This is a genomic window from Enterobacter sp. RCC_40 (assembly GCF_041360735.1).
Lineage (GTDB): Bacteria > Pseudomonadota > Gammaproteobacteria > Enterobacterales > Enterobacteriaceae > Enterobacter > Enterobacter ludwigii.
The window spans coordinates 680,738-796,080 of record NZ_JBFUPR010000002.1; the positions used below are offsets into that span (position 1 = coordinate 680,738).

At 55.8% G+C, this 115,343-nt stretch carries 105 protein-coding genes (1 of these 105 cut by a window edge); 61 read left to right on the forward strand and 44 right to left on the reverse strand.

The window, feature by feature from the left end; all coding sequences use genetic code 11:
• Positions 1–175: the beginning of a formate C-acetyltransferase/glycerol dehydratase family glycyl radical enzyme gene (locus tag AB6731_RS11365; protein WP_371006375.1), read on the reverse strand. 2,258 nt of this gene lie to the left of the window's left edge; 175 of the gene's 2,433 nt are visible here — the first part of the coding sequence; it begins with the start codon at positions 173–175; its stop codon lies beyond the left edge, outside the window.
• A 4-nt stretch (positions 176–179) separates the two neighbouring features.
• A complete protein-coding gene (locus tag AB6731_RS11370) occupies positions 180–1,079 on the reverse strand; it encodes a glycyl-radical enzyme activating protein (RefSeq protein ID WP_047955262.1) in 900 nt (299 codons plus the stop codon).
• A gap of 128 nt (positions 1,080–1,207) precedes the next feature.
• On the opposite strand from AB6731_RS11370, the gene fsa reads away from it, so the two are divergent.
• Complete coding sequence (fsa, locus tag AB6731_RS11375) at positions 1,208–1,870, forward strand: fructose-6-phosphate aldolase (RefSeq protein WP_049022741.1); 663 nt, start codon at positions 1,208–1,210, stop codon at positions 1,868–1,870.
• 40 nt (positions 1,871–1,910) lie between these two features.
• Here the strand turns inward: fsa and moeB are convergent, their stop codons facing one another.
• Both moeB and moeA read right to left on the reverse strand, forming a co-directional pair.
• Positions 1,911–2,663, reverse strand: coding sequence for a molybdopterin-synthase adenylyltransferase MoeB (moeB, locus tag AB6731_RS11380; protein ID WP_232929658.1), 753 nt, complete (start codon positions 2,661–2,663; stop codon positions 1,911–1,913).
• 1 nt (position 2,664) lies between these two features.
• Positions 2,665–3,897 carry a molybdopterin molybdotransferase MoeA gene (gene moeA / locus AB6731_RS11385; RefSeq protein ID WP_049023844.1) on the reverse strand — a complete coding sequence of 411 codons (1,233 nt, stop codon included), beginning with the start codon at positions 3,895–3,897 and terminating at the stop codon, positions 2,665–2,667.
• A gap of 188 nt (positions 3,898–4,085) precedes the next feature.
• On the opposite strand from moeA, the gene iaaA reads away from it, so the two are divergent.
• From iaaA to gsiD, 5 genes are read left to right on the forward strand one after another with little or no spacing between them, the layout of a single operon-like run.
• Positions 4,086–5,024: a beta-aspartyl-peptidase gene (gene iaaA, locus AB6731_RS11390; protein ID WP_371006376.1), complete on the forward strand. Its 939-nt coding sequence runs from the start codon at positions 4,086–4,088 to the stop codon at positions 5,022–5,024.
• Positions 5,025–5,035: 11 nt separating this feature from the next.
• The gene (gene gsiA, locus AB6731_RS11395; RefSeq protein ID WP_014169283.1) at positions 5,036–6,907 is read left to right on the forward strand and encodes a glutathione ABC transporter ATP-binding protein GsiA; all 1,872 of its coding nucleotides are present in this window, start codon (positions 5,036–5,038) and stop codon (positions 6,905–6,907) included.
• Between the two features lie 23 nt (positions 6,908–6,930).
• A complete protein-coding gene (gsiB, locus tag AB6731_RS11400; RefSeq protein ID WP_014169284.1) occupies positions 6,931–8,469 on the forward strand; it encodes a glutathione ABC transporter substrate-binding protein GsiB in 1,539 nt (512 codons plus the stop codon).
• Between the two features lie 45 nt (positions 8,470–8,514).
• Positions 8,515–9,435: a glutathione ABC transporter permease GsiC gene (gene gsiC / locus AB6731_RS11405; RefSeq protein WP_020884889.1), complete on the forward strand. Its 921-nt coding sequence runs from the start codon at positions 8,515–8,517 to the stop codon at positions 9,433–9,435.
• Position 9,436: 1 nt separating this feature from the next.
• Positions 9,437–10,348, forward strand: coding sequence for a glutathione ABC transporter permease GsiD (gene gsiD, locus AB6731_RS11410; RefSeq protein WP_020884888.1), 912 nt, complete (start codon positions 9,437–9,439; stop codon positions 10,346–10,348).
• A 51-nt stretch (positions 10,349–10,399) separates the two neighbouring features.
• Here the strand turns inward: gsiD and rimO are convergent, their stop codons facing one another.
• Positions 10,400–11,725, reverse strand: a complete 1,326-nt coding sequence (gene rimO / locus AB6731_RS11415; RefSeq protein WP_014169287.1) for a 30S ribosomal protein S12 methylthiotransferase RimO — start codon at positions 11,723–11,725, stop codon at positions 10,400–10,402.
• A 216-nt stretch (positions 11,726–11,941) separates the two neighbouring features.
• Between rimO and bssR the strand changes: the two genes are divergently transcribed.
• Together bssR and AB6731_RS11425 are read left to right on the forward strand one after the other, a co-directional pair.
• Positions 11,942–12,325, forward strand: a complete 384-nt coding sequence (bssR, locus tag AB6731_RS11420; protein WP_020884887.1) for a biofilm formation regulator BssR — start codon at positions 11,942–11,944, stop codon at positions 12,323–12,325.
• Between the two features lie 106 nt (positions 12,326–12,431).
• Positions 12,432–13,550, forward strand: a complete 1,119-nt coding sequence (locus AB6731_RS11425) for a PQQ-dependent sugar dehydrogenase (RefSeq protein ID WP_371006378.1) — start codon at positions 12,432–12,434, stop codon at positions 13,548–13,550.
• Here AB6731_RS11425 and AB6731_RS11430 read toward each other — a convergent pair whose 3' ends face one another.
• Positions 13,551–14,177 carry a glutathione S-transferase family protein gene (locus tag AB6731_RS11430; RefSeq protein WP_047355696.1) on the reverse strand — a complete coding sequence of 209 codons (627 nt, stop codon included), beginning with the start codon at positions 14,175–14,177 and terminating at the stop codon, positions 13,551–13,553.
• Positions 14,178–14,433: 256 nt separating this feature from the next.
• On the opposite strand from AB6731_RS11430, the gene dacC reads away from it, so the two are divergent.
• Positions 14,434–15,639 (forward strand): serine-type D-Ala-D-Ala carboxypeptidase, encoded by a 1,206-nt coding sequence (gene dacC / locus AB6731_RS11435; protein ID WP_020884884.1) that lies wholly within the window; start codon positions 14,434–14,436, stop codon positions 15,637–15,639.
• Between the two features lie 52 nt (positions 15,640–15,691).
• Here dacC and deoR read toward each other — a convergent pair whose 3' ends face one another.
• The 3 genes from deoR to AB6731_RS11450 form a co-directional block, all read right to left on the reverse strand.
• Entirely contained in the window at positions 15,692–16,450 is a 759-nt protein-coding gene (gene deoR / locus AB6731_RS11440; RefSeq protein ID WP_014169292.1) for a DNA-binding transcriptional repressor DeoR, read from the reverse strand.
• Between the two features lie 67 nt (positions 16,451–16,517).
• A complete protein-coding gene (gene ybjG, locus AB6731_RS11445) occupies positions 16,518–17,126 on the reverse strand; it encodes an undecaprenyl-diphosphate phosphatase (RefSeq protein ID WP_025204604.1) in 609 nt (202 codons plus the stop codon).
• 7 nt (positions 17,127–17,133) lie between these two features.
• Positions 17,134–17,862: a phosphatase PAP2 family protein gene (locus AB6731_RS11450; protein WP_014169294.1), complete on the reverse strand. Its 729-nt coding sequence runs from the start codon at positions 17,860–17,862 to the stop codon at positions 17,134–17,136.
• Between the two features lie 168 nt (positions 17,863–18,030).
• On the opposite strand from AB6731_RS11450, the gene AB6731_RS11455 reads away from it, so the two are divergent.
• Complete coding sequence (locus AB6731_RS11455; RefSeq protein ID WP_014169295.1) at positions 18,031–19,263, forward strand: MFS transporter; 1,233 nt, start codon at positions 18,031–18,033, stop codon at positions 19,261–19,263.
• A 40-nt stretch (positions 19,264–19,303) separates the two neighbouring features.
• On the opposite strand, the gene AB6731_RS11460 is transcribed toward AB6731_RS11455, so the two are convergent.
• Both AB6731_RS11460 and AB6731_RS11465 read right to left on the reverse strand, forming a co-directional pair.
• Positions 19,304–20,116, reverse strand: coding sequence for a Cof-type HAD-IIB family hydrolase (locus AB6731_RS11460; protein ID WP_020884881.1), 813 nt, complete (start codon positions 20,114–20,116; stop codon positions 19,304–19,306).
• Entirely contained in the window at positions 20,106–21,320 is a 1,215-nt protein-coding gene (locus AB6731_RS11465) for an MFS transporter (RefSeq protein ID WP_371006380.1), read from the reverse strand. Before AB6731_RS11465 ends, AB6731_RS11460 begins: the two co-directional genes overlap by 11 nt.
• 82 nt (positions 21,321–21,402) lie before the next feature.
• On the opposite strand from AB6731_RS11465, the gene AB6731_RS11470 reads away from it, so the two are divergent.
• Positions 21,403–21,954 carry a TetR/AcrR family transcriptional regulator gene (locus tag AB6731_RS11470; RefSeq protein WP_020884879.1) on the forward strand — a complete coding sequence of 184 codons (552 nt, stop codon included), beginning with the start codon at positions 21,403–21,405 and terminating at the stop codon, positions 21,952–21,954.
• On the opposite strand, the gene AB6731_RS11475 is transcribed toward AB6731_RS11470, so the two are convergent.
• The 5 genes from AB6731_RS11475 to AB6731_RS11495 form a co-directional block, all read right to left on the reverse strand.
• A complete protein-coding gene (locus tag AB6731_RS11475; protein ID WP_371006381.1) occupies positions 21,951–22,727 on the reverse strand; it encodes an SDR family NAD(P)-dependent oxidoreductase in 777 nt (258 codons plus the stop codon). The two genes, AB6731_RS11470 and AB6731_RS11475, sit on opposite strands and share 4 nt — an antisense overlap.
• 117 nt (positions 22,728–22,844) lie before the next feature.
• On the reverse strand, positions 22,845–23,276 hold the full coding sequence (gene arsC, locus AB6731_RS11480) for a glutaredoxin-dependent arsenate reductase (protein ID WP_025204600.1): 432 nt from the start codon (positions 23,274–23,276) through the stop codon (positions 22,845–22,847).
• Positions 23,277–23,288: 12 nt separating this feature from the next.
• On the reverse strand, positions 23,289–24,578 hold the full coding sequence (locus AB6731_RS11485) for an arsenic transporter (protein WP_063215073.1): 1,290 nt from the start codon (positions 24,576–24,578) through the stop codon (positions 23,289–23,291).
• Positions 24,579–24,614: 36 nt separating this feature from the next.
• Positions 24,615–24,935, reverse strand: a complete 321-nt coding sequence (locus AB6731_RS11490; protein ID WP_032677759.1) for a metalloregulator ArsR/SmtB family transcription factor — start codon at positions 24,933–24,935, stop codon at positions 24,615–24,617.
• Between the two features lie 250 nt (positions 24,936–25,185).
• Entirely contained in the window at positions 25,186–26,871 is a 1,686-nt protein-coding gene (locus AB6731_RS11495) for an aspartate:alanine antiporter (protein ID WP_014169303.1), read from the reverse strand.
• A gap of 273 nt (positions 26,872–27,144) precedes the next feature.
• Between AB6731_RS11495 and AB6731_RS11500 the strand changes: the two genes are divergently transcribed.
• The gene (locus tag AB6731_RS11500) at positions 27,145–27,519 is read left to right on the forward strand and encodes an inner membrane protein YbjM (RefSeq protein WP_020884874.1); all 375 of its coding nucleotides are present in this window, start codon (positions 27,145–27,147) and stop codon (positions 27,517–27,519) included.
• Positions 27,520–27,549: 30 nt separating this feature from the next.
• Here the strand turns inward: AB6731_RS11500 and AB6731_RS11505 are convergent, their stop codons facing one another.
• Positions 27,550–27,819 (reverse strand): GrxA family glutaredoxin, encoded by a 270-nt coding sequence (locus AB6731_RS11505; protein ID WP_014169305.1) that lies wholly within the window; start codon positions 27,817–27,819, stop codon positions 27,550–27,552.
• Positions 27,820–28,001: 182 nt separating this feature from the next.
• On the opposite strand from AB6731_RS11505, the gene nfsA reads away from it, so the two are divergent.
• From nfsA to AB6731_RS11560, 11 genes are all read left to right on the forward strand, one after another.
• Positions 28,002–28,724, forward strand: a complete 723-nt coding sequence (nfsA, locus tag AB6731_RS11510) for a nitroreductase NfsA (RefSeq protein ID WP_025204598.1) — start codon at positions 28,002–28,004, stop codon at positions 28,722–28,724.
• A 69-nt stretch (positions 28,725–28,793) separates the two neighbouring features.
• Positions 28,794–29,696: a 30S ribosomal protein S6--L-glutamate ligase gene (gene rimK / locus AB6731_RS11515; RefSeq protein ID WP_020884872.1), complete on the forward strand. Its 903-nt coding sequence runs from the start codon at positions 28,794–28,796 to the stop codon at positions 29,694–29,696.
• Positions 29,697–29,759: 63 nt separating this feature from the next.
• Complete coding sequence (locus tag AB6731_RS11520; protein ID WP_014169308.1) at positions 29,760–30,236, forward strand: YbjN domain-containing protein; 477 nt, start codon at positions 29,760–29,762, stop codon at positions 30,234–30,236.
• A gap of 351 nt (positions 30,237–30,587) precedes the next feature.
• Positions 30,588–31,700, forward strand: coding sequence for a spermidine/putrescine ABC transporter substrate-binding protein PotF (potF, locus tag AB6731_RS11525; RefSeq protein ID WP_068794441.1), 1,113 nt, complete (start codon positions 30,588–30,590; stop codon positions 31,698–31,700).
• A 143-nt stretch (positions 31,701–31,843) separates the two neighbouring features.
• The gene (gene potG, locus AB6731_RS11530; RefSeq protein WP_020884870.1) at positions 31,844–32,977 is read left to right on the forward strand and encodes a putrescine ABC transporter ATP-binding subunit PotG; all 1,134 of its coding nucleotides are present in this window, start codon (positions 31,844–31,846) and stop codon (positions 32,975–32,977) included.
• 10 nt (positions 32,978–32,987) lie between these two features.
• A complete protein-coding gene (gene potH / locus AB6731_RS11535) occupies positions 32,988–33,941 on the forward strand; it encodes a putrescine ABC transporter permease PotH (protein ID WP_025204595.1) in 954 nt (317 codons plus the stop codon).
• On the forward strand, positions 33,938–34,783 hold the full coding sequence (gene potI, locus AB6731_RS11540) for a putrescine ABC transporter permease PotI (RefSeq protein WP_020884869.1): 846 nt from the start codon (positions 33,938–33,940) through the stop codon (positions 34,781–34,783). The genes potH and potI overlap by 4 nt, the downstream gene beginning before the upstream one ends.
• Before the next feature lie 65 nt (positions 34,784–34,848).
• Positions 34,849–35,322: a YbjO family protein gene (locus AB6731_RS11545; protein ID WP_014169315.1), complete on the forward strand. Its 474-nt coding sequence runs from the start codon at positions 34,849–34,851 to the stop codon at positions 35,320–35,322.
• A gap of 40 nt (positions 35,323–35,362) precedes the next feature.
• Positions 35,363–36,490, forward strand: coding sequence for a 23S rRNA (uracil(747)-C(5))-methyltransferase RlmC (rlmC, locus tag AB6731_RS11550; protein ID WP_371006383.1), 1,128 nt, complete (start codon positions 35,363–35,365; stop codon positions 36,488–36,490).
• 71 nt (positions 36,491–36,561) lie between these two features.
• A complete protein-coding gene (locus AB6731_RS11555; RefSeq protein ID WP_138013672.1) occupies positions 36,562–37,266 on the forward strand; it encodes a response regulator transcription factor in 705 nt (234 codons plus the stop codon).
• The gene (locus AB6731_RS11560) at positions 37,253–38,719 is read left to right on the forward strand and encodes a sensor histidine kinase (protein ID WP_371006384.1); all 1,467 of its coding nucleotides are present in this window, start codon (positions 37,253–37,255) and stop codon (positions 38,717–38,719) included. The genes AB6731_RS11555 and AB6731_RS11560 overlap by 14 nt, the downstream gene beginning before the upstream one ends.
• Before the next feature lie 62 nt (positions 38,720–38,781).
• Here AB6731_RS11560 and artJ read toward each other — a convergent pair whose 3' ends face one another.
• The 6 genes from artJ to AB6731_RS11590 all read right to left on the reverse strand — a co-directional run bounded on the left by artJ (position 38,782) and on the right by AB6731_RS11590 (position 43,307).
• Entirely contained in the window at positions 38,782–39,513 is a 732-nt protein-coding gene (gene artJ / locus AB6731_RS11565) for an arginine ABC transporter substrate-binding protein ArtJ (protein WP_020884865.1), read from the reverse strand.
• A 177-nt stretch (positions 39,514–39,690) separates the two neighbouring features.
• On the reverse strand, positions 39,691–40,359 hold the full coding sequence (artM, locus tag AB6731_RS11570; protein ID WP_014169321.1) for an arginine ABC transporter permease ArtM: 669 nt from the start codon (positions 40,357–40,359) through the stop codon (positions 39,691–39,693).
• Entirely contained in the window at positions 40,359–41,075 is a 717-nt protein-coding gene (gene artQ, locus AB6731_RS11575) for an arginine ABC transporter permease ArtQ (RefSeq protein ID WP_014169322.1), read from the reverse strand. The genes artM and artQ overlap by 1 nt, the downstream gene beginning before the upstream one ends.
• Before the next feature lie 6 nt (positions 41,076–41,081).
• On the reverse strand, positions 41,082–41,813 hold the full coding sequence (gene artI / locus AB6731_RS11580; protein WP_020884864.1) for an arginine ABC transporter substrate-binding protein ArtI: 732 nt from the start codon (positions 41,811–41,813) through the stop codon (positions 41,082–41,084).
• A gap of 20 nt (positions 41,814–41,833) precedes the next feature.
• On the reverse strand, positions 41,834–42,562 hold the full coding sequence (gene artP, locus AB6731_RS11585; RefSeq protein WP_014169324.1) for an arginine ABC transporter ATP-binding protein ArtP: 729 nt from the start codon (positions 42,560–42,562) through the stop codon (positions 41,834–41,836).
• Positions 42,563–42,788: 226 nt separating this feature from the next.
• The gene (locus AB6731_RS11590; protein WP_014169325.1) at positions 42,789–43,307 is read right to left on the reverse strand and encodes a lipoprotein; all 519 of its coding nucleotides are present in this window, start codon (positions 43,305–43,307) and stop codon (positions 42,789–42,791) included.
• Positions 43,308–43,404: 97 nt separating this feature from the next.
• Between AB6731_RS11590 and AB6731_RS11595 the strand changes: the two genes are divergently transcribed.
• From AB6731_RS11595 to AB6731_RS11605, 3 genes are all read left to right on the forward strand, one after another.
• Positions 43,405–43,728 (forward strand): heavy metal-binding domain-containing protein, encoded by a 324-nt coding sequence (locus tag AB6731_RS11595; protein WP_006174327.1) that lies wholly within the window; start codon positions 43,405–43,407, stop codon positions 43,726–43,728.
• Positions 43,725–44,555 carry an N-acetylmuramoyl-L-alanine amidase gene (locus AB6731_RS11600; RefSeq protein WP_371006385.1) on the forward strand — a complete coding sequence of 277 codons (831 nt, stop codon included), beginning with the start codon at positions 43,725–43,727 and terminating at the stop codon, positions 44,553–44,555. Before AB6731_RS11595 ends, AB6731_RS11600 begins: the two co-directional genes overlap by 4 nt.
• 268 nt (positions 44,556–44,823) lie before the next feature.
• The gene (locus AB6731_RS11605) at positions 44,824–45,447 is read left to right on the forward strand and encodes a helix-turn-helix domain-containing protein (RefSeq protein WP_032677768.1); all 624 of its coding nucleotides are present in this window, start codon (positions 44,824–44,826) and stop codon (positions 45,445–45,447) included.
• Here AB6731_RS11605 and AB6731_RS11610 read toward each other — a convergent pair whose 3' ends face one another.
• Positions 45,448–46,044 (reverse strand): hypothetical protein, encoded by a 597-nt coding sequence (locus tag AB6731_RS11610; RefSeq protein ID WP_371006386.1) that lies wholly within the window; start codon positions 46,042–46,044, stop codon positions 45,448–45,450.
• Positions 46,044–47,606, reverse strand: a complete 1,563-nt coding sequence (locus AB6731_RS11615) for a peptidoglycan-binding protein (RefSeq protein WP_371006387.1) — start codon at positions 47,604–47,606, stop codon at positions 46,044–46,046. The genes AB6731_RS11610 and AB6731_RS11615 overlap by 1 nt, the downstream gene beginning before the upstream one ends.
• Before the next feature lie 300 nt (positions 47,607–47,906).
• On the opposite strand from AB6731_RS11615, the gene gspC reads away from it, so the two are divergent.
• The 15 genes from gspC (at position 47,907) to AB6731_RS11690 (ending at position 64,179) form a co-directional block, all read left to right on the forward strand.
• Positions 47,907–48,638 (forward strand): type II secretion system protein GspC, encoded by a 732-nt coding sequence (gene gspC, locus AB6731_RS11620; protein ID WP_371006413.1) that lies wholly within the window; start codon positions 47,907–47,909, stop codon positions 48,636–48,638.
• A gap of 13 nt (positions 48,639–48,651) precedes the next feature.
• The gene (gspD, locus tag AB6731_RS11625; protein WP_078774809.1) at positions 48,652–50,568 is read left to right on the forward strand and encodes a type II secretion system secretin GspD; all 1,917 of its coding nucleotides are present in this window, start codon (positions 48,652–48,654) and stop codon (positions 50,566–50,568) included.
• A 14-nt stretch (positions 50,569–50,582) separates the two neighbouring features.
• Positions 50,583–52,061 carry a type II secretion system ATPase GspE gene (gene gspE, locus AB6731_RS11630; RefSeq protein WP_047355707.1) on the forward strand — a complete coding sequence of 493 codons (1,479 nt, stop codon included), beginning with the start codon at positions 50,583–50,585 and terminating at the stop codon, positions 52,059–52,061.
• On the forward strand, positions 52,061–53,269 hold the full coding sequence (gene gspF, locus AB6731_RS11635; protein ID WP_181240117.1) for a type II secretion system inner membrane protein GspF: 1,209 nt from the start codon (positions 52,061–52,063) through the stop codon (positions 53,267–53,269). The genes gspE and gspF overlap by 1 nt, the downstream gene beginning before the upstream one ends.
• A gap of 3 nt (positions 53,270–53,272) precedes the next feature.
• Entirely contained in the window at positions 53,273–53,722 is a 450-nt protein-coding gene (gene gspG / locus AB6731_RS11640; RefSeq protein ID WP_014169334.1) for a type II secretion system major pseudopilin GspG, read from the forward strand.
• Complete coding sequence (gspH, locus tag AB6731_RS11645) at positions 53,722–54,207, forward strand: type II secretion system minor pseudopilin GspH (protein ID WP_149376131.1); 486 nt, start codon at positions 53,722–53,724, stop codon at positions 54,205–54,207. Before gspG ends, gspH begins: the two co-directional genes overlap by 1 nt.
• On the forward strand, positions 54,200–54,580 hold the full coding sequence (gspI, locus tag AB6731_RS11650; RefSeq protein ID WP_014169336.1) for a type II secretion system minor pseudopilin GspI: 381 nt from the start codon (positions 54,200–54,202) through the stop codon (positions 54,578–54,580). The genes gspH and gspI overlap by 8 nt, the downstream gene beginning before the upstream one ends.
• Positions 54,577–55,200 (forward strand): type II secretion system minor pseudopilin GspJ, encoded by a 624-nt coding sequence (gspJ, locus tag AB6731_RS11655; RefSeq protein ID WP_181240116.1) that lies wholly within the window; start codon positions 54,577–54,579, stop codon positions 55,198–55,200. Before gspI ends, gspJ begins: the two co-directional genes overlap by 4 nt.
• Positions 55,197–56,207: a type II secretion system minor pseudopilin GspK gene (gspK, locus tag AB6731_RS11660; RefSeq protein ID WP_181240115.1), complete on the forward strand. Its 1,011-nt coding sequence runs from the start codon at positions 55,197–55,199 to the stop codon at positions 56,205–56,207. Before gspJ ends, gspK begins: the two co-directional genes overlap by 4 nt.
• 15 nt (positions 56,208–56,222) lie before the next feature.
• Complete coding sequence (gene gspL / locus AB6731_RS11665; RefSeq protein WP_182268396.1) at positions 56,223–57,356, forward strand: type II secretion system protein GspL; 1,134 nt, start codon at positions 56,223–56,225, stop codon at positions 57,354–57,356.
• A complete protein-coding gene (gene gspM, locus AB6731_RS11670; protein WP_020884851.1) occupies positions 57,353–57,838 on the forward strand; it encodes a type II secretion system protein GspM in 486 nt (161 codons plus the stop codon). The genes gspL and gspM overlap by 4 nt, the downstream gene beginning before the upstream one ends.
• Positions 57,835–58,632, forward strand: coding sequence for an A24 family peptidase (locus AB6731_RS11675; RefSeq protein WP_181240113.1), 798 nt, complete (start codon positions 57,835–57,837; stop codon positions 58,630–58,632). Before gspM ends, AB6731_RS11675 begins: the two co-directional genes overlap by 4 nt.
• 259 nt (positions 58,633–58,891) lie before the next feature.
• Positions 58,892–61,594: a glycosyl hydrolase family 18 protein gene (locus tag AB6731_RS11680; protein ID WP_371006388.1), complete on the forward strand. Its 2,703-nt coding sequence runs from the start codon at positions 58,892–58,894 to the stop codon at positions 61,592–61,594.
• Between the two features lie 170 nt (positions 61,595–61,764).
• Positions 61,765–62,205, forward strand: coding sequence for a type III secretion system invasion protein IagB (iagB, locus tag AB6731_RS11685; protein WP_020884847.1), 441 nt, complete (start codon positions 61,765–61,767; stop codon positions 62,203–62,205).
• Positions 62,206–62,349: 144 nt separating this feature from the next.
• Positions 62,350–64,179 carry a glycoside hydrolase family 19 protein gene (locus AB6731_RS11690; protein WP_371006389.1) on the forward strand — a complete coding sequence of 610 codons (1,830 nt, stop codon included), beginning with the start codon at positions 62,350–62,352 and terminating at the stop codon, positions 64,177–64,179.
• Positions 64,180–64,241: 62 nt separating this feature from the next.
• On the opposite strand, the gene AB6731_RS11695 is transcribed toward AB6731_RS11690, so the two are convergent.
• From AB6731_RS11695 to poxB, 4 genes are all read right to left on the reverse strand, one after another.
• Complete coding sequence (locus tag AB6731_RS11695) at positions 64,242–65,255, reverse strand: NAD(P)-dependent oxidoreductase (RefSeq protein WP_020884845.1); 1,014 nt, start codon at positions 65,253–65,255, stop codon at positions 64,242–64,244.
• An 89-nt stretch (positions 65,256–65,344) separates the two neighbouring features.
• Complete coding sequence (locus AB6731_RS11700) at positions 65,345–66,784, reverse strand: DUF2867 domain-containing protein (protein ID WP_371006390.1); 1,440 nt, start codon at positions 66,782–66,784, stop codon at positions 65,345–65,347.
• 10 nt (positions 66,785–66,794) lie between these two features.
• The gene (gene ltaE, locus AB6731_RS11705; protein WP_020884843.1) at positions 66,795–67,796 is read right to left on the reverse strand and encodes a low-specificity L-threonine aldolase; all 1,002 of its coding nucleotides are present in this window, start codon (positions 67,794–67,796) and stop codon (positions 66,795–66,797) included.
• 38 nt (positions 67,797–67,834) lie between these two features.
• Positions 67,835–69,553 carry a ubiquinone-dependent pyruvate dehydrogenase gene (gene poxB / locus AB6731_RS11710; protein ID WP_014169348.1) on the reverse strand — a complete coding sequence of 573 codons (1,719 nt, stop codon included), beginning with the start codon at positions 69,551–69,553 and terminating at the stop codon, positions 67,835–67,837.
• A 151-nt stretch (positions 69,554–69,704) separates the two neighbouring features.
• Between poxB and AB6731_RS11715 the strand changes: the two genes are divergently transcribed.
• Positions 69,705–70,139 (forward strand): DoxX family protein, encoded by a 435-nt coding sequence (locus tag AB6731_RS11715; RefSeq protein WP_371006391.1) that lies wholly within the window; start codon positions 69,705–69,707, stop codon positions 70,137–70,139.
• A gap of 58 nt (positions 70,140–70,197) precedes the next feature.
• On the opposite strand, the gene hcr is transcribed toward AB6731_RS11715, so the two are convergent.
• The 4 genes from hcr to aqpZ form a co-directional block, all read right to left on the reverse strand.
• A complete protein-coding gene (gene hcr, locus AB6731_RS11720) occupies positions 70,198–71,166 on the reverse strand; it encodes an NADH oxidoreductase (RefSeq protein WP_047955294.1) in 969 nt (322 codons plus the stop codon).
• Positions 71,167–71,176: 10 nt separating this feature from the next.
• Positions 71,177–72,829 (reverse strand): hydroxylamine reductase, encoded by a 1,653-nt coding sequence (gene hcp, locus AB6731_RS11725; protein WP_032677785.1) that lies wholly within the window; start codon positions 72,827–72,829, stop codon positions 71,177–71,179.
• A gap of 144 nt (positions 72,830–72,973) precedes the next feature.
• Positions 72,974–73,873, reverse strand: a complete 900-nt coding sequence (locus AB6731_RS11730) for a lysine exporter LysO family protein (RefSeq protein WP_020884841.1) — start codon at positions 73,871–73,873, stop codon at positions 72,974–72,976.
• 166 nt (positions 73,874–74,039) lie between these two features.
• A complete protein-coding gene (gene aqpZ, locus AB6731_RS11735; protein WP_025204573.1) occupies positions 74,040–74,735 on the reverse strand; it encodes an aquaporin Z in 696 nt (231 codons plus the stop codon).
• 289 nt (positions 74,736–75,024) lie between these two features.
• On the opposite strand from aqpZ, the gene AB6731_RS11740 reads away from it, so the two are divergent.
• Positions 75,025–76,683, forward strand: a complete 1,659-nt coding sequence (locus AB6731_RS11740; RefSeq protein ID WP_014169354.1) for an ATP-dependent endonuclease — start codon at positions 75,025–75,027, stop codon at positions 76,681–76,683.
• Here AB6731_RS11740 and AB6731_RS11745 read toward each other — a convergent pair.
• Positions 76,680–77,636 carry a VirK/YbjX family protein gene (locus tag AB6731_RS11745; RefSeq protein WP_181240109.1) on the reverse strand — a complete coding sequence of 319 codons (957 nt, stop codon included), beginning with the start codon at positions 77,634–77,636 and terminating at the stop codon, positions 76,680–76,682. The two genes, AB6731_RS11740 and AB6731_RS11745, sit on opposite strands and share 4 nt — an antisense overlap.
• Positions 77,637–77,795: 159 nt before the next feature.
• Here AB6731_RS11745 and macA point away from each other — a divergent pair, with 159 nt between their 5' ends.
• Both macA and macB read left to right on the forward strand, forming a co-directional pair.
• Positions 77,796–78,911, forward strand: coding sequence for a macrolide transporter subunit MacA (macA, locus tag AB6731_RS11750; protein ID WP_020884838.1), 1,116 nt, complete (start codon positions 77,796–77,798; stop codon positions 78,909–78,911).
• On the forward strand, positions 78,908–80,848 hold the full coding sequence (gene macB, locus AB6731_RS11755) for a macrolide ABC transporter ATP-binding protein/permease MacB (RefSeq protein WP_331705829.1): 1,941 nt from the start codon (positions 78,908–78,910) through the stop codon (positions 80,846–80,848). Before macA ends, macB begins: the two co-directional genes overlap by 4 nt.
• A 70-nt stretch (positions 80,849–80,918) precedes the next feature.
• Here the strand turns inward: macB and cspD are convergent, their stop codons facing one another.
• Positions 80,919–81,140 (reverse strand): cold shock-like protein CspD, encoded by a 222-nt coding sequence (cspD, locus tag AB6731_RS11760; RefSeq protein WP_008499993.1) that lies wholly within the window; start codon positions 81,138–81,140, stop codon positions 80,919–80,921.
• Positions 81,141–81,407: 267 nt separating this feature from the next.
• Here cspD and clpS point away from each other — a divergent pair, with 267 nt between their 5' ends.
• The 3 genes from clpS to AB6731_RS11775 all read left to right on the forward strand — a co-directional run bounded on the left by clpS (position 81,408) and on the right by AB6731_RS11775 (position 84,858).
• Positions 81,408–81,728 carry an ATP-dependent Clp protease adapter ClpS gene (gene clpS / locus AB6731_RS11765; RefSeq protein ID WP_006174393.1) on the forward strand — a complete coding sequence of 107 codons (321 nt, stop codon included), beginning with the start codon at positions 81,408–81,410 and terminating at the stop codon, positions 81,726–81,728.
• Positions 81,729–81,756: 28 nt separating this feature from the next.
• The gene (gene clpA, locus AB6731_RS11770) at positions 81,757–84,036 is read left to right on the forward strand and encodes an ATP-dependent Clp protease ATP-binding subunit ClpA (RefSeq protein WP_020884836.1); all 2,280 of its coding nucleotides are present in this window, start codon (positions 81,757–81,759) and stop codon (positions 84,034–84,036) included.
• Positions 84,037–84,411: 375 nt separating this feature from the next.
• Positions 84,412–84,858 (forward strand): hypothetical protein, encoded by a 447-nt coding sequence (locus AB6731_RS11775; RefSeq protein ID WP_181240107.1) that lies wholly within the window; start codon positions 84,412–84,414, stop codon positions 84,856–84,858.
• Positions 84,859–84,928: 70 nt separating this feature from the next.
• Here the strand turns inward: AB6731_RS11775 and infA are convergent, their stop codons facing one another.
• The 5 genes from infA to trxB form a co-directional block, all read right to left on the reverse strand.
• Complete coding sequence (infA, locus tag AB6731_RS11780; protein ID WP_002211347.1) at positions 84,929–85,147, reverse strand: translation initiation factor IF-1; 219 nt, start codon at positions 85,145–85,147, stop codon at positions 84,929–84,931.
• A gap of 284 nt (positions 85,148–85,431) precedes the next feature.
• Positions 85,432–86,136 (reverse strand): leucyl/phenylalanyl-tRNA--protein transferase, encoded by a 705-nt coding sequence (aat, locus tag AB6731_RS11785; RefSeq protein ID WP_014169362.1) that lies wholly within the window; start codon positions 86,134–86,136, stop codon positions 85,432–85,434.
• A gap of 46 nt (positions 86,137–86,182) precedes the next feature.
• Positions 86,183–87,904, reverse strand: a complete 1,722-nt coding sequence (cydC, locus tag AB6731_RS11790) for a cysteine/glutathione ABC transporter ATP-binding protein/permease CydC (RefSeq protein WP_371006392.1) — start codon at positions 87,902–87,904, stop codon at positions 86,183–86,185.
• The gene (gene cydD / locus AB6731_RS11795; protein WP_020884832.1) at positions 87,904–89,670 is read right to left on the reverse strand and encodes a cysteine/glutathione ABC transporter permease/ATP-binding protein CydD; all 1,767 of its coding nucleotides are present in this window, start codon (positions 89,668–89,670) and stop codon (positions 87,904–87,906) included. Before cydD ends, cydC begins: the two co-directional genes overlap by 1 nt.
• Before the next feature lie 114 nt (positions 89,671–89,784).
• The gene (gene trxB / locus AB6731_RS11800) at positions 89,785–90,753 is read right to left on the reverse strand and encodes a thioredoxin-disulfide reductase (RefSeq protein ID WP_025204565.1); all 969 of its coding nucleotides are present in this window, start codon (positions 90,751–90,753) and stop codon (positions 89,785–89,787) included.
• 544 nt (positions 90,754–91,297) lie between these two features.
• Here trxB and lrp point away from each other — a divergent pair.
• The 10 genes from lrp (at position 91,298) to AB6731_RS11850 (ending at position 105,419) form a co-directional block, all read left to right on the forward strand.
• Positions 91,298–91,792 carry a leucine-responsive transcriptional regulator Lrp gene (lrp, locus tag AB6731_RS11805; RefSeq protein WP_000228469.1) on the forward strand — a complete coding sequence of 165 codons (495 nt, stop codon included), beginning with the start codon at positions 91,298–91,300 and terminating at the stop codon, positions 91,790–91,792.
• A gap of 135 nt (positions 91,793–91,927) precedes the next feature.
• Positions 91,928–95,725: a DNA translocase FtsK gene (ftsK, locus tag AB6731_RS11810; RefSeq protein ID WP_371006393.1), complete on the forward strand. Its 3,798-nt coding sequence runs from the start codon at positions 91,928–91,930 to the stop codon at positions 95,723–95,725.
• Positions 95,726–95,852: 127 nt separating this feature from the next.
• Complete coding sequence (gene lolA, locus AB6731_RS11815; RefSeq protein WP_014169368.1) at positions 95,853–96,467, forward strand: outer membrane lipoprotein chaperone LolA; 615 nt, start codon at positions 95,853–95,855, stop codon at positions 96,465–96,467.
• A gap of 9 nt (positions 96,468–96,476) precedes the next feature.
• Positions 96,477–97,820, forward strand: coding sequence for a replication-associated recombination protein RarA (gene rarA, locus AB6731_RS11820; RefSeq protein WP_371006394.1), 1,344 nt, complete (start codon positions 96,477–96,479; stop codon positions 97,818–97,820).
• A 92-nt stretch (positions 97,821–97,912) separates the two neighbouring features.
• The gene (gene serS, locus AB6731_RS11825; RefSeq protein WP_008499983.1) at positions 97,913–99,205 is read left to right on the forward strand and encodes a serine--tRNA ligase; all 1,293 of its coding nucleotides are present in this window, start codon (positions 97,913–97,915) and stop codon (positions 99,203–99,205) included.
• A gap of 211 nt (positions 99,206–99,416) precedes the next feature.
• Positions 99,417–101,858 (forward strand): dimethylsulfoxide reductase subunit A, encoded by a 2,442-nt coding sequence (gene dmsA / locus AB6731_RS11830; RefSeq protein WP_181240104.1) that lies wholly within the window; start codon positions 99,417–99,419, stop codon positions 101,856–101,858.
• A 10-nt stretch (positions 101,859–101,868) separates the two neighbouring features.
• Positions 101,869–102,486 carry a DMSO/selenate family reductase complex B subunit gene (locus AB6731_RS11835; RefSeq protein ID WP_014169373.1) on the forward strand — a complete coding sequence of 206 codons (618 nt, stop codon included), beginning with the start codon at positions 101,869–101,871 and terminating at the stop codon, positions 102,484–102,486.
• 1 nt (position 102,487) lies between these two features.
• Complete coding sequence (locus AB6731_RS11840) at positions 102,488–103,351, forward strand: dimethyl sulfoxide reductase anchor subunit family protein (RefSeq protein ID WP_014169375.1); 864 nt, start codon at positions 102,488–102,490, stop codon at positions 103,349–103,351.
• 274 nt (positions 103,352–103,625) lie between these two features.
• Positions 103,626–104,774 carry an MFS transporter gene (locus tag AB6731_RS11845; RefSeq protein WP_014169376.1) on the forward strand — a complete coding sequence of 383 codons (1,149 nt, stop codon included), beginning with the start codon at positions 103,626–103,628 and terminating at the stop codon, positions 104,772–104,774.
• A 123-nt stretch (positions 104,775–104,897) separates the two neighbouring features.
• The gene (locus tag AB6731_RS11850; protein WP_020884824.1) at positions 104,898–105,419 is read left to right on the forward strand and encodes an anti-virulence regulator CigR family protein; all 522 of its coding nucleotides are present in this window, start codon (positions 104,898–104,900) and stop codon (positions 105,417–105,419) included.
• A 34-nt stretch (positions 105,420–105,453) separates the two neighbouring features.
• Here the strand turns inward: AB6731_RS11850 and pflA are convergent, their stop codons facing one another.
• The 4 genes from pflA to ycaO all read right to left on the reverse strand — a co-directional run bounded on the left by pflA (position 105,454) and on the right by ycaO (position 111,757).
• The gene (gene pflA / locus AB6731_RS11855; protein WP_371006395.1) at positions 105,454–106,194 is read right to left on the reverse strand and encodes a pyruvate formate lyase 1-activating protein; all 741 of its coding nucleotides are present in this window, start codon (positions 106,192–106,194) and stop codon (positions 105,454–105,456) included.
• Positions 106,195–106,398: 204 nt separating this feature from the next.
• Entirely contained in the window at positions 106,399–108,681 is a 2,283-nt protein-coding gene (pflB, locus tag AB6731_RS11860) for a formate C-acetyltransferase (RefSeq protein ID WP_014169380.1), read from the reverse strand.
• Positions 108,682–108,732: 51 nt separating this feature from the next.
• Positions 108,733–109,590: a formate transporter FocA gene (gene focA / locus AB6731_RS11865; RefSeq protein WP_025204555.1), complete on the reverse strand. Its 858-nt coding sequence runs from the start codon at positions 109,588–109,590 to the stop codon at positions 108,733–108,735.
• 406 nt (positions 109,591–109,996) lie between these two features.
• Positions 109,997–111,757 carry a 30S ribosomal protein S12 methylthiotransferase accessory factor YcaO gene (gene ycaO / locus AB6731_RS11870; RefSeq protein ID WP_371006396.1) on the reverse strand — a complete coding sequence of 587 codons (1,761 nt, stop codon included), beginning with the start codon at positions 111,755–111,757 and terminating at the stop codon, positions 109,997–109,999.
• 127 nt (positions 111,758–111,884) lie between these two features.
• Between ycaO and AB6731_RS11875 the strand changes: the two genes are divergently transcribed.
• From AB6731_RS11875 to aroA, 3 genes are all read left to right on the forward strand, one after another.
• On the forward strand, positions 111,885–112,577 hold the full coding sequence (locus AB6731_RS11875) for a DUF421 domain-containing protein (RefSeq protein WP_250368751.1): 693 nt from the start codon (positions 111,885–111,887) through the stop codon (positions 112,575–112,577).
• A 162-nt stretch (positions 112,578–112,739) separates the two neighbouring features.
• Complete coding sequence (gene serC, locus AB6731_RS11880; protein WP_025204554.1) at positions 112,740–113,828, forward strand: 3-phosphoserine/phosphohydroxythreonine transaminase; 1,089 nt, start codon at positions 112,740–112,742, stop codon at positions 113,826–113,828.
• 69 nt (positions 113,829–113,897) lie between these two features.
• The gene (gene aroA, locus AB6731_RS11885; RefSeq protein WP_371006397.1) at positions 113,898–115,181 is read left to right on the forward strand and encodes a 3-phosphoshikimate 1-carboxyvinyltransferase; all 1,284 of its coding nucleotides are present in this window, start codon (positions 113,898–113,900) and stop codon (positions 115,179–115,181) included.
• Positions 115,182–115,343 lie beyond the last annotated feature (162 nt).

The window sequence follows — 115,343 nt, forward strand, 5'->3', positions numbered from 1 at the left end:
GATGTGCCAGCGCCAGCGCGCGACGCACCGGGATCGGCTTGTCCATATGCTGCTGGTACATCTCGGTGTAATGCAGGGCGCGCTCGGTACAGACCGGCGGCTTCACGATATGCACGAGGGCCGTTTTGTGTGCTTTTATGCGCTCGCTAAGGGTGCTGAGATTCAGGGTCGTCATAAGTTTATCCTCGTAAGGTCGCGGTTAACCCTTTCTGGCAGGCGTACTGCTGTGCGAAGTCCAGAAGCGCAGGATCATCCAGCGGTTTATCAGGGGCAGAGTAGGGTTGGCCGAGCAGGGTATATTTGTTCATGCCCAGCGTGTGGTACGGCAGAAAATGGATCTCGCGGACGTTGAGTTCGTCTGCGGCAAAATTGGTGATGGCGGTAATCGACGCTTCATCGGCGTTGAAGCCCTGAATCAGCGGTACGCGGATGGTGACCTGTTTACCGGCGGCGGCCAGGCGTTTCAGGTTATCAAGGATCCGTTTGGCGGAACCGTCGGTCCACTGTTTGAACGTCCTGCCATCAACGTGTTTCAGGTCCGCCAGGAACAGATCGACATACGGTAATGACGGTGCAATATAATGCCATGGCACGTGGAGACAGGTTTCCACGGCGGTATGTATGCCTTGCTCATGGCTGGCTTTAAACAGGGCATGAGCCAGATCGGGATTCATAAACGGTTCACCGCCGGACAGGGTTATCCCGCCGCCGCTGCGGTCATAGAACGGTTTGTCGCGCAGTACGGTGGACATAATCTCTTCGACCTGCTTTTCTTCACCACAGACGGTGAGTGCCTGCGTCGGACAGCAGTCGGTGAGGGCGTCAAGAGTCTCTTCGTTAAGCTTTTCACGGTGGATAACCAGCCCATTCAGCGCACGATCGATAATGCCCGGCGCCGCTTTCTGGCACAGGTCGCAGCCTTCCAGGCACAGCCGCGCGTCAAAGAGCACATCCCGGTGGCGGGAGCGGCTTTCCGGATTCTGGCACCAGCGACAGCCCAGCGAGCAGCCTTTCAGGAACACCACGGTACGAATACCGGGGCCATCGTGGGTAGAGTAACGCTGAATATTGAAGATCATGTTTTCGCCTCTCATCTTGCATATGAAGATTAAATTACTTTCGAATGAAAGTTATCTTGATGCAGGTCAACTCCTGAGCAGGTTTTGTCGTGATAGGGTAAGTGCAGGCTAAATTTGAGGGTTACATCATGGAACTTTATCTCGATACTTCCGACGTTGCGGCAGTGAAACGGCTGGCGCGTATCTTCCCGCTGGCGGGCGTGACCACGAACCCCAGTATCGTGGCGGCAGGGAAAACGCCGCTCGAGGCGCTGCTACCGGCGCTGCAGGATGCGCTCGGCGGGAAAGGTCGCCTGTTCGCGCAGGTCATGGCGACCACCGCTGAAGGGATGGTGGAAGAGGCGCGTAAACTGCGCAGCATTATCAACGACCTGGTGGTAAAAGTGCCGGTAACGGCGGAAGGTCTGGCGGCGATCAAAATGCTGAAAGCGGAAGGGATCCCGACGTTGGGTACGGCGGTGTACGGTGCAGCACAAGGGATGCTGTCCGCGCTGGCGGGCGCTGAGTATGTTGCCCCTTACGTTAACCGCGTGGACGCGCAGGGCGGGGACGGGATCCAGACGGTGGTTGAACTGCAGCAGCTTCTGACGCTGCATGCCCCGCAGTCAAAAGTGCTGGCCGCGAGCTTCAAAACGCCGCGTCAGGCACTGGACTGCCTGCTGGCAGGTTGTGAATCCATCACCCTGCCGCTGGATGTTGCTCAGCAGTTTATTACTTCGCCTGCGGTGGATGCGGCGATAGTGAAGTTTGAGCAGGACTGGCAAGGGGCGTTTGGCAGAACGACGCTCTGATACGGTTGCCGGGTTATGCTAACGCTTGCCCAGCAACCATTTAGCGTCCGCATACCTCACAGCCGGGGTTGCGCATCAGTTTCATCTCGCGGAACTGGCAGGTCATCGCGTCATACATCACGATTTTCCCCGCGGCAGGCGTCCCATAATGCGCCAGCACTTTGATCGCTTCCATAGCCTGCAACGAACCTATAACGCCGACTAACGGAGCCATGACGCCCGCCTCCACGCAGGTGAGGGCGTTCTCGCCAAACAGACGGCTCAGGCAGCGATAGCACGGTTCGCCCCCGGCGTAGGTAAAGACGCTGATTTGGCCTTCCATGCGAATGGCGGCACCGGAGACCAGCGGCGTTTTGTGGGCAAAACATTCTGCATTCAACTGATTGCGAATGGTGACGTTATCGGTGCAGTCCAGCACCAGATCGTGTCGTGCTATCTGTGCCGACAGCGCCTCATCATCCAGCAGGGCGTCAATCAGGGTGAACTTCACGTGAGGATTGATGCGCGCCAGCGCCGCATGGGCCGATTCCACTTTTGGCTGGCCGAGGGTCGCGTCGCTGTGCAGCGTCTGGCGCTGAAGGTTCGACACCGACACGGTATCAAAATCCAGCAGCGTCATATTGCCCACCCCCGCCGCGGCCAGGTACTGGGCCGCAGCGCAGCCCAGCCCCCCCAGCCCCACGACCAGCACCCGTGCTGCCTTAAGCGCTTCCTGACCGTCGAAATCAAAACCGCGCAGAACAATCTGGCGGTTATAGCGCATCATCTCCTGGTCACTGAGTTCAGCCGTCATGTTAGCCTCCGAAGAGGTGGTTAAAGCTTTCCACCTCAACCCATTCACCCGGCTCCACGCTGCCGCGTTCACGCTCGAGAACGATAAAACAGTTGCCCTGGCTGAACGAGCTGAAGATGTGCGAGCCCTGGTGTCCGGTGGTGCTCACTTCCAGCTCGCCTTCAGCGTTGCGCGTCAGAATACCGCGCTGGAAATCAAGACGGCCCGGTGATTTCTTCAGGCGCGTCGCCGCACGTACGCGCTGGCGAACCGGCAGCGGGTGGGCCTGGTTACCAGACAGTTTTGCCAGCAGCGGAATGACCAGCTGGTAGAAGGTCAGGGCGGCGGAAACCGGGTTACCCGGCAGGCCGCAGAACCAGCTGTGTTTCAGCTGACCAAACGCGAACGGTTTGCCCGGCTTGATGGCCAGTTTCCAGAAGCCGATCTCCCCCAGCTCTTCAAGAATGGTTTTGGTGTAATCCGCTTCACCTACGGAAACGCCGCCGGAGCTAATTACCACGTCCGCAGACTGGTCCGCTTTAATAAACGCGGCGCGCAGTTTTTCCGGATCATCCGCAATGATGCCAAGGTTAATGACCTCACACCCCAGCTGTTCAAGCATCAGGTGTACCGCGAGGCGGTTAGTGTCGTAAATCTGGCCGTCCTGCAGTGGCTGGCCCGGAAGCTGGAGTTCATCGCCGGTGGAAAAGACCGCCACGCGTACCTTACGGATAACGTCAATTTCTGCAATGCCGAGCGAGGCCAGCACCGGCAGTTCGCCCACCGTCAGTTTCTGCCCGGCGGCAAATACCGTTGCGCCACGCGTGATGTCTTCACCGGTACGACGGATATTCTGTCCCGCTTTAACACTCGCGGTGAAGCGGACGCCCGCTTCCGTTTGTTCGGTCTCTTCCTGCATCACCACCGCTTCGCAGCCTGGCGGTACGGGGGCACCGGTCATGATGCGTATGCAGCTACCCGCAGGCCACTCACCGTTAAACGGCTGTCCGGCAAATGCTTTCCCCGCCACGGGCAGCGCCGTATCCGTCCGGATATCCGCCAGGCGTACCGCGTAGCCGTCCATTGCGGAGTTATCGAACCCAGGCACGTTAAGCGGAGAGACGATATCGCGCGCGGCAATACGACCAAAACAGCGCACCAATGGCAGCGTCTCGTGGTCGTGCAGGGGGGAAATTCGGTCAAGCATCTGCGTGAGTGCCGCCTCAAGCGGCATCAGTCCGGCGGTAAAATCCATGGTGGGCTCCTGCGGAGTAACGACGAAAGCGTCCATTATGGCAGAAAAGTGCCACTAACTGTATGACCCGATGGGTGTACGCTTTACATCACAGTTGCGTCTTTCTATATTCAAAAATCATCTGAAGTTTCAGCGACGATAATGATATTTATAGAAAAAGCCGCAAATCAGGCTAACGGGTGATGGGAATGGTTAATGCGGTAATCGCAATTCATGGTGGCGCCGGGGCAATCACCCGTGCCCTGCTCAGTCCCGAGCAGGAAAAACGTTATATTGATGCGCTGTATGCCATTGTGGAAACGGGCCAGCGGATGCTGGAGGCGGGCGAGAGCGCGCTGGATGTGGTTACCGAGGCGGTACGTCTGCTGGAAGAGTGCCCGTTGTTTAACGCGGGCATTGGTTCGGTCTTTACCCGCGATGAAACGCACGAGCTGGATGCCTGCGTCATGGACGGTGTCACCCTTAAAGCGGGCACCGTCGCGGGGGTGAGTCATCTGCGTAATCCGGTGCTGGCCGCGCGTCTGGTGATGGAGGCGAGCCCGCATGTTCTTCTGACCGGGGCCGGGGCGGAGACGTTTGCCGCGGAACATGGCATGACGCCGGTTTCTCCCGATCTGTTTTCAACACCGGAGCGTTATCAACAGCTGCTTGAGGCGCGCTCGGCAAACGTGACGCAGCTTGACCATACCGCGCCGCTCGATGAGCGCAGCAAAATGGGCACGGTAGGGGCGGTGGCTCTTGATAAAGCCGGGAATCTGGCTGCGGCCACGTCGACCGGCGGAATGACCAACAAACTGCCGGGCCGGGTAGGTGACACTCCATTACCGGGGGCAGGGTGCTATGCCAATAACGCCACGGCGGCAGTGTCATGCACCGGAACCGGTGAAGTGTTTATTCGCGCCCTCGCGGCGTACGACATCACCGCGCTGATGGATTACGGCGGGTTAAGCCTGGCCGAAGCCTGTGAACGCGTGGTGATGGAGAAACTGCCCGCACTGGGGGGTATCGGTGGGTTAATTGCGGTGGATCGTGAGGGCAACGTGGCATTGCCGTTTAACAGCGAAGGTATGTACCGCGCGTGGGGTTATGCCGGTGATGAACCCAGTACGGGGATCTATCGTGAATAAGGGGGCAAAGCGTGCCGCACAGTGAAGAGCTGGACAACCGTGAAGTGCTGGCTGTCCATCAACTGAATATTGCGTTTCAGGAAGAGCGGCAGTTCATCCCCGCAGTACAGAATTTATCGTTCTCGCTCAACCGCGGCGAAACGCTGGCGATTGTGGGCGAGTCCGGTTCAGGGAAATCGGTCACCGCACTGGCGCTGATGCGTCTGCTGGAACAGACCGGCGGACAGGTCAGCTGCGAAAAAATGCTGCTGCGCCGGCGTAACCACCAGGTCATTGATTTAAATGAGCTGAGCGCCTCGCAGATGCAGAGCGTGCGCGGGGCCGATATTGCGATGATCTTCCAGGAGCCGATGACCTCGCTGAACCCGGTCTTTCCGGTCGGGGAACAGATTGCCGAGTCCATCCGCCTGCATCAGGGGTTGAGTGGTGATGAGGCGCTTCGTGAAGCGAAACGCATGCTCGACCTGGTACGCATACCGGAAGCGCAGGCCATTCTGGGGCGCTACCCGCATCAGCTTTCCGGCGGTATGCGTCAGCGCGTCATGATTGCGATGGCGCTCTCCTGCCGTCCCGCGGTGCTGATTGCCGACGAACCCACGACGGCACTGGATGTGACTATTCAGGCGCAAATTCTGCAGCTTATCAAAGTGCTGCAGCAGGAGATGGAGATGGGGGTGATTTTCATCACCCACGATATGGGCGTGGTCGCCGATATTGCCGATCGCGTGCTGGTCATGCATAAGGGCAACGCCGTGGAAACCGGCACGGTTGAGCAAATTTTCCATGCGCCGGTTCATCCTTACACCAAAGCGCTGCTGGCGGCGGTTCCGCGGTTGGGGGCGATGAACGGCAGCGATTTACCACGCCGGTTCCCGTTGATTTCTCTCGAAGCGGCAGGCCAGCAGGAAGATGAAATCGAGCAGGATACCGTGGTACCCGGAAAGCCGATTCTGGAAGTGCGCGATCTGGTGACCCGTTTTCCCCTGCGCAGCGGAATGTTTAACCGCGTGAAGCGCGAGGTGCATGCGGTTGAAAACGTCAGTTTTGATTTATGGCCAGGCGAAACGCTGGCGCTGGTGGGAGAGTCAGGCTGCGGCAAATCCACCACCGGGCGGGCGCTGCTCAGGCTGGTGGAGTCCCAGGAGGGCAGCATAACCTTTAACGGGGAACGCATTGATACCCTTCCGGACAGCAAACTGCAGGCGGTAAGGCGAGATATCCAGTTTATTTTCCAGGATCCGTATGCCTCCCTCGACCCGCGCCACACGGTGGGGTATTCACTTATGGAGCCGCTGCGGGTGCATAACCTGCTCGACGGTGAAGCCGCGCAGCGTCGGGTGGCCTGGCTGCTTGAGCGCGTGGGGCTGAAGCCGGAACATGCCTGGCGTTATCCGCACGAGTTTTCGGGCGGTCAGCGGCAGCGTATTTGCATTGCCCGCGCGCTGGCACTTAACCCGAAAGTGGTGATTGCAGATGAATCCGTCTCGGCGCTGGATGTCTCTATCCGGGCGCAAATCATTAATTTACTGCTCGACCTGCAGCGGGATATGGGGATTGCCTTCCTCTTTATCTCACACGACATGGCGGTGGTTGAGCGTATCAGCCACCGTGTCGCGGTGATGTTTATGGGACAAATTGTGGAGATAGGACCGCGCAGGGCGGTATTTGAAAATCCACAGCACCCTTACACACGCAAGCTTATCGCCGCAGTGCCGGTTGCCGACCCTGAGCATCGCCACGGCCAGCGTGTGCTGCTGCAGGACGAAATGCCGAGCAATATTCGTAAACGGGGCGAGGCGGTGGAGCGCGTGGCGCTGCGCGAGGTTGGCCCGGGGCATTTTGTGGCCCCCCCGCGTCAGGACAATGCATTCTCGCGGTTATAACTTAAAACAGGCAGGAGAACACAATGGTTAAATTTGTAGCGCGCAGATGGTTACTCGCCGCGAGCGTGACGGCAGCCCTGGCCGCCGCGCCGGCGTTCGCTGCCAAAGATGTGGTGGTCGCCGTCGGTTCCAATTTCACCACGCTGGATCCGTATGATGCCAACGACACGCTCTCCCAGGCGGTGGCGAAATCGTTCTATCAGGGGCTGTTTGGCCTGGATAGCGAGATGAAACTTAAAAATGTGCTGGCGGAAGGGTATACCGTTTCCAGCGACGGGCTGGTGTATACCCTTAAGCTCAGAACCGGTGTGAAGTTCCAGGACGGTACAGATTTCAACGCGGAGGCGGTGAAGATAAACCTCGATCGCGCCAGCAACCCGGAAAATAGCCTCAAGCGCTACAACCTGTATAAAAACATCGCCAGCACCGAGGTGGTCGACCCGACGACGGTGAAGATCACCCTGAAAGAGCCGTTCTCGGCGTTTATCAATATTCTGGCGCATCCTGCCACGGCGATGATTTCGCCTGCCGCGCTGAAAAAATACGGCAAAGAGATCGGGTTCCATCCGGTGGGTACCGGCCCCTACGAGCTGCTCACCTGGAACCAGACCGACTTTGTGAAGGTTAAGAAGTTTGCGGGTTACTGGCAGCCGGGCCTGCCGAAGCTGGACACCATTACCTGGCGTCCGGTGGTGGACAACAACACCCGCGCGGCGATGCTGCAGACCGGTGAGGCGCAGTTCGCGTTCCCGATCCCCTATGAGCAAGCCGCCATTCTGCAGAAAAACAGCAAGCTGGAGCTGGTCGCCAGCCCGTCCATTATGCAGCGCTATATCAGCATGAACGTGACGCAAAAGCCGTTTGATAACCCAAAAGTGCGTGAGGCCATCAACTACGCCATTAACCGCCAGGCGCTGGTAAAAGTCGCCTTTGCTGGCTATGCCACGCCGGCTACCGGCGTGCTGCCTCCGGCGATCGCCTATTCGCAAAACTATCAACCGTGGCCTTACGATCCGGCCAAAGCGCGTGAGCTGTTAAAAGAGGCGGGCTTCCCGAACGGCTTTAGCACCACGCTCTGGTCGTCGCATAATCACAGTACCGCTCAGAAGGTGCTGCAATTTACCCAGCAGCAGCTGGCGCAGGTAGGTATCAAGGCACAGGTCACCGCGATGGATGCCGGTCAGCGTGCGGCTGAGGTGGAAGGGAAAGGGCAGAAAGAGAGCGGCGTACGGATGTTCTACACCGGCTGGTCGGCCTCTACCGGTGAAGCGGACTGGGCGCTGTCGCCGCTGTTTGCCTCACAGAACTGGCCGCCGACCCTGTTCAACACGGCCTTCTACAGCAACCCGAAGGTGGATAAAGACCTGGCGGATGCCCTGAAAACGACCAAACCGGAAGAGAAAGCACGCCTGTATAAAGAGGCGCAGGATATCATCTGGAAAGAGTCACCGTGGGTACCGCTGGTGGTGGAAAAACTGGTTTCCGCGCATAACAAAGCGCTGACCGGGTTCTACATCATGCCGGATACGGGCTTTAGCTTTGATGAAGCAGATTTAAAATAATACTCATGCCCGCAGGCCACCGCCTGTGGGATGAGAGGGAAAGGCATGCTGAATTATGTTTGTAAACGCCTGTTGGGGCTTATCCCGACGCTGCTGATTGTGGCGGTGCTGGTGTTTTTGTTTGTTCATATGCTGCCGGGCGATCCGGCACGTCTGGTTGCAGGGTCAGATGCGGATGCAACGGTTATCGCGCTGGTGCGAAAACAACTGGGCCTCGACCAGCCTTTGTATATGCAGTTTCTCCACTATATTGGCAACGTTCTGCAGGGTGACTTTGGCACCTCTATGGTGTCACGTCGTCCGGTGTCGGAAGAGATTGCCAGCCGCTTTATGCCCACGTTCTGGTTAACCATTGCCAGCATGAGCTGGGCGGTGCTGTTTGGTCTTGGCGCAGGTATTGTCGCTGCCGTCTGGCGCAACCGCTGGCCGGATAAGCTCGGTATGGCTCTGGCCGTCACGGGCATTTCCTTCCCGGCATTTGCACTGGGGATGCTGCTGATGCAGATATTCTCCGTGGAACTGGGCTGGCTGCCGACGGTCGGGGCCGACACCTGGAAACACTACATTCTGCCCTCGATGACGCTGGGCGCTGCCGTTGCGGCCGTGATGGCCCGCTTTACCCGCGCCTCGTTCGTTGACGTGCTGAGCGAAGATTATATTCGCACCGCCCGGGCGAAAGGGGTCAGCGAGAAATGGGTCATCCTCAAACACGGCTTTCGTAACGCGATGATCCCGGTGGTGACGATGATGGGGCTCCAGTTTGGTTTTCTGCTGGGCGGCTCGATTGTGGTAGAGAAGGTCTTTAACTGGCCGGGGCTGGGACGTCTTTTGGTGGATTCAGTCGAAATGCGTGATTACCCGGTTATTCAGGCCGAAGTCCTGCTTTTCTCACTGGAATTTATTCTTATCAACTTAGTGGTGGATGTGCTCTACGCCGCCATTAACCCGGCCATCAGGTATAAGTAAAATGCGATTGTTGAACTGGCGTCGTCAGGCCATGTTAAACGCTATGCCGGGGCTAAAGCCGGACCATATCCGCACGCCGTGGTCTGAATTCTGGCGGCGTTTTCGCCGTCAGCCGGTCGCTATGACGGCGGGGCTGTTTGTCCTGCTGCTGATTGTGGTGGCGGTCATTGCGCCGTGGGTAGCACCGTTTGATGCGGAAAACTATTTTGATTACGACCGTCTCAATGATGGACCGTCGATGCTGCACTGGTTCGGCGTGGACTCGCTTGGGCGCGACATCTTCAGCCGCGTGCTGGTGGGGGCGCAGATCTCTCTCGCCGCCGGGGTTTTTGCGGTACTGATTGGCGCGGCAATCGGCACCGTGCTGGGTCTGGTCGCCGGATATTACGAAGGCTGGTGGGACCGCATTATCATGCGTATCTGCGACGTGTTGTTTGCCTTCCCGGGTATTCTGCTGGCGATTGCGGTAGTGGCGATAATGGGCAGCGGTATGGCTAACGTCATTATTGCGGTTGCGGTCTTCTCAATACCGGCGTTTGCGCGTCTGGTGCGAGGCAACACGCTGGTGCTCAAACAGCAAACCTTTATTGAGTCTGCGCGCAGCATGGGGGCCAGCGATGCCACTATCCTGTTCAGCCATATTCTGCCGGGGACGGTGTCGTCTATCGTGGTCTATTTTACCATGCGTATCGGCGTGTCGATTATCTCGGCGGCCAGCCTGTCGTTTCTGGGGCTGGGTGCGCAACCGCCTACACCGGAGTGGGGCGCGATGCTGAATGAAGCAAGAGCGGACATGGTCATTGCACCGCACGTGGCCATCTTCCCGAGCCTGGCCATTTTCCTGACCGTGCTGGCGTTTAACCTGCTGGGCGATGGGTTACGCGACGCGCTGGATCCGAGGATTAAGGGGTAGGATGGAAACCCTCTCCCGGCGGGAGAGGGTGAAGGGAAGGGTAAAACGCCGTTAAACCCGGCTTCCCCACAAATCATACTCGTCGGCGTTTTCAACTTTCACGCGGACAATATCGCCCGGCTTGACGCTGGTTTCGCCGTTCAGGTAGACCGCGCCGTCGATTTCAGGGGCGTCCGCCATGCTGCGGCCAATTGCGCCTTCTTCGTCCACTTCATCGATGATGACCAGAATTTCGCGGCCCACTTTTTCCTGCAGACGTTCAGCAGAGATCTGCTGTTGCAGCTGCATGAAGCGGTTCCAGCGCTCTTCTTTCACCTCTTCCGGAACCTGATCCGCCAGTTCGTTGGCGGTCGCGCCTTCTACCGGGCTGTATTTGAAGCAGCCTACGCGGTCCAGACGTGCTTCTTTCAGGAAGTCGAGCAGCATCTGGAAATCTTCTTCGGTTTCGCCCGGGAAGCCCACGATGAAGGTGGAACGCAGGGTCAGGTCCGGGCAGATTTCACGCCACTGTTTGATGCGTGCCAGCTGGCGATCGACGGAGCCAGGACGCTTCATCAGCTTCAGAATACGCGGGCTGGCGTGCTGCAGCGGGATATCCAGATACGGAAGAATTTTCCCTTCTGCCATCAGCGGGATGACATCGTCAACGTGCGGATACGGGTAGACGTAATGCAGACGTGTCCAGATACCCAGTTTGGCAAGCTGTTCGCACAGGCCGACCATGCTGGTTTTCACCGGCTCGCCGTTGTGGAAACCAGAGCGATGCTTCACGTCGACGCCATAGGCCGAGGTATCCTGAGAAATGACCAGCAGCTCTTTAACGCCTGCGTCTGCCAGACGTTTGGCTTCTGCCAGCACTTCACCAATCGGACGGCTGACCAAATCGCCACGCATGGACGGGATAATGCAGAAGGTGCAGCGATGGTTGCAGCCTTCGGAAATTTTCAGGTACGCATAGTGACGCGGGGTCAGCTTCACGCCCTGTTCTGGCACCAGGCTCAGGAACGGATTGTGCTTAGGTTTAGGGACATAGTGATGAACATGCTCCAGTACCTGCTCGTAGCTGTGCGGGCCGGTGATCTCCAGCACTTTCGGGTGCACTTCGCGGATCTGGTCCACTTTCGCGCCCAGACAGCCGGTCACAATCACTTTGCCGTTTTCCGTCAGGGCTTCGCCGATGGCTTCCAGTGACTCCTGAACCGCGCTGTCGATAAACCCGCAGGTGTTAACGATCACCATGTCGGCGTTGTCGTAGCTTGGCACCACGTCATAGCCCTCGGTGCGCAGTTCGGTCAGGATGCGTTCAGAATCCACCAGGTTTTTTGGGCAGCCCAGGGAGACGAAGCCGATTTTAGGCTGGTGCGTAACATTGCTCATAGGTTAAAAATTCATCAATTATGGAGTTATCAGGGCGGGATTTTACAGCGTTCCGCGGGGGATTTATACACTCTTTGCGAGGCGGATGACCGGCGAGAAGGTTGTAACATTGTAAATAATGTTAATCAGTTAAGAATTATTGATCTCAGGCATTAAACTGTACAAAAAATAACCTTATTCTGAATGTGCACAATGGCTGACAGAGGAGGAAAGAGCATGTCCGTTGACAGACTGAAACGCGATCTGCTTAACAAGCTGATCAATGCCCGAATCGACCTTGCCGCGTACCTGCAGTTGAGGAAGGCAAAAGGGTATATGTCAGTCAGCGAAAGCGAACATCTGCGTGATAATCTCTTTGAACTTTGCAACTTCATGCGTGAAAAAGCACCCGTCCTGAAAGCGGAATACGCCGAAAGCGAACTCGTTGCGCTGCGTCGCGCCGCCGAGGTGCTCTCCATTGCAGGGGTATGTTTGATGAACGGACGCCACGACTGCCCGAATTTTATCGCTGTTAACGCGGAGAAGCTTGAAAACTGCCTGACCACGCTCTCTCTATGCATCATGTGTCTGAACAAGCACGAGACGCTTGAACAACACTGACACCGGGGGAGGCAACTCCCCCTTCTGATTAAGCTTTTGTAAAAGTGATAACGTGCCCAGACCCAGTGGCTAACCTTTATGCCATAAACCGATAAAGGAGTGCGTTATGCATCGATCTTCGCTGATTTTCCTGCCTGCGTTGTTTTTCCCGTTTTCTCTCCTCGCCGCCCCTGACGCGGTAAAAGTCGACGTTGTGCAAAACCGGCTCGATCATCCCTGGTCGATGGCGTTCTTGCCGGACAATAAAGGGTTGCTGGTGACCCTTAAGGGAGGCCAGTTAAAGCACTGGCAGGCCGGAAAAGGGCTTTCCGACCCGATCGTCGGCGTACCCAAGGTCTGGGCAAACGGCCAGGGCGGGTTGCTGGACGTGGCACTCGCCCCGGATTTTGAAAAATCGCGCCGCGTCTGGCTGAGCTATGCCGAGGCGGAGAATGACGGCAAAGCGGGAACGGCGGTTGGCTATGGCCGCTTAAGCGATGATCTCTCCCGAATTGAAGGTTTCCAGGTGGTCTTCCGTCAGATGCCGAAACTGTCCACCGGTAACCATTTCGGTGGTCGACTGGTCTTCGACGGTAAAGGCCATCTGTTTATTGGTCTGGGCGAGAACAACCAGCGTCCGACGGCGCAGGATCTGGATAAACTGCAGGGCAAAGTTGTGCGCCTGACGGAGGACGGCAAAGTGCCTGCCGATAACCCGTTTGTGAACACTCCCGGCGCACGGCCTGAAATCTGGTCTTACGGCATTCGTAATCCGCAGGGGATGGCGATGAACCCCTGGAGCGGCACGCTATGGCTTAACGAGCACGGCCCGCGCGGCGGGGATGAAATCAATATCCCGGAGAAAGGCAAAAATTACGGCTGGCCGCTGGCGACGCACGGTATCAACTACAGCGGCCTGAAGATCCCGGAAGCCCAGGGCGAGCACGTCGAGGGAACGGAAAAGCCGCTGTTTGTCTGGAAAGTGTCCCCCGCCGTGAGCGGGATGGCGTTTTACAACAGTGACGTATTCCCGCAGTGGAAAAACACGCTGTTCGTCGGGGCGCTGAAGGAGAAAGACGTTATCGTGCTGAGCGTGGAGGGCAACACGGTTACCGAGAAGGGGCGAATTTTAGGTGACAGAGACCAGCGCATTCGCGATGTGCGGGTGGGGCCGGATGGGTATCTGTATGTCCTGACCGATGAGACGGACGGGCAACTGTTGAAAGTCAGCCCGTCCGGATCGTAATCAGGTCACCGGGATCATCACCACGTGACGGTATGCCGGGCGCTCGCTCAGTTGCTTCAGCCAGCGCGCAAGGTGCGGGCGCGGCGTCCAGGTAACGTCAATGTTGGTCAGGTTCCAGATGAAGGGCGCAACGGCAATATCGCCTACGCCGAAGCGTTCGCCTGAGAACCACGGATGCTTCGCCAGTTCGTCGTCCATCATCGCAAACAGGTTTTCACAGGTGTCCTGGGCTGCATGAATGGCAGGATAGTCGCGGTCAGCTTCGGGGGTTCTGACAAGCCCCATCAGGATCACACGGTGTGCGGGGGAGAGCGTCTGGTTTGCCCAGTCCATCCACTTTTCACCCTGAGCGCGTTGGGCCGGATTATCCACCCACAGGCGGCTCTGACCATACTGTGCCGCGAGGTAACGCACGATGGTGTTGGACTCCCACAGCGTCACGTCGGTCTCTTCGTCGCGCAGCAAGGGCACCAGACCGTTTGGGTTCATGGCCAGATAGTCGGCATCTTTATTTACCCCAAACTGCAAACCTGCCATCACCTGCTTAAACGGTAAATCCAGCTCCTCCAGCGTCCAGAGGACTTTCTTAACGTTGGTTGAATTGTTCCTGCCCCACAGCGTAATCATAGAAACTCCCGAAATAGTCAAACAACCTGAGATGTGAATCAACGCCAGCGATTTGCCATGGTGGGATAAACCTAACAATTACGCAACAGAAGACAAAAAAATCGCCTGAATCAAAGCGTATCTGAATGTTATTGCATAAACTTTAATAACTTTACCTTGGTTAGGTTTCTTTAACCGTTTTAGTGCGCTATTACTCATCGCTTCTTGCGACACGGTGATGTGACGTAATTTTTGAATGGACACTCGGGTGGCATTTATGACGCGAAAAATGACTTCTCTGCGCAGCCTGGCGGCAGGCTCTGCGCTCCTTTTCCTGTTTGTACCAACTCTCTACGCAGCGGAACAGGCTGCGCCCGAAGCGCCGCCTGTGGATGCGCGCGCCTGGATCCTGATGGATTATTCCAGTGGTAAAGTGCTGGCGGAAGGCAATGCGGATGAGAAACTTGACCCGGCAAGCCTGACGAAAATCATGACCAGCTATGTGGTGGGTCAGGCGCTGAAAGCGGGCAAAATCAAGCTTGACGATATGGTCACCATCGGGAAGGACGCCTGGGCGACCGGCAACCCGGCGCTGCGTGGGTCATCGGTGATGTTCCTCAAACCCGGCGATCAGGTGTCAGTGTCTGATTTGAATAAAGGGGTCATTATCCAGTCCGGTAACGATGCCTGTATTGCGCTGGCCGATTACGTTGCGGGCAGCCAGGACTCCTTTATTGGCCTGATGAACGGCTACGCGCAAAAACTGGGCCTGACCAATACCACCTTTAAAACCGTGCACGGCCTGGATGCGCCGGGTCAGTTCAGTACCGCGCGCGACATGGCGCTGTTAGGCAAAGCGTTGATCCACGACGTGCCGGATGAATATGCCATCCACAAAGAGAAAGAGTTTACCTTCAACAAAATCCGCCAGCCGAACCGTAACCGTCTGCTGTGGAGCAGTAACGTCAACGTCGACGGTATGAAGACCGGCACCACGGCCGGCGCGGGTTATAACCTGGTCGCTTCCGCAACTCAGGGCGATATGCGCCTGATCTCGGTTGTGCTGGGCACCAAAACCGACCGCATTCGTTTTAATGAATCAGAAAAATTGCTGACCTGGGGTTTCCGCTTCTATGAAACCGTCACGCCCATTAAACCGGATGCCACGTTCATCAGCCAGCGCGTCTGGTTTGGTGACAAGAGTGAAGTGAACCTGGGGGCGGGTGAAGGCGGGTCGGTGACCATTCCCCGTGGTCAGCTGAAAAACCTGAAAGCCAGCTACACCCTGACCGACAGCCAGCTCACCGCGCCGCTGAAAAAAGGCCAGGTGGTCGGGACGATTGATTTCCAGCTTAATGGCAAATCGATTGAACAGCGTCCGCTGATTGTGATGGAAGCGGTAGAAGAGGGCGGTTTCTTTAGCCGGATGTGGGACTTCGTCATGATGAAATTCCACGGATGGTTTGGCAGCTGGTTCAGTTAAGCCTCCATTGTCGGGTGGCATCGCGCCACCCGGCATGACCTCTGCACCTGACTCAGTACATCAACTTCACCTGCTGCGCTTTCGCGTAGGCCACGGTCTCTTCATCCGGACGGCAATCGCTGACGATGGCGTCAAAGCGCGATAACTCACCCATTCTTGCCGGACGAACCTTGCCAAACTTGCTGTGATCGACCACCAGCACATGGTACTGCGCGGCGCTTAATGCCCAGTGCTTGACCGGCAACTCTTCCAGGTTAAAGCAGGTTGCTCCCTGACGGACAGTGACCCCCGCTGCGGAATAAAACGCGATATCCGGACATACGTTGCTGAGCGTATCCTGCAGATTCAGCGGCTTAAAGATGGCGTTGCTGGCGTGAAACTCACCGCCACAGAGGATCACCCGGCACTCGGGTTTCTCCTGCAGTGCCAGAAAGGTATTCAGCGAGTAACACACCGCCGTAAACGGAATGCTGCTGTCGATCGCTTCGATTATCCACGGCGTGGTGGTGCCGCAGTCAAAAAAAAGTGTCTGATGCGGCTGCACCAGCGAGGCCGCAAGCCGGGCGGCTTTGCGTTTCTCTTCCACCAGGCGCGTCTTTTGGTCGCTGATCAGATAATGGCTGGCGCTACGCGGCTCAAGCACAATGTACCCGCCCAGCAGCACGACAGGCGCGCTCTCGCTGTTCAGATCCCGGCGAATGGTCATCTCAGAGACCCCGAGGAGACTGGCGGCTTCCTTAAGATGAAGCTTATCACTGCGCTTCAGCGCCTGTATCAGCTGAGCAATGCGGTCATCGCGACGTGTTTCCATAGTTCCTCGGGATAAAAAAGTGAACCCCCGCAGGGCGGGGGTTCAAGTGTAACCTGTCAGACTGGGGTTAGTCACGTATCCAGCCTTTGCGGATCGGGATAGCAAAAAGGGTGCGATACAGATAAGACAGGCCGCGGTAGAGCACTTCACCGAAGAGATTCCACAGGATCGCTGCGCTGACGCAGCCGATGAGACCGACCAGCAACCCCCCCACCATATCCATCGGCCAGTGGACGCCGAGATAAACGCGAGACCAGGCGATAGCCCCTGCCACCACCATCAGCACCACACCCGACCACAGACGATGCCAGAACAGGAAGGCCAGCGCGAAGGTAAAGATAACCGTCCCGTGATCGCTTGGGAACGAGTCATCCGGAGCATGGTGCAGGAAGGTATACCCCGCGTGGTCGACGAAGGGGCGGTCGTGCGGGAACGTCAGGCCCAGAATGTAGCTGACCAGCACGCTGATCCCGAGGGCCATCGCCATCTTAATTACCAGCTGACGCTGCGCCTTCACCTGGCTTCTCGGCCCCCACAGCCAGAGGATCGCCGCCAGCACCGGCACGATACTGATCAGATCTTTTGCCAGGAAGGTGGCGAAATCAATCATCCACTCTGGCGAGGCCGGAGTGGCGTTGATGAGATAAAACAGCTGGTAATTCAAATTCTCTAACATAGCGTTGTCACTCTTTAGCAAACCAGGTGGAGACCAGACCGTAGACCACCAACTGGGAAAACCAGACCCACCACCCAGCCCACAGGTTGTGAGAGAAAAAATGCGCCCCGCGCATGACCTGGCCGTAACCCATCGCCAGACCTAAAACGACGCCCAGCACGACGAAGCACCAGGCAAGACGCGGACGCTCGCGCCAGAAGGCAAAGAACAGTCCCATCACCATAAAGCCGCTGGAGGCATGACCGCCGGGGAAACAGCGACCCGGACCGCTGTCAGCGGGAGCGGCACTGAACAGCGGATAAGAAACGGCCTTACCGCCATACTCCACCAGATCCCACGGGCAGCTGTGATGGCTTATGCTTTTCAGTACGCCAACCACCAGCGCGCCAAGCCCCATCAGCAGCGCGGCCGTGACCAGTCTCGCATTGCGCCTGAACGCGCCATAAATGAGCGCAACAGCACCTGCGGCGATGGCGATGTACTTCGCCAGTCGATGGTTCAGCAGGTCCAGCAGGTGGTCTTGCTGCAGTGGAAAACGGTGAGCAGCCGCGTCATACCATAAACCGGTGATCCATCTGTCGAGCGTTTCATCGCGGGATAGCCAGGTAAACAGCACGGCAAGGGCTATCAGTATTAAAAGCTGATAACCATAAAAGCGGGGTGGTAGACGGTAAAGTCGTTTTGTCTTATTTGTCTGTAAGTTAGACAATTCTGAACGGCTGGAAGTGGGTGCCATAATCCGGAGTCGTTGACGAGAAATGGGGCTATCATAAATCTGTCAACTTAAGGAAACCTTAAACAAAGACGATATGTGCTTTATTTCTGTTTCTTCTGGATAAATCACTATCTCGGGCCAGGGCATTTCATTACACTCGTCGCGATTTTGTCACGATAAAGAGATTGCATGTTAAACCGTTCTTCTTCTGGTTCACGTCTGGGTCGTCAGGCGTTGCTTTTCCCCTTATGTCTGGTGCTCTACGAATTCTCTACTTACATCGGCAACGATATGATCCAGCCCGGCATGCTGGCCGTTGTCGAACAGTACAACGCAGGGATCGAATGGGTACCGACCTCCATGACCGCTTATCTGGCTGGCGGCATGTTTTTGCAGTGGCTGTTAGGGCCGCTGTCGGATCGTATTGGCCGTCGTCCGGTGATGCTGACGGGCGTGGTGTGGTTTATCGTGACCTGCCTCGCCACGCTGCTGGCGCAAAATATTGAGCAATTTACCCTGCTGCGCTTCCTGCAGGGGGTGAGCCTCTGCTTTATCGGTGCCGTCGGGTATGCCGCCATCCAGGAGTCGTTTGAGGAAGCGGTGTGTATCAAGATTACCGCGCTGATGGCGAACGTGGCGCTGATCGCGCCCCTGCTGGGGCCGCTGGTGGGCGCTGCCTGGGTACACGTTGCACCGTGGGAAGGGATGTTCGTGCTGTTTGCCGTGCTGGCCGCCGTCGCTTTCTTTGGCCTGCACCGCGCGATGCCGGAAACCGCTACCCGTCTGGGTGAGAAACTGTCGCTAAAAGAGCTGGGGCGGGATTACAAAGAAGTGCTGAAGAACGGCCGCTTTGTGGCGGGCGCGCTGGCGACGGGGTTTGTTAGCCTGCCTTTGCTGGCGTGGATTGCCCAGTCGCCGGTCATTATCATCAGCGGCGAGCAGCTCAGCAGCTATGAGTATGGCCTGCTGCAGGTGCCGATTTTTGGCGCGCTGATTATCGGTAACCTGGTGCTGGCGCGTCTCACATCCCGCCGTACGGTGCGTGCCTTGATCATTATGGGCGGCTGGCCCATCGCAGCCGGGCTGGTTCTGGCGGCGGTTGCGACAGTGGTGTCGTCCCATGCGTATCTGTGGATGACCGCAGGATTAAGCGTTTACGCGTTCGGTATCGGTGTGGCGAATGCCGGGCTGGTGCGCCTGACGCTGTTTGCCAGCGAGATGAGCAAAGGCACGGTGTCAGCGGCGATGGGCATGTTGCAAATGCTGATTTTCACCGTTGGAATCGAGGTGAGCAAACACGCCTACGCATTTGGCGGCAACGGTCTGTTCAGCCTGTTTAATCTGGCTAACGGCGTGCTGTGGGTTGGGCTTATCGTGGTGTTCCTGAAAGATAAACGCGTCGGGAATGCTTTACAGCCGTAAGCTGTTTTCCCTCTCCCGGCGGGAGAGGGCCATGGTGGCGTTAATGAAACGGCGCTTCGCCATTCAACACCTTATCAATTACATCCAGCACGCCTTCGTCGTTATTGTGCGGGGCTTCAAAGCGTGCCACCGCCTTAATATGCGGCCTGGCGTTTGCCATCGCAAAGCTGAACCCTGACTGGCGCAACATTTCTACGTCGTTCCCGCTATCGCCAAAAGCCACCACTTCGCTGTCATCAATGCCCCAGCGCTTTTGCAGTATTCGCAGACCGTTGGCTTTATGCACTCCGGGGATGATGAGGTCGATACTGCCGTGGCCGGTCGTGACGGGCACCATAATGTCGTTCAGCTTTTCGTGCAGCATCGCCTGAATACGCGGGATGTCGTCGTCAGAGACGTTAAGCCCGAATTTGAAGAAAATATCGTTCAGGTTGCCGAAATCACTCACCATTTCGAGACGGTGGTAGTACTTTGCCGCGATATCCTTAAAGCCGTCGTCATAGTGCTTCAGCGTATAGGCGCTGCTTTTTCCGCAGGCGATAATCTCAATGCCCGGCACATCGTTTAACACGGCGGCAACGGTGTCGAAGTGCGTCTTCGACAGTTCACCGTTGAAGACATCTTCCCCGGCGCTGACCACCCAGCCGCCATTTTCCGCGACAAACGCAATTTCATGGGCAATCTCCGGGAAAAAGGAAATCAGCTGGTAGTACTGGTTGCCGCTGGCAACCGCAAAGCGAATGCCTTGCGCTTTCATTCGTGCATATTGCGCCAGAAAACGCGGGCGGTTATAGGTCTTGGCATCGCTCAGAAACGTGCCATCCATGTCGACGGCGATCAGTTTAACGCTCATATCCCTTCTCCAGTGTCGTTTGTTCCGTTTCCGGCTTCGCGACCGCGCGCGCTACCAGCGCTGCGATGATCACTAACCCTAACACCACCAGCATGGCGCTGCGCAGCCCGTAGTGCTCACCGAGGAAGCCAAGCAACGGTGGCCCCACCAGGAAGGCGAGGTAGCCCGTGGTCGCCACCACGCTGACGCGGGTCGGTGCATCCGGGCCAGTGTCGCTGGCGGCTGAAATGGTGAGCGGGAAGCCAAGCGAAGCCCCCAGACCCCAGAGGATCACCGACACGCCGGCAATCCAGTCCACGTCCACAAAGATGATCATCGCAATCCCCAGCCCGCCCAGCAGGGCGCTGGCACGCACCACCGCCACGCGGCTGTAGCGGTCAATAAACCAGCCACCGGTAAAGCGCCCGACGGTCATCCCGAGGGTGAAACCGGCGTAGATCAGGGAGCCGGAGGTTGGACTAAAACCGTGGCCGTCAACCATCAGCAGCGGCAGCCAGTCGTTAGCGGACCCTTCCGCAAAGGCCATCGCCAGCACCACCACGCCGATCAGCATCAGCTGAATGTCGCGGTAAAACGGCAGCCCTTTTTCCGCGGTGGCGTGTTCGTCAGAGGTGTTCTTGCCGGTGCCGTCAGGGATCGCCCGGATACCGGTCAGAATGGGGATAATACATACCAGTGCGGCCAGCAGAATATGCAGGTTCGCGGCGACGCCCGAGGCCGTCAGCGCCATCCCCACACCCGCACCGGCCAGCGTGCCAAGGCTGTAAAAGCCATGCATCATCGGCAGTACGGTTTTATTCATCTCCCGTTCAACCGTTGCCCCTTCAACGTTAATGGCCACTTCAGCGGCACCGAAGCTGCCGCCAAACACCGTCAGCCCAAGGGCAAACAGCACCGGCGAGGCAAGCCACAGCGCCATGCTCAGCACCAGCATCCCGAACACGGCACAGCACATGGTGGTGCGGATGACCGCCCGTGTACCGAAGCGTTTGACAAGCCACGCGGAGCACAGAATACCGCTCATGGAGCCTATCGACAGGCCAAACAGCACGATGCCCATCTCGGCCGTTGAGACGGATAAAATATCGCGAATGGCCGGGGTACGCGTGGCCCATGAGGCCATCAGCAGACCGGGAATAAAGAAGAACATAAACAGCGCCCACATGCGCAGCTGCAGGGTTCTACGGGGGGAGGTCAGAGTCATTGAAGTCAGCACCGGAAGTACAACAATAGCGACAACACTAGCAAGTTTGTGTACATTTGTACACAAACCACGTGGGGAATTTATGAGCAGAGCACCGAACGATCCTCAACGCCGGGAGAAGATCCTGCAGGCGACCCTGGACACCATTGCAGAGCACGGTATCCATGCCGTGACGCACCGGAAAATCGCCACCTGCGCGGGCGTGCCGCTGGGGTCGATGACCTACTATTTTGACGGTATGGAGTCGCTGCTGGAAGAGGCCTTTACGTGGTTTACCCGGCAGATGTCGCAGCAGTATCGGGATTTCTTCGCCGGCGTGACCGGGCCAGAAATGGCGTGCGAATCCATCACCACGCTGATCCACAGTTCGCAGGTCACGACGCCGCAGAATATGGCGCTGATGTACCAGCTCTATGCCTTTATGCACCGCAGTGCGGCGCTCAAAACGGTAATGCAGGACTGGATGAAGATGAGCCAGACCACGCTTGAGCAGTGGTTCGACCCGGTGACTACCCGCGCGCTGGATGCCTTTATCGAAGGGATGACGCTGCACTTTGTGACCGACAGAGCCCCGCTCACCCGGGAGGAGATCCGGGCGATGGTCGGCAGGATTGCGGGCGAGAGCGGACGTTAGATTGTGGTCGCGCCGGCCGTCATGTTTACCGTTGTTCCCGTGATGGCACCGGCTGCATCTGACGCCAGAAACGCGATGGTGTCTGCCACTTGCTCCAGCGTCGGCAGGCGATTCAGCATCGTGCTCTGTGCCGCGCCCTCCAGAAACTGCTCCACGCTGATACCCATCGCCTGCGCCTTGATGGCGAACAGGTCACCCACACCGGAACCGGCCTGAACCGCGTCGGCTATCGCATGCGAACGCACGCACAGGACACGAATATTCTTTGCCCCCAGCTCCGCCGCGAGCGCACGGGTTAACGCTTCCGTCCCCGCGCAGCCAACGATATGCCCGAGATGTCCCGGCATCGCCATATTTGCAGCCGGCGCAACGACGGTGATAAGCGTTCCGGCACGCTCACCGCCCATACGGGGTGCGACAGCTTTGGCGATGTTGAAATAGGCGGTCAGAAAAGGGTCGAACCCCTGTCTGAATTCACTGAGCGTTAATGCGTCGAGGCGTTTACCTTGGTCATGCATAAAGCCCGTGGCATTCACGACGATATCAATGCCGGTAACGTCCGGGAGCGTCGCGTCGGCATCGAGAGCATCGAAAACAAACAGCCGGGCTGACCCGCCAGCGGCGTGAATGCGGTTAGCGACGTGCTCCAGCCTGGCCTGATCGCGTGCCGCGAGGTAGACCGTTGCCCCTTCACGGGCGAGCGCATACGCAGCGGCGCTGCCAATAGCGCCGCTGCCACCAAAGATAACGGCGGTTTTATTTTTGAGACTCATACCTGCATCCCCTCACCAGCCCGGTCCATCAAATTATGGGTCGGGTGACGGCGGATGCAACTCCGCCACGGGGCAGGGTAGGTGGCTGACAAGACTTACGGCATCACTATCAGCAGATTAGCTGCCGGAGATTTTTTTTCCGCTGGCGTCCACCACCGCTTCGCCATCTTCTTTCGTAAACGCCCCTTTCTGTGCATCAGGCAGGATATCGAGTACGACTTCGGAAGGGCGGCACAGGCGAGTGCCCAGCGGCGTCACTACGATCGGACGGTTAATCAGGATCGGATGCTGCAGCATAGAATCGATAAGCTGGTCGTCGGTAAACCGGTCCCCGGCGAGGCCCAGCTGTTCATAAGGTTCGACATTTTTGCGCAGCAAATCCCGCACGGAAATCCCCATCTCAGCAATCAGTCTGGTCAGTTCATCACGAGACGGTGGGTTCTCGAGGTACAGAATAATTTCGGGTTCAGTGCCGCTGTTGCGGATCATCTCCAGCGTGTTGCGCGAGGTGCCGCAGGCTGGATTGTGGTAAATGGTGATATGGCTCATATCCGTTACTCATTACAGTGTGAAGGAGAGACGTAACGCCAGCGCGGCGAGCGTCACAAACAGAACCGGCAACGTCATGATGATGCCTGTCCGGAAATAATAGCCCCAGGTGATCGTCATGTTTTTCTGCGCCAGGACATGGAGCCAGAGCAGGGTGGCCAGGCTGCCGATAGGCGTGATCTTCGGACCCAGGTCGCAGCCAATCACGTTGGCATAAATCATCGCGTCCTTAATCACACCCGATGCCGTGCTGCCATCGACAGACAGTGCCCCAATCAGGACGGTCGGCATATTGTTCATTATGGATGACAGGAACGCCGTGATGAACCCGGTACCGAGCGTGGTGGCCCACAGGCCCTGCCCGGCGAGGAGATTAAGAACCCCTGACAGATACTCCGTCAGCCCGGCATTGCGCAGGCCATACACCACCAGGTACATCCCCAGCGAGAAGATAACGATCTGCCACGGTGCGCCACGAAGCACTTTTCCCGTATTAATGGCATGCCCGCGCTTTGCAACGGCAAACAAAATCAACGCGCCTGCTGTCGCGATAGCACTGACCGGAATGCCGAGCGGTTCAAGTACAAAGAACCCGACAAGGAGCAGTAACAGAACAATCCAGCCCGTTCTGAAGGTTGGAAGATCGTTAATCGCGCGGGAAGGCTCGCGGAGTTTTGACAGGTCGTATGTCGGTGGAATGTCCTTTCGAAAGAACAGGTGCAGCATCACCAGCGTGGCCGCAATCGCGGCGAGATCCACGGGGATCATCACCGAGGCGTATTCGCTGAACCCCAGCGAGAAGAAGTCTGCCGATACGATATTCACCAGGTTCGAAACGATCAGCGGCAGGCTGGCAGTGTCGGCGATAAATCCAGCCGCCATGACAAACGCCAGCGTGGCCTGCTTGCTGAACCCGAGGGCGAGCAGCATGGCGATAACGATGGGCGTGAGGATAAGCGCCGCGCCGTCGTTGGCAAAAAGCGCCGCAACGGCCGCACCCAGCAGAACGATATACGTAAACAGCAACCGGCCCTTGCCATTACCCCAGCGGGCCACGTGCAGCGCCGCCCACTCGAAAAATCCGGACTCATCAAGCAGCAGGCTGATGATGATGACGGCGATAAACGTGGCCGTCGCGTTCCAGACAATATTCCACACCACCGGAATATCGTTAATGTGGATCACGCCGCTGGCCAGCGCCAGTACAGCACCTATCGTGGCGCTCCAGCCGATACTTAACCCTCTGGGCTGCCAGATGACCAGCACCAGTGTAAACAGAAAAATTGCCCCAGCCAGAAACATCATGAACTCCGTTATATCTGTTTTTATGAATATGTTTTAACACGCGCCCGGAAGACGGTTTTTCAGCTTTGTGCGGGTCTCTTCCCGCAAACAGTTCCAGCTGTTGTCAATCACGGTGGCAGCCCATGCCGGCATAGTGGGGGACAAACGGTAATAAACCCATTTCCCCTCCCGGCGATCGCTCACCAGCCCGGATTCACGCAGCAGCGCCATATGGCGCGATACCTTGGGCTGTGATTCAGCCGTGGCGGAACAGAGATCGCAGACGCACAGTTCCCCGGCTTCGCGCAGAAGCATGACGATGGACAGGCGGGTCTCGTCGGAGAGGGCTTTGAAAAGTTGGACCGGATGTAGCATCGGCTTTCCTGCGGTTGGTTATATATATGGTTAAGCATATATGTTTGGGTGGAAAGAGGGAAGGCGGAATGTTGAAGAGGGGAATTTCAGGCAACAAAAAACCCATCAACCTTGAACCAAAACGGCGGGGTTGATGGGCTCCACAAATTGGGGACATCAAAGAAAAGCAGTGGCAATAGTTATGACTGCCCCCTGATAAAAAAGTTCTGCGCGTAACGAAAATTTTTTCGTCGTGCGCAGAACTTAAGAGTTATCCGAGTCCAGGCCAGATGATGATGATCAGCGTACCCGCCAGCGTAAGCAGTACGTTAGCGATAGCGTAGGTGCCCGCATAGCCCAGCGCAGGAATATTGCTGCGTGCGGTATCACTGATAATTTCCATTGCCGGGGCGCAGGTACGGGCCCCCATCATTGCCCCGAAGAGCAGGGCGCGGTTCATGCGCAGCACATAAGCACCGAACAGGAAGCAAATCACTACCGGTACCAGGCTGACGATAAGTCCGGAAACCAACATCTGCCAGCCAACAGCACCCAGGCTGTGGCCAATGCCGCTACCGGCGCTTAAGCCGACACCCGCCATAAAGACCATCAGACCAAACTCTTTCACCATATTGAGCGCCCCCTGCGGAATGTAGCCGAAGGTCGGGTGGTTCGCTCGCAGGAAGCCCAGCATGATGCCGGCGAACAGCAGCCCGGCAGCGTTACCGATGCCAAAGCTAAAGTTGCTGAACTGGAAGGTGATCATCCCGATCATCAGGCCGACGATAAAGAAGGCGCAGAAGGCCAGCAGGTCGGTGACCTGGCTGTGAATAGAGATAAAGCCGATGCGGTCCGCAACGGTTTTCACGCGTCGCGCATCGCCGCTGACCTGCAGAACGTCGCCTTTGTTCAGCACGACGTTGTCGTCAATTGGCATCTCAATCTGGCTGCGGATCACGCGGTTGAGGAAGCAACCATGATCGGTCAGCTTCAGCTGCGCCAGACGACGGCCGACGGCGTTATGGTTTTTCACCACAATCTCTTCTGTGACGATACGCATATCGAGCAGATCGCGGTCAAACACCTCTTTACCGTTGCGGAAGCTCGGGTCGAGGCGGGCGTGGGCATCCGGGTAACCAACCAGGGCAATGTCATCGCCCATCTGCAGCACGGCGTCGCCGTCCGGGTTTGCCAGAATGCCGTTACGGCGAATACGTTCGATATAGCAGCCTGTCTGGCGGTAAATCCCCAGCTCGCGGAGGTTTTTCCCGTCCGCCCATGCAACCAGCTCGGGCCCAACGCGGTAGGCGCGAATCACGGGCAGATAGACTTTACGCTTGCTGTCGGTGTCCAGACCGCGTTCGCGGGCAATTTGCTGAGCGCTGGTCTGCAAATCCTGGTGCTGCAGTTTTGGCAGGTAGCGGGCGCCCACAATCAGGCTCACCAGACCAATCAGATAGGTCAGGGCATAGCCCAGGCTCAGGTGGTCGAGCGCGGTAGAGAGTTGCGCACCGGCCATGCCGGAGTGGCGCAGGGTATCGCCTGCACCCACCAGCACCGGCGTGGAGGTCATCGAGCCGGCGAGCATACCGGCCGTCAGCCCGATATCCCAGCCAAACAGTTTACCCAGCCCTAAGGCGATCAGCAGCGCGCTGCCGACCATGACCAGCGCCAGCATCAGATAATTTTTTCCGTCGCGGAAGAAAATTGAAAAAAAGTTGGGCCCGGCTTCCACACCAACACAAAAAATAAACAGCATAAAGCCTAAGTTGAGCGCGTCCGTGTTAATGCTGAAATGCTGCTGGCCTAATAATAGTGAGACGACTAAAACGCCAATGGAATTACCAAGTTGAACCGAACCAAGGCGCAATTTACCCAGGCAAAGGCCCAGCGCCAGTACCACAAATAATAACAGGATGTAATTCCCATTTAACAAGTCTGCGACGTTTATATTCACGGAGGCTAACTTCTTGTTTACCAGTAAGTTGTTGAATGAAAGGACTTTTTGGGCTACTGTTTTCTGGGTCAGGGAAAGGCTTTAACGCTCCCTGTTTCCAGCTTTATTCCCTAAAACATTAGCTGGCGGTTAGTTTAATCGTATTAGCTACTGACAGCCACCTATTATCGCTTCACCCTGTGTGTACTTTGGCAAGGATTGCCGCATTGCTTTATCTGACTGGGCGTCTACCCGACGAAAGTGTATTTGATAGAGATAAGTCAGGAGGATAGTTTGAACATTAAACGAAACTGGGCGGGGGTGATCAGCTGCTTTTTGCTGTTCATTGTCGTTTGCATGTCCCTCGCTTTTAATGTGAAGGGAGCGTTCAGGGCGTCGGGTCATCCGGAGCTGGGGCTGCTCTTTTTCACCCTGCCAGGGGCTGCTGCCAGTTTTCTCTCCCGCCGGGGGGAAGTGGTGAAACCGTTACTGGGCGCAATACTTGCAGCGCCGCTGTGTCTGCTGCTGATGCGGTCACTGTATATTTCAACGCGCAGTTTCTGGCAGGAGCTGGCGTGGTTGCTGAGTGGCGTCTTCTGGTGCGCACTGGGAGCGCTATGTTTTTTGTTTGTCCACAGCATGTTGGCCCGGCGCAGACAGCACAAATAAAAACGCCCTCAGGGTGAGGGCGTCTTAGCATTACTGAGCGGCAAACAGGCCCAGATGCTCTTTAGCGTATGCTTCAAAGTCTGTGCAACCGCCGATGTGTTTCTGATCGAGGAAAATCTGCGGTACGGTTTCAACCGGTTTACCCACGGTTTTTTCCAGATCGGCTTTGCTGATCCCTTCCGCATGGATATCAACATAACGGAAGTTAAAATCATCACGCTCTTCGGTCAGTTTCTCAGCCAGCTCTTTCGCGCGCACACAGTAAGGGCACCCTGGACGACCAAAAATTACTGCAAACATTTCTCTCTCCTCGAAAACAAGCCTGACGGCGAATGGGTCTATAGTGCCCGATAACCTGCCGTCATTAAAGAAGGTTTCGCCTGTCGTTATAATACCTCTCAGCTATGTTTCGCCAATTACATCGCGCGCATCATTGCCTATACTGGCTGCGATATGATTCACGCAAGACAAAGAGAGACAAGATGACGCCAACCATAGACCTGCTACGTTCCCATCGTTCAATTCGCCACTTCACCGACGAGCCGATAACGCCGGCGCAGCGTGAAGCCATTATTGACAGTGCAAGGGCGACATCCAGCTCCAGCTTCCTGCAGTGCAGCTCCATTATTCGTATTACCGACCCGGCAATGCGTGAACAACTGGTGACCCTCACCGGTGGACAAAAGCATGTGGCACAGGCAGCCGAGTTCTGGGTGTTCTGCGCCGATTTTAACCGCCACCTGCAGATCTGCCCGCAAGCCGAGCTTGGCCTTGCCGAACAGCTGCTGCTGGGTGTCGTGGACACCGCGCTGATGGCGCAAAACGCCTTCACGGCGGCGGAATCGCTGGGGCTGGGCGGCGTGTACATCGGTGGGCTGCGTAACAATATCGAAAGCGTTACCGAACTGCTGAAGCTGCCAAAACATGTTCTGCCCCTGTTTGGCCTGTGCCTTGGCTGGCCTGCGGATAACCCGGACCTCAAGCCGCGCCTGCCTGCGGCGATGCTGGTGCATGAAAACCACTACCAGCCTGTCGATCAGGATGTGCTGGCGCAATACGATGAAGAGCTGGCGCACTACTACATGACGCGCGACAGCAATAACCGTCGCGATACCTGGAGTGACCACATTCGTCGCACCATCATTAAAGAGAATCGCCCGTTTATTCTCGACTATCTGCACAAACAGGGCTGGGCGACACGATAGCCCATTCATCCTGCGCCTGCCTGCGTGTATGATACGCAGGCTTTTTCCATGTCTTTAGAGAGGTGCAGGGTGAAAATTGCCATTTTGTCCCGGGATGGAACGCTCTATTCATGTAAACGCCTGCGAGAAGCGGCGGCAAAACGGGGGCATCAGGTTGAGATCCTCGATCCGATGTCCTGCTATATGAACATTGATCCTGCTGCCTCATCGATTCATTACAAAGGCCGCAAGCTCCCGCATTTTGATGCGGTTATCCCCCGCATCGGCTCCCAGATAACCTATTACGGCACGGCCGCGTTGCGCCAGTTTGAGATGCTGGGCAGTTATCCGCTCAATGAATCCGTTGCGATATCTCGCGCCCGCGATAAGCTCCGTTCGCTGCAACTGCTTGCCCGGCAGGGAATCGATCTTCCGGTTACCGGCATTGCACATTCACCGGACGACACCAGCGATTTAATCGATATGGTGGGTGGCGCGCCGTTAGTGATCAAGCTGGTGGAAGGCACTCAGGGCATTGGTGTGGTGCTGGCCGAAACGCGGCAGGCGGCGGAAAGCGTGATTGACGCCTTTCGTGGGCTGAATGCCCATATTCTGGTGCAGGAGTACATTGAAGAAGCCAAAGGGCGCGACATTCGCTGTTTTGTTGTCGGTAACGAGGTGGTTGCGGCCATCGAACGCCAGGCAAAAGAGGGCGACTTCCGCTCTAATCTGCACCGTGGCGGCGTGGCGAGAGTCGCGGATATCAGCGATCGCGAGCGTGAGATTGCCGTGAAGGCGGCGCAAACGCTGGGGCTGGATGTAGCGGGTGTTGATTTACTGCGGGCGACGCGCGGGCCGCTGGTGATGGAGGTGAATGCCTCACCGGGACTGGAAGGGGTGGAAAAAACCACCGGGGTCGATATTGCGGGTAAAATGATCTCATGGGTCGAGCGCCACGCAACGCCGGGCTACTGTCTGAAAACGGGCGGTTAAATGGATTACAGCGCACTTTTTGCGTACTCTATGCGAAGTTTTTAATAAAGAGGCTGCACCGCGATGGATTTACAGGTCGTTCCAACACTGGATACGTTACGTCAATGGCTCGATGATGCCGGTATCACTTTCTTTGAATGTGATTCCTGCCAGGCGCTGCATTTGCCTCATATGCAAAATTTCGATGGTATTTTCGATGCCAAAATCGATCTCATTAACGACGTAATCCTCTTCTCTGCGCTGGCCGAAGTGAAACCGTCTGCGCTGCTGGCACTGGCCTCTGACCTGTCGGCCATCAACGCCAGTTCTTTGACGGTGAAAGCATTTCTCGATATACAGGATGATAATCTGCCAAAACTGGTCGTTTGCCAGTCTTTATTCTCCGGTGCCGGCCTCTCTTTCAAGCAGTTCTCCTGGTTTATGCGCTTGAGTGAAGAGCAAATTTCGATGGTAATGATGGAAGCCAATGCGCACCATTTGCTGTATAGCGCGGAAGATGATGCAGAGAATAATGATGCATCTCCCAATTTTCTTCACTAAGCCTGTCTGACTTTTGCGCAGTCGCTGCCATAGCGGCTGCATAACGCCATTTTTTCTGCTGCTTTTAACCTTTCTTTAAAGAATTTTTCACCTCCCCAAACGCCATTTCGGCTTATCACGTAGACATAACCTGCATAAAAAATTGATAAAAGGCGTTTTTTCGTCTGGGCTATAGCCGGAGACACGGGCTACAGTTATTCTTGCGATGCTTAAAAAAGCGAGCGGATCCTGCCGGGTAAAGAGGTTTCTTTTTATTTCGTGCAGAGCGACAAACTATGCATGATTATTGCATATTTTCAGATTGCACAGTTTTAGTTCGTTTGTTAACGAGCTTTCAGAAGGAATAACGATATGATCGCCTTGAATAAAAAATGGTTATCGGGTCTGGTTGCGGGTGCTCTGATGGCCGTCTCTGCCGGCACGCTCGCTGCGGAACAAAAAACGCTGCACGTTTATAACTGGTCTGACTATATCGCGCCGGATACCGTCGCTAATTTCGAAAAAGAGACCGGCATTAAAGTGGTCTATGACGTTTTCGATTCCAACGAAGTGCTGGAAGGGAAACTGATGGCGGGCAGTACCGGTTTTGACCTGGTGGTACCCTCTGCAAGCTTCCTTGAGCGTCAGCTGACGGCAGGTGTCTTCCAGCCGCTCGATAAGAGCAAATTACCGAACTGGAAAAACCTCGATCCGGAAGTGCTTAAGCTGGTCGCCAAGCATGACCCGGAAAACAAATACGCGATGCCGTATCTGTGGGCGACCACCGGTATTGGCTATAACGTCGATAAAGTCAAAGCGGTCCTGGGTAAAGATGTCAAACTCGACAGCTGGGACGTGGTGCTGAAGCCGGAAAACCTTGAGAAGCTGAAAAGCTGCGGCGTCTCTTTCCTGGATGCGCCAGAAGAGATTTTCGCCACCGTGCTGAACTACCTGGGCAAGGATCCTAACAGCAGCAAGGCCGATGATTACACCGGCCCGGCAACCGATCTGCTGCTGAAGCTGCGTCCGAACATTCGTTACTTCCACTCCTCGCAGTACATCAACGACCTGGCAAACGGCGACATCTGCGTGGCGATTGGCTGGGCAGGGGACGTATGGCAGGCGGCTAACCGCGCCAAAGAAGCCAAAAACGGCGTGAATGTTTCCTACTTCATTCCGAAAGAGGGCGCGCTGGCGTTCTTCGACGTCTTCGCCATGCCGGCTGACGCGAAAAACAAAGACGAAGCTTACCAGTTCCTTAACTACCTGATGCGTCCGGAAGTCATCGCGCATATCAGCGATCACGTCTATTACGCTAACGGCAACAAGGCCTCTGTGCCGCTGGTCAGCGAAGAGATCCGCAATAACCCGGCTATCTATCCGCCGGCGGATGTGTTTGCCAAGCTGTTCACCCTGAAAGTTCAGGATCCAAAAATTGACCGCGTACGTACCCGTGCGTGGACCAAAGTGAAAAGCGGTAAATAACGGCGTCCGGTACGGTTGCCCGGTGGCGAAAACGCTCACCGGGCCTGCTAAACCCGTCGGTCGGGCTGGCGTGAGCGCCGCCCGACGATGCGCACCCTGATGGTGCGTTTGCACCAGTTTTGATTTCTGCCGGAGAGCACCCCGTGAATGACGCGATCCCCCGCCCGCAGGCGAAAGTCCGTAAAGCGCTGACCCCGCTTCTTGAAATTCGTAACCTCACCAAATCTTTCGATGGTCAGCATGCCGTGGACGACGTCAGCCTGACTATCTACAAAGGTGAAATTTTTGCCCTTCTGGGCGCATCTGGCTGCGGTAAATCGACCCTGCTGCGTATGCTGGCCGGTTTTGAACAGCCTACCGCCGGGCAAATCATGCTGGATGGTGTCGATCTTTCCCGCGTGCCGCCGTATCAGCGCCCGATAAACATGATGTTCCAGTCTTACGCGCTCTTCCCGCATATGACGGTGGAGCAGAATATCGCCTTTGGTCTTAAGCAGGACAAACTGCCGAAAGCCGAAATCACCGCCCGCGTGGCGGAGATGCTCAGCCTGGTGCACATGCAGGAGTTCGCGAAGCGTAAACCGCATCAGCTCTCTGGTGGTCAGCGTCAGCGCGTGGCGCTGGCCAGAAGCCTGGCGAAACGGCCAAAGCTGCTGCTGCTCGATGAGCCGATGGGTGCCCTGGATAAAAAACTGCGTGACCGTATGCAGCTGGAAGTGGTGGATATCCTTGAGCGCGTGGGGGTGACCTGCGTGATGGTTACCCACGACCAGGAAGAGGCGATGACCATGGCCGGGCGTATTGCGATCATGAACCGCGGTAAGTTCGTACAGATTGGCGAGCCGGAAGAGATTTATGAGCACCCGACCACCCGCTACAGCGCGGAGTTCATCGGGTCGGTCAACGTCTTCGAAGGGCTGCTGAAATCGCGCGAGGATGACGGTCTGGTGATTGAGTCGCCGGGGCTGCAGCATCCGCTTAAGGTCGATCCGGATAGCTCGGTGGTGGATAACGTGCCGGTGTATGTTGCGCTCCGCCCGGAGAAGATCATGCTGTGCGAAGATCCGCCTGCCGATGGCTTTAACTTCGCCGTCGGGGAAGTGGTGCACATTGCTTACCTGGGCGACCTCTCCATCTACCATGTGCGTCTGAAAAGCGGGCAGATGCTCAGCGCCCAGCTGCAGAACGAACATCGTTATCGCAAGGGACAGCCGACCTGGGGCGATGAAGTGCGCCTGTGCTGGGATGCGGACAGTTGTGTAGTGCTGACGGTATAAGGAGCGGACAATGAGTACCTTAGAACCTCCAGCCCGCGTTGAAAAACCGGGTGGCTTTGCGCACTGGCTGGCGCGCATGCAGATGAACCACGGACGCAAGCTGGTGATTGCCATGCCTTACGTGTGGCTGATCCTGCTGTTCCTGCTGCCGTTCCTGATTGTTTTTAAGATAAGCCTGGCGGAAATGGCGCGGGCGATCCCGCCCTATACCAACCTGCTGGACTGGGCTGACGGACAGCTGACGCTGACCCTTAATCTCGGCAATTTCCTGCAGTTGACGGAAGATCCGCTCTATTTCGAAGCTTATCTGCAGTCGTTGCAGGTGGCGGCGATCTCGACGATCTGCTGTCTGCTTCTGGGTTACCCGCTGGCATGGGCCGTGGCGCACAGTAAATCCTCGACGCGCAACATTCTGCTGTTGCTGGTGATCCTGCCGTCATGGACCTCGTTCCTGATCCGCGTCTACGCGTGGATGGGGATCCTGAAAAACAACGGCGTGCTGAATAACGTCCTGATGTGGCTTGGGGTTATCGATCAGCCCCTGACGATCCTGCATACCAATCTCGCGGTCTATATCGGGATTGTTTACGCCTATCTGCCGTTTATGGTGCTGCCAATTTATACGGCGCTGACGCGTATCGATTATTCGCTGGTGGAAGCATCGCTTGACCTTGGTGCCCGCCCGCTTAAAACCTTCTTCAGCGTTATCGTTCCGTTGACCCGGGGCGGCATTATTGCCGGGTCGATGCTGGTCTTTATCCCGGCGGTAGGGGAGTTTGTGATCCCGGAACTGCTCGGTGGCCCGGACAGCATCATGATTGGGCGTGTGCTGTGGCAGGAATTCTTTAATAACCGCGACTGGCCTGTGGCGTCTGCGGTGGCGATCGTGATGTTGCTCCTGCTGATCGTACCGATCATGTGGTTCCACAAACATCAGCAGAAACAGATGGGAGACCACGGATGAACAACTTACCGGTAGTGCGCTCCCCGTGGCGAATTGCCATCCTGGTGATTGGCTTTACCTTCCTGTATGCACCCATGTTGATGCTGGTGATCTACTCGTTCAACAGCTCCAAACTGGTAACGGTATGGGCCGGCTGGTCGACGCGCTGGTACGGCGAATTGTTCCATGATGACGCGATGATGAGCGCGGTGGGGCTGAGCCTGACCATCGCCGCGCTGGCAGCCACGATGGCCTCCGTGCTGGGGACCATTGCCGCGCTGGTCATGGTGCGCTTCGGGCGTTTTCGGGGGTCGAACGGCTTTGCCTTTATGATCACCGCGCCGCTGGTTATGCCAGACGTTATCACCGGTCTGGCGCTGCTGCTGCTGTTCGTGGCCCTGGCGCATGCCATTGGCTGGCCGGCAGATCGCGGTATGCTCACCATCTGGCTGGCGCACGTCACCTTCTGTACCGCGTACGTGGCGGTGGTTATCTCTTCGCGTTTGCGCGAGCTGGACCGCTCCATTGAAGAGGCGGCGATGGATCTCGGTGCGACGCCGCTGAAGGTCTTCTTCATTATCACGCTGCCGATGATTATGCCGGCGGTGATCTCCGGCTGGCTACTGGCGTTTACGCTGTCGCTCGACGACCTGGTTATCGCCAGCTTTGTCTCAGGACCGGGCGCGACGACGCTGCCTATGCTGGTCTTCTCCAGCGTACGCATGGGGGTCAATCCGGAGATTAACGCCCTGGCCTCGATCATCCTCGGGGTGGTCGGAATTGTCGGATTTATCGCCTGGTATTTGATGGCGCGCGCGGAAAAACAACGTGTGCGTGATATCCAGCGTGCAAGACGCGGCTGAAGGATTTAAAATTTCCAGTGATGTGCCGCGCATGACGCGGCACTGTTTTTCAGGGAAGTAAAACATTGGGATTATTAAAAAAATCACGTCTTACCCACGCTCGTCCAAACGTTCCTGCACTGGTGCAGGTGGCGGCGCTCGCTATTATTATGATCCGCTGTCTTGATGTGCTGATGATCCTTAACACCCTGGGTGTGCGCGGTATGGCTGAATTCATTCACCGCAGCGTACAGACGTGGAACCTGACGTTGGTCTTTTTGAGCAGCCTGGTACTGGTGTTTATCGAGATTTACTGCGCATTTTCGCTGGTCAGAGGACGCAACTGGGCGCGCTGGGTCTATTTGCTGACGCAAATTACGGCGGCAAGCTATCTGTGGGCCGCCTCGCTGGGGTATGGCTATCCGGAACTGTTCAGCATTGCGGGTGGATCAAAACGCGAGATTTTGCACGCGCTGTTTTTGCAAAAACTCCCGGATATGCTGGTGCTGTTCTTCCTGTTCGTGCCTGCTTCCAGTCGGCGGTTCTTCCAGCTGCAATAATGTGTATAATCGCAGCCCTCGTGATTCTTAAGGTTTTGATATGCAGTGCGCACTCTATGACGCCGGTCGCTGCCGCTCCTGTCAGTGGATAGAACAGCCGGTTTCTCAGCAACTCACCGCCAAAATGGCCGACCTGCAACACCTGCTGGCAGACCATGCCGTGGGCGAATGGTGCGCACCTGTCAGCGGGCCGGAGCAGGGCTTTCGTAATAAAGCCAAAATGGTGGTGAGCGGCAGCGTTGAAAAACCGCTGCTGGGCATGTTGCATCGCGAGGGTACGCCTGAAGATTTAACCGACTGTCCGCTTTATCCCGCCTCGTTCGCCCCGGTCTTTGCTGCGCTCAAACCGTTTATTGCCCGTGCCGGGTTAACGCCCTATAACGTTGCCCGCAAGCGCGGCGAGCTCAAATACCTTCTTCTTACCGAAAGCCAGGTAGACGGCAGCATGATGCTGCGCTTTGTTCTGCGCTCAGAAGCCAAGGTGGAGCAGCTTCGCGCGGCGTTGCCATGGCTTCAGCAACAGCTTCCGCAGTTAACCGTTATCACCGCGAATATTCAGCCGGTGCATATGGCTATCATGGAAGGGGAGCGGGAGATCTTCTTCACCGAACAGCATGCGCTGGCAGAAACGTTCAACGATGTACCGCTGTGGATCCGTCCGCAAAGCTTCTTCCAGACCAACCCGACCGTCGCGAGTGCGCTTTATGCCACCGCCCGTGACTGGGTGCGGGCGTTAAATATCCATCATATGTGGGATCTGTTCTGCGGGGTGGGTGGCTTCGGTCTGCACTGCGCCACGCCAGACATGCAGCTTACCGGGATTGAGATCTCCGCCGACGCGATTGCCTGTGCCAGACAGTCTGCTGCAGAGCTTGGGTTGACCCGGCTGCACTTCCAGGCGCTGGACTCCACGCAGTTCGCGACGGGGCAGGACAATGTGCCTGAACTGGTGCTAGTGAACCCGCCGCGCCGGGGCATCGGGAAAGCGCTGTGCGACTATCTGAGCCAGATGGCACCGGACTACATCGTCTATTCCAGCTGCAACGCGCAGACGATGGCAAAAGATATCGCGACGCTGCCGGGCTACCGCATTGAACGCGTCCAGCTGTTCGATATGTTCCCGCATACCGCGCATTATGAAGTCCTGACGCTACTCGTTAAATCTTAAACAAAATGTGAACTCTGTCCGCCTGCGAAATCAGGTAAGCTTATCTCATCAGAATTGAAGAAGGCTTACCCATGAAGCAGATCCTGCTGGTGGAAGATGACCACGATATCGCTGCGCTTCTGCGCCTCAACTTAGAAGATGAAGGCTACGCCATCACCCACGAGCCCGATGGGGGCAATGCCTTACAGTGCCTCGAAAAGCAGCCGTGGGATGCGGTGATCCTCGATTTAATGCTCCCCAATGTCGACGGTCTGGAGATTTGCCGTCGCATTCGCCAGATGACCCGCTACCTGCCGGTGATCATCATCAGCGCCCGCAGCAGCGAAACCGACCGCATTACCGGGCTGGAAACCGGGGCGGACGATTATCTGGCCAAGCCGTTTTCGGTACAGGAGCTGATCGCGCGTATCAAGGCGCTGTTCCGGCGCCAGCAGGCGATGGGGCAGGCGCAAAGTGCCGGGAATATTCAGGCTCACGGCCTGACGCTCGACCCGCTGGCGCGCAGCGTGCTTTTGCACGGCCAGGTGGTGGATCTCACCCCGCGCGAGTTTGAACTGCTGTACTTTTTTGCCCGTCATCCCGGTGAAGTTTTCTCGCGTCTGGCGCTGCTGGAACAGGTCTGGGGCTATCAGCACGAAGGTTACGAACACACCGTCAACACCCACATTAACCGCCTGCGCATCAAGATTGAGAAGGACGCCGCCGAGCCGGAGATCATTCGCACCGTCTGGGGCAAAGGCTACAAATTTGCGGAGCCAAACGATGCGCCGCTTTAGCCTGAGCCAGCGCCTGACGCTGCTGTTTATTCTGCTGCTGACGCTTTGTGCGACCATCGCCTGCGCGGTGCAACTTTACAGCACCACGCAGTACGGTAATGCGATGGTGCAGCGGCTGTCCGGTGGCCTGGCGCAGCAGATTGTCCAGCGGGAACCGATTCTGGATGCACAGGGCAGGGTTGATCGCCACGCGCTGAAACCGCTCTTTGACCGGCTGATGACCTTCAATCCAAGCGTCGAACTGTACGTTGTCTCGCCTGATGGCGAACTGCTGGCTGACGCCGCGCCGCCGGGGCATATCCAGCGGCAAAAAATCGACCTCGGGCCGGTGCAGACTTTCCTCAGTGATGCCGCGCGGCCGGTACTGGGCGATGACCCGCGAAGCCAGAACAAAAAGGTTTTCAGCGCAACGCCGTTGCGTCAGGACGGAGAACTGAAAGGCTATCTGTACATTATTCTGCAGGGCGAAGAGTCAAACGCGCTGGCGGAGATGGCCTGGCATCAGGCGCTCTGGAGCACCGTCCTGTGGTCATTGATGTGGGTCGCGCTGTTTGGTTTGCTGGCGGGGTTATTGGTCTGGTACTGGGTAACGCGTCCGGTCAAACGTCTTACGCAGGAAGTGGCCGGGCTGGAGCAGGACAGCATTAGCGCCATTAAGCAGCTGGCGGCGCAGCCTACTGAAACCACGATAAAGGATGAAGTGGCCACGCTGCGCAATACGTTTATCGAGCTGGCCCGTAAAATCACCCTGCAGTGGGATCAGCTGGCCGACAGCGATCGCCAGCGCCGGGAGTTTATCGCCAATATTTCGCACGATTTACGCACGCCGCTCACCTCCTTGCTGGGCTATCTCGAAACGTTGTCACTGAAATCCGCGACGCTGACGCCGCAGGAGCACCAGCAGTATCTCGCCACGGCGCTGCGCCAGGGGCAGAAAGTGCGTCATCTTTCGCAGCAGCTGTTTGAACTGGCGCGCCTTGAGCACGGCGGCATCAAACCGCAGCGCGAGCGTTTTGCCATGGGTGAGCTGATTTCAGACGTGGCGCAGAAATTTGAACTCACGGCCCGCACGCGGGAGGTGAACCTGCGCATTGATGTACCGGGCCCGTTGCCGCTGGTGAATGCCGATGTCTCGATGATTGAGCGGGTGGTGACTAACCTGCTGGATAACGCGATGCGGCATACGCCGACCGGTGGAGAGGTCCGTCTGGCGGTCTGGCAGGAGAACGCGCAGCTACAGGTTGAGGTGGCTGATAATGGAACCGGCGTTGATGCTTCTCTTCGCAACGATCTGTTTGAGCGTCCTTCGGCGTTAAATCCGCAGGCATCACGGGAAAACCGTGGCGGGTTGGGGCTGTTGATTGTGAAACGCATGCTGGAACTGCACGGCGGGGGGATCAGGCTGATGGAGTCCACGAACGGGGCTCGTTTTCGCTTCTTTGTTCCACTGTGAAATTGCCGGGTTTGCCCGGCCTACAGACCACCCCCGTAGGCCAGGCTACCCGACAAAAGCTGTTATTGCGGGAACCACTGATCGCTGATTTTCTTGTACGTGCCGTCAGCTTTGATTGCTTTCAGCGCGCCATTCAGTTTTTCCAGCAGAGCTTTGTTATCCGGACGCACCGCAATGCCCAGGCCCGTACCGAAGTACTGTGGATCGGTCACTTTTTCGGTCGCGGTGCCCAGCTGTGGGTTGGTTTTCAGCCACTCGTTCACCACCGCAGTGTCACCGAAGACCCCATCAATACGGCCATTTTTCAGGTCGATAATGGCATTCTGGTAGCTGTCATAGGCCACGGTTTTCACTTCAGGATGTTTGTCCTGCAGGTATTTCTGGTGCGTGGTGCCGTTTTCCATCCCAATGCGTTTGCCTTTCAGCTGGTCAAAGGATGTGTAAGCCCCTTTCTTCGCAATGACCACCGCCGAGTTGGCGTAGTACGGGTCGGTGAAGGTGACCTGCTTGCTACGCTCTGGCGTGATGTCCATCCCGGAGATCACCGCGTCGTATTTTTTGAATTTCAGCGACGGGATCAGGCTGTCAAACGCATGGTTCGTGAACGTGCAGTCGGCCTGCATCTGTTTGCACAGGGCTTTGGCGAGGTCGATATCAAAACCGACAATCTGGTTGCTGGCATCCAGCGACTCAAACGGCGGATAGGTGGCCGAAACGCCGAAGTTGATTTTATCTGCAGCTGATGCGCCAGCGGCGAAAGTGGCTAGTAAAGCGGCCAGAACTAACTTTTTCATTGTAATGCTCCCGTCTGTCAGTCTGTCTTATGCGCCGTGTCTGCGGCATGGAAATACAATGCCATTTAATGAATTTATATTCAATAAAAATGATTAAATATCATTTAATCCATAAAAAAAGACGGGCTGTCGTTAGACTTGCCCGTCTTCGTCAATAAAATTTATGCAAATCGGTGATTAATTACGGCGCTCAAACGCCAGCGCTTTACGCTCGATAAGGCGCATCATCAGCGTCAGCAAACCGTTTACCACCAGATAGACCACGCCCGCGGCACCAAACACCATGACGTCATAGGTGCGTCCATAGAGCAGCTGCCCGTGGCCCATGACTTCCATCAGCGTGATGGTGTAGGCCAGAGACGTACTCTTGAAAACCAGCACCACTTCGTTGGAGTAGGAGGAGAGCGCACGTTTAAACGCGTACGGCAGCAAGATAGCCAGCGTGTCTTTCTTGCTCATGCCCAGCGCACCACAGGACTGCCATTGCCCTTCCGGGATGGCACGGATAGCCCCGTAGAACAGCTGCGTGGTATAGGCCGCACTGTTCAGCGAAAGGGCAATCAGGGCGCACAGCCATGGCTCAGAAAGCAGATGCCAGATAACCGGATACTCCTGCAGCGACGGGAACTGACCCGGGCCGTAGTAAATCAGGAAGATCTGCACCAGCAGCGGTGTACCGGTGAACAAGGTAATGTAGGCTCGCACAATCCATACCAGCACCGGCGTTTTTAGCGTCAGGACGATGGTAAAGATCAACGCCAGGATGAGCGCCACGATGATCGATGCGACGGTCAGCGTCAGGCTGGTGTGCAGCCCTTTCATCAGCTCCGGAAAATATTCAAGCATCAGCCTGGTCTCCGTTCAAAGCGCGTCGCACGCAGATCAATGCGCTTGAGGATGTACTGACTCACCAGCGTGATCACCAGATAGATAGCCGCCGCCACGATGTACCAGGTAAACGGCTCCTGGGTACGGGTCGCGATACTTTTGGTTTGCAGCATTAAATCGTTCACGCTGATCAGGCTTACCAGCGCGGTATCTTTCAGCAGCACCAGCCACTGGTTACCCAGCCCGGGCAGCGCATGACGCCACATCTGCGGCATCACCAGACGGAAGAAGATCGCCGATTTCGACAAGCCTAACGCCTGGCCAGACTCCCACTGTCCCTGCGGAACCGCTTTCAGCGCACCGCGCAGGGTTTGCGAAGCATACGCGGAATAGAGCAGAGAGAGGGCAATCACGCCGCACAGGAACGGGCTGACGTCAAAGTTCTCAATCTGCATCTGCACCGGGATCTGCACCACACCCAGATTGAGGGTGAAGCCGTCCGACAGCGTTAACAGCAGCTGCGAGGAGCCAAAATAGATAAACAGGACCACCAGAATTTCAGGCAGCCCACGCAGCACGGTGACCAGCGCTGAGCCGGCCCATGCGACAGGGAACCATTTTGCTGATTCCCATACCGCAAAGATCATCGCCAGCACAAGGCCGATAATCAGTGCGCAAACGGCAAGGCCGACGGTCATCCCGGCGGCGCTTGCTAAAGGAAAAATTTCATTCATCAGGAATTACTTCTGGAACCATTTTTTATAGATGGTTTCGTAGGTGCCGTCTTTCTTCACTTTTTCCAGCGCAGCGTTGAATTTCTGCTGCAGCTCAGTGTTGCCCTGACGAACGGCAATACCCAGACCCGTGCCGAAGTAATCCTTGTCGGTCACTTTATCGCCCACTGGCGCCAGTTTATCGTTGGCTTTCAGCCACTCGGTCACCACGGCGGTGTCGCCGAACACGCCATCAATACGGCCGTTCTGCAGATCCAGCTTCGCATTCTGGTAGCTGTCATACGGAACGGTGGTGATTTCCGGGTGTTTATCCATGATGAATTTCTGGTGCGTGGTGCCGTTCTGCACGCCCACTTTCTTGCCTTTCAGCTGATCAACCGACGTGAATTTGCCTTTCTGACCAATAAACAGGGCAGAGTTGTCGTAGTAAGGGGTGGTGAACAGAACCTGTTTTTCGCGCTCAGGGGTGATATCCATTCCGGCCATAACAGCGTCGATACGGCGGAACTTCAGGCTTGGGATCAGGCTGTCGAACGCCTGGTTGCTGAAGGTGCAGGTTGCGTCGATCTCTTTACACAGGGCGTTTGCCAGATCCACGTCAAAGCCGACAATTTTATTGTTCGCATCAATGGATTCAAACGGAGGATAAGACGCTTCAGTCGCGAAACGAATCGTCTGGGCTGCGGTAGCGGAAAGGGTGACGCTGGCGAGCAGCGCGGCAAGTAATACTTTTTTCATTATCATTTCCCCTGACACAATCAATGAGATAAATAGTTTTTGAACGCATCGGTTTGCGGGTTTGAGAAGCAGCTCGCATCACCTTGCTCAACGATATACCCGTTTTCCATGTAGACCACGCGGCTGGCCGTTTTGCGCGCCACTTCCACTTCATGGGTTACGATGACCTGAGTAATATGGGTTTCCGCCAGCTCGCGAATGATGCTCACGATCTGGGCGGTAATTTCGGGATCCAGCGCCGCGGTCGGTTCATCAAACAGCAGTACCGCAGGCTCCATCATCAGCGCACGGGCAATCGCCACACGTTGCTGCTGACCACCGGACAGGTGCAGCGGATAGCGGTCGCTGTAAGGCTTGAGGCGCAGACGCTCCAGCAGCTTATCCGCACGCGCGATCGCCTGATCTTTACTTAAGCCCAGCACGCGGCACGGGGCTTCGATCAGGTTTTGCAGTACGGTCAGATGCGGCCAGAGATTGTATTGCTGGAAGACCATGCCAACGTTTTGACGCAGTTCACGAATCGCTTTATCAGACGGTGTTTTCGCGAAATCAAAATGGTTACCGGCGATAGCCAGCGTACCCGAACGGGGCATTTCAAGCAGATTAAGGACACGCAGAAGGGAGCTTTTACCTGCACCGCTTGGGCCAAGCAAAACCAGCGTTTCGCCTTCCGGGCAGTCCAGCGTGATGTCAAACAGCGCCTGGTGTGCGCCGTAGAAGCAGTTAATGCCGTTTAGTTTAATACTCATCGGGGCAGTCTTTACTCATCCAGGCAATCTATAGCAATTGAGGCCGCAGATAGTACCGTTGACAGAATAGTTATGCAATATTTCTGCGTTAAAAGTTAAATATAACCCGCAATACCCTCTAAACATAGCACAAAATAGCGAACGGCAATGTCGGCGAGTATAAATGTCGGCATTCCGCATGAAATGCCGCACATTTTACGGGGTTAACGCTTTTTAAACGGGAGGCTTAGCGGTTTTCAATCGACTGGCGGAGCGTGCCTGCCGGGGCGTGAACGCTGCCACCGACGTACCTTACGTCGTCCACCGCCCAGCACTGACCTTCACGGATCATCAGCACTTCATCCTGCCAGGTCTGGGTTCCCTGGGTCAGTTTGACGCGCAGGGGAATGTTTCGCGCATCGGTGTTTGGGATCGTTGAAGCACTGGTGACCTCGGCGCTGTCAGGCAGCGTGGCGCGGCTGGAGAACGGATCGGATTTAAGCAGCGCGTTATGCTGCGGATCGCGGGTGGCGTCGCTCAGCAGTTTCGCCAGGCCGTCACTCAGATACGGTCGCAGGGCGGTAATATCATTGCTGCGGTGCTGTATGCGGTAATCATAGAACTGTTGCGCCACGGTATCCGGGCCGCCCTCAATGCATGGGCCGCTGCGGGTACCAATATCCTTAAAGGCTGGCGTGACCGTGGTGGTGCAGGCGCTGAGCACCAGCGCGCAGGGCACGAAAAGTGTTAAAGCTGAATAGCGCATGTTGATTTCCTTATTTATTAACTATCCTTTCAATCATAGCGTAACGAACCGATAATGCTGTACCTAAGGCATTGAACGCTAAAGAAGGAGAGAAAGTATGCAGTTTTCAACAACGCCTACCCTGGAAGGGCAACCTATTACCGAGTACTGCGGCGTGGTCACCGGCGAAGCCATACTGGGCGCGAACATTTTCCGGGACTTCTTTGCCGGCATTCGCGATATCGTGGGGGGACGTTCTGGCGCGTATGAGAAAGAGCTGCGCAAAGCCCGCGAAATTGCGTTTAAAGAGCTTGGCGAACAGGCCAAGGCGCTGGGTGCAGATGCCGTGGTAGGCATCGATATTGACTACGAAACGGTCGGTAAAGATGCCAGCATGCTGATGGTGAGCGTAAGCGGTACGGCGGTGAAAACCCGTCGATGAAGCGCTCGCTTGCCACACTCCTGCTGGCGCTGTTGCTGGCAGGGTGCGCCACGGAAAAAGGCATTATTGATAAAGGTGCCTATGAGCTGGATACCCGCCATCAGGCCCAGGCGGCTTACCCGCGTATAAAGGTGCTGGTGATCCACTACACCGCCGATGACTTTGACAGCTCGCTGGCGACGTTAACCGACAAGAATGTCAGCTCTCACTACCTGATCCCCGCCAAACCGCCTGCCCCTGAGGGCAAACCGCGTATCTGGCAGCTGGTACCGGAGAGCGAACTGGCATGGCATGCCGGCATCAGCTTCTGGCGCGGCACCAACCGTATTAATGACACCTCCGTGGGGATTGAGCTGGAAAACCGGGGCTGGCAAAAAACGGCGGGAGTAAAACACTTCACCCCGTTCGAGCCGGCGCAAATTGCGGCTCTGATCCCGCTCGCCAAAGACATTATCGCCCGCTACGACATTAAGCCGCAGAACGTTGTCGCGCACTCTGATATTGCTCCCCAGCGTAAAGACGATCCCGGCCCGCTGTTCCCCTGGCGCGAACTGGCGCAGCAGGGAATTGGTGCCTGGCCCGATTCGGACCGCGTCAACTTTTATCTCAATGGGCAGCCACGCTATCAGGAAGTGGACAGCGCACTGCTGCTCGATCTGTTAGCGCGGTATGGCTATGAAGTGCCTGAGGCTGCCACAGCCCAGCAGCAGAAAAGAGTGATTACCGCGTTTCAAATGCACTTCCGTCCACAGCTGTGGAATGGTGTGGCTGACCGTGAAACGCTGGCCATCGCTGAAGCGCTTCTGGAAAAGTACGGACAGGGGTGATCCTGCGGGATACCCCCTCGTGAGTATTTTTCGCGTAATTTAAGTAAGATTAATCTTAAGTACAAACTCAATTCATTTTTAGTTAATTGACTTAAAATTATCCGGATTTAAGATGGACACATAGCTTGCTAAGTAAAGCAGCAAATTAACGTAAACAATTTCTACTTTTATTTTCTCCTTGAGTGTTTCATCAGGAAAATATTCCTGGGTTGAGGCCTTACGTCTTAATCCTGAGTTTTATATTTCACATCTTAAATTGGGTATAATAATGTTAAGCATCTACGGTAAAAAATTACGTCCGCAAAACGAAGTCAACGCAATTATTTCTGCAACGTCAGGATTTGAAGAGAAGACGTTAAAAAAGTGGCAGAAAATATCTACCAGTGATTCACAGTATATTCATATTATCGTCAGTGGCGACGTTGAGTTCCGCCGCGAATCTGATGAACTGTGCATGTTCACCGTTCAAGGGCCGTGTATATTTGGGCTTTGTTCTATGTTTTACAGCGCCACGCACATGTATGGCCTCATTCGGTCAAATACCGTCGTGCGCTCGATAAAAAAAGAGGCCTTCGCCCAGCTAATGACTGAAAACAATCTGTGGCCGGAACTGACGAAAGTGCTCTCCTGGTATATTTGTATGCTGAGCAAGCGTGACGATGTGCTGGTTGCCCGCAGCGCCTATTCGGTAGTGCGCGAATTTTTATACGAGATTAATGAACTGATTGTTCAGCATCAGCGTGATATCAATATATATGACTATATTCAGGAATACACCAACCTGGCACGCAGTACCATTATTAAAATTCTCTCCGACCTGAAAAAAGGTCAGTATATTGTGGTGGAAAAGGGGCGACTCCTTAACCTGACATCCTTGCCTGAAAAATATTAATTACTCCAGCCGGTCTCCTTTATGACGTAAAGGGGACCGGGAAATATTCTGCGTTTCGTCAACCGGCGGCGCGGGAATTTTGCCTTGCGAATAATCCTGCTCTTGTTCTTTTAACGCCTGCTTAAACAATTCTGTTAATGAGGAACTGTCGCTGCCAGCCCGTGCAGAAGCGTCGGTGTGCGCCCCGGTTCCGGGTAACGTATCCCGCGCGGTATCATGCTGAGCCGCTCCTTCAGGCGCCTGCTGCCAGTCGGTATCATCGCCGTTAATCGGCAGATCCTGCAGGGCAGGCATATCCTCATGCACCGGCGCAGGTTTAGGGTGCGGATGCGGGAAGGGTTTGCTCACATACACATAATGCATATCGGAAAGCTGTGTTTCCGGTCTGGCGCTGCTCGCGTTGATGGGGGCGGGTGCAGGGTGGCGCAGATCCCAATATACATGCGCGTACAACCCGGCCATCAGCATGGCGCACAGACCCAGGAGTCCTAAAACGGTGTGGGCAAAAACGTGTCTCAGTCCGGGAAGGCGATATGAAAACCAGACCGCTTCCCCGGTGGTGTAACTGCGCTGAGCCGCAAGGCTGATAGTAGACATCAGGAATGCTTCTCCTGCATTTTCGCATCCGGTATCGCATGCGAAGCCTGGATCAATACGCTCGGCGTGGTGTTGGTTTCCCGCATTAACTGCATCAATGTCTCTTCGCCGGGAATACCGTCCACATGCAGATGCATTTTTTGCTGGAACGCGCGGGTGCGTTTCATCATCTCCGCAGTCCAGCGCTGAGCGTGAGTTTCAGGTTGAGAAAGGGCCTGGCTCAGCTGCTGATCAAGCCAGGTCATCTCTTTGCCGTCACTGGTTGCGCTGATGGCGTCTTTACCTTCCGGCGTCAGGCGGTGCAGTTGCGTATAGTTTCCGGTTGCATGCCGGTTAAACCAGTTGCGACTGACCTGCCAGGTCCGGTTATTCATCAGCAGGTCCATCGAGGTTTCTCCGACGCGGGCGACCACCGCATAGTTAAGATGATTGCCGGTTTTGAGCTCGCTCACCCACGGATAACCTTCTCCTGCCAGCGCATCCGGAGAGGCATTTCCCTGCTTACACATCAGGTTTACCTTCACCGCGTTTTGACACAGCGCATCGTCCGCCGAGGCGTCATACCCCCACATCAGATAAAGCTGATGCATCGCGTCCGGCTGATTGACTATTTCCTTGTCGATAACCGGCACGACGGGGGCCTGAAGGGGGGCGGCCGGGTGTTTCCAGCTTATCGGGACCGGCAGAGAAACCGGGAGGCGAGCAGTCATTGAGGCGGTGAAATACCAGCCGCAAGCCGCGAACAGCACAGAGGCAAACAGTGAAACCGTTGCCAGACGCTTACCCTGTTTTTTCGCGGGCAGCACCTCTGCGGCCGCCAGGCGTAAATGTCGCGGACTGACCTGGCTTGCGCGTTCGGTCCAGGCCGCGAGCATCGACAGGTGCGCCAGCGCATTCAGTTCACTGATTTTCCCTTTTGTCATTGCGTGCATCTTACGCACGCGCGCCGGGGATAACGGCGAGCTTTCGCCTCCGTGCTCTTCGCACTGCGCCTGCACGTAGCTGAGATATTCACGGCAGGTCAGGGGGCGCAAGGTGTGGTGGGTATGCACATATTCACGCAGATCAGATTGCTGTAGCCGCGCCGCCTGATTTTCCGCGCCCGTCAGCACCACCGATAAATGACACCCCAGCTCCTGCGCACGGGTGAGCAACATCCCCAGCACCGTCCGGCAGGTCTCTTTCATGGCTTCAGTATGGGAAATGACCAGCACGGTGGCCTGTGTTTTCCCGGCTTGCCACTGCTGCAGCACGGTATCGACCGCCTGAATACGGCTGGCGATTGCTTTCGTGTCCGGGCTGAGCTTGTACAGCAGGCTACTGGCGCTCAGTTTTGGAAACGCGTTGATGGCAAGAACGCGGTTGTCGCTGTTTTTCAGCGCATCGCTGAACTGGCCCAACAGCGAAGTATCGTCGCTAAAGAGCCCGCATATTCCCGCCTGTTGGGTTTTCTCTTTCAGCAGGTTAAATACGTCCTGATGATAAGGCACCAGAAAATCCCCGGATAAGCGGGTGACCTTCCTGAAGGGCGGGGTTTTAAAAGTAAAGTGGCTCTGATACATAACGACTTACCGTCTCTGATTAGGAATAGCAACAGGTCGTAAAATTACGGTAAGGAGACGGGGCGATCAATTTTTCAACTGGGTAAAAATATCCGGCAGAAATGTCCTAACACCTCGATTTTAGACGGTCAATAATTTTCTTTATTAAAGTTGGTGGCGAAGTCGATGGTCGTATTCACCGCGTCTCATTACTCTTTTCACACGTTTTGTCGCAGCGTGATGCTGCTTATTTTCGCTTTGTTAAAGGCCAGATGAAAAATGAGGTTCTCATTTCTGTCACGGTGGATAACCCCTTGTATGATGTTGGCGCTGTTAATTTTTAGCGGCCAGCAAGGGTATTTCACGTTTAAAGATTATAAAAAGGTTACGAATAGGTTGGCTAACTCCGATGCGCAGCCGCTGAAAAACCGCCGCGAAGAGAAAACATTCACGCTTTTCACGGCGGCAGCACGTCAGGACACTGGGCCGGCTGCGCTAAAAGCCCCGCTGGCGGCGGAAATAGAAGGCATTGTGCGCAGTGATGACCCCTGGCTTTCCTTCGCTGTTATTAAAACGCCCGCGGGCCAGAAGAGCTACCGCGAAGGGGAGCCGCTGACCGGTTTTAACGATGCCTTTATTCAGGAAATTAACAAAGACAGTGTCATCGTGAATTATGAAGGCACCACTCAGACGCTGACCTTAAAGAAACCGGATTATTTCAAGGGCGGCGTTGATAGCGGCCCGGTAACCAAATCGACAAAAGATGCAGGCGCAGACACGCTGCATCTGAATGATTATCTGGTATTAAAACCGGTTGTCGAAAAAGGCCAACTGGAAGGCTATGCCATTAACCCCCGGAATGCCTCTTCCTTTTATAGCCATTCAGGGCTGAAAAAAGGGGATGTGGCAGTCGAAGTGAATGCTGTCGATATGACCGATGAAGTCAAGGCAAAAAATATTATTGCTGAATGGTCAAAAATGAAAGAAGCGGAGGTTGTCGTCAGACGTCACGCTCACCTTGAAAATATTCGGGTCAATGTTCTTAACAATTAATAAGTGTACAGACATGAAGAAATTTCCATGGGCGTGCGTGGCGCTGACCGCATTGTCGTTATATTCGGGTTCGCTGCTCGCAGCCAACTTTAGCGCGAGTTTTAAAAATACCGATATCCGCGAGTTTATCGATACGGTAGGCCGCAACCTTAACAAAACCATTCTCGTCGACCCGTCGGTTCAGGGCTCCGTATCCGTCAGAACCTACAACGTGCTGACGGAGGATGAGTATTACCAGTTCTTCCTGAGCGTGCTTGATCTCTACGGTCTCTCGGTGATCCCGATGGATAACGGCATGGTTAAAGTGGTGCGCTCAAGCGTGGCCCGCACCGCCGGTGCGCCGCTGGCAGACAGCACAAACCCGGGCAAAGGCGATGAGATTATTACCCGTGTCGTGCGCATGGAAAACGTGCCGGTGCGTGAACTCGCGCCGCTGTTGCGTCAACTGAACGATGCCACCGGCATCGGCAACGTGGTGCACTTCGAGCCTTCCAACGTGCTGCTGTTAACCGGTAAAGCGTCCGTGGTGAACCGGCTGGTGGATCTGGTCCAGCGCGTGGATAAAGACGGTATTCAGCGTCGCGAAATCGTCCCCCTGCGCTTTGCTTCCGCCAAAGCGCTCTCCGACATGTTGAATAATCTCAACAATGAAGAGCAGAAAGGGCAGAACGCGCCGCAGTTGGCCACCAAAGTGGTGGCGGATGACGAAACCAACAGCCTGGTGATCAGCGGTTCGGAAGATGCGCGCACGCGTACCCGCACCCTGATCCATGAGTTAGATCGCGAGCAGAACAACGAGGGGAATACCCGCGTCTTCTATCTCAAGTACGCCAGCGCCACCAAAGTGGTTCCGGTGCTCACCGGTATTGGCGAACAGCTGAAAGACAAAGCCGGCACCGCGAAGGCGAAAACTGCCACCGCGGCAACCGATCTGAATATTACCGCCGACGAGTCAACCAACTCGCTGGTGATCACCGCGCAGCCTAACGTGATGAACTCCCTTGAGAAGGTGATCGACAAGCTCGACATCCGCCGTCCGCAGGTGCTGGTGGAAGCCATCATTGCTGAAGTGCAGGACGGCAACGGTCTGGATCTCGGCGTGCAGTGGACCGGCAAGCACGGTGGCGTCCAGTTCGGCTCCACCGGCCTGCCCATTAGTCAGATAAAAAATGGCACCATCAAGGGCGCCAGCTTTACTGGCCTGGCGACCGGCTTCTTTAACGGTGATTTCGGTGCGCTGATGACCGCGCTCTCAACCGACGGCAAAAACGACATCCTTTCCACGCCAAGTGTGGTCACGCTGGATAACAAAGAGGCGTCATTCAATGTCGGTCAGGACGTGCCGGTGCTTTCCGGTTCGCAGACCACCAGTGGCGATAATGTCTTTAACTCCGTAGAGCGCAAGACGGTGGGGACCAAACTGAAAATTGTGCCGCAAATCAACGACGGCGACATGATCCACCTGAAGATTGAGCAGGAAGTCTCAAGCGTCGACAACAGCGCAACGGAAGACGCCAGCCTTGGCCCAACCTTTAATACCCGAACCATCAATAACGAAGTGATGGTGCACAGCGGGCAAACGGTGGTGCTCGGCGGCCTGATGGAGAATGTCACTAAGCAGTCGGTCTCCAAAGTGCCGCTGCTGGGGGATATTCCGCTGGTCGGGCAGCTTTTCCGCTACACCTCGCAGGACGCGTCCAAACGCAACCTGATGGTCTTTATTCATACCACCGTGCTGCGTGACGACGACAACTACAGCGCGGCGTCGAAAGAGAAATATGACCAGATCCGCGCCCGCCAGCAGCAGCGCGTTGAGGAGAAAAAGCTCGGGATCATTGAACCGGCGGATAACGCCGTGTTACCCGCGTTCCCTGCTGCGAGTGCTGCATCGGTGAAAACCAGCGCGTCCCGCAATCCGTTTAAAGAGTAAGGCGGAGGTATCACGTGGACGAACTGAGCAAAACCCTGTGTAGCAGCGGCTACGCAAAAGATAACGGCGTTTTATTTTTTCACGATGCGGTCTATATCCGTGATGACACCCCGGCACTCGCGCTGCTGGAAGTGCGTCGGGTGCTGGGACGCGCGTTTGTCCCGGTCACCCTGACGGCGGAAGCCTTCGATGAAATGCTGGCCAGGATCTGGCAGCAGAGCAGCGGGGTGTCCCAGCAACTGGTGGACGATATGGACGCCGATATCGATCTGATGGCGTTAACCGAGGAGATCCCGGACAACGAAGATCTGCTCGATAACGATGAAAACTCGCCGGTGATCCGCCTGATCAACGCCATTCTCGGCGAGGCGGTAAAAGAGGGCGCGTCGGATATTCATATTGAAACCTTCGAGCGTACGCTGAGCATTCGCTTTCGCGTCGACGGCGTGCTGCGTCCGGTGTTGCAGCCCGCGCGTAAGCTCGCGCCGCTGCTGGTTTCGCGTATCAAGGTGATGTCCCGGCTGGATATCGCGGAGAAACGTCTGCCGCAGGATGGCCGTATTTCCCTGCGCATTGGCCGTAAGGCGGTCGACGTGCGCGTATCGACCATTCCGTCCCAGTATGGTGAACGCGTGGTCATGCGTCTGCTCGATAAAAGCAATCTCAAGCCTGATATCAACAAGCTTGGGCTGATTGATGAAGAACGGGAGAAGTTACAAGGGCTGATTGACCGCCCGCACGGCATTATCCTGGTCACCGGGCCAACGGGTTCCGGTAAAAGTACCACCCTGTACGCGATTCTCTCGGCGCTGAACGGCCATGAGCGCAACATCCTGACCGTAGAAGATCCCATTGAATACGAGCTGGAAGGGGTGGGGCAGACGCAGGTTAACCCGCGCGTGGACATGACCTTTGCCCGCGGGCTGCGCGCAATTCTGCGCCAGGACCCGGACGTGGTGATGATCGGCGAAATCCGTGACGCCGAGACGGCACAAATTGCGGTGCAGGCGTCGCTCACCGGTCACCTGGTCATGTCTACGCTGCACACCAACAGCGCCGCCGGGGCGATAACCCGCCTGCGGGATATGGGGCTGGAGTCGTTTTTAATCGGTTCATCGTTACTGGGGGTCATTGCCCAGCGTCTGGTGCGTCGGCTGTGTCCGCACTGCCGTACCACCAGTCCGCTGGATGACAATGAAAAGGCGCTGTTCAGCTTTATGGACCAGCCGCCACACGCGATTTATCGCGCGGTGGGGTGCGAACACTGTCGCCAGAGCGGCTATCAGGGGCGCGCCGGTATTCATGAGTTTCTGGTGGTCGACAGCACCCTGCGCCGCGCCATTCATGAAGATAAAGACGAAATGGCCATCGAAACCGAACTCTTTAAGCAGGCCTATAGCCTGCGTGAGAACGGGCTGCTGAAGGTGATCGGTGGCGTCACTTCGCTGGAAGAGGTGATGCGCGTCACCGCCGAGCGCGGAGGAGATGCGTAATGGCCTTCTACGCCTGGACGGCGAGGGATACCGCGGGCAAAACCCGGCGTGGCACGTTGCAGGCTGAGGGGCAAAAGCAGGTTCGCCAGATGTTGCGCGAGCAAAAGCTGATGCCCGTCAGTATCAACGAAACCCGTGAGGTTGCGGCTGCCGGTAATGCGAACGCCGGGGCAAAACTCTCCACGCCGGTGCTGTCGATGTTTACCCGTCAGCTGTCGACGCTCGTCAACGCTGCGCTGCCGCTGGAGAGCGCGCTGAAGGCAATCGCGAAACAGACGGAGGACAAAAAGCTCGCGGCGATGGTGGTGGACATCCGCGAGAAGGTGGTGGAAGGGCATACGCTGTTTGAGGCTTTCAGCCAGTTTCCGCGCAGCTTCGACAAGCTCTACTGCACGCTGGTAATGGCCGGTGAAAAGACCGGCCATCTGGGCGACGTGCTGGAAAAGCTGGCCGAGTACAACGAGCAGCGTCAGAAGATGAAAAGCAAGCTCACGCAGGCGATGGTCTACCCGATCACCCTGACCGTGGTGGCCATCGCGGTGATCGGCATTCTGCTGGTGGCGGTTGTGCCCCAGGTGATTGAGCAGTTCACCCATATGAAACAGCAACTGCCGATCACCACCCGCACGCTGATCGCGGTGAGTGATTTCCTGCAGGTTTACGGCCTCTATATCGTCGGCAGCCTGGCAGGCGGGATGATGGTTTTTAAGGCCTGGCTTCGAAACGCTAAAAATCGTTTTCGCTGGCACAGCTGGCTGGTGAACGGTTCGCCCGTCAAAAAGCTGGTCTGCGCCATCAACAGCGCCCGCTATATCCGTACCCTGAGCATTTTGCAGGCCAGTAGCGTGCCGCTGCTGGAGGGGATGTATATCGCGATGGACGGGATCGAAAACCGGTATGCCCGGCAGGTGCTGGAGCAGGCGGCGGATACCGTGCGCCAGGGGGCATCGCTTTATGCGGCTCTGGAGCAGGCGAAATTATTCCCGCCGACCATGCTGTATATGATTGCCTCAGGGGAAGAGAGTGGGGAATTAGGCCATTTAATGGACCGCGCGGCGGAAAACCAGGAATCGGCATTACAGCATCGTATTACGTTAACGCTGTCGGTATTTGAACCGGCACTGGTGGTATCTATGGCGACGATTGTTTTATTCATCGTCCTGTCAATATTACAACCGCTTCTGCAACTTAATAATATGGTAGGTTAAATCATGGCTATAAAACGCAAACACCTGGCTCGCCAGGCGGGCTTCACCTTGCTCGAATTAATGGTGGTTATTGTTATTCTCGGCGTACTCGCGAGTATGGTGGTACCCAATTTAATGGGCAATAAAGAAAAAGCGGATACCCAAAAAGCGACCAGCGATATCGTCGCGCTCGAAGGCTCGCTGGATATGTATAAGCTGGATAATCACCGCTATCCCACCACCGAGCAGGGCTTGCAGGCGCTGGTCACGAAGCCAGAGATTGCGCCCATTCCCAACGGCTACCGTGCGGACGGTTATATCCGCCGCCTGCCGCAGGACCCGTGGGGCGGGGATTATATTCTGGTCAGCCCGGGTGAACACGGTGCCGTAGACGTTTTCTCCGCCGGTCCGGATGGCGAAGCCAATACCGCCGATGATATTACAAACTGGTCTCTGGATAAGAAAGAGAAATAATGAAACGTCAACGCGGCTTTACGTTGCTGGAAATTATTCTGGCGCTGGTGATATTTGCCAGTTGCGCCATGATGGTGGTTTCAACAATACCCTCACGCAGCGGTGTGGATATATTTGGTCAGCAATTAAAAGCCCTCGTTGATTATGGTTCAGACCGGGCAGTGATGGACGGAAATATCGTGGGGTTGGTTATGACCGCGGATACATACCGGCTGGTGACGCTCGAGGATAAAAACGGTGAACGTCACTGGGTGTCGTTATCCGCGGGGCGGATAACGACCCGGGGTGATTTCCCGCCGGAGATGCACGTCTCGCTCTCGCCGCAGCGTCTCGCCGCCACGGTGGCGTCCGAACCGCAGGTGTTATTTCTGCCGGACGGTGAAATCAGCCGCTTTACGCTGGCGCTGCAAAGCCGCGACAACGCGCACCATTTCCGCGTGGTGTCGCAAGGCGCGGCCCCTGTAACGGTAGAAAACGATGGCTAACGGCAAGAGAAAGCAAAAGGGGATGACTCTGCTGGAGGTGATGGTCGCGCTGGTCATCTTCTCCACCGCCGCACTGGCGCTGATGAACTCGGTCTCCCTGAACGTGCGTTTCACCCACGGGCTGGCCGATACATTGCAGGCCAGCTGGGTCGCCGAAAATCAACTGGCGGAGGCGCAGCTCAACAGACGTGATTTTCCTGACGCTGAAGCGCAGGGGGCAGAGGTCATGGGCGGGCGCAGCTGGGCCTGGCGAAAGCAGCGCGTAAAAACCGCGGCTAACGGCTGGGCGAATGCCATCCGCGTCTATGCAGAAGGCGATGAAAGCCAGCCGGTTATTTCACTGCAGGTCATCGCGCCGGGAGAGGAACCGTGAAGAAAATCCGACGCCAGCGGGGATTTACCCTGCTGGAGATCATGATTGCGCTGACCATTTTTGCGGTGATCAGCACCCTGGCCTGGCAAATCCTCGACGGGGCGATGCGCACCAGTTCGGCGACGGAGGCCAGCGCGGCAAAGCTCAATCAGCTTCAGCGTGCCTGGAGCCTGATGGAACGCGATTTCTATCAGCTTCAGGCGCGTGCGCCGCGCAACGAGCCGGATACATTTCGTCAGGGGGATGACGGCCTTGAGCTGACCACGCTGAACGGCGTGAGCGGAACCGTACAGCTGGAGCGCGTGCGCTGGCGGCTGGAAGAGGGGCGACTGTACCGGGATGTCTGGCCGGTGATTGACAGCCCGGCGGATGCCAGACCCGATGCGGTGCCGATTGTCGGCGAGGTGAAATCTCTGCAGTGGCGTTTTTACCGTCAGGGCTGGCAAAAAAGCTGGAACGACCCGGCACATCTGCCGGATGGCGTCGAGCTGACGCTGACGATGGAAAACGGGGAAACCTGGCGCTGGGTGTTTACGACGCCGGGCGATATCCCCGAGGCCGCCGCGCCAGCGCCCGCAGACGCACCTGCCGCGCCACCTTCAGCGGAAGCGACATCATGAAGGCTTTACGTAAACAGAAAGGCGTCGCGCTGCTGGTGGTACTGATCCTGCTGGTCATGATGTCGGCGCTGGCTGCCAGAATCAGCCAGCAGTTCTGCCGCAATCTGCAGAAAACCCATTACCAGGTGAGTCAGCAGCAGCTGCGCTGGGCCATGCAGGCTCAGGAGAAGGTGGTCAAAGATCGTCTGCAGAGCGACGCCAGCGGTGAGAGTAAATCCCTTACCCTGCAGGGTGACTGGCACCAGCCGCTGGAGACCCGGGGTGACGATTACACGGTGGTCAGCCAGGTGGAAGACGCCCAGGACTGCTTCAACGTGAATAACCTGCTGGCGGCCGATGACATCGCGCAGGGGCAAAATGCGCCCGCGGTGCCGGAAAAACCGCGAAAAGAGCAGATTGTTGAGCAACTCCTGACCGGGAGTGGCCTCAGCCAGTCCACGGCGCACGAGGTTTACTCGCAGCTGGTGGACTATCTGGATGGCGATACCACCACGGCCAGCGAGGGGGCGGAGAGCGATGCCTGGGCAGGCGTGGTGCCCCCCCGGCAGCCCGCAAACCAGATGATGCGCACGATCGCTGAGATCACGCTGCTGCCGGCATTTCCGGCAACGGCATACCGGAAGGTGAGCACGCTGCTGTGTGCCTTACCGGATACCGCCAGCAAGGTGGATGTGAACACCCTGAAACCGGAACAGGCCGCCTTACTGGCCGCCATGTTCCCCGGAAAAATAACGCAAGACGATGCCGTACGCCTGATTGAATCGCGACCTGAAACCGGCTGGGAAAATATGGAAACCTTCAGCAACGCGCTGGAGCAGGCCTTCCCGCAGGTGAAAGACGACCTTCCGCAGGTGGCCGGACAACTCTCCACCCAAAGCCGGTACTTCCGCGTTAACTATACCGGCAACACCGATGCGCTAACGCTTCGCGTGGTAAGCCAGCTTCAGGTCAATAACGAAGCCGGTGAGATCGTGACGTGGCAACGTCGTTACCGAATGATTGAATAAGAAAAGCAGATGGCTATGAAACAGGTACTTTTTGTTCGTCCCGACAGCCGTGAGGGCGGGAAAATAATGTGGTGTGCTTCCGGCAGCCAGCAGGTTGACGTTGTGGAGCGCCTTGACGCGCTGGCAGACCATCCTCTCGCGGCCCGGGTCTGTTTACTGTTGCCCGCGGGCAACATGATCTTCCGCCATTTTACGTTGCCGAAAAAAGTTGCCTCTCAGACGGCGGCGTTCTCGTGGCTGGCGGAAGAGACGCTCATTGGCGATGTGGACAACCTTCACTGGACGGTGCTTCACAAAAAGGGGGCCGACGTTGACGCGGTGGCGATTGATACCGATGTTCTGCGCGGGTGGTTAGCCCGTTGCCAGGAGGCCGGTTTGAAGGTGATTCAGGTGCTGCCGGATGCCTGGCTGCTGCCGGTGACGGCAGGAGGAAGCACGCTGGTTGCCCTGGATGACCGCTACTGGCTGCGCCTGTCGCCCCATGTCGCCAGCGAAATGGAGGCCAGCCTGCTGCCGCTGCTGATGCAAAAAACCCCAGACGGTGACGTGTGCTGTTACGGCGAACCGCCAGCCGGTGTCGGGGTGGATCTTCTGCACCCGTGGCAGCATCCGCTGGTGTTGATCCAGCCCCAGTGGCAATCCTGTCGGGTCACCCTCCTGCACGGTGAATTCAGCCCGAAGGCAGGGAAAGGCAGCGCGTCTAAAGGAATAAAAATCGCGATGGCGGCGGCGGGCCTGCTGTCTCTCGGGCTGTTGCTGGGCCCGCGGATCGCGATGGCCTGGATGCTGGTACAGCAGGAAAATCGGGTTCAGCAGGAGATCGTTCAGGTTTATCAGCACCATTTTCCCAGCATGCGCCAGCAGACCAATATCAAATACCACTTTGGTCAAAACATGAAAAAGCAGCACAAAGGGGTATTCCTGCAGCTGGATGATCTTGAGCAAGCCAGGCAGGCCGTACCCGCACTTGAGATCTCCCTGCTTGAGTACGATGCGCAACAAAATGCGCTGACCCTGAGCGTCAGTGCGCAAAGCCAGGCCGCACTGCAGTCGTTTGTGGAGAAAACAGGTGAGCATTTTGATTTCACCCTACAGCCTGTTTCTACCACTGCACCTTATACCGCCATGATCGCAGGGAAATATAAATGAAAGAGCGAATCACGAAGCTTACGTCGCGTTATCAACAATACAGCATCCGGGAGAAATATATTTTAAAAACCGGTGCCGTTGCCCTCCTGGCCGCGGCTGTTTATTACGCGGGCATGATGCCACTGGATAATATGATTCAAAATAGCAAATCAACGCTGACCCGACAAAAAGAGACGCTGAACTGGATGCGCAGAGAAATAGATAAACACCACCTTCCGGTGATGATCATTAAAACGGATAACCCGCGCACGGTGGTGGAGAACAGCGCTCATGAAATTAACCTTTCCCTGACGGAGGTGCGTCAGGACGGGCAAACCTTATCGTTCGTGGTGAACCGCGTAAACGTGTATGAATTAAAAAACTGGCTGCGGGAAATCAACCAGACCTCCGGCGTCAGGCTGCAAAAAATGAACCTTACGCCGGTCGATCACCTCAGTGACGTGAAAGCCGAAGTGCAGCTCACCTGGCGCAAAACCGCATGAACACCGTTGCGCTGATGCGGGAAGTCTACCCGGTGGGGTTCCCGGTGATGAGTGCGATCCTGGGCAGCATGGTGGGCAGTTTTCTGGGGGTTGTCGCCGAGCGCGTGCCGGGCATGGTGATGGAGGAGGAAGGCGCGGGCAACTTGCTGTTTCCGGCCTCTCACTGCCCGGTGTGCCAGCATGATCTTGCTGCCTGGGAGAATATCCCGCTGGTCAGCTGGCTAGTATTGCGCGGGCGCTGCAGGCAGTGCGGCACGGCCATCCCGCTGCGCTTATTGATGCTCGAACTCGTCACCGCGCTCTTTTTTGGCCTCACCGCCTTGTGCATTCCGGGCGAACCGGCGTTGTTCTCACTGTGGTTGCTGGCCGCGTTTCTGCTGCCGCTGGCGATGATTGACTGGCAGCATCAGTTGCTCCCTGACTGTCTGACCCAGCCGTTGCTGTGGGCAGGACTGTTGTTACACCTCGTTGACCACACGCTGCCGCTTAAGGATGCGCTGCTGGGGGCGGTGGCTGGCTACCTTTCGCTCTGGTCTCTCTACTGGGCATTTCGTCTGCTTACCGGACGAGAAGGATTAGGCTATGGCGATTTTAAACTTCTGGCGGCGTTAGGCGCCTGGTGTGGCTGGCAGGCACTGCCCACCCTGGAATTGATTGCCGCGTTAAGCGGTATTGTCGGATATTTCGCGACAACACATGCGAATAAAAATAACCGCGTTATTTCTTTCGGTCCTTATTTAGCTTTTGCCGGCATGACGGTTTTTGTTTATCAGGTTGCCTGTTCCACATTCTGAATACACCGGTCAAGTTTTTTTAGTGATTTTTTCGATTGGGGAATGAAAGGAATACAGTATTTATTCAGCGTATCGTTAAAGACATAAGCTTCACGGAATTCGAGCTTGTATCTTTTAATGGAGGAATACAGCGCGCCACAGAAATAGCGGTTAACGATTATTGCTTAAGTTGAAATTCAAAGTCTGTAAAAACTATTCCATGTTTTAAAGGAAGACATGGGTCATTAACGTTTACAAATAAATTTATCAGGAAATAAAAATGAAATTTATGAAGCCTAAATATCTGGCGCTTTTCGTTGCAGCGGCGTCCAGCTCTGCCTTCGCGGCGGCGCCAGGTACGCCAACCCTCAGCAGTGGCAATGATAAGTTTGCGATTGTTGAAGTTGACCAGGCAGCGCAAGACTATAACAGCCTTGTGAAAGTCCATGATGGCGCGGATGTGAAAGTTGAGTGGAACGTCTGGAGCGGCGATGCGCCAACCTCGGCGAAAGTACTTCTGGATGGTCAGGCCGTGTGGAGTGGTGCCGCAAGCGCCTCCGGGTCAGCCACCTTCAAAGTGAAAAAGGGCGGACGCTATCAGGAGCAGGTTGAACTCTGTAACGCCAGCGGGTGTTCTAAAAGTGCCAGCAAACTGATCATCGTGGCGGACACGGACGGGAGCCATCTGCTGCCGCTGAACACCACCCTGAAGGAAAATAACAAAACTTTCTCTCAACATACGGACAAAGTGGTGGGTGCCTATTTCCCTGAGTGGGGCGTCTATGGGCGTGAGTTCCCGGTGGATAAAATCCCTGCGGCGAACCTGAACCACATTTTGTACGGTTTCATTCCGATCTGTGGCGGTGATGGCATCAACGACGGGTTAAAAACGGTTGAGAACGGCAACAGCTTCGCCGCGCTGCAGCGCGCCTGTGCGGGCCGTCAGGATTACACCGTGGCCATTCACGATCCGTGGGCGGCATTGCAAAAACCGCAGGCCGGCGTGACCAACTGGGACGACCCCTACAAAGGTAACTTTGGTCAGTTGATGGCGCTGAAAAAAGCCCATCCGGATCTGAAAGTGCTGCCTTCCATTGGCGGCTGGACGATGTCCGATCCGTTCTTCCAGATGCATGATTCAGCGATCCGCGCGCGCTTCGTCTCTTCCGTGAAAGAGTTCCTGAAAACCTGGAAATTCTTCGACGGGGTCGATATTGACTGGGAATTCCCGGGGGGTGGTGGTGTGTCGGAAAATCTTGGCAACCCTGCTCAGGACAAAGCCACCTATACCGCGGTGATGCACGATCTGCGCGCGATGCTGAACGAGCTGTCTGCAGAAACGGGCCGTACGTACGAACTGACCACCGCCATTGGTTCCGGTAAAGACAAAATTGAAGACGTGGATTACACCACGGCGCAGCAGTACCTCGACCACATCTTCCTGATGAGCTACGACTTCTACGGCGGCTGGAGCAATACTGATCTCGGCCACCAGGCGGCGTTGCACGGCGCGGAGTGGAAACCGGACACCAACTACACCACTGAAAACGGCGTGAACGCGCTGCTGGAGCAGGGCGTGCAGCCGGGCAAGATTGTTGTGGGGGCGGGCATGTACGGTCGCGGCTGGACCGGCGTTCATGGCTACACCGGCGACAATCCGTTCACCGGTACGGCAACGGGCGCGGTCAAAGGCACCTGGGAACCGGGCGTGGTTGACTACCGTCAGATTGCGAACGAGTACAAAGGCAAGCCAGGCTGGGAATACAAATACGATGCCGCGGCAGAAGCGCCGTATCTGTTCAATAAAGCCACCGGCGATCTGATTACCTATGAAGACGCGCGTTCTACCACGGCAAAAGGTAAGTATGTGCTGGCGAAAAACCTGGGCGGTCTGTTCTCCTGGTCCATCGACTCGGACAATGGCGACATCCTCAATGCGATGAACGAAAGCCTGTTGGGCGGCGGTTCAACGCCGGTTGATCCCGTTGTCACCAACCATGCGCCGATCGCTGCGGCTGCCGATCAGACCGTGACCGGGCCTGTTACCGTCACCCTTGATGGCTCTGCGTCTAGCGATCCGGACGGCGACGCCATTACCTATAAGTGGACCCAGATTTCCGGTCCAGCCGTGACCCTTACCAACAGCACGAAAGCCAAAGCCTCCTTCGGCGCGGCGGCAGTGACTCAGAACCAGACGCTCTCCTTCCGCCTGACGGTGAAAGATGCGAAAGGCCTGACGAACGCCATTGATGTTCAGGTCGTGAACAAAGCACCTAAAGCGAACCAGGCACCGGTGGTCAACCCGATGGAAAGCATCACGCTGCAGGCGGGTGAAACCTATGCCCTGCATGCGCAGGCGGCCGATCCGGATGGTGACGCGCTGACCTATGCCTGGAGCGTGCCGGCGGACATGAACGCAACCGGTACTGACACCGCGAACGTGAATATCACCGCACCGGCTGTCGCTTCCGATTCCACCTACACCCTGAGCGTGGTGGTCAGCGACGGTAAAACCAGCGTTCAATCGAACGTGCAGGTTATTGTCACGCCAAAAGCAGCCGATGAGGTCACGCCGCCATCTGACGAGGTAACACCACCAGCCGATGAGGTCACGCCGCCATCTGACGAGGTGACACCACCTGCCGATGAGGTCACGCCACCTTCTGATGAAGGCTCTGCCACCGGCAGTTGTGATGCACCTGTTGATGCCAATGCCAGCCAGTACCCGGCCTGGAGTGCGAGCAAAATCTACAACAGTGGTGACACCGTGAGCGCCGACAACCTGGTGTGGAAAGCGAAGTACTGGACACAGGGCAATAAACCTGGCTTTGACGCGGATGCGTGGGAGCTGGTCAGCCAGGTGAAAATGAACTGGCGTTCAGATGTGGTTTACAACGGTGGCGATACGACCACCTACCAGGGGTATGTCTACCGTGCGAAATGGTGGACCCGTGGTGATAAACCAGGTAACAGCGATGTATAGGTGAAAGAAGGCGCGTCAGCAGACTGCAAATAACCTTCTAAGCCTGAGGTTGCGGGTTTGATATCGCCTGCAATCGTTGACCACACCCCGTTTCGGGTGTGGTCAACCCCTTTCGGAATAAGACAGCGTGCGCAAGGAGAAGGATCGTCAGTAAATAAACAGGTAATGAGATGAAACGCTTTTTATTGTTATTGCTTATTTTAAGTCAGAGTGCGGCAGCAAATTGCTGGGATAAAGCGGCGCATTATTATCATGTCGATCCGTATTTATTATATGCCATTGCGCAGGTGGAATCTGGTATGAATCCGAATGCCGTGGGGTGGAATCAGGATGGCTCGCGGGATGTGGGATTAATGCAGATTAACAGCACGCATTTCAGCGAACTGCAGCGCCAGGGCATTGACGAGAACCGGCTTGTGACCGAGCCCTGCACCTCCATTATGGTGGGCGCGTCAATACTGTCGACGATGATCAACGTATATGGCTATAACTGGGAAGCCGTCGGGGCTTATAACGCGGGAGTGAAAAAAGAGAATTATTCAAAGCGTATGAATTATGCCCGCAAGGTCTGGGCGAAATATCAGGAGATAAAACCTCGTTCCTCTTATTAATTCTGCTTTTTGTTTTTTGAAGCGTACCCAGAGGTGCGCTTCAGAAAATGAAAAATTACCGCACTCTTTGGTTTATTTATTAAGGGAATAATACATAAACCGTGATTGCATTAACCCTTGTTGCTATATATAGGATGAGTTGAAATGACCAAAAGGACCTTACTGAGCGTGCTCGTTGCGGGTGCATGCATTGCGCCTTTCATGGCACAGGCTGCGACGCTGCAGGCAACCACCAGCGAGCCGTTCACCCTGAAAGCCAGCGATCTGGCGAAGAAAGAACAGGAACTGACTAACTTTCCACTGATGGCGTCGGTTAAAGACACCATTCGTACGCTGGATAATGCCCAGGTTGAGCTGATTGAGCCAGGCCGTGCAGCGAACCCGGATAACGTTAAACGCGTTGAAGGCATTGTGAAGGCCAGCGACTGGGAATACCTTTTCCCGATGCGAGCGCAGTCCTACACCTACAGTAACTTCCTCAAAGCGGTGGGCAAATTCCCGGCGCTGTGTAAGACCTACAACGACGGCCGTGACAGCGACGCCATCTGCCGTAAAGAGCTGGCCACCATGTTTGCCCACTTCGCACAGGAAACCGGCGGCCACGAAAGCTGGCGTCCGGAAGCCGAATGGCGTCAGGCGCTGGTTCACGTTCGCGAAATGGGCTGGACCGAAGGGCAGAAAGGCGGTTACAACGGCGAATGTAATCCTGATATCTGGCAGGGACAAACCTGGCCGTGCGGCAAAGACAAAGACGGCGATTTCGTGAGTTACTTTGGCCGTGGGGCAAAACAGCTGTCTTATAACTACAACTACGGTCCGTTCTCTGAAGCGATGTTCGGCACTGTCCGCACGCTGCTCGACAAGCCGGAGCTGGTGGCTGACACCTGGCTGAACCTGGCAAGCGCCATCTTCTTCTTCGCCTATCCGCAGCCGCCGAAACCGAGCATGCTGCAGGTTATTGACGGCACCTGGCAGCCAAACGATCATGACAAAGCCAACGGCCTGGTTCCGGGCTTCGGCGTGACCACCCAGATCATTAACGGTGGCGTAGAGTGTGGCGGCCCGACTGAGATTGCCCAGTCTGAAAACCGTATCAAGTACTACAAAGAGTTTGCGAAGTACCTGAAAGTGCCTGTCCCGGCAAATGAAGTACTCGGCTGTGCCAACATGAAGCAGTTCGATGAAGGCGGCTCCGGTGCGCTGAAGATTTACTGGGAGCAGGACTGGGGATGGAGTGCCGATACGCCAGACGGTAAAACGTATTCCTGCCAGCTGGTCGGTTATCAGACGCCGTTCAGCGCCTTTAAAGAGGGTGACTACACGAACTGCGTGAAGAAATTCTATAACGTCAACATTATCAACGATGACGGTTCCGCCGTGACGCCGGACGAGCATCCGGTCACTCCGGCACCGACGCCATCGGAAGATGAAACCCCGGCACCGGCACCGGTTCCGGACGAAACGCCGGCAGAACCGACCGTGGTGAACCACGCACCGGTCGCGCAGATTGCGGGCCCAATCGGTGCGGTGGAAGCGGGCGCGCAGGTATCCCTGAGCGCAGAAGGATCCACTGACCAGGACGGCAACACGCTGACCTACACCTGGCGTTCACAGGATGGCCAGACGGTCACCGGTGAAGACAAGGCGGTGGTGACCTTTACCGCGCCAGAGTCTGCGACGGCTCAACAGTACGAAGTCAGCCTGACCGTGAGCGATGGCGAGCTGAGCAGCACCACTTCCTATCTGCTGAACGTTAAAGCGAAAGCCACGACGCCGTCTGAAAACGACGGTACCTCAGGTGCTTACGCCGCGTGGAGCGCGAACAGCAAGTACAAGGCAGGCGATATCGTGGATAACCACGGTAAACTGTTCCAGTGCAAACCGTTCCCGTACAGCGGCTGGTGTAACAATGCCCCGGCGTACTACGAGCCAGGCGCGGGTCTGGCGTGGTCAGACGCCTGGACGGCGCTGTAAAACAAAACGGCAACCTTCGGGTTGCCGTTTTCGTCTCTGTTCTCTGAGATGAGCGCGCTCAACTAGCGATGCAATTTGCCGTGGTCACGCAGCCAGGCGGCAGTTCGCACAATCCCTTCATCCAGGGAGACAATCGGCTTATACCCCAGTTCGTTTTCTGCGCGGGTGATATCCAGCGTAAAATCAAAGTTGAGCTTTGACACACCGTAGTGCGTCAACGCAGGCTCTTTCGCCGATTTACTCCCAAGACGCTCCATACTGCGGGCAATCATATCCAGCATCGGGTAGGGCACGGAACGAATACGGCAGTCGATTTGCAACTCGTCAATCAACCTTTGCACGATGCTGCGCAGCGTGCAGGGCTCACCGTTGGTGATATTGTACGCGCGACCGGAAATCAGGGTATCGCAGTCCGGCTGGCTTGCCAGCCACATGGCGTGGACCGCATTTTCGTAGTACGTCATATCCACCATCGCATCGCCACCGCGGGGCAGCAGCACGCTGCCGTAGTGGTGCATCATCTGCGCCAGACGCGGGATAAACACTTTGTCATGCGGGCCGAACAGGCTCTGAGGACGCAATACGGTAAAACGGGTGTGCGGGTTCGACTGCGCCAGCAGATCGATCACCTCTTCGCTGGCCGCTTTACTGCGGGCAAACTCACAGGCAAAGCGCGCCGGGCGAAAATCTTCCTGCACGTCGCGGTGATGGTGATAGTCGAAATAGAGAGACGGGGAGGAGATATGAATAAAGTTACGCACGCCCCAGGCCACGGCCCATTCACCCAGACGACGGGTGGCACGCACGTTGGCGAGGTCAAAAGCTTCCTGGGTACCCCACGGGGAGGTAAAACTGGAGCAGTGCCACAGCGTATCGATACCGGCCAGCATCACCTTGGCCTGAGAGGAGACCAGCTCCGTCAGGTCGGCATGGACAAACTCTGCGCCCATTTTTTGCAGCAGTTTACCCATCGCTTCGTTGCGACCGGTGGCCCTGACGCTGATGCCTTTGTTGCGCAGAAACTCGACCGCATTTCGGCCTAAGCCGCTGGTCGCCCCGGTAACCAGTACCTTCATATCAATCCACTGTGTTGAAAAAGAATTTCGTGCGCATTCTTTCGTGAATTACGGCGGGTTGCAATGGGAAAGGTGAAAGAATAAGAGTTTTATTGAGTTATTTTCGTCTTTTGTTCTGCCAGCTGCGCGATACGTTTCGCCATTCCGCGAAAGATAAACAGGTGAGCGGGGATCATTAACAACCAGTAGAAAAGCCCCGGCATCCCGTGCGGATGCCACCAGGCACGAACGTCCAGTTCACGATGGTCGCCTTTGTCTTTTAGCGTAAAGCACAACCGTCCCAGACCGGGCGCTTTCATGCCAAACAGCAGCGCCAGCTGTTTTTCGGGCTCGACGATAATTACCTTCCAGCTGTCAACCGTATCGCCTACCGCAAGATACGGGTGCGCAGGACGGCCTTTCGCCAGCCTGTGTCCTGCCAGCAGATCCAGTGCGCCACGGGTTTGCCAGAGGATATTGCCGAAGAAATAGCGTTCTTTGCCGCCAATCTGATTCACCACCTCCCACAGGTCCGCCAGACTGGCCGGGGTGTTCACCGTGCAGCCCGCCTGTTTAGGAAAGTAACCGTACTCAGGCCGCCAGCGGGCAAACGCCTGGGCGTCGTAGCCCCAGTCGCTGGAGTTCATCAGCTGTTCCTCTTCCTTGAGCGTATTGCGTATCGCGTCATCGAAACGGATCAGCGTCTGGGGGATCAGCGCACGCAACGCACGATCGTCGGCCAGCAGATCGTGTTTGAGCCCCTGGATCAGCGCTTTTGCGGTCGTCGGCGGCACGGACGTAATGACGTTTAAAAACCACACCGAGATCCAGCGGGTAGGGAAGGGAATGGGGATCAGCCAGCGTCGGCGGCCGCTGACACGCATAAAATGTTCGAACTGTTGCTGGTAGCTCAGCACTTCCGGGCCGGCAGCCTCAAGCACACGGTGTTGCTCAGCCGGATGGTCCAGCAGGGCCACCAGATAATGGCGTAAATTTTCCAGCGCAATCGGCGTGGTGCGCGATCGCACCCAGCGCGGCGGGGTAAGCACCGGCAGGTTGTATACCATGTCGCGCATCACTTCGAACGCGGCGGAGCCGGCCCCGACGATGATCCCCGCCCGCAGTTCGGTGACGGGAATATTGGCGCCGCGCAGGGTCTCAGCCGTGAGCTGACGGGCGCGAAGATGATCGGACTGCTCGTTAGCAGGCGCCTGCAGCGAGCTTAAAAAAATCACCTGCTTCACCGGTGTGCGCAACAGCGCGTCGCGGACGTTCATCGCCACCTGACGCTCGTGGGCGATAAAATCGCCCCCTTCGCCCATGCTGTGAACAAGGTAGTAAAGCGTGTCGACCCCTTCCAGTAACGCCGGCAGCGTCGTGGGCCAGTTGAGATCGACGTTGTGACAGGTCACCCCGGGCAGGTGCAGTTTTTGCAGACGCTCCGTGTTGCGTGCCACGGCCAGCACCTGGTGTCCCTGCTGACTTAACGCAGTGGTGAGATGCTGACCGATATACCCACTGGCACCGAGTACCAGAATACGCTGCGGCACGCTCTGCTCCTTAGCGCTGTAAAAACGCCTGCCAGTGTTTCACCACGTCTGCCAGCTGCTGACGATTAACGTCTAAGTGCATAACCAGGCGTACCACCGGCGAGGCGTTGATCAACACGCCACGGGCTTTCATAAACTCACCCAGCGCGGCAGCGTGCTCTTCGCCCACGCGAATGAACAGCATGTTGGTATCGTGGCGCATAACGTCTGCACCAATCTCGCGTAGCTGTGCGGCCATCCACGCGGCGTTTTCATGATCGTCTTTCAGGCGGGCCACGTTGTTTTTCAGGGCGTACAGTCCGGCTGCTGCCAGAATACCGGCCTGGCGCATCCCGCCGCCGGTCATCTTACGCCAGCGGACCGCGCGTTTGATGTAGTCCGCATTGCCCACCAGCAGCGAGCCAACGGGCGTCCCCAGCCCTTTAGACAGGCAAATAGTGAACGAATCGCAATACTGCGCGATGTCTTTCAGCTCGCAGCCATACTCCACCACGGCGTTAAAGATGCGCGCGCCGTCCACGTGCAGCCCGAGTTTGCGCTCGCGGGTGAATTCCCACGCTGCTTTCAGGTACTCGCGCGGCAGCACTTTGCCGTTGTGGGTGTTTTCCAGACTGAGCAGCCTGGTGCGGGCGAAATGCACATCATCGACTTTGATTTTCGCCGCGACCTTGTCGAGGGGCAGGGTGCCGTCCGGGGCGGCATCAATCGGCTGAGGCTGAATGCTGCCCAGTACCGCCGCACCGCCTGCTTCGTACAGGTAATTGTGCGCGCCCTGACCGGCAATATACTCTTCACCGCGTTCGCAGTGGCTGAGCAACGCCACCAGGTTGGCCTGGGTGCCGGATGGCAGAAACAGGGCGGCCTCTTTACCGCTTAGCTCGGCGGCATAACGCTGCAGCGCATTCACCGTCGGATCGTCACCGTAGACGTCGTCCCCGACCGGGGCGGCCATCATCTCTTCGAGCATGGCGCGACCCGGACGGGTAACGGTATCACTGCGTAAATCAATCATTTCACATCCCTTTAATTTAAGAGGTTATGTGAAATGTTTTACCTGAGCCAGTTGGTTTTTGCCAGTTCGATTACCTCATCACCGCGTCCGCTGATGATGGCGCGCAGCATATAGAGGCTGAATCCTTTGGCCTGCTCGAGTTTAATCTGCGGTGGGATCGCCAGCTCTTCTTTCGCCACCACCACGTCCACCAGTACCGGACCGTCGATGGAGAAGGCGCGCTGCAGGGCTTCATCGACTTCTGAGGCTTTCTCTACGCGAATACCGGTGATGCCGCAGGCTTCAGCGATGCGCGCGAAGTTGGTGTCGTGCAGCTCGGTGCCGTCCGTCAGATAGCCACCTGCCTTCATCTCCATCGCCACAAAGCCCAGCACGCTGTTGTTAAAGACCACGATTTTCAGCGGGAGCTTCATCTGCACAACCGACAGGAAATCGCCCATCAGCATGCTGAACCCGCCGTCGCCGCACATCGCCACCACCTGACGCTCTGGTGCGGTGGCCTTGGCCCCCAGCGCCTGCGGCATGGCGTTGGCCATCGAACCGTGGTTGAATGACCCCAGCAGACGGCGTTTGCCGTTCATCTTCAGATAGCGTGCTGCCCAGACGGTCGGGGTGCCCACGTCGCAGGTAAAAATGGCGTCGTCGTCCGCGAAATGGCTAATTTGCTGCGCCAGATACTGGGGATGAATGGCTTTGTCGCTCGGTTTGGCAAGATCGTCCAGTCCTTTGCGTGCATCGCGGTAATCACTGAGGGCTTTGTCGAGGAACTTCCGGTCGGTTTTTTCTTCCACCAGCGGCAGCAGGGCGGCGAGGGTGGATTTGATGTCCCCTACCAGCGCCATATCGACTTTACTGTGGGCACCAATACTGCCCGGGTTAATATCAATCTGAATGATTTTGGCATCCGTCGGGTAAAACGCGCGGTACGGGAATTGGGTGCCGAGCAGGATCAGCGTGTCGGCATTCATCATGGTGTGGAAACCGCTAGAAAAACCGATCAGTCCGGTCATGCCCACGTCATACGGATTGTCATATTCGACGTGCTCTTTGCCGCGCAGGGCGTGAACAATCGGGGATTTTAACTTGCCGGCAAATTCCACCAGCTCTTTGTGCGCGCCTGCACAGCCACTGCCGCACATCAGGGCGATATTGCTGGAGTAACGCAGCAGCTGCGCGAGCTTTTTGAGCTCTTCTTCAGCCGGCGTGATGACAGGCTGTGGGGCGTGATACCAGTGCGAACTGGCACCTTCAGGCGCGGCCTTCAGCGCCACGTCACCGGGAATAACGACCACCGAAACACCGCGGTTAAGCACGGCTTTGCGCATTGCAATGGCCAGAACCTGAGGGATTTGTTCTGGTGAGGAAACTAATTCGCAATAGTGGCTGCATTCACGGAACAGCTCCTGAGGATGCGTCTCCTGAAAATAGCCGCTGCCGATTTCGGAAGAAGGGATGTGGGCGGCAATCGCCAGGACCGGTACGTGATTGCGGTGGCAGTCAAACAGACCGTTGATCAAGTGAAGGTTGCCCGGACCGCACGATCCGGCGCAGACGGCCAGTTCACCCGTAACCTGCGCTTCCGCCCCAGCCGCGAAGGCGGCAACCTCTTCATGACGGGTTGGCATCCATTCAATGGTCTTCATCTTATTGAGGCTATCGCTCAGCCCGTTCAGGGAGTCGCCGGTTACGCCCCAGATGCGCTTTACGCCTGCCTGCTCGAGGGTTTTTGCTATGTATGCAGCCACGGTTTGTTTCATGGGTGTCCATCTCCTTTAAGTGATATCGCTTACAAGCTTAGAAGAAAGTCACTGTATTGCCGCGCTTTCCCCCTTATTAAAAGGTGCTTTTCACCCGCAATGATTCGGCATAATCTGGTCATCACACAGATGAAAACAGGAATCATTTCAAATGGTTAAATCATTGTTAATTGCTGTTAATGAAAAGCTATCGTGCGACGATGCCGGCAAACTCTTGTTACGACTTGCCGTCGGTGGGCTGATGCTTTTTCACGGTTTACACAAGTTATTGGGTGGCGTGGGGTTCATCAGCGGCATGCTGGTGGAAAAAGGATTACCGGGGTTTATCGCCTACGGCGTGCTCATTGGCGAAGTGGTGGCGCCTGTCCTGATTATCGTGGGGCTTTTTACGCGCCCGGCGGCGCTGGTGCTGGCGTTTACCATTATTGTGGCGTGGCTGATGGTCGGGACGGGGGAAACCTTTGCGCTGGACGCGGTAGGTGCCTGGGCGATTGAGAGCCTGGTGTACTTCTTTATCGGTGCGCTGGCGATAGCATGCTTAGGCGCTGGGCGTTTTGCGTTGGGGAAAGCGCCGGTCTGGCGGTAGGCGTACTAACAGGGGGGTAAACGCGAGCGCTTACCCCCGTCATTCGCGCGTTGGCTGATTATGCCAGCACAAGATCGCCCTGTGGATGACACGAGCACGCCAGCACGTATCCGTCGGCGATTTCTGCCTCGGTCAGGGTCATGGTGCTCGTCACGGTGTACTCACCGGAGACCACTTTGGTCTTGCAGCAGCCACACACGCCAGCACGGCATGCTGCCACCACCGGCACGTTGTTGCTTTCCAGCGCGTCCAGTAGCGTGGTGCCGACCCGGCCAAAGAAAGTCTGAGCAGGCTGCAGTCTGGTGAACGTAATTCCGCTGGTTGCCGCTTCCGCGACCGGGGTGAAGAACTGCTCTTTGAAGAAGCGGGTCACGCCCAGCGCTTTCACGTCCTGCTCAACGATATCCATATACGGCGCCGGCCCACAGGTCATCACGGTACGTTCCGCGAGATCCGGGACGCTTTGCAGCAGTTCGCGGCTCAGACGTCCGGCGACAAAACCGTGGGTTGCGTTATGTTCCGCCACCAGCGTCACCGGATAGTTACGCCACTCTTCGGCAAAGATCACATCTTCCGGCGAGCGCACGCTGAAGATCACCTGAACATCAGCCTGCGGACGGTTTTTCGCCAGCCAGCGACGCATTGACATGATCGGCGTGACGCCACACCCGGCGGCCAGCAGCAGGAATTTATCTTCCGCTTTATCGTCACAGGTGAAATCCCCGTGTGCGTCCGACAGCCAGAGGTAATCCCCGCGCTTCACGTCCCGGGTAAGCCACTGCGAGCCTGCGCCATCATCGATACGGCGGATAGTGAGCGTGATGTACTCGCTCACGCCCGGCGTTGAGGAGATCGTGTAGGCGCGCAGCGTGTCCGCTGAGTTGCGGACACTGACCAGCGCATACTGACCTGCACGGTACGGATAGTAGTCATGGCACAGCAGGGACAGCGTCCACACATCCGGCGTCTCCTGATGGATGTGATGAACCTGCATCCGCCACGGACATTGTGAGGTTGGCATGGTCATGAATAACTCCTTACGCGCTCAGCAGCTGCTGCATATCTTCTTCTACGGTGGTCACGGAACGCAGACCAAACTTCTCGTTCAGCACGGCCAGCAGATCCGGTGTCAGGAAGCCGGGTGCGGTGGGGCCGGTCACAATGTTGGTCACACCGAGAGAGAGCAGGGTCAGCAGGATGACAATCGCTTTCTGTTCAAACCAGGAGAGCACCAGCGACAGCGGCAGATCGTTGACGCCGCAGCCCAGTTTTTCCGCCAGCGTGACGGCCAGAATGATGGCAGAGTAGGCATCGTTACACTGACCCGCATCGACCAGACGTGGCAAACCTTCAATGTTGCCGAAGTCCAGCTTGTTGAAACGGTATTTACCGCACGCCAGCGTCAGGATCAGGCAATCTTCCGGTACGCTGGTGGCGAAATCGGTGAAGTAGTTACGCTCACCGCGCGCGCCGTCACAGCCGCCAATCAGGAAGATATGGCGCAGTTTTTCACGGCTCACGAGGTCAATCAGTGAATCCGCGGCACCGAGCAGGGTTTCGCGACCAAAGCCGACGGTGATCAGATGTTCGATTTCGCTGTACGGGAAGCCACCCATCTGCTGCGCCTGGGCAATGACCGGGCCGAAATCATCCCCTTCCAGGTGGCTCACACCCGGCCAGCCAACGATGCTGCGGGTCCAGATGCGGTCGTCATACGCGCCAACGGTGGGGTCGATGATGCAGTTAGAGGTCATCACGATGGGGCCCGGGAAACGGGCGAACTCAACCTGCTGGTTCTGCCAGCCGCTGCCGTAGTTCCCGACCAGGTGTTTAAATTTACGCAGTTCCGGGTAGCCGTGTGCGGGCAGCATTTCGCCGTGGGTATAGACGTTAACGCCCGTGCCTTCGGTCTGCTTCAGCAGGTTATAGAGGTCTTTCAGGTCATGGCCGGAGATCAGGATGCACTTGCCTTCGGTCGCTTTAACGTTAACCTGCGTCGGTGTCGGGTGGCCGTAGGTGCGGGTTTCACCGGCATCCAGAATACGCATCACGTTGAAGTTCATCTGGCCGATTTCCATTGAACATTCGAGCAGCGGATTCATCTCGGCAGGCCAGGTACCCAGCCACGCCATGATTTTGTGGTACTGAGCATAGATAGCGTTATCGTACTGGCCCAGAACGTGCGCGTGTTCCATATAGGCCGCGGCCCCTTTCAGGCCGTACAGGCAGAGCAGACGCAGGCCGAGAATGTTCTCGCCAATCGCCGCTTTATCTTTGTTGGGGGTGAATTCTGCTGCCTGACGCTGCAGCTCGCCCAGGTCGTCGCTCACCAGCTGCAGGTCTGCCATTGGGTTTTCTACCCGTGCGTTGGCATCGGCGCTCAGGCACTGCGCTTTCAGCGCTTCACGCAGCGCAATTGCTTCGCGGGCATAGCCGACGATGCGCGGGGAATCAAAGTTAACGTTAGTCAGCGTGGAGAAAAAGGCGCGGGGGGCGAAACTGTCTACATAGTGGTCAATAATGCCATATTCGCGGGCCTTGAATGCCCATGCGGAAAGGCCTTGCAGGGCGGCAATCAGCAGATCCTGCAGGTCTGATGTTTCTGCGGTTTTGCCGCACATACCTTGCGCATAAGAGCAGCCATTGCCTGCTGGGGTACGGATGGTTTGTTCACATTGCACACAAAACATAATCACACCTGTTAAAGTTATATTTGATATACATGTTTGAGATTATGCCTGTGACTGAACGGTGAAAAGGGCTTTCTTCTACAAAATAGAGGGAGATTGATTTAGCGCAATTTTGGCGGCAGAAAGCCTACCGCCAGAGGAGTATCAGGCGGAGAAAAACGCCATCAGAACGGGAACCAGCAGGCTCAAAATAAAGCCGTGTACGATGGCGGCAGGCACCATCTCCAGCCCACCTGAACGCTGCAGAACCGGCAGGGTAAAGTCCATCGACGTGGCGCCACACAGCCCCAGTGCGGTCGAGCGACTGCGGCGCACCAGGCCCGGGATCAGCATAATGGCAATTAATTCTCGCGCCAGGTCGTTAAAGAAGGCGGCGCTCCCGATGACCGGACCGAACGATTCGGTCAGCAGAATACCGGAAAGGGAATACCAGCCAAATCCGGAGGCCATTGCCAGACCGGTTTTTAACGGCAGGCCGAGAATAAAAGCGTTAATCACGCCCGCCACCAGTGAGCTAATGACGACGATAACCGCGACGATCATTCCACGGCGATTAAGGACAATCTGTTTCAACGTCATGCCATTATTTCGCAGCTGAATACCGATAAGGAACAGCAGGAAAATGAGGGTATATTCACTGGCTTCCGTCGCGTGCTGTAAAAAATTCCATCCGCTCAACCCAAGAACAAAACCCAGCACTACGACGCCGCATAATTTTAAAGATTCCAGCGCCATTGCAATTCGTGACGGCAGTTTTTCCTGATGGTGGTGATTTTTCCACGGAATAGTGCGCTCAAGCCAGAAAAGTGCGGCAATATTGCACAGCAAAATAACGGCGCAGGTGACGACAGAATAATGCAGGATCGCCAGCAGATTGGTGGCCAGATTATCCAGAAACGCCAGGCTTATCCCCATAAAGAAAAGAATGACGTAGACAATCCAGCTCAGAAAACGGTTGATAAGCCGTAACGCGGATTCGCGATGCAGCGGGATAAGGTAGCCCACAATCAGAGGCAGCAGAATGATGAGGAGTCCTGAAAACATGAACAACGGGTCCTTGTGAATATCTGTTAAGCGCCAGAGACACTACCCAATAAACGTTGTCAGGTAAAGGAGCAACAAAAAAGCCGGGTGGCAGCAACGCCTGACCCGGCCTGAGTGTTGTCATGCAGGTCGGGTAAGCGTAAGTGCTACCCGACTGCACACGCAATTAATCGCGTTTTTCCAGCAGGGTGCGATACAGCACGCCGCCCAGAATACCGCCGATGATTGGCATTACCCAGAACAGCCACAGCTGCTCAAGCGCCCAGCCGCCCTGGAAAATAGCGACGGCAGTACTGCGCGCCGGGTTTACGGAGGTGTTGGTGACCGGAATAGAGATCAGGTGGATAAGCGTCAGCGCCAGACCAATGGCAATAGGTGCAAAGCCCGCCGGGGCGTGTTTGTCGGTTGCGCCGTGGATCACCAGCAGGAAGCCTGCGGTCAGCACAATTTCAATCACGATGGCAGAGAGCATGGAGTAACCGCCAGGGGAGTGTTCGCCGAAACCGTTTGAGGCGAAGCCGCTTGCGGCGGCGTCAAAGCCGGCTTTACCGCTGGCAATAACGTACAGAACCGCTGCAGCAATAATCCCGCCAACAACCTGGGCCACAATATAACCAATGACTTCTTTAGCAGGGAAACGACCGCCCGCCCATAAACCTAATGTCACCGCCGGGTTAAAATGACCACCGGAAATATGACCCACGGCAAACGCCATGGTTAATACGGTTAAACCGAATGCCAGCGCAACGCCGACAAAACCAATACCTAATTCCGGAAATGCTGCTGCCAGAACGGCGCTACCGCAGCCACCAAACACCAGCCAGAATGTACCAAAGCATTCTGCTGCTAATTTTCTAAACATAACCACCTCAATAATAAACTTCACACGCGTTCCTGCGTGCGGGATATCGTCAAAAAAGGGATGACGACTCAAAGAGCCATTATTTTAAAAACAAAAACATCCCTTCGCCACTAAAATTAATTCGGTTAATTTGATTTATGGCAACGTGATGTCATTCCTTGTTCAAATCGACGGTAAATAGAGCATAGACCAATTCTCTACAGCACGAAGGTTGTGCTGTCGTGTCAAAGTTCCTGCCGCTATACTGCTGATAACTTAAAGGAAAAAGTGATCATCTCGCGGGGGATTTATGCTTCTCGAACGTGTGGAAATTGTTGGGTTCCGCGGTATTAACCGCCTGTCGCTGCAGCTTGAGCAGAACAACGTCCTGATCGGTGAGAACGCGTGGGGTAAGTCCAGCCTTCTGGATGCGCTGACGCTGCTGCTTTCGCCCGAAGACGATCTGTATCACTTTGCCCATGATGATTTCTGGTTTCCTCCCGGCGATGTGAATGGCCGCGAAAAACACCTGCACATTATTCTGACATTCCGCGAATCCGAGCCGGGGCGTCACCGCGTGCGTCGCTTCCGTCCGTTATCACCCTGCTGGGTTCCGTGCGACGACGGTTTCCACCGGATTTTCTACCGGCTGGAAGGTGAGATGGCAGAAAACGAGGGCGTATTAACCCTGCGTGATTTCCTCGATGAGAAGGCCAACCCCATTCCGCTGGATGACATCGACGACCTGGCTCGCCACCTGATTCGCCTGATGCCGGTGTTGCGCCTGCGTGATGCGCGTTTTATGCGGCGGATCCGCAACGGCACCGTACCGAATATGCCGGAAGTGGAAGTGACCGCCCGCGAGCTGGATTTCCTGGCGCGAGAGCTGGTGGCGCGTCCGCAAAATCTGACCGATGGTCAAATCCGCCAGGGGTTGTCGGCAATGGTACAACTGCTGGAACACTATTTTTCCGAGCAGGGGACGTCGGAGTCGCGCCATCGTCTGATGCGCCGCCGCTCTCACGATGAACAACGCAGCTGGCGCTACCTCGATATCATTAACCGGATGATCGACAGGCCCGGTGGCCGTACCCATCGGGTGATTTTGCTGGGGCTGTTTTCGACGCTACTGCAGGCCAAGGGCACCGTTCGTCTCGACCGTGACGCCCGCCCGCTGCTGCTGGTGGAAGACCCGGAAACGCGCCTGCACCCGATCATGCTCTCGGTGGCGTGGCACCTGTTGAATCTGCTGCCGCTGCAGCGCGTGACCACCACCAATTCCGGCGAGTTATTGTCGCTGACCCCGGTCGAGCACGTCTGCCGTCTGGTACGTGAGTCTTCCCGCGTCACCGCCTATCGCCTCGGGCCGGGCGGGATGAACGCGGAAGAGGGACGTCGTATCTCGTTCCACATCCGCTTTAATCGTGCGTCGTCGCTGTTCGCCCGCTGCTGGCTGCTGGTTGAGGGAGAAACGGAAACCTGGGTTATCAACGAACTGGCGCGTCAGTGTGGCCACCATTTTGATGCCGAAGGTATCAAGGTCATCGAATTTGCCCAGTCGGGGATCAAGCCGCTGATCAAATTCGCCCGGCGGATGGGCATTGAATGGCATGTGCTGGTGGATGGTGACGAAGCGGGAAAAAAATATGCCGCGACCGTGCGTGGCCTGCTGAATAATGAGCGCGAAGAAGAGCGCGACCACCTAACCATGCTGCCGGCCATGGACATGGAGCACTTTATGTACCGTCAGGGGTTCGACGACGTGTTCCACCGGATTGCGATGGTGCCGGTGGATGTGCCAATGAACATGCGGCGCGTGATTGCCAAAGCCATCCACCGCTCTTCAAAACCTGATTTAGCGATTGAGGTGGCGACGGAAGCGGGGAGACGTGGCGTGGAGTCCGTGCCGACGCTGCTGCGCAAGATGTTCTCCCGCGTGCTGTGGCTGGCACGCGGGAAAGCGGATTAAGTGCGGGTCGCCTGCGTGACGTGTTGCGTCAGGCTGTCCAGTAGCGCATAGCGGCGGCGGTACTCAGCGCGCTTTTTGCTCGCAATCTCTTCCATCGGCTTACGGGGCATGGCGAGCGGCAGCATGAAGTGGCCGTTATCCTGTTTTTGCCCACCGAGGGAGAGCCAGAAGCTGTCATAATCGGCCCGCAGTTTCCCCTCTTTTTTCTTGCGGTAACGCCAGCTGCGGTAGATATGCGTGGCGTTACTCACCGCGACAATATGCTCAACCGGGAAAGCTGCGCCAAGCGTCATTGCCGTTTCAACCAGCAGGCGTTTCGGGAACAGGCCGTGACACGCTTTGGTCGCCCCCTGGATCAGTTCATGTGGAACATGTGCTTTTGCCCCCTGCAGGCCGCCGATGAACAGCGTTGTTTTTCCTTCAAACGGGCACAACGTGAAGGTCATTTCCGCCAGCACGGTATTCTGATGGTTACAAAAGACGAGGGTGGCTTCACCTTCTTTATCCATGAAGGCGTCAGCGCACAGGCGCACAGTAAACTGCTGTTCGTCTTTTCCGGTCAGGGTCAGCAGGGTTGCCCCCTGCGGTGAAAGGTAACCCTTGACCAGCGTTGCCGGAAGCTGGCGCGTCATGGTCTGGTAGTGCCAGGTCAGCGATTCCAGCGCCTGTCGGCGATCCATGTCCACCGTTAACCACGGGCGGTGCAGGCGGCACGGCAGCCCCGGCTGCACCTGCAACATTTGCATCAGGCGCGGCTGCTTTGCCAGCTCTGACAGCAGACGCGTGGTGCTGAACGGTGTCATCAGCGAACGGAGCATGAATTTACGTCGATAAGCGGGGTTTTGCCATGCCAGCCCCGGAGTGATCTTCCCGAAGGCCAGATTATTGAAGAGCTGCCAGCCGGATTTAGGCTGGTGCTGATGAGAAATAAGTGTATCGACGATGGAAGACATGTTAGATCCTGCTTCTGAAGGAAGGGTTCTATTTCAGCAGGCGAAATTTCAATAACTCATCAACAAATCGAGGCGATTTCGGTGCGCGGGGGTTTCGTTGAGGAGTCGTTTAGATAGAATCAACGTTTATAATTGCCAGAACATTTATTTGGAATATTTATGAACCTCAAGGGAAAACGCAGAACGTGGTTTCTGCTGCTGGCGGTAATTGTTATCGGGGGAGGGTTCTGGCTATGGCAGATCCTGAATGCCCCTGTACCACAGTATCAAACACTGATTGTCCGTCCGGGCGAGCTGCAGCAAAACGTGCTGGCGACGGGAAAACTGGATGCCCTGCGCAAGGTTGACGTGGGTGCACAGGTAAGCGGTCAGTTGAAAACGCTGTCGGTTGAGATTGGCGACAAGGTGAAAAAAGGCCAGCTGCTGGGCGTTATCGATCCTGAGCAGGCGCAAAACCAGATCCGTGAGGTGGAAGCCACGCTCATGGAACTGCGTGCCCAGCGTGCACAGGCGCAGGCTGAGCGCAACCTGGCCCAGGTGACGTTAACGCGTCAGCAGGCGCTGGCCAAAACGCAGGCCATCTCGAAACAAGATTTAGACACGGCTGCCACCGAGCTGGCGGTTAAGCAGGCGCAGATCGGGACTATCGATGCGCAGATCAAGCGCAACCAGGCCTCGCTGGATACGGCCAAAACCAACCTCGACTATACGCAGATTGTGGCGCCCATGGCCGGGGAAGTGACTCAAATTACCACGCTGCAGGGGCAAACGGTGATTGCGGCGCAGCAGGCGCCCAACATTCTGACCCTGGCGGACATGAGCACCATGCTGGTGAAAGCCCAGGTCTCAGAGGCGGATGTTATTCATCTGAAGCCGGGGCAGAAAGCCTGGTTTACCGTCCTCGGCGATCCTCAGACGCGCTATGAAGGCGCGCTAAAAGACATTCTGCCGACGCCGGAAAAAGTGAACGATGCCATCTTCTACTATGCGCGCTTCGAGGTACCTAACCCGCAGGGCGTGTTGCGTCTGGACATGACCGCACAGGTGCACATTCAGCTTACCGGCGTGAAAAATGTGCTCACCATTCCTCTCTCTGCGCTGGGTGAATCCACCGGCGAGAGCCGCTATAAAGTGAAAGTGCTGCGCAACGGCGAAACGCGTGAGCGAGAAGTGGTCATTGGTGCACGTAATGACACCGACGTGGTGGTGGTCAAAGGGCTGGAAGAGGGTGAGGAGGTTGTCACCAGCGAAAGCCTGCCCGGAGCCGCTAAATGACGGCGTTGCTAGAGCTGAATGACATTCGTCGCAGCTATCCGTCGGGTGATGGCCCGGTTGAGGTGCTGAAGGGGATCACCCTGCGCGTCGAAGCGGGCGAGATGGTGGCGATTGTCGGTGCGTCCGGCTCCGGTAAATCGACGCTGATGAATATTCTCGGCTGTCTGGACAGACCCACCAGCGGCACCTATCGGGTGGCCGGTATGGATGTTTCCACGCTGGACGGTGACGCGCTGGCAAAACTGCGGCGGGAACATTTCGGTTTTATCTTCCAGCGTTACCATCTGCTCTCTCACCTGACGGCGGCGCAGAACGTCGAAGTGCCGGCGGTCTATGCCGGCGTCGAGCGGAAAAAACGCCTTGAGCGCGCCCAGGTGCTGCTGACGCGTCTGGGGCTGGCGGAGCGGGTGGAGTACCAGCCCTCGCAGCTCTCCGGCGGCCAGCAACAGCGTGTCAGTATCGCACGCGCGCTGATGAACGGCGGTCAGGTGATCCTCGCAGATGAACCGACCGGGGCGCTCGACAGCCATTCGGGTGAAGAGGTGATGGCGATCCTTCACCAGCTTCGCGATCAGGGGCATACGGTCATCATCGTTACCCACGATCCGCAGGTGGCTGCGCAGGCCGAGCGCATCATTGAGATCCGCGACGGAGAGCTGGTCAGCAACCCGCCGGCGCGACACGCCCGGGCGGCGGCGCCGAAAGAAGTCCTGCCGGCGTCAACCGGCTGGGGACAATTTTCCAGCGGGTTTCGTGAGGCGCTGACCATGGCCTGGCTGGCGATGGCCGCCAATAAAATGCGCACCCTGTTGACCATGCTGGGCATCATCATTGGTATCGCCTCGGTGGTGTCGATTGTGGTCGTGGGCGACGCGGCCAAACAGCTGGTGCTGGCGGATATTCGGGCCATCGGGACCAACACCATTGATGTCTATCCCGGCAAAGATTTTGGCGATGACGAGCCGCAGTATCAGCAGGCGCTGAAGTACGACGATCTGGCGGCTATCCAGAAGCAGCCGTGGGTGAATTCGGCCACGCCGGCGGTCTCACAAAACCTCCGTCTGCGGGTAGGCAATGTTGACGTTGCTGCCAGCGCCAACGGCGTCAGCGGCGATTACTTTAACGTCTATGGCATGACCTTCAGCGAAGGTGCCACCTTCAATGCCGAGCAGTTAGCGGGCCGGGCGCAGGTGGTGGTGCTTGACGCCAACTCGCGCCGGCAGCTCTTCCCCAATAAAACCAACGTGGTGGGCGAGGTTATCCTGGTCGGAAACATGCCTGCGACGGTGATTGGCGTGGCGGAAGAGAAACAGTCGATGTTTGGCAGCAGCAAGATCCTGCGCGTCTGGCTGCCCTATACCACCATCTCCGGACGGATTATGGGGCAGTCCTGGCTGAACTCCATCACCGTTCGCGTGAAGGAGGGCTACGACAGCGCGCAGGCCGAGCAACAGCTGGAACGGCTGCTGACGTTGCGTCACGGGAAGAAAGATTTCTTCACCTGGAATATGGACGGTCTCTTGAAAACGGCGGAAAAGACCACACGTACTCTTCAGCTGTTCCTGACGCTGGTGGCGGTGATCTCGCTGGTGGTCGGCGGTATCGGGGTGATGAATATCATGCTGGTATCGGTCACGGAACGTACCCGGGAGATTGGCATCCGCATGGCCGTCGGTGCCAGAGCCAGCGATGTGCTGCAGCAATTTTTGATTGAAGCGGTGCTGGTGTGTCTGGTGGGCGGCGCGATGGGCATTGCGCTGTCGATGATGATCGCGTTTGCTCTGCAGCTTTTTTTACCCGGCTGGGAGATTGGTTTCTCGCCGGTGGCCATTCTTACCGCATTTTTGTGTTCGACTTTTACCGGCATTTTGTTTGGCTGGCTGCCTGCCCGCAATGCGGCGCGCCTGGATCCTGTGGATGCGTTGGCTCGCGAATAGGCTGAAAATAAAAATGCCAGCCGATCGGGCTGGCATTTTGACGGCGGGATGTACACAATAAAACAGAGAGCTATGCGACCGTTTCTGCTTCAATGGGTACGATCAGGCTTGCATGATTGCCTTTTGGTCCCTGGTGTACATCGAACCGGACGGACTGCCCGGCTTTGAGCGTTCTGTAACCATCCATCTGAATGGTGGAATAGTGAGCGAAGATATCCTCGCCGCCGCCTTCGGGGCAGATGAAGCCAAACCCTTTGGCGTTGTTGAACCACTTAACAGTACCCATTTCCATGCTTCGACATCCTTCGTAAATCTTATAAGTTAAGATGGAATGAACCGGTGGTGGAGTGGGGGCTGTTCAAAACCTCGCCATCTCACGCTTGTACAATTTAGAGAAACGAAAGAAGTCGTCAAGCGTTTGGCGCTTGAGATGGGACAATAATCAACCAAAGTTTGAAGCAGTTAACGCTATTGCAACAGTTTGTGACAGACATCGCGGATGACAGTAATAGATGATTGTTATCTAACATCTGAGGTAGATTCAAAGTGGTTATGCAAAATGGGTAAGACCAACGACTGGCTGGATTTTGACCAGCTGGCGGAAGATAAAGTGCGTGACGCGCTAAAACCGCCATCTATGTATAAAGTTATGTTAATGAACGATGATTACACGCCGATGGAATTTGTTATTGACGTGCTACAAAAGTTCTTTTCTTATGATGTAGAACGTGCAACGCAACTGATGCTTACCGTTCATTATCGTGGCAAAGCTATCTGCGGCATCTTTACCGCCGAAGTGGCGGAGACCAAAGTCGCGATGGTGAACGATTATGCGAGGGAGAACGAGCATCCGTTGCTGTGTACGCTGGAAAAGGCCTGATAAGGCATAAAATTTGGGGGAGGTGCCTATGCTCAATCAAGAACTGGAACTCAGTTTAAATATGGCTTTCGCCAGAGCGCGTGAGCACCGACATGAGTTTATGACCGTCGAGCATTTACTGCTCGCACTGCTTAGCAACCCATCTGCCCGCGAAGCGCTGGAAGCCTGCTCCGTGGATCTGGTGGCGCTACGTCAGGAACTCGAAGCCTTCATCGAACAAACCACACCGGTGCTGCCAGCCAGTGAAGAAGAGCGCGACACACAGCCGACGCTCAGCTTCCAGCGCGTGTTGCAGCGTGCGGTCTTCCACGTCCAGTCTTCCGGACGTAGCGAAGTGACGGGCGCAAATGTGCTGGTCGCCATCTTCAGCGAGCAGGAGTCACAGGCTGCCTACCTGCTGCGCAAACACGAAGTCAGCCGACTCGACGTGGTTAACTTTATCTCTCACGGAACGCGTAAAGACGAGCCGAACCAGGCATCGGATTCCAGCAATCAGGTCAATAACAATGAAGAGCAAGCAGGCGGGGAGGATCGTATGGAAAACTTCACCACCAATCTCAACCAGCTTGCTCGCGTTGGCGGTATCGATCCGCTGATTGGTCGCGATAAAGAGCTGGAGCGCGCGATCCAGGTATTGTGCCGTCGCCGTAAGAACAACCCGCTGCTGGTGGGTGAATCCGGCGTCGGTAAAACCGCGATTGCCGAGGGTCTCGCCTGGCGTATTGTGCAGGGCGACGTACCGGAAGTGATTGCCGATTGCACCATCTACTCGCTGGACATTGGCTCGCTGCTGGCGGGCACTAAATACCGCGGCGATTTTGAAAAACGCTTTAAGGCGCTTTTGAAACAGCTTGAGCAGGACACCAACAGCATTCTGTTTATCGATGAGATCCACACCATCATCGGTGCCGGTGCGGCCTCGGGTGGCCAGGTGGATGCCGCTAACCTGATCAAACCGCTGCTCTCCAGCGGTAAGATCCGCGTGATTGGTTCCACAACGTATCAGGAGTTCAGCAACATCTTTGAGAAAGATCGTGCCCTGGCGCGTCGCTTCCAGAAAATCGATGTGACTGAACCCTCTGTTGAAGAAACCGTGCAGATCATCAACGGTCTGAAACCGAAGTACGAAGCACACCACGATGTGCGTTATACCGCCAAAGCGGTACGTGCGGCGGTGGAGCTGGCGGTGAAATACATCAACGATCGTCATCTGCCGGATAAGGCCATTGACGTGATTGATGAGGCAGGGGCGCGTGCGCGTCTGATGCCAGCCAGCAAGCGTAAGAAAACCGTTAACGTGGCGGATATCGAGACCGTGGTGGCCCGTATCGCGCGTATCCCTGAGAAGAGTGTTTCTCAGAGCGACCGTGACACGCTGCGCACCCTTGGCAATCGCCTGAAAATGTTGGTCTTTGGGCAGGATAAAGCCATTGAGGCTTTGACCGAAGCCATCAAGATGGCCCGTGCCGGACTGGGGCATGAACATAAGCCTGTCGGTTCCTTCCTGTTCGCCGGTCCGACCGGTGTGGGGAAAACCGAGGTAACGGTTCAGCTCTCCAAAGCGCTGGGCATTGAGCTGCTGCGTTTTGATATGTCCGAGTACATGGAGCGTCACACCGTCAGCCGTTTGATTGGTGCGCCTCCGGGCTATGTGGGCTTTGACCAGGGCGGTCTGTTAACCGACGCGGTGATCAAGCATCCGCACGCGGTACTGCTGCTCGATGAAATTGAGAAAGCGCACCCGGACGTGTTCAACATCCTGCTGCAGGTGATGGACAACGGGACGCTGACCGATAACAACGGGCGCAAGGCGGACTTCCGCAACGTAGTGCTGGTAATGACCACCAACGCCGGTGTACGTGAAACGGAGCGCAAATCTATCGGCCTTATCCATCAGGATAACAGCACCGATGCGATGGAAGAGATCAAGAAGATCTTTACGCCGGAGTTCCGTAACCGTCTGGACAACATCATCTGGTTCGATCACCTCTCTACCGAGGTTATCCATCAGGTAGTGGATAAGTTCATCGTCGAACTGCAGGTTCAGCTGGATCAGAAAGGCGTGTCGCTGGAAGTGAGCCAGGAGGCCCGCAACTGGCTGGCTGAGAAAGGCTACGACCGTGCGATGGGTGCCCGTCCAATGGCGCGTGTGATTCAGGACAACCTGAAGAAACCGCTGGCGAACGAGCTGCTGTTTGGCTTGCTGGTAGACGGCGGTCAGGTGACGGTCGCGCTGGACCAGGAGAAGAATGAGCTGACGTACGATTTCCAGAGTGCGCAGAAGCACAAGCCGGAAGCGGCTCACTGATTTCCTGCATTAGTCTTAAAAACCGGGCAACTCACTGCCCGGTTTTTTTATGCCTGCTCGCACCGAAACTTTGCGAGGCGCTTTCCATATTTTCATCTCACTCATTGCTGTATAAATTCACAGTCCTAGAATGGCGGCGCACCTGCAAAATCAGGTGTCAGGATTGGCGTCCTGTAAGTGTGTGAGCAGCACCATTGCTGCAGGCTTCGTTCGCCCTAAGGAAAAGGGTATAATTCTGCATCTGGCGGGCGAATCGGAAGCTTCTTTTGAAGCGCCAGTAGCACACACACTGGTACGCCAATTCCTTTTCGTCCGCCGCCAGCGAACCTGGCGTTTCCTGCGGTGGTAACTCAACGTGTGTGAAGGTATTACCCAATGAATACAGAAAACTGTTTCTCCCAGCTCTACAGCGAACTCTCCCTCAACCCCGATCTCCCGACCTTGGCCGGGCGCTGCATGCTGCTCACCGAAATTCTGCTGGACTGCAACGCCCACCCGCAAACGCAGCCCGTGTGCCGCTGTTTAGGCGCGTATCTGGAAGAGGTCAAAACCGGACTCACAGAATCAATGCGTGATTTTCAGATAGTGGAATTTGAGGAGGACGCTGAACCACCGCGACAAAAAGCGTGGCTACTGGAAGATACCGAAACAAAGTGCGACTACTGCCGGGCAGTAAACCACGTGCTGCTGGTGTCCCATTTTGATCGGGATATGCTGCCGTACCTGACGGGATTGCTGCATGAGATGGCGCATTCCATGGCCGGGGATTTAATCACGCCGGCGCAGCCCCGCATGACAATACATCTTCCTGCCCGGCATTAAACCGTTAAATAAAAAAGGCCGGGGTTAACCCGACCTTTATATATTCATCTGCCATTACAGGCGAAAACAATTAGCGACTACGGAAGACAATGCGGCCTTTGCTCAGGTCGTACGGGGTCAGTTCAACAGTCACTTTGTCGCCCGTTAAAATGCGGATATAGTTTTTGCGCATTTTACCGGAGATGTGCGCAGTTACCACGTGACCGTTTTCCAGCTCTACGCGAAACATGGTGTTAGGCAACGTATCAAGTACGGTACCCTGCATTTCAATATTGTCTTCTTTGGCCATCTAATCCTCTGGGGTATCACTACCAAGTTTTGAACCGGCAAGATAATGCCGAAATTCATCAATTAAGTAAAGAATTGCGCGTTTAAAACGCAGCAAAATAGTTTCGGCGCATTGCCCAAGCGTCACGGTACAACCGAACGGAAAGCGCATTCGTAAAGGGGATACAACAGGATAAACGTCAGGACGTTATCTGAAGCGGAGGACCCAAACGGCGGCGAGGCAACAGGCAGAACCTACTCTGCGGCATAATTATAACACCCTCACAAAAAATATGCGGAAAACATTTAGGCATTGGGCATAAAGAGCGTTCTTGGTACCCAGAAGTCTCGCGGCAGCTTCTCCTGACGGCAAACGTCCAGATGTTCTATGTAGTGACGGCGGGGGATTTCAACCGCGCCGAGCGAGGCAGTATGCTCATTGAGGACCTGGCAATCCATCAGTTTTCCACCGCGCTGGGCAAACTCCTGGCAGAAGATCAGCAGCGCGGTTTTCGAGGCATTCACGGCACGGGAGAACATCGATTCGCCGCAAAACAGCGTCCCCTGCGCAACGCCATACATCCCGCCGACGAGTTCACCGTCTTGCCAGACTTCAATGGAGTGCGCGAAACCCAGCTCATGCAGCTGGTGATAGGCGGTAATGATATCGCGGGTGATCCAGGTTCCTTCATGACGGTCTTCGGCACAGCCTTCAATGACCTGACCGAAGGCATGATTCAGGGTGACGCGGTAGGGTGATTTCGCATGGAAACGCTTCATGCTGCGGCTCAGGTGAAACTGCGCCGGCCACAGCACGGCACGGGGATCGGGCGACCACCATAAAATCGGGTCGCCGGGTGAAAACCACGGGAAAATGCCGCGCTGGTAAGCCATCAAAAGCCGCGCAGGACTGAGGTCGCCGCCAAGGGCCAGCAGCCCGTTAGGTTCACGCAGCGCTCCCTCCGGCGAAGGGAACGCGATGTTATGACGAGAAAGCTGGACCAGGCGCATGACAGCAGAACTCCAATACGCGAGTTAGGATCGGTACAAATATAGTCTACAGACGCTGTTTAAACTGGTAGTAGCGACCCTGTTTCGCCAACAGTTCTGTGTGACTACCTTGCTCAATAATATGTCCGTTGTCCATCACAATTATCTGATCAAAACTCGCCAGCCCGCGCAGGCGGTGGGTGACCATCAGCACGGTTTTTCCGGTCATAACATGGGCCAGTAAATCAAGGATTTGGCTCTCGGTTGTTGCATCCAGCCCTTCGGTGGGTTCATCAAGCAGCATCAGTGGCGCATCGTGCAACAACGCGCGTGCAATCGCCAGACGGCGCAACTCGCCGCCGGAGAGCTGACGACCGCCTTCCCCGAGCCAGCCGTTCAGCCCGTCGTTCTCAAGCAGTTTTTGCAGCCCAACCTGCTCCAGCATGGCGCGCAGATCATCGTCGGAGGCCTGAGGTGCCGCGAGCAGCAGGTTATCACGCAGCGTCGCGCTGAAGAGGTGCACGCGCTGCGGAACCACGCTCACGGTCTTGCGCAGCGTCTGTTCGCTGAAGTCGGTCAGCGGCGTATCGTTAAACTGAATCTGACCGTGCTGCGGATCCCAGGCACGGGTCAGTAGCTGAAGAAGGGTGGATTTACCGCAACCGGTACGACCGAGGAGCGCAATCCGCTGGCCTGCTTTAACAGACAGCGTGATCCCTTCCAGCGCGTTTTGCGCCTGTTTTTCATAGGCAAAGGTGACGTTATCCAGGGTCAGCGCAACCTGCGTCGGCACGGCGGTCTGAGCGCCGCTGAACGTAACCTCCGGCTCCTGCTCGGCAATCTGAGTGATGCGCAGGGCAGAAGCGATGACCTGCCCGAGATGCTGGAAGGCGCCCGTCACCGGGGCCAGCGCTTCAAACGCGGCCAGGGCGCAGAAAACGAAGAGAGCAATCAGAGGGCCGGGCTGGGTATTTCCACCTACACCACCTGAAGCCATCCACAGCATGGCGATGACCGCCACGCCGCCGATTAACATCATCAACGCCTGGGAGAATGCCGTCAGCTCCGACTGGCGGCGCTGGGCTTCATGCCAGTTCAGCTCAGTGCTTTCCATTTGACTGCGATAACGCGAGCTGGCACCAAAAATGGTCAGTTCCGCCTGTCCCTGCAGCCAGGATGTCAGCTGTTGTCGGTAGTCGCCGCGCAGTCGCGTCAGGTTCTCGCCAGTGGATTTACCTGCACGATAAAACAGCGGTGGCAGGATAATCAGCGTCAGCAGCATGATGCCACCCAGCGTGAGCGCAACGGGAACGTCCAGAACCGACAACCCCAGCGTGACCACCACAATCACCACAAACGCCCCCACGATGGGTGAGATGACGCGCAGGTAAAGGTGATCCAGCGTGTCGACATCGGCTACGACACGGTTGAGTAACTCACCCTGACGAAAACGTGCCAGCCCGGCAGGGGAGAGGGGTAGCAGTTTGCTGAAGGTGTAAATGCGCAGGTGCTGTAGCACGCGGAAAGTGGCGTCGTGGCTGACCAGACGCTCAAAATAACGTCCGGCAGTACGCGTGATTGCGGTGCCGCGAACGCCTGCCGCAGGAAGCATATAGTTAAAGCTGTATAAACCCGCGAACCCCGCGACGGCCGAAGCGGACAAGAACCAGCCGGAGAGCGTAAGCAGACCGATGCTGGCAAGCAGGGTAACAATCGCCAGCACAATGCCCAGCAGCAGCATCCATTTATGGCGTTTATAGAGCGCAAGATAGGGAAGCAGAGCACGCATCAGATATCCTCCTGACGGTTTGCCAGCAGGGTGGCAAACGGGCCCTGCGCGGCAACGAGAGAGGCGTAATCGCCTTGCTCAACAATATGACCATTTTCCATGACCCAGATCTGATCCCAGTCAGCAATACCTTCCAGCTGATGGGTGACCATCAGGGTGGTCTGCTGCCGCGAGGCCGCATTCAGGGCATCCATGACGCGTTGCTCACTGTGTGCGTCAAGGCTCGCTGCTGGCTCGTCGAGCAGCATGAGCTGGCATGGGTTAAGCAGCGCGCGGGCAACCGCCACACGCTGGGCCTGACCGACTGACAGGCCGGCAGACTGGTCACCGACAACGGTATCGACACCCTGCGGAAGCTGCGGCAGAAACTCGCTGACCCAGGCGCGGTCGAGCACGGATTGCAGTTCATCGTCACGCGCATCCGGGCGAGCCAGTAGCACATTGTCTCGCAGCGTGGCGGCAGGAAGCTGAGGGTTTTGTCCCACCCAGCTAAGCTGTTTACGCCAGGCAAGCGGATCGAGATCGCGCAGTTCAGTTTGGTTGATCCGCAGCGATCCGGTGTAGGCCATAAAACCCGATAGCGCATTGAGCAGAGAGCTTTTCCCTGAACCGCTGATGCCTACGAGCACCACACGTTTTCCGGCCGGAAGGGTAAAGTTAAGCGGGCCTGCCAGCACGTTGCCTTCAGGCGACAGAATGGAGAAATCACGCGCTTCAAGGGTAACCGGCTCTTTGGCGTTCAGCGTCACGTCACCGCGTTCCGGATGCGCCAGTGGCGTTTCCATAAACGTCTTCAGGCTGTCAGCCGCGCCCACGGCCTGCGCTTTTGCATGATAGAAGGTGCCCAGATCGCGAAGCGGCTGGAAAAATTCGGGGGCCAGTATCAGCGCAAGGAAACCGGCTGAAAGGGTCACCGCCGTGCCGTAGTGGCCAAAATCCAGCGCGCCGAGATACGAGAAGCCAAAGTAGACTGCCACGAGCGCAATCGACAGCGAGGTAAAGAATTCGAGTACGCCGGAGGAGAGGAACGCCAGACGTAACACTTCCATGGTGCGCTGACGGAAATCCTGCGATGCGAGGCGGATATTTTCAGTTTCCGCTTCACCGCGGCCAAAAATGCGCAACGTTTCCATGCCGCGCAGACGGTCAAGGAAATGGCCGCTTAAGCGACCCAGAGCCAGAAAGTTACGTCGGTTAGCGTCCGCGGCGCCCATGCCCACCAGCGCCATAAACAGCGGGATCAGCGGGGCTGTGCCCAGCAGGATCAGCGCTGCCATCCAGTTGACCGGGAAGATGGCGATGACAATCAGCAACGGAACGAAGACGGCTAGCGCCATCTGTGGCAGATAGCGCGCATAGTAGTCATGCATATCGTCAATCTGCTCAAGGATCAGCGTCGCCCAGCTTCCCGCGGGTTTACCCTGGATCCACGCCGGACCGGCCTCCTGAAGGCGGTCAAGCACCTGACGGCGGATCTCATAGCGGATATGCTGTCCGGCGTGAAAACCCACGCGCTCACGCAGCCAGACCACCCAGGCACGAAGAACAAAAATCAGGATCAGGACGATAAAGGGCAACAGGAGCGCTTCGCGCGGAATGTTCTCCATGATCATGTGATTAAGAATGCGGGCCAGCAGCCATGCCTGGGCAACAATCAACAGACCACTGACAAACCCCAGAAAACGGGAGATTGTTAGCCAGCGGCGGGAAAGAACGCTTTGCTGTTTCAGCCAGCGTGTTAACTCTTGTTGACGGGTTTTTTCCATTGCGTACTTAGCAGGTGACGTTATTAGAAGTTGGGCAGCGCAATGTTACAACGGAGAGACAATAAAGGCGACTTATCGCCGCCTTTATTTACGTTTGTTACTGACTTGTAAAGATTATTTACCTTGTTCCGCCAGCCCGTCGAGGTAGCGTTCAGCGTCCAGCGCGGCCATACAGCCGGTGCCAGCAGAGGTGATCGCCTGACGGTAGATATGGTCCATCACATCGCCAGCAGCGAATACGCCAGGAATGCTGGTCTGGGTCGCGTTGCCGTGAATACCGGACTGCACTTTGATGTAGCCGTTTTCCAGCTCCAGTTGCCCCTCGAAAATCGCGGTGTTCGGGCTGTGACCGATCGCCACAAACAGACCCGCCACTTCCAGCGTTTCGACGTTATCGGTGTTCTGGGTATCACGAATACGCAGACCGGCAACGCCCATCTGATCGCCCGTGACTTCTTCCAGGGTACGGTTGGTGTGCAGCACGATATTGCCACTCGCCACTTTATCCATCAGACGTTTGATCAGGATCTTCTCTGCGCGGAAGGTGTCACGACGGTGGATCAGGTGCACTTCAGAGGCGATGTTCGCCAGATAAAGGGCTTCTTCCACGGCAGTGTTGCCGCCACCGATAACCGCCACTTTCTGGTTGCGATAGAAGAAACCATCGCAGGTTGCGCAGGCGGAGACGCCACGGCCTTTGAATGCTTCTTCAGACGGCAGACCGAGGTAACGAGCAGAAGCGCCGGTCGCGATGATCAGCGCATCACAGGTGTACTCGCCACTGTCGCCCGTCAGACGGAACGGACGGTTCTGCAGGTCAACCTTGTTGATATGATCGAACAGAATTTCGGTTTCGAATTTCGTCGCATGCTCGTGCATACGCTCCATCAGCAGCGGCCCGGTCAGGTCGTTCGGGTCGCCTGGCCAGTTTTCCACTTCCGTGGTGGTGGTCAGCTGACCGCCTTTTTCCATGCCGGTAATCAGAACCGGTTGCAGGTTAGCGCGTGCAGCATAGACCGCCGCGGTATATCCCGCAGGTCCAGAACCAAGAATTAGCAGCTTACTGTGTTTGGCCGTGCCCATGAGATCCCCATTGTTGTTGGCAGACATTTGGCTGGATTGTAGGGAATTTGTTGTCGTAAAAAAAGAGCGCAGCAATTTTGATATCGATATGTGCAATAGCCAGCGACGATGAATTAAGCGCTATAACATCACGCTTTGCGCCGAAATTCGCTCGTTTGTACGGCAATAAAATGAGGATTAATACCCTGCCGTAATGAATATCCGGCATGTTGTACTAAAAATCGATGTTTTGCTTTGACAATCCCCTGCGCTTTTGCGAAAACATTCAAGGAAGAAAAAAAACCGCGTTAACCGCATGCCGCATAGGCATGCACGTAAATGCCATTTTTACCGGGTCAGTGAAATCTACGCATGGCGTGGACAGACGCCATACGTGATATCGGTGACTGCCTTCGGGCAACGGTCTTCTTACCAACAGAACCCGAATCCGCATCGCGTCTAATACATAACCAGGCGATGTGATGACTAACGGGTACAGGCTCTGAACAGTGATGTGCACAGGGTCCAGGCAGGAGTAGGGAAGGAATACAGAGAGACAATAATAATGGTAGATAGCAAGAAGCGCCCTGGCAAAGATCTCGACCGTATCGATCGTAACATTCTTAATGAATTGCAAAAGGATGGGCGTATTTCCAACGTCGAGCTTTCAAAACGTGTGGGACTTTCCCCGACGCCGTGCCTTGAGCGTGTGCGCCGACTGGAAAGACAGGGTTTCATTCAGGGCTATACGGCTCTGTTGAACCCGCATTATCTGGATGCCTCACTTCTGGTATTTGTTGAGATTACTCTGAATCGTGGTGCGCCGGATGTGTTTGAGCAATTTAACGCCGCTGTACAAAAACTTGAAGAAATTCAAGAGTGTCATCTGGTATCCGGTGATTTCGACTACCTGTTGAAAACCCGTGTGCCTGATATGTCCGCCTACCGTAAGCTGCTGGGTGAAACCCTGCTGCGTCTGCCGGGCGTGAATGACACCCGTACCTATGTGGTGATGGAAGAAGTCAAACAGAGCAATCGTCTGGTTATTAAGACGCGCTAACACGGAACAGGTGCAAAATCAGTGTAGTTTGATTACACTCCTGTTAATCCATACAGCAACAGTGCCGGGGATACCCGGCGCTGTTGTCCGTTTTAGCAAACAGGCAGGATATGCCTGATACCTGGAGAGCCTTTCTTGAGCCAGGAATACACTGAAGACAAAGAAGTCACATTATCGAAGCTAAGCAGCGGACGTCGTCTCCTCGAGGCTTTGCTGATTGTTATTGCCCTTTTTGCCGTCTGGCTGATGGCAGCCCTACTCAGTTTCAACCCCTCAGATCCCAGTTGGTCACAAACCGCCTGGCATGAGCCTATCCATAACTTAGGCGGTGTTCCCGGCGCCTGGCTTGCAGATACGCTCTTCTTCATTTTCGGGGTGATGGCCTACACCCTTCCCGTCATTATCATTGGCGGGTGCTGGTTTGCCTGGCGCCATCGTCAAAACGATGACTATATCGACTATTTCGCGGTGTCGCTGCGCCTGATTGGCGCACTGGCGCTGATCCTCACCTCGTGTGGGCTGGCGGCTATCAACGCCGATGATATCTGGTATTTCGCCTCTGGCGGGGTGATCGGCAGCCTGTTGAGTTCTGCGCTACAGCCCATGCTTCACAGCAGCGGTGGCACGCTTGCGTTGCTCTGCATCTGGGCGGCAGGACTGACGCTGTTCACCGGCTGGTCGTGGGTGAGCATCGCTGAGAAGATCGGCAGCTTTATCCTCACCCTCCTGACCTTCGCCAGCAACCGTACCCGTCGCGACGATACGTGGGTTGACGAAGATGAATATGAAGATGAGTACGAAGAGGAAGACGATGCTCCCGTTCAGCGTCGCGAATCTCGTCGTGCCCGCATTATGCGCGGCGCGCTGGCGCGTCGTCAGCGTGTTGCCGAGAAATTTGCCAACCCGCTAGGCCGTAAAACCGATGCGGCGCTCTTCTCCGGCAAACGCATGGATGAAGACGATCAGGTTGAATATCGTGCAGCCGGTGCGGCTGTCGATCCAAACGATGTGCTCTTCTCCGGCAACCGTGCCACGCCGGGAGCGTTTGATGAATACGACCCGCTGTTAAATGGCCACTCCGTGACCGAGCCGGTCGCTGCAGCGGCCGCCGCCACTACGGCTTCACAGGCGTATGCCGCTCCAGCCGATGCGGTGATGCCTTCAGCACCGGTTCCACCACCCGAATCCGCCATTCAGCAACCTCAGGTGGAGTGGCAAACCGCCCCTGGCGTTCATACGCCTGAGCCGGTTATTGCGCCAGAGCCAGAGAGCTATGTTCCTGTCCAGCAGGAAGCCTGGCAGCAGCCTTATCAGCCGGAGCCGGCATATGAGCCTCAGGGATATCCGCAGTACGCGCAGCCTGCCGCACAGCCTCATCAGGAGTACGTGCCGGAGCCGATTGAACCTGAACAGCCATACGTAGCGCCTCAGCCAGAGCCTGGCGTGGTGGAAGAGGCGAAACCGTCTCGTCCGCCATTGTACTATTTTGAAGAGGTCGAAGAGCGTCGTGCCCGCGAGCGTGAACAGCTGACGGCCTGGTATCAGCCTGTGCCTGAACCGGTGCAGGAGCCTGTAACCAAAGCACCTTCTGTTTCGGTTCCTCCGGTTGATCCAACGCCTGCCGTTGCACCTGTTGCTGAAAGCGTGAAGCAGGCTACAGCGGCAGCCGCCGCGGCTGCCCCGGTCTTTAGCCTCGCCACAGGCGGTGCGCCACGTCCACAGGTGAAAGAGGGCATTGGCCCGCAGTTACCTCGCCCAAACCGTGTCCGCGTGCCAACGCGGCGTGAGCTGGCCTCCTACGGTATCAAGCTCCCTTCTCAGCGTATGGCTGAGGAGAAAGCGCGCGAGAATGAGTATGAAGATGACGTTGATGAAATGCATCAGGATGAACTGGCGCGCCAGTTCGCCGCGCAGCAGCATCAGCGCTATGGCGAAGAATACCAGCATGAAGTGCATCATCCACAAGACGAAGATGACGCGGCTGAGGCGGAATTAGCGCGCCAGTTCGCGGCCACGCAGCAGCAGCGTTATGCCGGTGAGCAGCCCGCCGGAGCGAATCCGTTCTCGCTGTCGGATTTTGAATTCTCGCCAATGAAAGATCTGGTTGATGATGGCCCGAGCGAGCCGCTGTTCACGCCGAGCGCGATGCCGGACGCTGAACCGACGCGTCCGCAGACTGCGCCAGCGCCGCAGGCGTATGCACAGCCGCAACAACCGGCACCGCAGGCGTATGCACAACCGCAGCAACCGGCACCGCAAGCGTATGCACAGCCGCAGCAACCGGCGCCGCAGGCGTATGCACAGCCGCAGCAACCGGCGCCGCAGGCTTACGCGCAACCGCAGCAGCCACCACAGCCGCCGCAGTTCCAGCAGCCTCAGGCACAGCCGCAGGAGAGTCTCATTCACCCGCTGCTGATGCGTAATGGCGACAGCCGTCCGTTGCAGCGTCCAAGCACGCCTCTGCCGTCGCTGGATCTGTTAACCCCACCGCCGGCTGAAGTCGAGCCGGTCGATACCTTTGCTCTTGAGCAGATGGCTCGTCTGGTGGAAGCGCGTCTGGCGGACTTCCGTATCAAGGCTGATGTGGTCAACTACTCCCCAGGGCCGGTGATCACTCGCTTCGAACTTAATCTGGCACCAGGCGTAAAAGCCGCGCGTATTTCTAACCTTTCCCGTGACCTGGCGCGTTCTCTGTCGACCGTGGCGGTGCGTGTTGTAGAGGTTATTCCGGGTAAACCTTACGTCGGTCTTGAACTGCCGAATAAGAAACGTCAGACCGTTTACCTGCGCGAAGTCCTGGATAACGCGAAGTTCCGCGACAACCCGTCACCGCTGAGCGTGGTTCTGGGTAAAGATATTGCGGGCGAGCCGGTGGTGGCCGATCTGGCAAAAATGCCTCACCTGCTGGTGGCAGGTACCACCGGCTCCGGTAAATCCGTCGGTGTGAACGCCATGATCCTCAGCATGCTCTATAAAGCGCAGCCGGAAGATGTTCGTTTCATCATGATCGACCCGAAAATGCTGGAACTGTCGGTCTATGAAGGTATCCCGCATCTGCTGACAGAAGTGGTTACCGACATGAAAGACGCGGCCAATGCCCTGCGCTGGAGCGTTAATGAGATGGAGCGTCGCTACAAGCTGATGTCTGCGCTGGGCGTGCGTAACCTTGCCGGTTATAACGAGAAAATCGCCGAGGCGGCACGGATGGGTCGTCCGATTCCGGACCCTTACTGGAAACCGGGCGACAGCATGGATGCCCAACATCCGGTGCTGGAAAAACTGCCTTACATCGTCGTGCTGGTGGATGAATTCGCTGACCTGATGATGACCGTCGGTAAAAAAGTGGAAGAGCTGATTGCACGTCTGGCGCAAAAAGCGCGTGCGGCCGGCATCCACCTGGTTCTGGCGACGCAGCGTCCGTCTGTGGACGTTATTACGGGTCTGATCAAAGCGAACATTCCAACCCGTATCGCGTTTACCGTATCGAGCAAAATTGACTCGCGTACTATTCTCGACCAGGGTGGCGCGGAGTCGCTGCTGGGTATGGGGGACATGCTTTACTCTGGCCCGAACTCCACCTCTCCGGTGCGTGTTCACGGCGCATTTGTTCGCGACCAGGAAGTTCACGCCGTGGTGCAGGACTGGAAAGCGCGCGGTCGTCCGCAATATGTTGATGGCATTACCTCCGACAGCGAAAGCGAAGGCGGCGGTGGTGGCCTGGACGGCGGCGAGGAGCTGGATCCGTTATTCGACCAGGCGGTTAACTTCGTCACCGAAAAACGTAAAGCCTCTATCTCGGGTGTGCAGCGTCAGTTCCGCATCGGCTACAACCGCGCAGCGCGCATCATCGAGCAGATGGAAGCGCAGGGCATTGTGAGCGAGCAGGGGCACAACGGTAACCGTGAGGTGCTGGCACCGCCGCCGTTTGATTAACCTTCAGTGATTGCAAAGAAGGGTAAATCAGCCAAAATTAAGCATTTTCTTCTGTCGCCTGCCTTCGGGCAGGTACACAATAGAGGGCAGAACCCCATATCGGGATGACGTATTTTAAGGAATAACAATGAAAAAAATCGCAATCGCCTGTGCATTACTCACCAGTTTTGTCGCCAGCAGCGTCTGGGCTGATGCGGCAAGCGACCTTAAAAGCCGACTGGATAAAGTGAGCAGTTTCCACGCCAGCTTCACGCAAAAAGTGACTGACGGCAGTGGCAATGCGGTGCAGGAAGGTCAGGGGGATTTGTGGGTAAAACGCCCGAATCTGTTTAACTGGCATATGACTCAGCCGGATGAGAGCATCCTGGTTTCTGACGGTAAGACCCTGTGGTTCTACAACCCGTTTGTCGAGCAGGCTACTGCGACCTGGCTGAAAGACGCGACCAGCAATACGCCTTTTATGCTGATTGCGCGTAACCAGTCCAGCGACTGGCAGCAGTACAACATCAAACAGAATGGTGATGAGTTTGTTCTGACGCCGAAAGGCAGTAATGGCAACCTGAAACAGTTCACCATCAACGTGAGCACCAACGGAACCATCAATCAGTTTGGTGCGGTTGAGCAGGACGACCAGCGTAGCAGCTACCAGCTCAAGACCCAGCAAAATGGCGCGGTTGACGCGTCTAAATTCACCTTTACCCCGCCGCAGGGCGTAACGGTGGACGATCAGCGCAACAAGTAAGAGGCATGAGTGAGCAATCTGTCGCTCGATTTTTCTGAGAATGCGTTTCAACCTCTGGCCGCTCGTATGCGGCCAGAAAATTTAGCGCAGTACACCGGCCAGCAACACCTGCTGGCTGCGGGGAAACCCTTGCCGCGTGCCATTGAGGCCGGGCATCTGCACTCCATGATCCTCTGGGGGCCACCCGGTACAGGCAAAACCACGCTCGCGGAAGTTATCGCCCGCTATGCTAACGCGGATGTCGAGCGCATCTCGGCGGTCACGTCCGGCGTGAAGGAGATCCGCGAGGCGATTGAACGTGCGCGGCAAAACCGCAATGCCGGGCGACGTACCATTCTCTTTGTCGACGAAGTTCACCGTTTCAATAAAAGCCAGCAGGATGCTTTCCTGCCGCACATTGAAGACGGCACCATTTTCTTCATCGGTGCCACCACCGAAAACCCGTCGTTTGAGCTCAATTCCGCACTGCTTTCCCGTGCACGTGTTTACCTGCTCAAATCCCTGACCGTGGAGGATATTGAACAGGTTCTCACGCAGGCGATGAACGATAACGCGCGCGGCTACGGCGGGCAGGATATCGTTCTGCCTGACGACACGCGCCGGGCGATCGCTGAACTGGTTAACGGCGACGCCCGCCGGGCACTCAATACGCTGGAAATGATGGCCGATATGGCCGAAGTGGATGCGTCCGGCAAACGGGTACTGAAACCGGCGTTGCTCACCGAGATCGCCGGGGAGCGCAGCGCGCGTTTCGACAATAAAGGCGATCGGTTTTACGATCTAATTTCGGCACTGCATAAGTCCGTGCGCGGCAGCGCGCCCGATGCGGCGCTTTACTGGTATGCCCGCATTATCACCGCCGGTGGCGATCCGCTGTATGTGGCCCGTCGCTGCCTGGCGATTGCCTCTGAAGATGTCGGGAATGCCGACCCGCGCGCCATGCAGGTGGCTATTTCGGCCTGGGACTGTTTTACCCGCGTCGGGCCTGCTGAAGGCGAGCGTGCTATCGCTCAGGCGATTGTTTATCTGGCCTGCGCACCGAAAAGTAACGCTGTCTATACCGCCTTTAAAGCGGCCATGTCCGACGCTCGTGAACGCCCGGATTATGACGTGCCGGTACATCTGCGCAATGCGCCGACCAAACTGATGAAAGAGATGGGGTATGGGCAGGAGTACCGCTACGCCCACGACGAACCCAATGCCTACGCCGCCGGGGAGGAATATTTCCCGCAGGAGATGGCACAAACCCGCTATTATCACCCCACAAACAGAGGTCTTGAAGGCAAGATTGGCGAAAAGCTCGCCTGGCTCGCCGGACAGGATCAAAATAGCCCTATAAAACGCTACCGTTAGTGCGATCGTTGCGGTAATGTTGGCAATGTATCCCTGTGGCCGCAGGCTGTGGTCACATTTTCCTATTTTAATTCGATAAGCACAGGATAAGCATGCTCGATCCCAATCTGCTGCGTAATGAGCCAGACGCAGTCGCTGAAAAACTGGCACGCCGGGGCTTTAAGCTGGATGTAGATAAGCTGCGCGCTCTTGAAGAGCGTCGTAAAGTTCTGCAGGTACAAACTGAAAATCTGCAGGCAGAGCGTAATTCTCGATCGAAATCCATCGGCCAGGCGAAAGCGCGCGGGGAAGACATTGAGCCATTACGCCTGGAAGTGAACAAACTGGGTGAAGAGCTGGATCAGGCGAAAGCGGAGCTGGACGTGCTTCAGGCCGAGATCCGTGATATCGCGCTGGCGATCCCGAACATTCCTGACGATAGCGTACCTGTCGGTAAAGATGAAAACGACAACGTTGAAGTGAAACGCTGGGGCACGCCTCGCGAGTTCGATTTCGAGGTTCGCGATCATGTGACCCTGGGCGAAATGCATGCCGGCCTGGACTTTGCGGCCGCAGTTAAGCTGACCGGTTCTCGCTTCGTTGTGATGAAAGGCCAGATTGCTCATCTGCATCGCGCTCTGGCGCAGTTTATGTTGGATCTGCACACCGAGCAGCACGGTTACAGCGAAACCTACGTCCCGTATCTGGTTAACCACGATACGCTGTACGGTACTGGCCAGCTGCCAAAATTTGCCGGCGATCTGTTCCACACCCGTCCGCTGGATGAGGAAGCTGACAGCAGCAACTACGCGCTGATCCCAACTGCGGAAGTGCCGCTGACTAACCTCGTACGTGATGAGATCATCGACGAAGACGACCTGCCAATCAAACTGACAGCACACTCACCGTGCTTCCGTTCTGAAGCGGGTTCTTACGGTCGCGACACGCGTGGTCTGATCCGTATGCACCAGTTCGACAAAGTAGAGATGGTGCAGATTGTCCGCCCGGAAGAGTCGATGGACGCGCTGGAAGAGATGACCGGCCACGCTGAGAAAGTGCTGGAGCTGCTGGGTCTGCCGTACCGTCGTATGGCGCTGTGCACCGGTGATATGGGCTTTGGTGCCTGCAAAACCTTCGACCTGGAAGTCTGGGTTCCTGCGCAGAATACCTACCGTGAAATCTCTTCCTGCTCTAACGTCTGGGATTTCCAGGCGCGTCGTATGCAGGCACGTTGCCGCAGCAAGTCTGACAAGAAAACCCGTCTGGTGCATACCCTGAACGGTTCTGGTCTGGCTGTCGGTCGTACACTGGTTGCCGTGCTGGAAAACTATCAGCAGGCGGACGGTCGTATTGAGATCCCTGAAGTGCTGCGTCCATACATGAAAGGCCAGCAGTACATCGGTTAATGATTTGACGTGAAACAAAAAAGCGCCTCAGGGCGCTTTTTTTATACCTTAGAATTGATACGACGCAATAACCCCTCCCTCCAAAGTAGTAATACTCCTCCGAATGAAAGTCAGCATAAAAAACCAATAACGAAGTCATTCGTTATATATAAAACTATATAGCGGCTTATGCCGCCTCTCTTTTCTTTGTGAGCAACCAAAGTGAGTCTCTATGAAAATCAAAGCGCCTGAAGCGTTAATGGCTGCCGAGGTCACTCGCCGTGGGTTGATGAAAACCACGGCAATTGGTGGTCTGGCCGTTGCCAGCAGCGCCTTTACGCTCCCTTTTTCTCGTCTGGTGTCGGCGGCGGATGCACTGTCCCCGGCCACCCCGGAAAAAGTGGTGTGGAGTGCCTGTACCGTAAACTGCGGTAGCCGTTGTCCACTGCGTATGCATGTGGTGGATGGTGAGATTAAATATGTCGAAACCGATAATACCGGGGACGATAACTACGAGGGGTTACATCAGGTCCGCGCCTGCCTGCGCGGCCGTTCAATGCGTCGTCGCGTTTATAACCCGGACCGCCTGAAGTATCCGATGAAACGCGTTGGCAAGCGTGGAGAAGGGAAGTTCGAGCGCATTAGCTGGGATGAAGCCTACGACATCATCGCGACGAACATGCAGCGTCTGATCAAAGACTACGGCAACGAATCCATCTATCTGAACTATGGTACCGGGACGCTCGGCGGCACGCTGACCCGCTCCTGGCCACCGGGAAAAACGCTGGTGGCCCGTCTGATGAACTGCTGCGGCGGTTATCTGAACCATTATGGCGACTACTCTTCGGCGCAGATTGCCGCCGGTCTGAACTACACCTACGGTGGCTGGGCAGACGGTAACAGCCCGTCTGATATCGAAAACAGTAAGCTGGTGGTGCTGTTCGGCAACAACCCGGGTGAAACGCGCATGAGCGGTGGCGGGGTAACGTACTACCTCGAACAGGCGCGCGCCAAATCGAATGCCCGCATGATTATTATCGACCCGCGCTATACCGACACCGGAGCAGGGCGTGAAGATGAGTGGATCCCGATTCGTCCTGGCACCGATGCTGCGCTGGTCTCCGCGCTGGCGTGGGTGATGATCACTGAAAATCTGGTCGATCAGCCGTTCCTCGATAAATACTGCGTCGGTTATGACGAGAAAACATTGCCAGCCAGCGCGCCGGCTAATGGCCACTATAAGGCCTATATTCTCGGTCAGGGCAGCGACGGTATTGCCAAAACGCCGGAATGGGCGTCCACCATCACGGGAATTCCGGTAGACCGTATTGTTCAACTGGCACGCGAGATTGGCTCGGCTAAACCGGCCTATATTAGTCAGGGCTGGGGTCCACAGCGTCATGCGAACGGTGAAATTGCCACCCGTGCCATTTCGATGCTCGCCATTCTGACGGGTAACGTGGGCATTCATGGCGGTAACACCGGTGCGCGTGAAGGCTCCTATGAAGTGCCGTTTGAACGTATGCCGACGCTGGAAAACCCGGTTCAGACCAGTATCTCCATGTTTATGTGGACTGATGCCATTGAACGCGGCCCGGAAATGACTGCGCTGCGTGACGGCGTGCGGGGTAAGGACAAACTGGATGTCCCGATCAAGATGATCTGGAACTACGCCGGAAACTGTCTCATCAACCAGCACTCTGAAATTAACCGCACCCATGAAATCCTGCAGGATGACAAGAAGTGCGAGATGATTGTGGTGATCGACTGCCACATGACTTCTTCGGCAAAATATGCCGATATTATTCTCCCGGACTGCACGGCCTCTGAGCAGATGGATTTCGCGCTGGATGCCTCCTGCGGCAACATGTCCTATGTCATCTTTACCGATCAGGCCATTAAACCTCGCTTTGAGTGCAAAACCATCTATGAGATGACCTCTGAGCTGGCGAAACGTCTTGGCGTTGAGCAGCAATTTACCGAGGGGCGCACGCAGGAAGGGTGGATGCGTCATCTGCATGAACTCTCCCGCAAAGCGATCCCTGACCTCCCGGATTTCGATACCTTCCGTGAGCAGGGGATGTACAAACAGCGTGATCCGGAAGGCCACCACGTGGCGTACAAAGCTTTCCGTGACGATCCGCAGGCCAATCCGCTGACCACGCCATCGGGCAAAATTGAAATTTATTCAGAAGAGCTGGCAAAAATTGCCTCTACCTGGGAGTTGCCGGAAGGGGATGTTATCGATCCGCTGCCGATCTACACGCCGGGCTTTGAAAACTACAACGATCCGCTGACCGCGAAATTCCCGCTGCAGTTGACCGGCTTCCACTACAAAGCGCGTGTTCACTCCACCTATGGCAACGTCGACGTACTGAAAGCTGCCTGCCGTCAGGAGATGTGGATTAACCCGATGGATGCCAAAGCCCGTGGGATCAGCAATGGCGACCGCGTGCGCATCTTTAACGGTCGCGGTGAGGTACACATTGAAGCCAAGGTGACTCCGCGCATGATGCCTGGCGTTGTCGCGCTGGGGGAAGGGGCCTGGTATAGCCCGGATGCGAATGGCATCGACCAGGCAGGCAGTATTAACGTACTGACCACGCAGCGTCCGTCGCCACTGGCGAAGGGCAACCCGTCCCACACGAACCTTGTTCAGGTTGAAAAGGTGTAAGGAGTAACCGATGACAACCCAGTATGGATTTTTTATTGATTCCAGCCGCTGCACCGGGTGCAAAACCTGCGAGCTCGCCTGCAAGGATTACAAAGATTTAACCCCGGACGTCAGCTTCCGCCGTATTTATGAATACGCGGGCGGTGACTGGCAGGAAGACAACGGTGTCTGGCACCAGAACGTGTTTGCCTACTACCTGTCGATTGCCTGCAACCACTGCGAAGACCCGGCCTGCACCAAGGTCTGCCCGAGCGGGGCGATGCACAAGCGTGACGACGGGTTTGTGGTGGTGGATGAAGATGTCTGCATCGGCTGTCGCTACTGCCACATGGCCTGTCCGTACGGTGCCCCGCAGTACAACGCCGCCAAAGGGCATATGACCAAGTGCGACGGCTGCCACACTCGCGTGGCAGACGGCAAAAAGCCGATCTGCGTGGAGTCCTGTCCGCTGCGTGCGCTGGACTTCGGTCCTATCGACGAGTTGCGTAAAAAACATGGTCAGTTGGCAGCCGTCGCGCCGCTGCCGTCCGCGCACTTCACGAAGCCAAGCATCGTGATTAAACCTAACGCCAACAGCCGCCCGACAGGGGATACCACCGGCTACCTGGCAAACCCGAAGGAGGTGTGAGATGGGAAGTGGATGGCATGAATGGCCGCTGATGATCTTCACGGTCTTTGGGCAGTGTGTGGCGGGCGGTTTTATTGTCCTCGCGCTGGCGCTGCTGAAAGGGAATCTTACTGCTGAGCAACAACAACGTTTAGTGTTGAGTATGTTTGGCCTGTGGGTGCTGATGGGAATTGGCTTTATTGCCTCTACGCTGCACCTCGGCTCACCAATGCGCGCGTTCAACTCCCTGAACCGGGTGGGCGCGTCGTCACTCAGTAATGAAATCGCCAGCGGGGCGATCTTCTTTGCTGTGGGTGGGCTGGGTTGGCTGCTGGCAGCACTGAAGAAGTTGCCGGCAGGGCTGCGCAGCGTGTGGCTGATTGTCACGATGGTGCTGGGCGTGGTGTTTGTGTGGATGATGGTGCGGGTTTATAACACCATCGACACCGTGCCGACCTGGTACAGCATCTGGACGCCGATGAGCTTCTTCCTGACGCTGTTTATTGGTGGGCCGCTTCTTGGCTTCATGCTGCTGCGCGTAGCGGGTGTTGACGGTTGGGCGATGCGTTTGCTGCCTGTCGTTTCACTGCTGGCGCTGGTGGTGAGCGCAGTCGTCACCCTGATGCAGGGCGCGGAGCTGGCAACCATTCACAGCTCTGTTCAGCAGGCGTCTGCCCTGGTGCCGGCATACGGCTCGCTGATGGCCTGGCGCGTGGTACTGCTGGTGGCGGCACTGGTGTGCTGGATTGTGCCTCAGCTTAAGGGGTATCAACCCGCGCTGCCGCTCCTGTCACTGGCTTTTGTGCTGGTCCTCGCAGGTGAACTGATCGGCCGCGGTGTGTTCTACGGTTTGCATATGACCGTAGGTATGGCCGTCGCCAGTTAGCGTTGCCGTGGGTGAGATAAAGCCGGGACGGAGCGCCCGGCTTTTTTTATTTTAATCATGAAATTTTTCGACTGACGTTTTGTTTTCACTTCGGGCATTAATAAATAAAAACAGATACATAATTCATATCTATAGCAGGCGTTGCATTAGCAGGATAAGTTTTTTAAATCGACAGGGAACATATCGTGCGTGGCGGTGAAATCAGTGGATTGACTTTGTTTTTGCCAGTGGCATGATGCGCACGAAATCTGAACTTCCTCACGGTTTTTAATCCATGACCATCTATACCCGGCCAGTGCTTTTATTGCTCTGTGGCCTGCTTCTGCTGACCCTGGCGATCGCAGTGTTAAATACGCTCGTCCCGCTGTGGCTCGCCCATGAAAACTTACCGACCTGGCAGGTGGGTATGGTCAGCTCGTCCTTTTTTACTGGCAACCTGCTGGGTACGCTGGTTACAGGAAGCCTGATTAAACGCTTTGGTTTTAACCGCAGCTATTATCTGGCCTCGCTGCTCTTCGCTGTCGGATGTGCCGGGCTGGGCCTGATGGTCGGCTTCTGGAGCTGGATGGTATGGCGCTTTATCGCCGGAGTGGGTTGCGCGATGATTTGGGTGGTGGTTGAAAGCGCGCTGATGTGCAGCGGCACGTCACGTAACCGCGGACGCCTGCTGGCAGCCTATATGATGGTTTATTACATCGGTACCGTGCTTGGTCAACTGATGGTGAGCAAACTGCCAACCGACCTGATGAGCGTTTTGCCGTGGGTGACGGGAATGGTGCTGGCAGCAATCCTGCCGCTGCTCTTTACGCGCATTGTGAACCAGAACAGCGAACACCAGGAAGCAACCCACGTCTGGCCAATGCTGAGACTGCGTCAGGCGCGCCTTGGCGTTAACGGCTGTATTATCTCCGGAATTGTGCTTGGTTCACTGTATGGCCTGATGCCGCTTTATCTGAACCATCAGGGCGTCAGCGATTCCGGGATCGGTTTCTGGATGGCGGTGATGGTGAGTGCGGGGATTGTCGGTCAGTGGCCGATTGGACGCTTGGCCGATCGCTTTGGTCGCCTGCTGGTGCTGCGTGTTCAGGTTTTTGTGGTGATCATGGGCTGTCTCGCCATGCTCAGCAATGCGGCGATGGCGCCTGCGCTGTTTATTCTGGGTGCCGCAGGTTTTACGCTCTATCCGGTCGCGATGGCCTGGGCCTGTGAGAAAGTTGAACACCACCAGTTAGTGGCAATGAACCAGGCGTTGTTACTGAGCTATACCATCGGCAGCCTGCTGGGACCGACCTTTACCGCGATGCTGATGCAGAATTACTCCGACAATTTGCTGTTTATTATGATCGCCAGCGTATCGTTTATTTATCTCTTAATGCTGCTGCGCAAAGTGGGAGAACACCCGACGCCTGTGGCGCATGCCTGATTAATAAAAAGCCAGTCGATGACTGGCTTTTTTGTCCCCATCACATATAAGACTTTTACGTATTGTTTGTTTATTGCACCAGGCGATAATTCAGGTGAGTTATATCACTAAAAGGCAACAATCATGTCTACTCGTCGTTTTACCACTACCGCTCTGGCAGTAGTGTTGTCTTTAACGTTTGCTGCAGCTCCGGTCATGGCTAACCCGGGTAACGGGAATGGCAGTGGTCACGGGAACAGTGGCGGACAAGGTAATGGCGGCAGTCACGGCAATTCCGGTAGTCATGGCAACGGAAATTCCGGTACCCACGGTAATAAACAAAATAACGGTCAGGAAAATCCAGGTAAATCGAATAAAAGCGTCAGTGACGATGTCGACGCCCGTGTGAGCTTCGATCATGCCCGTCACCTGGCACTCAATTACGGCTTAACAGGTTATGAGTCACTGCCTCCGGGTATTGCGAAAAACCTCGCACGCGGTAAACCGCTCCCTCCGGGCATTGCGAAGAAAACCGTGCCGGCTTCTATGCTGGGCCAGCTTCCTTCCTATCCTGGTTATGAATGGCGTGTCGTCGGTGACGATCTGGTCTTAATTGCGCTGAGTACTGCGGTTGTGACCACCATTATTAATGGCGTCTTCAGATAATATAAAAAAGGCCCGGTTCTCACCGGGCCTTTTCTTAATACATTACCTTGTGGCCGTACTGTTCAAGAATACCTTTCACGCGTTCCATCGTCTCTTTCTTCGGCGGCTTAACGCCATCGAGTTTATATTCTTCACCCATGGCGACCCACTTGTGTTTACCCAGTTCGTGGTAGGGCAGAAGCTCAATTTTCTCAACGTTGCCCATATCGCGGGTAAATTCTCCCAGCCGATGCGCGGAATCGTCATCATCTGACCAGCCAGGTACAACAACATAGCGGATCCAGGTTTTGATGCCTTTCCCGGAGATGTAATTGGCGAACTCCAGCGTACGGTGGTTGGAAACACCCACCAGATTTTGGTGGATCTCATCGTTCATCTGTTTGAGATCGAGCATCACCAGGTCGGTGACGTCGAGCAGTTCATCAATGACCGGATCGTAGCGGCGGACAAAACCGTTTGTATCGAGACAGGTATGAATGCCTTCTTTGCGACAGGCGCGGAACCAGTCGCGCACGAATTCGGCCTGCAGAATGGCTTCACCGCCGGAAGCGGTTACGCCGCCGCCGGATGCGTTCATAAAGTGACGATAGGTCACCACCTCTTTCATCAGTTCTTCGACGGTCACTTCTTTGCCGCCGTGCGTATCCCAGGTGTCACGGTTATGGCAGTAAAGGCAGCGCATCAGGCAGCCCTGGAAAAAGGTGATAAAGCGGATACCCGGGCCATCGACAGTGCCACAGGATTCAAAGGAGTGAATGCGACCAATAATTGACATTGCGGTGATATCTCCAGCATCGGCCCGTCCGGGGCCTGTGTATGCACAGCTCAAAACCGGCTGTGTTTAAGTCTGTTTTGGCTGTTATCCATAGAGTATAGATAGCGGACAAAAGAGACTGTGATGGAGAGAGTGTTAAAAAGGCCCCACGTATGTGGAGCCTTTATTGTACGCCTTTTAACGCGTGATTTCAGTCAATTCCACTTACATGGACTGAGTGAAAGTACGGGTGATAACGTCCTGCTGCTGTTCTTTCGTCAGGGAGTTAAAACGTACTGCGTAGCCGGATACACGGATGGTCAGCTGAGGATATTTCTCAGGGTGTTCCATCGCATCAAGCAGCATTTCACGGTTCATTACGTTCACGTTCAGGTGCTGACCACCTTCAATGGACGCTTCGTGGTGGAAGTAACCATCCATCAGACCCGCGAGGTTAGTTTTACGTACTTCGTCGTCTTTACCCAGCGCATTTGGCACGATAGAGAAGGTGTAAGAGATACCATCTTTCGCGTAAGCAAACGGCAGTTTAGCGACGGAGGTCAGAGAGGCAACAGCACCTTTCTGGTCACGACCGTGCATTGGGTTAGCACCAGGACCGAATGGCGCACCCGCGCGACGACCGTCCGGAGTGTTACCGGTTTTCTTACCATACACAACGTTAGACGTGATGGTCAGAACAGACTGAGTCGGGATAGCGTTACGGTAAGTGGTCAGCTTCTGAATTTTCTTCATGAAACGTTCAACCAGGTCAACCGCCATGTCATCAACGCGAGAGTCGTTGTTACCAAACTGCGGATATTCGCCTTCGATTTCGAAGTCAACAGCCAGACCGTCTTCGTCACGAATTGGTTTAACTTTCGCATATTTGATTGCAGACAGGGAGTCAGCCGCAACGGACAGACCTGCGATACCACACGCCATGGTGCGGATAACGTCACGGTCGTGCAGCGCCATCAGAGAGGCTTCGTAGCTGTACTTGTCGTGCATGTAGTGGATAACGTTCAGGGCAGTGACGTACTGTTTAGCCAGCCAGTCCATGAAGTGATCCATACGCTCCATGACTTCATCGAAGTTCAGAACGTCGCCTTTGATTGGTTCAGACTTAGGACCAACCTGCATTTTCAGTTTTTCATCAACGCCGCCGTTGATTGCGTACAGCATGGTTTTCGCCAGGTTTGCACGCGCGCCGAAGAACTGCATTTGTTTACCAACAACCATTGGGCTTACGCAGCATGCGATAGCGTAGTCATCGTTGTTGAAGTCCGGACGCATCAGGTCATCGTTCTCGTACTGCAGAGAAGAGGTGTCGATGGACACTTTAGCGGCGAATTTCTTGAAGTTCAGAGGCAGTTTTTCAGACCACAGAACGGTGATGTTCGGCTCCGGAGAAGGACCCATGGTGTACAGGGTGTTCAGGAAGCGGAAGCTGTTTTTGGTAACCAGAGTACGGCCATCAACACCCATACCACCGATAGATTCCGTTGCCCAGATTGGGTCACCAGAGAACAGCTCATCGTATTCAGGGGTACGCAGGAAGCGAACCATACGCAGTTTCATGACCAGGTGGTCAATCATTTCCTGAGCGTCTTGCTCGGTGATTTTACCCGCTTTCATATCACGTTCGATGTAAGCATCCAGGAAGGTGGATACACGACCGAAGGACATTGCTGCACCGTTCTGAGACTTAACAGCGGCCAGGTAGCCGAAGTAGGTCCACTGGATAGCTTCCTGAGCGTTGGTTGCAGGACCAGAGATATCGCAGCCATATTTAGCCGCCATTTCTTTGATCTGACCCAGCGCGCGATGCTGTTCAGCGATTTCTTCACGCAGACGAATAGTCGCTTCCAGGTTTACACCGTTTTCCAGATCAGACTGCAGGGAAACAAACTGCGCGTATTTGTCTTTCATCAGGAAGTCGATACCGTACAGCGCAACGCGACGGTAGTCACCGATGATACGGCCACGGCCATAGGCATCTGGCAGACCAGTCAGAACGCCAGATTTACGGCAGTTCAGAATGTCTTTGGTGTAAACATCGAATACACCCTGGTTGTGGGTTTTGCGGTATTCGGTGAAGATTTTTTTCAGCATTGGGTCCAGCTCGCGGTTATACGCTTTGCAGGAACCTTCAACCATTTTGATACCACCGAACGGGATGATCGCACGTTTCAGTGGTGCTTCAGTTTGCAGACCAACGATTTTCTCAAGGGCTTTGTTAATGTAGCCAGCATCGTGAGAAGTGATAGTAGAAGCAACGGAGGTGTCAAAATCAACTGGCGCGTGAGTGCGGTTTTCCAGTTTTACGCCTTCCATTACGCTGTCCCACAGCTTGGTGGTCGCGTCAGTTGCACCAGCCAGGAAGGATTCGTCACCTTCATACGGGGTATAGTTTTTCTGAATGAAGTCACGTACGTTTACTTCATTCTGCCAGTCACCTTTCGCAAAACCTTCCCAGGCTGTGGCTAACTTTTCATTAAGCTCGGACATGTAACACCTACCTTCTTAAGTGGATTTTTTATTTACTGCCTGAGATAACCATCAATGATGGTCGTCGCCACGCAGGTAAATGACCCAGTATGTCAACCCAACTAACAGACCCCCACCGATAATGTTCCCGATAGTGACAGGGATCAGGTTATCAGTAATGAAATTCATAATAGTCAGGTGAGAGAAACTTTCCGGGGTTGAACCAACAGCAGTCCAGAACTCCGGGCTTGCAAAGTTGCGGATTACAATTCCCATTGGGATCATAAACATGTTCGCAATACTGTGCTCGAAGCCGCTGGCAACAAACATCGCAACCGGCAGAACCATAATCATGGCTTTATCCATCAGGCTACGACCCGAGTAGCTCATCCAGACAGCCAGGCAAACCATCAGGTTAGCGAGGATGCCGAGAGCAACGGCTTCGATAAATGTGTGGTGCATTTTGTGGTCTGCAGTCTGCAGGACGTTGAGTCCCCAGCCACCGTTGGCGGTCATATACTCGCCAGAGAGCCACATCAACAGAACAAAGAGCAGACAGCCAATCAGGTTGCCAACATAGACATTAAGCCAGTTGCGCGCCAGTTGACCCCAGGTAATTCTTCCGCTGGCTTTTGCCACGACAATCAACACTGTAGAAGTGAAGAGGTCGGCGCCGCAGATGACGCAAAGAATCAGTCCCAGTGAGAAGCAAATACCGCCAATCAGTTTCGCCATGCCGAAAGGCATCGCGGCAGTACCGGTGGTGGCAGTGATGTAGAAGACAAACGCGATAGAGATGAACACACCAGCCGTGATCGCCAGATAGAACGTCTTCATCGGGTGTTTCGTTGCTTTATAGACACCTGCTTCTTCGGCAACTTTGGCCATAGCAGCTGGGAGTAAAAGATCAAAAGGGTTGTCAGCTTTCACACTAACTCTCTCTTTATTAAGTCGGCGACGAGATACTAACAAAGCATTATAGAAGAGAAATTGATATAGATCATATCTCGCCTGGCTTATAGGCCCGCAATGTGTATGGATTTACAGCAAAAGCGGAGTAAGTATTTGATTATCCGTATAAAAATAAATTTTAAAAGTTATGAAAAGAGTTGAATTATTTCTTTCGGCCACCTCTGCAACAGTTAATTAATATGGAGTAATTACCATAAAAAGTAACAGTAAAGCCCAAGTAAATATTATTATATTTACCCATATTTAACTTTATTATTACAATCAACAGTCATTGCCGAAAAAAATAAAAAACGGGGCAATGAAATTGCCCCGTAATATAGCCCAGACGATTGAATACGCCTACAGCTGGTAATGTTATATGCGCTTATTTTGACCAGTAAGCGGATTTCGCCTTCTGCAATTTTTCATACGCTTTCAGCAAAGACTGATGTGCCGGAAAGGCTTTCAGATCGCTATCCACAGCCTGAAGACCGTAGAACGGCGCTTCACCGCTCAGTGCTGCGCTGGCGGCTTCAACGGCGTCAGCACCGTACATGCGAACAAACGCATTCAGGTATTGCAGCGGCTGACGATCTTCTTCCTGCGCGAGAAGCAGCAGGGTTTGCAGGCAGCGATAGTAGTTAGTGCGCTCGGCAGAGAAGACAGACTGGTTAAACTCCATAGTCCACTCGGTCCAGGCCAGAGCCTGATCCAGATCGCCACCAGCCAGTGCCAGCATTGCTTTCAGCTCACCAATACGCAGGGTATACCAGCCGTTATCTTTACCGGTCGCCAGACCCAGCAGCTCGCGTACGCGGGTGAAGTCATCATGGCCTTCTTCGTCCAGTTGCGCGATCAGGTTCAGGTAATCTTCTTTTTCCCATTCGCTGCCCGGCAAGGCCAGCAGGGTTTCACGCAGGTGCGCGCCCATGCTGTTGTTCGCCAGCCACAGATCTTCTGCCGGATAGATGTCTGACATGCCCGGCACCAGAATGCGGCAGGCGTACACGCCAAGGTGTTCGTAGTCAGCGATGTAGACTTCTTTATCTTCCGCCTTAAAGATAGCCATCAGCGTGGCGAACTCTTCTTCGGTGGTACCTGCAAAGCTCCAGTCGACGAACGGATAGTCCGCGTCCTGCTTAAACAGATCCCAGGAGATCAAACCGCTGGAGTCGATGAAGTGGGTTTCAAGGTTGGTGTGCTCGGCCACTTCTTCATCGTCAAAGGTCGGTGGTGTAAACATGTCCAGATCTTTCAGGCCACGGCCCTGCAGTAACTCGGTGACGGTACGCTCCAGCGCTACGCCAAAGTCAGGGTGCGCGCCGAAGGAGGCGAAGCAGGTTCCGTTTTCAGGATTAAACAGCACCACACAGATAACCGGGTATTTACCGCCCAGTGAGCCGTCATAGGCAAAGATTGGGAAACCTTCCGCTTCCAGCCTGGCGATGGATTCCACCACGCCCGGGTAGCGCGCCAGCACGTCAGCCGGAATTTCAGGCAGGCTGATGGATTCGGCAATGATGCGGTTTTTAATGTGGCGTTCGAAGACTTCAGACAGCCCCTGTACGCGCGCTTCATTACGGGTATTACCGGCAGACATACCGTTGGACACATACAGGTTGCCAACGATGTTCATCGGGATATAGACGGTCTGCTCATCAGACTGACGCGTGAACGGCAGGGCGCAGATACCACGATCCTCATTGCCGGACTGCAGATCGATCAGCATGCTGGCGGTCAGTTCGTTTTCCGGATCGTAGAACGCACGCAGACGCGCGTCGAGAATGCCTTCCGGCAGCGCGTCGTCTTCAGGCAGCGGGAACCATTTTTCGTTCGGATAGTGCACAAACGGGCCGTTGGCGATGGTTTCACCCAGCCAGAAATCGGCGAAGAAATAGTTGGTCGACAGACGTTCAAAATACTCACCCAGCGCAGAGGCCAGTGCCGCTTTTTTTGTCGCGCCTTTACCATTGGTAAAGCACAGGGCACACTCTTTATCGCGAATATGCACGGACCAGACATGAGGCACCGGGTTGAGCCAGGAGGCTTCTTCGATATTAAAGCCCAGGTCGGTCAGTTTCTGCTGGAAGCGAGCGATGGAATCTTCCAGAGCGGCGTCTTTGCCGGGGATAAACGTTTGAGTCATGGCGTTCACTTTTATCGTACGTAAAGCGCGCAATGATACGGGTTTTGCGTGACAGGTGCTATCTTCGGCGAAAATAAAAGACTCGACTATGCTTACAGACAGTAACTTACTGTTAAGGCATAGAAAAATGAAAGCATTTGATCTCCAGCGGATGGCGTTTGATAAAGTTCCTCCCGAATTTTTGGGCGAAGTGGCCCTGCGCAGCCTGTATACCTTTGTATTGGTCTTTCTGTTTCTCAAAATCACCGGGCGGCGTGGCGTCCGGCAGATGTCCCTCTTTGAGGTGCTGATTATTCTGACGCTGGGTTCAGCGGCGGGGGATGTCGCCTTTTACGACGATGTGCCGATGGTGCCGGTCTTTATCGTTTTTGTCTCACTGGCGCTACTTTACCGGCTTGTCATGTGGCTGATGTCGAAAAGTGAAAAGCTGGAAGATCTTCTCGAAGGGAAGCCGGTGGTTATCGTCGAGAACGGGCGGCTGGCCTGGGAAAATGTACAGAGTGCCAACATGACCGAGTTCGAGTTTTTTATGGAACTGCGTCTGAATAGCGTTGAACAACTCGGGCAGGTGCGGCTGGCAATCATGGAAACGAACGGGCAAATCAGCGTCTATTACTATGCTGACGACGAGGTGAAGCCGGGGCTCTGTATTCTGCCGGATATGCTTATTGAGCGTTTCACGACCGTGCCTGAGTCAGGCGAATATGCCTGTATAAGATGTAGCCATGTTGTGGCGATGCAACCGGGCGATCATCAATTATGTCCCCGCTGTACAAATCCGGAATGGACGAAGGTTAGCCAGGCCAAACGCCTTACCTGACAGCCATATTGTCGGTTTTGCCGCAGTGAGATGGCAGATTGTATTGTGTGACGCGGGACACATTTCACCGGTCATAAGTTTTAGACATTGCGGCGCGTGTCACTGAATGATAAAACCGATATCCACAGTTATAACTTATTGCTTTTAGCGTGGTGAGGGGAAATGGCTCAAGTCTTTAATTTCAGTTCAGGTCCGGCGATGTTGCCGGCAGACGTGCTTAAACAGGCTCAACAGGAACTTTGTGACTGGAACGGTCTGGGTACGTCGGTGATGGAAATCAGCCACCGTGGTAAAGAGTTTATTCAGGTGGCGGAAGAGGCAGAAAAGGATTTTCGCGATCTGCTGAACATTCCCTCAAACTACAAAGTTTTGTTCTGCCACGGCGGTGGCCGCGGTCAGTTTGCTGGCGTCCCGCTGAATATCCTCGGCGACAAAACCACGGCAGACTACGTTGATGCGGGTTACTGGGCGGCAAGTGCGGTTAAAGAAGCCAAAAAGTACTGCTCGCCAAATGTTATCGACGCCAAAATTACCGTTGATGGCCTGCGTGCCGTGAAGCCGATGAGCGAATGGCAGCTCTCTGATAACGCTGCGTATCTGCACTATTGCCCAAATGAAACCATCGACGGGATTGCCATCGACGAGACCCCGAACTTCGGTAAAGACGTGGTGGTTGCAGCCGATTTCTCCTCTACCATTTTGTCCGCGCCAATTGACGTCAGCCGCTACGGTGTTATCTATGCGGGTGCGCAGAAAAATATCGGCCCGGCGGGTTTGACTATTGTCATCGTGCGCGAAGATTTGCTGGGTAAAGCCCATCAGTCTTGCCCGTCTATTCTGGATTATACGGTCCTCAACGATAACGACTCCATGTTCAACACCCCCCCTACGTTTGCCTGGTACCTCTCTGGCCTGGTCTTTAAATGGCTCAAGCAAAACGGCGGCGTGGCGCAGATGGACAAAATCAATCAGCAGAAAGCCGACCTGCTGTATGGCGTGATCGATAAGAGCGATTTCTACCGTAACGATGTCGCGAAAGCTAACCGTTCTCGTATGAATGTGCCGTTCCAGCTGGCGGACAGCAACCTGGATAAAGTCTTCCTTGAAGCGTCCTTCGCTGCAGGCCTGCATGCGCTGAAAGGCCACCGTGTTGTAGGCGGTATGCGAGCCTCTATCTATAACGCGATGCCGCTGGAAGGGGTTAAAACCCTGACCGATTTCATGATCGACTTCGAACGTCGCCACGGTTAATTACGCTGTTTTTCACCCCCGTAGCCCTGCCGCGGGGTTTTTATTATGTTGAGTTGAGAGTTAAGTTTCATGGAATCCCTGACGTTACAACCTATCGCGCGGGTAGATGGCACCATTAATCTGCCTGGTTCAAAAAGTGTCTCGAACCGCGCTCTGCTGCTGGCAGCTCTGGCAAACGGCACCACCGTCCTCACAAACCTGCTGGACAGCGATGACGTGCGCCATATGCTCAATGCGCTGAAAGCGTTGGGAGTTCATTACACGCTGTCTGACGACCGCACCCGCTGTGAAGTGACCGGCAACGGCGGTGCGTTACGCTCGCCTGAAAAGCGTGAACTGTTTCTGGGTAATGCGGGGACGGCAATGCGCCCGCTGGCGGCGGCCCTGTGCCTGGGCAGCAACAATATTGTGCTGACCGGTGAGCCACGCATGAAAGAGCGTCCCATTGGCCATCTGGTGGATGCCCTTCGTCAGGGCGGCGCGCAGATTGAGTATCTGGAGCAGGAAAATTACCCGCCTCTGCGTCTGCGCGGTGGTTTCAATGGCGGTAACGTCGACGTGGATGGCAGCGTCTCCAGCCAGTTCCTGACGGCTCTGCTGATGACTGCGCCGCTGGCACCACAGGATACGGTCATCACCATCAAAGGCGACCTGGTCTCTAAACCGTACATTGATATTACGCTGCACCTGATGAAAACCTTTGGGGTTGAGGTGGAAAACCGCGCTTATCAGCAATTCGTGGTTCGCGGTGCGCAGCAGTACCAGTCTCCGGGTCATTACCTTGTGGAAGGTGATGCTTCGTCTGCCTCCTATTTCCTGGCGGCAGGGGCGATTAAGGGCGGTACGGTGAAAGTGACCGGCATTGGCCGTAACAGCGTTCAGGGCGATATCCGTTTTGCTGACGTGCTGGAAAAAATGGGCGCCACGATTACCTGGGGCGATGATTTCATCTCCTGCACCCATGGCGAGCTGAACGCTATCGATATGGACATGAACCATATCCCGGATGCGGCGATGACCATTGCCACGGCGGCGCTCTTCGCAAAAGGCACCACGACGCTGCGTAACATTTACAACTGGCGCGTAAAAGAGACTGACCGTCTGTTCGCGATGGCGACCGAACTGCGTAAAGTGGGCGCCGAAGTGGAGGAGGGCGAAGACTACATCCGCGTCACGCCTCCGGCAAAACTGCAGTTTGCGGAAATCGGCACCTATAACGATCACCGCATGGCAATGTGCTTCTCGCTGGTGGCGCTCTCCGATACGCCGGTGACCATTCTCGACCCGAAATGTACGGCGAAAACCTTCCCGGACTACTTCGAGCAATTGGCGCGTATCAGTACCCCTGCCTGATTTGCCTTCGCGCCAGCCTCTGTGCTGGCGCGCTTACAGCGTTCCCACTCATTGACGTGATGATCTACACTTCTGGAGATGTGCGCCTGCCGCCTGCAAGCAACGCGAACGATGTAGAAGTATCATTGCGCAATAATTCTTCATCTAAATACCTGTAATTCG

What these genes read in the sequence shown, in the direction of transcription:
- macB (WP_331705829.1), top strand. Translation starts at nt 78,908, where the DNA reads ATGACGGCGTTGCTAGAGCTGAATGACATTCGTCGCAGCTATCCGTCG.
- rimO (WP_014169287.1), bottom strand. Translation starts at nt 11,725, where the DNA reads ATGAGCAATGTTACGCACCAGCCTAAAATCGGCTTCGTCTCCCTGGGC.
- AB6731_RS11475 (WP_371006381.1), bottom strand. Translation starts at nt 22,727, where the DNA reads ATGAGTCTCAAAAATAAAACCGCCGTTATCTTTGGTGGCAGCGGCGCT.
- gspH (WP_149376131.1), top strand. Translation starts at nt 53,722, where the DNA reads ATGAAACGTCAACGCGGCTTTACGTTGCTGGAAATTATTCTGGCGCTG.
- artI (WP_020884864.1), bottom strand. Translation starts at nt 41,813, where the DNA reads ATGAAAAAAGTATTACTTGCCGCGCTGCTCGCCAGCGTCACCCTTTCC.
- AB6731_RS11370 (WP_047955262.1), bottom strand. Translation starts at nt 1,079, where the DNA reads ATGATCTTCAATATTCAGCGTTACTCTACCCACGATGGCCCCGGTATT.
- poxB (WP_014169348.1), bottom strand. Translation starts at nt 69,553, where the DNA reads ATGAAACAAACCGTGGCTGCATACATAGCAAAAACCCTCGAGCAGGCA.
- AB6731_RS11740 (WP_014169354.1), top strand. Translation starts at nt 75,025, where the DNA reads ATGCTTCTCGAACGTGTGGAAATTGTTGGGTTCCGCGGTATTAACCGC.
- AB6731_RS11605 (WP_032677768.1), top strand. Translation starts at nt 44,824, where the DNA reads ATGTTAAGCATCTACGGTAAAAAATTACGTCCGCAAAACGAAGTCAAC.
- AB6731_RS11485 (WP_063215073.1), bottom strand. Translation starts at nt 24,578, where the DNA reads ATGTTTCTGGCTGGGGCAATTTTTCTGTTTACACTGGTGCTGGTCATC.
- AB6731_RS11845 (WP_014169376.1), top strand. Translation starts at nt 103,626, where the DNA reads ATGACCATCTATACCCGGCCAGTGCTTTTATTGCTCTGTGGCCTGCTT.
- gspL (WP_182268396.1), top strand. Translation starts at nt 56,223, where the DNA reads ATGAAACAGGTACTTTTTGTTCGTCCCGACAGCCGTGAGGGCGGGAAA.
- AB6731_RS11590 (WP_014169325.1), bottom strand. Translation starts at nt 43,307, where the DNA reads ATGCGCTATTCAGCTTTAACACTTTTCGTGCCCTGCGCGCTGGTGCTC.
- clpS (WP_006174393.1), top strand. Translation starts at nt 81,408, where the DNA reads ATGGGTAAGACCAACGACTGGCTGGATTTTGACCAGCTGGCGGAAGAT.
- AB6731_RS11460 (WP_020884881.1), bottom strand. Translation starts at nt 20,116, where the DNA reads ATGAGCGTTAAACTGATCGCCGTCGACATGGATGGCACGTTTCTGAGC.
- aroA (WP_371006397.1), top strand. Translation starts at nt 113,898, where the DNA reads ATGGAATCCCTGACGTTACAACCTATCGCGCGGGTAGATGGCACCATT.
- deoR (WP_014169292.1), bottom strand. Translation starts at nt 16,450, where the DNA reads ATGGAAACACGTCGCGATGACCGCATTGCTCAGCTGATACAGGCGCTG.
- infA (WP_002211347.1), bottom strand. Translation starts at nt 85,147, where the DNA reads ATGGCCAAAGAAGACAATATTGAAATGCAGGGTACCGTACTTGATACG.
- gspM (WP_020884851.1), top strand. Translation starts at nt 57,353, where the DNA reads ATGAAAGAGCGAATCACGAAGCTTACGTCGCGTTATCAACAATACAGC.
- iagB (WP_020884847.1), top strand. Translation starts at nt 61,765, where the DNA reads ATGAAACGCTTTTTATTGTTATTGCTTATTTTAAGTCAGAGTGCGGCA.
- AB6731_RS11850 (WP_020884824.1), top strand. Translation starts at nt 104,898, where the DNA reads ATGTCTACTCGTCGTTTTACCACTACCGCTCTGGCAGTAGTGTTGTCT.
- clpA (WP_020884836.1), top strand. Translation starts at nt 81,757, where the DNA reads ATGCTCAATCAAGAACTGGAACTCAGTTTAAATATGGCTTTCGCCAGA.
- moeA (WP_049023844.1), bottom strand. Translation starts at nt 3,897, where the DNA reads ATGGATTTTACCGCCGGACTGATGCCGCTTGAGGCGGCACTCACGCAG.
- cydC (WP_371006392.1), bottom strand. Translation starts at nt 87,904, where the DNA reads ATGCGTGCTCTGCTTCCCTATCTTGCGCTCTATAAACGCCATAAATGG.
- dacC (WP_020884884.1), top strand. Translation starts at nt 14,434, where the DNA reads ATGACGCGAAAAATGACTTCTCTGCGCAGCCTGGCGGCAGGCTCTGCG.
- gspK (WP_181240115.1), top strand. Translation starts at nt 55,197, where the DNA reads ATGAAGGCTTTACGTAAACAGAAAGGCGTCGCGCTGCTGGTGGTACTG.
- dmsA (WP_181240104.1), top strand. Translation starts at nt 99,417, where the DNA reads ATGAAAATCAAAGCGCCTGAAGCGTTAATGGCTGCCGAGGTCACTCGC.
- ybjG (WP_025204604.1), bottom strand. Translation starts at nt 17,126, where the DNA reads ATGTTAGAGAATTTGAATTACCAGCTGTTTTATCTCATCAACGCCACT.
- AB6731_RS11595 (WP_006174327.1), top strand. Translation starts at nt 43,405, where the DNA reads ATGCAGTTTTCAACAACGCCTACCCTGGAAGGGCAACCTATTACCGAG.
- AB6731_RS11775 (WP_181240107.1), top strand. Translation starts at nt 84,412, where the DNA reads ATGAATACAGAAAACTGTTTCTCCCAGCTCTACAGCGAACTCTCCCTC.
- gsiC (WP_020884889.1), top strand. Translation starts at nt 8,515, where the DNA reads ATGCTGAATTATGTTTGTAAACGCCTGTTGGGGCTTATCCCGACGCTG.
- AB6731_RS11470 (WP_020884879.1), top strand. Translation starts at nt 21,403, where the DNA reads ATGAGCAGAGCACCGAACGATCCTCAACGCCGGGAGAAGATCCTGCAG.
- AB6731_RS11690 (WP_371006389.1), top strand. Translation starts at nt 62,350, where the DNA reads ATGACCAAAAGGACCTTACTGAGCGTGCTCGTTGCGGGTGCATGCATT.
- artM (WP_014169321.1), bottom strand. Translation starts at nt 40,359, where the DNA reads ATGCTTGAATATTTTCCGGAGCTGATGAAAGGGCTGCACACCAGCCTG.
- pflB (WP_014169380.1), bottom strand. Translation starts at nt 108,681, where the DNA reads ATGTCCGAGCTTAATGAAAAGTTAGCCACAGCCTGGGAAGGTTTTGCG.
- cydD (WP_020884832.1), bottom strand. Translation starts at nt 89,670, where the DNA reads ATGGAAAAAACCCGTCAACAAGAGTTAACACGCTGGCTGAAACAGCAA.
- gspF (WP_181240117.1), top strand. Translation starts at nt 52,061, where the DNA reads ATGGCCTTCTACGCCTGGACGGCGAGGGATACCGCGGGCAAAACCCGG.
- AB6731_RS11450 (WP_014169294.1), bottom strand. Translation starts at nt 17,862, where the DNA reads ATGGCACCCACTTCCAGCCGTTCAGAATTGTCTAACTTACAGACAAAT.
- bssR (WP_020884887.1), top strand. Translation starts at nt 11,942, where the DNA reads ATGTCCGTTGACAGACTGAAACGCGATCTGCTTAACAAGCTGATCAAT.
- artJ (WP_020884865.1), bottom strand. Translation starts at nt 39,513, where the DNA reads ATGAAAAAGTTAGTTCTGGCCGCTTTACTAGCCACTTTCGCCGCTGGC.
- artP (WP_014169324.1), bottom strand. Translation starts at nt 42,562, where the DNA reads ATGAGTATTAAACTAAACGGCATTAACTGCTTCTACGGCGCACACCAG.
- AB6731_RS11730 (WP_020884841.1), bottom strand. Translation starts at nt 73,873, where the DNA reads ATGTTTTCAGGACTCCTCATCATTCTGCTGCCTCTGATTGTGGGCTAC.
- pflA (WP_371006395.1), bottom strand. Translation starts at nt 106,194, where the DNA reads ATGTCAATTATTGGTCGCATTCACTCCTTTGAATCCTGTGGCACTGTC.
- AB6731_RS11430 (WP_047355696.1), bottom strand. Translation starts at nt 14,177, where the DNA reads ATGATTACGCTGTGGGGCAGGAACAATTCAACCAACGTTAAGAAAGTC.
- gspC (WP_371006413.1), top strand. Translation starts at nt 47,907, where the DNA reads ATGTTGGCGCTGTTAATTTTTAGCGGCCAGCAAGGGTATTTCACGTTT.
- AB6731_RS11555 (WP_138013672.1), top strand. Translation starts at nt 36,562, where the DNA reads ATGAAGCAGATCCTGCTGGTGGAAGATGACCACGATATCGCTGCGCTT.
- AB6731_RS11675 (WP_181240113.1), top strand. Translation starts at nt 57,835, where the DNA reads ATGAACACCGTTGCGCTGATGCGGGAAGTCTACCCGGTGGGGTTCCCG.
- arsC (WP_025204600.1), bottom strand. Translation starts at nt 23,276, where the DNA reads ATGAGCCATATCACCATTTACCACAATCCAGCCTGCGGCACCTCGCGC.
- artQ (WP_014169322.1), bottom strand. Translation starts at nt 41,075, where the DNA reads ATGAATGAAATTTTTCCTTTAGCAAGCGCCGCCGGGATGACCGTCGGC.
- lolA (WP_014169368.1), top strand. Translation starts at nt 95,853, where the DNA reads ATGAAAAAAATCGCAATCGCCTGTGCATTACTCACCAGTTTTGTCGCC.
- hcp (WP_032677785.1), bottom strand. Translation starts at nt 72,829, where the DNA reads ATGTTTTGTGTGCAATGTGAACAAACCATCCGTACCCCAGCAGGCAAT.
- AB6731_RS11745 (WP_181240109.1), bottom strand. Translation starts at nt 77,636, where the DNA reads ATGTCTTCCATCGTCGATACACTTATTTCTCATCAGCACCAGCCTAAA.
- hcr (WP_047955294.1), bottom strand. Translation starts at nt 71,166, where the DNA reads ATGACCATGCCAACCTCACAATGTCCGTGGCGGATGCAGGTTCATCAC.
- AB6731_RS11835 (WP_014169373.1), top strand. Translation starts at nt 101,869, where the DNA reads ATGACAACCCAGTATGGATTTTTTATTGATTCCAGCCGCTGCACCGGG.
- gspI (WP_014169336.1), top strand. Translation starts at nt 54,200, where the DNA reads ATGGCTAACGGCAAGAGAAAGCAAAAGGGGATGACTCTGCTGGAGGTG.
- AB6731_RS11840 (WP_014169375.1), top strand. Translation starts at nt 102,488, where the DNA reads ATGGGAAGTGGATGGCATGAATGGCCGCTGATGATCTTCACGGTCTTT.
- iaaA (WP_371006376.1), top strand. Translation starts at nt 4,086, where the DNA reads ATGGTTAATGCGGTAATCGCAATTCATGGTGGCGCCGGGGCAATCACC.
- ltaE (WP_020884843.1), bottom strand. Translation starts at nt 67,796, where the DNA reads ATGATTGATTTACGCAGTGATACCGTTACCCGTCCGGGTCGCGCCATG.
- AB6731_RS11455 (WP_014169295.1), top strand. Translation starts at nt 18,031, where the DNA reads ATGTTAAACCGTTCTTCTTCTGGTTCACGTCTGGGTCGTCAGGCGTTG.
- AB6731_RS11425 (WP_371006378.1), top strand. Translation starts at nt 12,432, where the DNA reads ATGCATCGATCTTCGCTGATTTTCCTGCCTGCGTTGTTTTTCCCGTTT.
- trxB (WP_025204565.1), bottom strand. Translation starts at nt 90,753, where the DNA reads ATGGGCACGGCCAAACACAGTAAGCTGCTAATTCTTGGTTCTGGACCT.
- gspD (WP_078774809.1), top strand. Translation starts at nt 48,652, where the DNA reads ATGAAGAAATTTCCATGGGCGTGCGTGGCGCTGACCGCATTGTCGTTA.
- AB6731_RS11680 (WP_371006388.1), top strand. Translation starts at nt 58,892, where the DNA reads ATGAAATTTATGAAGCCTAAATATCTGGCGCTTTTCGTTGCAGCGGCG.
- gspG (WP_014169334.1), top strand. Translation starts at nt 53,273, where the DNA reads ATGGCTATAAAACGCAAACACCTGGCTCGCCAGGCGGGCTTCACCTTG.
- AB6731_RS11560 (WP_371006384.1), top strand. Translation starts at nt 37,253, where the DNA reads ATGCGCCGCTTTAGCCTGAGCCAGCGCCTGACGCTGCTGTTTATTCTG.
- gsiB (WP_014169284.1), top strand. Translation starts at nt 6,931, where the DNA reads ATGGTTAAATTTGTAGCGCGCAGATGGTTACTCGCCGCGAGCGTGACG.
- moeB (WP_232929658.1), bottom strand. Translation starts at nt 2,663, where the DNA reads ATGACGGCTGAACTCAGTGACCAGGAGATGATGCGCTATAACCGCCAG.
- potI (WP_020884869.1), top strand. Translation starts at nt 33,938, where the DNA reads ATGAACAACTTACCGGTAGTGCGCTCCCCGTGGCGAATTGCCATCCTG.
- AB6731_RS11520 (WP_014169308.1), top strand. Translation starts at nt 29,760, where the DNA reads ATGGATTTACAGGTCGTTCCAACACTGGATACGTTACGTCAATGGCTC.
- AB6731_RS11875 (WP_250368751.1), top strand. Translation starts at nt 111,885, where the DNA reads ATGAAAGCATTTGATCTCCAGCGGATGGCGTTTGATAAAGTTCCTCCC.
- AB6731_RS11505 (WP_014169305.1), bottom strand. Translation starts at nt 27,819, where the DNA reads ATGTTTGCAGTAATTTTTGGTCGTCCAGGGTGCCCTTACTGTGTGCGC.
- AB6731_RS11610 (WP_371006386.1), bottom strand. Translation starts at nt 46,044, where the DNA reads ATGTCTACTATCAGCCTTGCGGCTCAGCGCAGTTACACCACCGGGGAA.
- serS (WP_008499983.1), top strand. Translation starts at nt 97,913, where the DNA reads ATGCTCGATCCCAATCTGCTGCGTAATGAGCCAGACGCAGTCGCTGAA.
- serC (WP_025204554.1), top strand. Translation starts at nt 112,740, where the DNA reads ATGGCTCAAGTCTTTAATTTCAGTTCAGGTCCGGCGATGTTGCCGGCA.
- nfsA (WP_025204598.1), top strand. Translation starts at nt 28,002, where the DNA reads ATGACGCCAACCATAGACCTGCTACGTTCCCATCGTTCAATTCGCCAC.
- gsiD (WP_020884888.1), top strand. Translation starts at nt 9,437, where the DNA reads ATGCGATTGTTGAACTGGCGTCGTCAGGCCATGTTAAACGCTATGCCG.
- rlmC (WP_371006383.1), top strand. Translation starts at nt 35,363, where the DNA reads ATGCAGTGCGCACTCTATGACGCCGGTCGCTGCCGCTCCTGTCAGTGG.
- AB6731_RS11715 (WP_371006391.1), top strand. Translation starts at nt 69,705, where the DNA reads ATGGTTAAATCATTGTTAATTGCTGTTAATGAAAAGCTATCGTGCGAC.
- AB6731_RS11465 (WP_371006380.1), bottom strand. Translation starts at nt 21,320, where the DNA reads ATGACTCTGACCTCCCCCCGTAGAACCCTGCAGCTGCGCATGTGGGCG.
- potH (WP_025204595.1), top strand. Translation starts at nt 32,988, where the DNA reads ATGAGTACCTTAGAACCTCCAGCCCGCGTTGAAAAACCGGGTGGCTTT.
- potF (WP_068794441.1), top strand. Translation starts at nt 30,588, where the DNA reads ATGATCGCCTTGAATAAAAAATGGTTATCGGGTCTGGTTGCGGGTGCT.
- lrp (WP_000228469.1), top strand. Translation starts at nt 91,298, where the DNA reads ATGGTAGATAGCAAGAAGCGCCCTGGCAAAGATCTCGACCGTATCGAT.
- ycaO (WP_371006396.1), bottom strand. Translation starts at nt 111,757, where the DNA reads ATGACTCAAACGTTTATCCCCGGCAAAGACGCCGCTCTGGAAGATTCC.
- AB6731_RS11490 (WP_032677759.1), bottom strand. Translation starts at nt 24,935, where the DNA reads ATGCTACATCCGGTCCAACTTTTCAAAGCCCTCTCCGACGAGACCCGC.
- macA (WP_020884838.1), top strand. Translation starts at nt 77,796, where the DNA reads ATGAACCTCAAGGGAAAACGCAGAACGTGGTTTCTGCTGCTGGCGGTA.
- fsa (WP_049022741.1), top strand. Translation starts at nt 1,208, where the DNA reads ATGGAACTTTATCTCGATACTTCCGACGTTGCGGCAGTGAAACGGCTG.
- AB6731_RS11615 (WP_371006387.1), bottom strand. Translation starts at nt 47,606, where the DNA reads ATGTATCAGAGCCACTTTACTTTTAAAACCCCGCCCTTCAGGAAGGTC.
- cspD (WP_008499993.1), bottom strand. Translation starts at nt 81,140, where the DNA reads ATGGAAATGGGTACTGTTAAGTGGTTCAACAACGCCAAAGGGTTTGGC.
- AB6731_RS11695 (WP_020884845.1), bottom strand. Translation starts at nt 65,255, where the DNA reads ATGAAGGTACTGGTTACCGGGGCGACCAGCGGCTTAGGCCGAAATGCG.
- aat (WP_014169362.1), bottom strand. Translation starts at nt 86,136, where the DNA reads ATGCGCCTGGTCCAGCTTTCTCGTCATAACATCGCGTTCCCTTCGCCG.
- AB6731_RS11600 (WP_371006385.1), top strand. Translation starts at nt 43,725, where the DNA reads ATGAAGCGCTCGCTTGCCACACTCCTGCTGGCGCTGTTGCTGGCAGGG.
- aqpZ (WP_025204573.1), bottom strand. Translation starts at nt 74,735, where the DNA reads ATGTTTAGAAAATTAGCAGCAGAATGCTTTGGTACATTCTGGCTGGTG.